This window comes from Saccharopolyspora soli (assembly GCF_022678645.1).
Classification (GTDB): Bacteria; Actinomycetota; Actinomycetes; order Mycobacteriales; family Pseudonocardiaceae; genus Saccharopolyspora; species Saccharopolyspora soli.
This window is the reverse complement of record NZ_JALBWV010000004.1, coordinates 55,918-171,260: the sequence shown is the minus strand read 5'-3', so window position 1 is coordinate 171,260 and position 115,343 is coordinate 55,918. Positions and strand designations below refer to the sequence as shown.

General features: G+C 66.3%; 97 protein-coding genes and 2 riboswitches (2 of these 99 only partly in view). Of the genes, 51 read left to right on the top strand and 46 right to left on the bottom strand.

The features are described 5' to 3' along the window. The 7 genes from MOQ72_RS04770 to MOQ72_RS04740 form a co-directional block, all read right to left on the bottom strand. Positions 1 to 1,583, bottom strand: the 5' portion of a protein-coding gene (locus MOQ72_RS04770) for a multifunctional oxoglutarate decarboxylase/oxoglutarate dehydrogenase thiamine pyrophosphate-binding subunit/dihydrolipoyllysine-residue succinyltransferase subunit (RefSeq protein WP_242180881.1). It extends 2,047 nt beyond the left edge of the window; 1,583 of the gene's 3,630 nt are visible here — the first part of the coding sequence; its start codon is at positions 1,581 to 1,583; the stop codon falls past the left edge of the window. 674 nt (positions 1,584 to 2,257) lie between these two features. Then, positions 2,258 to 5,932 carry an ABC transporter ATP-binding protein gene (locus tag MOQ72_RS04765; protein ID WP_242180794.1) on the bottom strand — a complete coding sequence of 1,225 codons (3,675 nt, stop codon included), beginning with the start codon at positions 5,930 to 5,932 and terminating at the stop codon, positions 2,258 to 2,260. 371 nt (positions 5,933 to 6,303) lie between these two features. Beyond that, positions 6,304 to 7,158 carry an ABC transporter permease gene (locus MOQ72_RS04760; protein ID WP_242180793.1) on the bottom strand — a complete coding sequence of 285 codons (855 nt, stop codon included), beginning with the start codon at positions 7,156 to 7,158 and terminating at the stop codon, positions 6,304 to 6,306. Next, positions 7,158 to 8,150 carry an ABC transporter ATP-binding protein gene (locus tag MOQ72_RS04755; protein WP_242180792.1) on the bottom strand — a complete coding sequence of 331 codons (993 nt, stop codon included), beginning with the start codon at positions 8,148 to 8,150 and terminating at the stop codon, positions 7,158 to 7,160. The genes MOQ72_RS04760 and MOQ72_RS04755 overlap by 1 nt, the downstream gene beginning before the upstream one ends. 108 nt (positions 8,151 to 8,258) lie before the next feature. Next, positions 8,259 to 8,795, bottom strand: coding sequence for a hypothetical protein (locus tag MOQ72_RS04750; protein WP_242180791.1), 537 nt, complete (start codon positions 8,793 to 8,795; stop codon positions 8,259 to 8,261). Positions 8,796 to 9,437: 642 nt separating this feature from the next. Then, positions 9,438 to 10,553 (bottom strand): alanine dehydrogenase, encoded by a 1,116-nt coding sequence (gene ald / locus MOQ72_RS04745; protein WP_242180790.1) that lies wholly within the window; start codon positions 10,551 to 10,553, stop codon positions 9,438 to 9,440. 303 nt (positions 10,554 to 10,856) lie between these two features. Beyond that, complete coding sequence (locus MOQ72_RS04740; RefSeq protein WP_242180780.1) at positions 10,857 to 12,413, bottom strand: PucR family transcriptional regulator; 1,557 nt, start codon at positions 12,411 to 12,413, stop codon at positions 10,857 to 10,859. A gap of 110 nt (positions 12,414 to 12,523) precedes the next feature. Next, positions 12,524 to 12,627: riboswitch (glycine riboswitch) on the top strand. Next, positions 12,628 to 12,725, top strand: a riboswitch (glycine riboswitch). Between the two features lie 46 nt (positions 12,726 to 12,771). Between MOQ72_RS04740 and gcvH the strand changes: the two genes are divergently transcribed. Together gcvH and MOQ72_RS04730 are read left to right on the top strand one after the other, a co-directional pair. Further along, positions 12,772 to 13,143 (top strand): glycine cleavage system protein GcvH, encoded by a 372-nt coding sequence (gene gcvH / locus MOQ72_RS04735; RefSeq protein WP_242180778.1) that lies wholly within the window; start codon positions 12,772 to 12,774, stop codon positions 13,141 to 13,143. Positions 13,144 to 13,171: 28 nt separating this feature from the next. Further along, positions 13,172 to 14,527, top strand: coding sequence for an L-serine ammonia-lyase (locus MOQ72_RS04730; RefSeq protein ID WP_242180777.1), 1,356 nt, complete (start codon positions 13,172 to 13,174; stop codon positions 14,525 to 14,527). A 42-nt stretch (positions 14,528 to 14,569) separates the two neighbouring features. Here MOQ72_RS04730 and MOQ72_RS04725 read toward each other — a convergent pair whose 3' ends face one another. Then, positions 14,570 to 15,328, bottom strand: coding sequence for an MBL fold metallo-hydrolase (locus MOQ72_RS04725; protein WP_242180880.1), 759 nt, complete (start codon positions 15,326 to 15,328; stop codon positions 14,570 to 14,572). A 227-nt stretch (positions 15,329 to 15,555) separates the two neighbouring features. Here MOQ72_RS04725 and MOQ72_RS04720 point away from each other — a divergent pair, with 227 nt between their 5' ends. Together MOQ72_RS04720 and MOQ72_RS04715 are read left to right on the top strand one after the other, a co-directional pair. Beyond that, positions 15,556 to 15,807 carry a hypothetical protein gene (locus MOQ72_RS04720; RefSeq protein WP_242180776.1) on the top strand — a complete coding sequence of 84 codons (252 nt, stop codon included), beginning with the start codon at positions 15,556 to 15,558 and terminating at the stop codon, positions 15,805 to 15,807. 11 nt (positions 15,808 to 15,818) lie between these two features. After that, positions 15,819 to 16,238 (top strand): organic hydroperoxide resistance protein, encoded by a 420-nt coding sequence (locus MOQ72_RS04715; RefSeq protein WP_242180775.1) that lies wholly within the window; start codon positions 15,819 to 15,821, stop codon positions 16,236 to 16,238. 1 nt (position 16,239) lies between these two features. Here the strand turns inward: MOQ72_RS04715 and MOQ72_RS04710 are convergent, their stop codons facing one another. The 3 genes from MOQ72_RS04710 to MOQ72_RS04700 all read right to left on the bottom strand — a co-directional run bounded on the left by MOQ72_RS04710 (position 16,240) and on the right by MOQ72_RS04700 (position 17,466). After that, on the bottom strand, positions 16,240 to 16,572 hold the full coding sequence (locus MOQ72_RS04710) for a DUF202 domain-containing protein (protein WP_242180774.1): 333 nt from the start codon (positions 16,570 to 16,572) through the stop codon (positions 16,240 to 16,242). A gap of 1 nt (position 16,573) precedes the next feature. Continuing rightward, positions 16,574 to 16,966 carry a YidH family protein gene (locus MOQ72_RS04705; RefSeq protein WP_242180773.1) on the bottom strand — a complete coding sequence of 131 codons (393 nt, stop codon included), beginning with the start codon at positions 16,964 to 16,966 and terminating at the stop codon, positions 16,574 to 16,576. A 95-nt stretch (positions 16,967 to 17,061) separates the two neighbouring features. Further along, positions 17,062 to 17,466 carry an SSI family serine proteinase inhibitor gene (locus MOQ72_RS04700; protein ID WP_242180772.1) on the bottom strand — a complete coding sequence of 135 codons (405 nt, stop codon included), beginning with the start codon at positions 17,464 to 17,466 and terminating at the stop codon, positions 17,062 to 17,064. Between the two features lie 341 nt (positions 17,467 to 17,807). Between MOQ72_RS04700 and MOQ72_RS04695 the strand changes: the two genes are divergently transcribed. Beyond that, the gene (locus tag MOQ72_RS04695) at positions 17,808 to 19,124 is read left to right on the top strand and encodes an MFS transporter (protein ID WP_242180769.1); all 1,317 of its coding nucleotides are present in this window, start codon (positions 17,808 to 17,810) and stop codon (positions 19,122 to 19,124) included. 365 nt (positions 19,125 to 19,489) lie between these two features. Here the strand turns inward: MOQ72_RS04695 and MOQ72_RS04690 are convergent, their stop codons facing one another. Continuing rightward, positions 19,490 to 21,199 (bottom strand): AMP-dependent synthetase/ligase, encoded by a 1,710-nt coding sequence (locus tag MOQ72_RS04690; protein WP_242180768.1) that lies wholly within the window; start codon positions 21,197 to 21,199, stop codon positions 19,490 to 19,492. A 131-nt stretch (positions 21,200 to 21,330) separates the two neighbouring features. Beyond that, positions 21,331 to 22,047, bottom strand: a complete 717-nt coding sequence (locus tag MOQ72_RS04685; RefSeq protein ID WP_242180766.1) for a MerR family transcriptional regulator — start codon at positions 22,045 to 22,047, stop codon at positions 21,331 to 21,333. Positions 22,048 to 22,244: 197 nt separating this feature from the next. Between MOQ72_RS04685 and MOQ72_RS04680 the strand changes: the two genes are divergently transcribed. Next, the gene (locus tag MOQ72_RS04680; protein WP_242180765.1) at positions 22,245 to 23,135 is read left to right on the top strand and encodes a class I SAM-dependent methyltransferase; all 891 of its coding nucleotides are present in this window, start codon (positions 22,245 to 22,247) and stop codon (positions 23,133 to 23,135) included. 217 nt (positions 23,136 to 23,352) lie between these two features. Further along, positions 23,353 to 24,438 (top strand): MerR family transcriptional regulator, encoded by a 1,086-nt coding sequence (locus MOQ72_RS04675; RefSeq protein ID WP_277953575.1) that lies wholly within the window; start codon positions 23,353 to 23,355, stop codon positions 24,436 to 24,438. Positions 24,439 to 24,454: 16 nt separating this feature from the next. Here MOQ72_RS04675 and MOQ72_RS04670 read toward each other — a convergent pair whose 3' ends face one another. Next, the gene (locus MOQ72_RS04670) at positions 24,455 to 25,576 is read right to left on the bottom strand and encodes an FAD-dependent monooxygenase (RefSeq protein ID WP_242180758.1); all 1,122 of its coding nucleotides are present in this window, start codon (positions 25,574 to 25,576) and stop codon (positions 24,455 to 24,457) included. A gap of 159 nt (positions 25,577 to 25,735) precedes the next feature. On the opposite strand from MOQ72_RS04670, the gene MOQ72_RS45090 reads away from it, so the two are divergent. Then, a complete protein-coding gene (locus tag MOQ72_RS45090) occupies positions 25,736 to 26,671 on the top strand; it encodes a TetR/AcrR family transcriptional regulator C-terminal domain-containing protein (RefSeq protein ID WP_242180756.1) in 936 nt (311 codons plus the stop codon). A 416-nt stretch (positions 26,672 to 27,087) separates the two neighbouring features. Here MOQ72_RS45090 and MOQ72_RS04660 read toward each other — a convergent pair whose 3' ends face one another. Then, a complete protein-coding gene (locus MOQ72_RS04660; RefSeq protein WP_242180754.1) occupies positions 27,088 to 27,351 on the bottom strand; it encodes a hypothetical protein in 264 nt (87 codons plus the stop codon). A 135-nt stretch (positions 27,352 to 27,486) separates the two neighbouring features. On the opposite strand from MOQ72_RS04660, the gene MOQ72_RS04655 reads away from it, so the two are divergent. After that, positions 27,487 to 28,107, top strand: coding sequence for a class I SAM-dependent methyltransferase (locus tag MOQ72_RS04655; protein WP_242180753.1), 621 nt, complete (start codon positions 27,487 to 27,489; stop codon positions 28,105 to 28,107). A 224-nt stretch (positions 28,108 to 28,331) separates the two neighbouring features. On the opposite strand, the gene MOQ72_RS04650 is transcribed toward MOQ72_RS04655, so the two are convergent. Next, positions 28,332 to 28,856: a hypothetical protein gene (locus tag MOQ72_RS04650; protein ID WP_242180751.1), complete on the bottom strand. Its 525-nt coding sequence runs from the start codon at positions 28,854 to 28,856 to the stop codon at positions 28,332 to 28,334. 702 nt (positions 28,857 to 29,558) lie between these two features. Here MOQ72_RS04650 and MOQ72_RS04645 point away from each other — a divergent pair. The 9 genes from MOQ72_RS04645 to MOQ72_RS04605 all read left to right on the top strand — a co-directional run bounded on the left by MOQ72_RS04645 (position 29,559) and on the right by MOQ72_RS04605 (position 42,555). Then, positions 29,559 to 30,692 carry a CaiB/BaiF CoA transferase family protein gene (locus MOQ72_RS04645; RefSeq protein ID WP_242180750.1) on the top strand — a complete coding sequence of 378 codons (1,134 nt, stop codon included), beginning with the start codon at positions 29,559 to 29,561 and terminating at the stop codon, positions 30,690 to 30,692. Positions 30,693 to 30,893: 201 nt separating this feature from the next. Further along, the gene (locus tag MOQ72_RS04640) at positions 30,894 to 32,036 is read left to right on the top strand and encodes an acyl-CoA dehydrogenase family protein (protein WP_242180749.1); all 1,143 of its coding nucleotides are present in this window, start codon (positions 30,894 to 30,896) and stop codon (positions 32,034 to 32,036) included. A 22-nt stretch (positions 32,037 to 32,058) separates the two neighbouring features. Continuing rightward, positions 32,059 to 33,222 carry an alkaline phosphatase family protein gene (locus tag MOQ72_RS04635; protein ID WP_242180748.1) on the top strand — a complete coding sequence of 388 codons (1,164 nt, stop codon included), beginning with the start codon at positions 32,059 to 32,061 and terminating at the stop codon, positions 33,220 to 33,222. Between the two features lie 4 nt (positions 33,223 to 33,226). Continuing rightward, complete coding sequence (locus tag MOQ72_RS04630) at positions 33,227 to 34,075, top strand: oxygenase MpaB family protein (protein WP_242180747.1); 849 nt, start codon at positions 33,227 to 33,229, stop codon at positions 34,073 to 34,075. A gap of 362 nt (positions 34,076 to 34,437) precedes the next feature. Continuing rightward, complete coding sequence (locus MOQ72_RS04625) at positions 34,438 to 35,925, top strand: FAD-linked oxidase C-terminal domain-containing protein (protein WP_242180744.1); 1,488 nt, start codon at positions 34,438 to 34,440, stop codon at positions 35,923 to 35,925. Continuing rightward, positions 35,925 to 37,187, top strand: coding sequence for an FAD-binding oxidoreductase (locus MOQ72_RS04620; protein WP_242180743.1), 1,263 nt, complete (start codon positions 35,925 to 35,927; stop codon positions 37,185 to 37,187). Before MOQ72_RS04625 ends, MOQ72_RS04620 begins: the two co-directional genes overlap by 1 nt. Continuing rightward, positions 37,187 to 38,506: a (Fe-S)-binding protein gene (locus tag MOQ72_RS04615; RefSeq protein ID WP_242180742.1), complete on the top strand. Its 1,320-nt coding sequence runs from the start codon at positions 37,187 to 37,189 to the stop codon at positions 38,504 to 38,506. The genes MOQ72_RS04620 and MOQ72_RS04615 overlap by 1 nt, the downstream gene beginning before the upstream one ends. 233 nt (positions 38,507 to 38,739) lie before the next feature. Continuing rightward, on the top strand, positions 38,740 to 39,834 hold the full coding sequence (locus tag MOQ72_RS04610; RefSeq protein ID WP_242180741.1) for an alpha/beta hydrolase: 1,095 nt from the start codon (positions 38,740 to 38,742) through the stop codon (positions 39,832 to 39,834). A gap of 456 nt (positions 39,835 to 40,290) precedes the next feature. Next, positions 40,291 to 42,555, top strand: coding sequence for an MMPL family transporter (locus tag MOQ72_RS04605; RefSeq protein ID WP_242180739.1), 2,265 nt, complete (start codon positions 40,291 to 40,293; stop codon positions 42,553 to 42,555). Between the two features lie 362 nt (positions 42,556 to 42,917). On the opposite strand, the gene fabG is transcribed toward MOQ72_RS04605, so the two are convergent. From fabG to MOQ72_RS04585, 4 genes are read right to left on the bottom strand one after another with little or no spacing between them, the layout of a single operon-like run. Continuing rightward, on the bottom strand, positions 42,918 to 43,622 hold the full coding sequence (gene fabG / locus MOQ72_RS04600) for a 3-oxoacyl-ACP reductase FabG (protein ID WP_242180738.1): 705 nt from the start codon (positions 43,620 to 43,622) through the stop codon (positions 42,918 to 42,920). Next, on the bottom strand, positions 43,619 to 44,251 hold the full coding sequence (locus tag MOQ72_RS04595; protein ID WP_242180736.1) for an HAD-IA family hydrolase: 633 nt from the start codon (positions 44,249 to 44,251) through the stop codon (positions 43,619 to 43,621). The genes fabG and MOQ72_RS04595 overlap by 4 nt, the downstream gene beginning before the upstream one ends. Then, complete coding sequence (locus tag MOQ72_RS04590) at positions 44,248 to 45,246, bottom strand: ScbA/BarX family gamma-butyrolactone biosynthesis protein (RefSeq protein WP_242180733.1); 999 nt, start codon at positions 45,244 to 45,246, stop codon at positions 44,248 to 44,250. Before MOQ72_RS04590 ends, MOQ72_RS04595 begins: the two co-directional genes overlap by 4 nt. 15 nt (positions 45,247 to 45,261) lie before the next feature. Beyond that, entirely contained in the window at positions 45,262 to 46,038 is a 777-nt protein-coding gene (locus MOQ72_RS04585) for a LuxR C-terminal-related transcriptional regulator (RefSeq protein ID WP_242180732.1), read from the bottom strand. A gap of 353 nt (positions 46,039 to 46,391) precedes the next feature. Here MOQ72_RS04585 and MOQ72_RS04580 point away from each other — a divergent pair, with 353 nt between their 5' ends. The 3 genes from MOQ72_RS04580 to MOQ72_RS04570 are packed head-to-tail and all read left to right on the top strand — an operon-like array spanning position 46,392 to position 49,207. Then, on the top strand, positions 46,392 to 47,933 hold the full coding sequence (locus tag MOQ72_RS04580; protein ID WP_242180725.1) for an FAD-dependent oxidoreductase: 1,542 nt from the start codon (positions 46,392 to 46,394) through the stop codon (positions 47,931 to 47,933). 30 nt (positions 47,934 to 47,963) lie between these two features. Then, the gene (locus MOQ72_RS04575; RefSeq protein WP_242180723.1) at positions 47,964 to 48,215 is read left to right on the top strand and encodes an acyl carrier protein; all 252 of its coding nucleotides are present in this window, start codon (positions 47,964 to 47,966) and stop codon (positions 48,213 to 48,215) included. After that, positions 48,212 to 49,207: a TIGR03560 family F420-dependent LLM class oxidoreductase gene (locus MOQ72_RS04570; RefSeq protein WP_242180721.1), complete on the top strand. Its 996-nt coding sequence runs from the start codon at positions 48,212 to 48,214 to the stop codon at positions 49,205 to 49,207. The genes MOQ72_RS04575 and MOQ72_RS04570 overlap by 4 nt, the downstream gene beginning before the upstream one ends. 28 nt (positions 49,208 to 49,235) lie before the next feature. Here the strand turns inward: MOQ72_RS04570 and MOQ72_RS04565 are convergent, their stop codons facing one another. The 3 genes from MOQ72_RS04565 to MOQ72_RS04555 all read right to left on the bottom strand — a co-directional run bounded on the left by MOQ72_RS04565 (position 49,236) and on the right by MOQ72_RS04555 (position 52,111). Then, positions 49,236 to 49,838: a TetR family transcriptional regulator gene (locus MOQ72_RS04565; protein WP_242180719.1), complete on the bottom strand. Its 603-nt coding sequence runs from the start codon at positions 49,836 to 49,838 to the stop codon at positions 49,236 to 49,238. A 352-nt stretch (positions 49,839 to 50,190) separates the two neighbouring features. Then, complete coding sequence (locus MOQ72_RS04560; RefSeq protein ID WP_242180717.1) at positions 50,191 to 51,312, bottom strand: Kelch repeat-containing protein; 1,122 nt, start codon at positions 51,310 to 51,312, stop codon at positions 50,191 to 50,193. Positions 51,313 to 51,331: 19 nt separating this feature from the next. Next, on the bottom strand, positions 51,332 to 52,111 hold the full coding sequence (locus tag MOQ72_RS04555) for an SDR family NAD(P)-dependent oxidoreductase (protein WP_242180715.1): 780 nt from the start codon (positions 52,109 to 52,111) through the stop codon (positions 51,332 to 51,334). Positions 52,112 to 52,246: 135 nt separating this feature from the next. Here MOQ72_RS04555 and MOQ72_RS04550 point away from each other — a divergent pair, with 135 nt between their 5' ends. Next, on the top strand, positions 52,247 to 53,131 hold the full coding sequence (locus MOQ72_RS04550; protein WP_242180714.1) for an MmyB family transcriptional regulator: 885 nt from the start codon (positions 52,247 to 52,249) through the stop codon (positions 53,129 to 53,131). On the opposite strand, the gene MOQ72_RS45525 is transcribed toward MOQ72_RS04550, so the two are convergent. Together MOQ72_RS45525 and MOQ72_RS04545 are read right to left on the bottom strand one after the other, a co-directional pair. Continuing rightward, positions 53,073 to 53,327, bottom strand: a complete 255-nt coding sequence (locus MOQ72_RS45525; protein ID WP_372495283.1) for a transposase — start codon at positions 53,325 to 53,327, stop codon at positions 53,073 to 53,075. The genes MOQ72_RS04550 and MOQ72_RS45525 overlap by 59 nt on opposite strands. Positions 53,328 to 53,356: 29 nt before the next feature. Beyond that, positions 53,357 to 54,085 carry a hypothetical protein gene (locus tag MOQ72_RS04545; protein ID WP_242180712.1) on the bottom strand — a complete coding sequence of 243 codons (729 nt, stop codon included), beginning with the start codon at positions 54,083 to 54,085 and terminating at the stop codon, positions 53,357 to 53,359. A 554-nt stretch (positions 54,086 to 54,639) separates the two neighbouring features. Between MOQ72_RS04545 and MOQ72_RS04540 the strand changes: the two genes are divergently transcribed. The 3 genes from MOQ72_RS04540 (at position 54,640) to MOQ72_RS04530 (ending at position 59,395) form a co-directional block, all read left to right on the top strand. After that, positions 54,640 to 55,854: an acetyl-CoA C-acetyltransferase gene (locus tag MOQ72_RS04540; protein WP_242180710.1), complete on the top strand. Its 1,215-nt coding sequence runs from the start codon at positions 54,640 to 54,642 to the stop codon at positions 55,852 to 55,854. A gap of 12 nt (positions 55,855 to 55,866) precedes the next feature. Next, on the top strand, positions 55,867 to 58,083 hold the full coding sequence (locus MOQ72_RS04535) for a 3-hydroxyacyl-CoA dehydrogenase NAD-binding domain-containing protein (RefSeq protein ID WP_242180709.1): 2,217 nt from the start codon (positions 55,867 to 55,869) through the stop codon (positions 58,081 to 58,083). 64 nt (positions 58,084 to 58,147) lie between these two features. After that, positions 58,148 to 59,395, top strand: a complete 1,248-nt coding sequence (locus tag MOQ72_RS04530) for a pyridoxal phosphate-dependent aminotransferase (RefSeq protein WP_242180705.1) — start codon at positions 58,148 to 58,150, stop codon at positions 59,393 to 59,395. A 61-nt stretch (positions 59,396 to 59,456) separates the two neighbouring features. Here MOQ72_RS04530 and MOQ72_RS04525 read toward each other — a convergent pair whose 3' ends face one another. The 3 genes from MOQ72_RS04525 to MOQ72_RS04515 all read right to left on the bottom strand — a co-directional run bounded on the left by MOQ72_RS04525 (position 59,457) and on the right by MOQ72_RS04515 (position 61,591). Next, positions 59,457 to 59,711, bottom strand: coding sequence for a hypothetical protein (locus MOQ72_RS04525; RefSeq protein WP_242180703.1), 255 nt, complete (start codon positions 59,709 to 59,711; stop codon positions 59,457 to 59,459). A gap of 266 nt (positions 59,712 to 59,977) precedes the next feature. After that, positions 59,978 to 60,826: a hypothetical protein gene (locus tag MOQ72_RS04520; protein WP_242180701.1), complete on the bottom strand. Its 849-nt coding sequence runs from the start codon at positions 60,824 to 60,826 to the stop codon at positions 59,978 to 59,980. A 153-nt stretch (positions 60,827 to 60,979) separates the two neighbouring features. After that, positions 60,980 to 61,591: a TetR/AcrR family transcriptional regulator gene (locus MOQ72_RS04515; protein WP_242180699.1), complete on the bottom strand. Its 612-nt coding sequence runs from the start codon at positions 61,589 to 61,591 to the stop codon at positions 60,980 to 60,982. Between the two features lie 82 nt (positions 61,592 to 61,673). Between MOQ72_RS04515 and MOQ72_RS04510 the strand changes: the two genes are divergently transcribed. Both MOQ72_RS04510 and MOQ72_RS04505 read left to right on the top strand, forming a co-directional pair. Next, positions 61,674 to 63,170 carry a flavin-containing monooxygenase gene (locus MOQ72_RS04510; protein WP_242180697.1) on the top strand — a complete coding sequence of 499 codons (1,497 nt, stop codon included), beginning with the start codon at positions 61,674 to 61,676 and terminating at the stop codon, positions 63,168 to 63,170. 82 nt (positions 63,171 to 63,252) lie between these two features. Then, positions 63,253 to 63,936, top strand: coding sequence for a DUF6319 family protein (locus MOQ72_RS04505; RefSeq protein ID WP_242180696.1), 684 nt, complete (start codon positions 63,253 to 63,255; stop codon positions 63,934 to 63,936). Positions 63,937 to 64,517: 581 nt separating this feature from the next. On the opposite strand, the gene MOQ72_RS04500 is transcribed toward MOQ72_RS04505, so the two are convergent. After that, positions 64,518 to 65,762 (bottom strand): M14 family zinc carboxypeptidase, encoded by a 1,245-nt coding sequence (locus MOQ72_RS04500; RefSeq protein WP_242180695.1) that lies wholly within the window; start codon positions 65,760 to 65,762, stop codon positions 64,518 to 64,520. Positions 65,763 to 65,968: 206 nt separating this feature from the next. Between MOQ72_RS04500 and MOQ72_RS04495 the strand changes: the two genes are divergently transcribed. Beyond that, entirely contained in the window at positions 65,969 to 67,048 is a 1,080-nt protein-coding gene (locus tag MOQ72_RS04495; RefSeq protein WP_242180694.1) for an MFS transporter, read from the top strand. A gap of 426 nt (positions 67,049 to 67,474) precedes the next feature. Continuing rightward, a complete protein-coding gene (locus MOQ72_RS04490; RefSeq protein ID WP_242180693.1) occupies positions 67,475 to 67,906 on the top strand; it encodes a hypothetical protein in 432 nt (143 codons plus the stop codon). Here MOQ72_RS04490 and MOQ72_RS04485 read toward each other — a convergent pair. After that, a complete protein-coding gene (locus MOQ72_RS04485; RefSeq protein WP_242180692.1) occupies positions 67,899 to 68,279 on the bottom strand; it encodes a hypothetical protein in 381 nt (126 codons plus the stop codon). The genes MOQ72_RS04490 and MOQ72_RS04485 overlap by 8 nt on opposite strands. 278 nt (positions 68,280 to 68,557) lie before the next feature. Between MOQ72_RS04485 and MOQ72_RS04480 the strand changes: the two genes are divergently transcribed. The 5 genes from MOQ72_RS04480 (at position 68,558) to MOQ72_RS04460 (ending at position 74,895) form a co-directional block, all read left to right on the top strand. Beyond that, positions 68,558 to 70,669, top strand: a complete 2,112-nt coding sequence (locus tag MOQ72_RS04480; RefSeq protein ID WP_242180691.1) for a transglycosylase domain-containing protein — start codon at positions 68,558 to 68,560, stop codon at positions 70,667 to 70,669. A 137-nt stretch (positions 70,670 to 70,806) separates the two neighbouring features. Further along, a complete protein-coding gene (locus MOQ72_RS04475; RefSeq protein ID WP_242180690.1) occupies positions 70,807 to 71,820 on the top strand; it encodes a CPBP family intramembrane glutamic endopeptidase in 1,014 nt (337 codons plus the stop codon). Between the two features lie 114 nt (positions 71,821 to 71,934). Further along, positions 71,935 to 73,293, top strand: coding sequence for a serine hydrolase domain-containing protein (locus MOQ72_RS04470; RefSeq protein WP_242180689.1), 1,359 nt, complete (start codon positions 71,935 to 71,937; stop codon positions 73,291 to 73,293). Positions 73,294 to 73,453: 160 nt separating this feature from the next. Then, entirely contained in the window at positions 73,454 to 73,888 is a 435-nt protein-coding gene (gene arfB / locus MOQ72_RS04465; protein ID WP_242180688.1) for an alternative ribosome rescue aminoacyl-tRNA hydrolase ArfB, read from the top strand. 62 nt (positions 73,889 to 73,950) lie between these two features. After that, entirely contained in the window at positions 73,951 to 74,895 is a 945-nt protein-coding gene (locus MOQ72_RS04460) for a patatin-like phospholipase family protein (protein WP_242180687.1), read from the top strand. A gap of 68 nt (positions 74,896 to 74,963) precedes the next feature. Here the strand turns inward: MOQ72_RS04460 and MOQ72_RS04455 are convergent, their stop codons facing one another. From MOQ72_RS04455 to MOQ72_RS04440, 4 genes are all read right to left on the bottom strand, one after another. Further along, on the bottom strand, positions 74,964 to 76,442 hold the full coding sequence (locus tag MOQ72_RS04455) for a sodium:solute symporter family protein (protein ID WP_242180686.1): 1,479 nt from the start codon (positions 76,440 to 76,442) through the stop codon (positions 74,964 to 74,966). After that, complete coding sequence (locus MOQ72_RS04450) at positions 76,439 to 76,666, bottom strand: DUF3311 domain-containing protein (RefSeq protein WP_242180685.1); 228 nt, start codon at positions 76,664 to 76,666, stop codon at positions 76,439 to 76,441. Before MOQ72_RS04450 ends, MOQ72_RS04455 begins: the two co-directional genes overlap by 4 nt. 175 nt (positions 76,667 to 76,841) lie before the next feature. Beyond that, complete coding sequence (locus MOQ72_RS04445) at positions 76,842 to 78,488, bottom strand: amidohydrolase (RefSeq protein ID WP_242180684.1); 1,647 nt, start codon at positions 78,486 to 78,488, stop codon at positions 76,842 to 76,844. Between the two features lie 88 nt (positions 78,489 to 78,576). Next, positions 78,577 to 79,239, bottom strand: coding sequence for a hypothetical protein (locus MOQ72_RS04440; protein WP_242180683.1), 663 nt, complete (start codon positions 79,237 to 79,239; stop codon positions 78,577 to 78,579). A gap of 414 nt (positions 79,240 to 79,653) precedes the next feature. Between MOQ72_RS04440 and MOQ72_RS04435 the strand changes: the two genes are divergently transcribed. Next, the gene (locus tag MOQ72_RS04435; RefSeq protein ID WP_242180682.1) at positions 79,654 to 80,769 is read left to right on the top strand and encodes a S1C family serine protease; all 1,116 of its coding nucleotides are present in this window, start codon (positions 79,654 to 79,656) and stop codon (positions 80,767 to 80,769) included. A 61-nt stretch (positions 80,770 to 80,830) separates the two neighbouring features. Here the strand turns inward: MOQ72_RS04435 and MOQ72_RS04430 are convergent, their stop codons facing one another. The 4 genes from MOQ72_RS04430 to MOQ72_RS04415 all read right to left on the bottom strand — a co-directional run bounded on the left by MOQ72_RS04430 (position 80,831) and on the right by MOQ72_RS04415 (position 85,531). Next, the gene (locus MOQ72_RS04430; RefSeq protein WP_242180681.1) at positions 80,831 to 81,433 is read right to left on the bottom strand and encodes a GTP-binding protein; all 603 of its coding nucleotides are present in this window, start codon (positions 81,431 to 81,433) and stop codon (positions 80,831 to 80,833) included. A gap of 76 nt (positions 81,434 to 81,509) precedes the next feature. Beyond that, on the bottom strand, positions 81,510 to 82,100 hold the full coding sequence (locus MOQ72_RS04425) for a DUF742 domain-containing protein (protein WP_242180680.1): 591 nt from the start codon (positions 82,098 to 82,100) through the stop codon (positions 81,510 to 81,512). 7 nt (positions 82,101 to 82,107) lie between these two features. Further along, complete coding sequence (locus tag MOQ72_RS04420; protein WP_242180679.1) at positions 82,108 to 82,548, bottom strand: roadblock/LC7 domain-containing protein; 441 nt, start codon at positions 82,546 to 82,548, stop codon at positions 82,108 to 82,110. Positions 82,549 to 82,579: 31 nt separating this feature from the next. Continuing rightward, positions 82,580 to 85,531: a nitrate- and nitrite sensing domain-containing protein gene (locus tag MOQ72_RS04415; RefSeq protein ID WP_242180678.1), complete on the bottom strand. Its 2,952-nt coding sequence runs from the start codon at positions 85,529 to 85,531 to the stop codon at positions 82,580 to 82,582. 837 nt (positions 85,532 to 86,368) lie between these two features. Here MOQ72_RS04415 and MOQ72_RS04410 point away from each other — a divergent pair. Then, positions 86,369 to 86,782 (top strand): DUF485 domain-containing protein, encoded by a 414-nt coding sequence (locus tag MOQ72_RS04410; RefSeq protein WP_242180677.1) that lies wholly within the window; start codon positions 86,369 to 86,371, stop codon positions 86,780 to 86,782. Beyond that, positions 86,779 to 88,344 (top strand): monocarboxylic acid transporter, encoded by a 1,566-nt coding sequence (locus tag MOQ72_RS04405; protein WP_242180676.1) that lies wholly within the window; start codon positions 86,779 to 86,781, stop codon positions 88,342 to 88,344. The genes MOQ72_RS04410 and MOQ72_RS04405 overlap by 4 nt, the downstream gene beginning before the upstream one ends. A 79-nt stretch (positions 88,345 to 88,423) precedes the next feature. Here MOQ72_RS04405 and MOQ72_RS04400 read toward each other — a convergent pair whose 3' ends face one another. The 3 genes from MOQ72_RS04400 to MOQ72_RS04390 form a co-directional block, all read right to left on the bottom strand. Continuing rightward, complete coding sequence (locus MOQ72_RS04400; protein WP_242180675.1) at positions 88,424 to 89,215, bottom strand: lytic polysaccharide monooxygenase auxiliary activity family 9 protein; 792 nt, start codon at positions 89,213 to 89,215, stop codon at positions 88,424 to 88,426. Between the two features lie 522 nt (positions 89,216 to 89,737). Further along, positions 89,738 to 90,289 (bottom strand): GNAT family N-acetyltransferase, encoded by a 552-nt coding sequence (locus MOQ72_RS04395; protein WP_242180674.1) that lies wholly within the window; start codon positions 90,287 to 90,289, stop codon positions 89,738 to 89,740. A gap of 246 nt (positions 90,290 to 90,535) precedes the next feature. Beyond that, positions 90,536 to 90,832 carry a hypothetical protein gene (locus MOQ72_RS04390; protein ID WP_242180673.1) on the bottom strand — a complete coding sequence of 99 codons (297 nt, stop codon included), beginning with the start codon at positions 90,830 to 90,832 and terminating at the stop codon, positions 90,536 to 90,538. 247 nt (positions 90,833 to 91,079) lie between these two features. On the opposite strand from MOQ72_RS04390, the gene MOQ72_RS04385 reads away from it, so the two are divergent. The 5 genes from MOQ72_RS04385 to MOQ72_RS04365 all read left to right on the top strand — a co-directional run bounded on the left by MOQ72_RS04385 (position 91,080) and on the right by MOQ72_RS04365 (position 98,318). Continuing rightward, on the top strand, positions 91,080 to 92,420 hold the full coding sequence (locus tag MOQ72_RS04385; RefSeq protein ID WP_277953536.1) for an NAD(P)H-dependent oxidoreductase: 1,341 nt from the start codon (positions 91,080 to 91,082) through the stop codon (positions 92,418 to 92,420). A 63-nt stretch (positions 92,421 to 92,483) separates the two neighbouring features. Further along, entirely contained in the window at positions 92,484 to 93,239 is a 756-nt protein-coding gene (locus tag MOQ72_RS45085; RefSeq protein ID WP_242180671.1) for a FadR/GntR family transcriptional regulator, read from the top strand. Between the two features lie 373 nt (positions 93,240 to 93,612). Next, the gene (locus MOQ72_RS04375) at positions 93,613 to 95,088 is read left to right on the top strand and encodes an alkaline phosphatase D family protein (protein WP_242180670.1); all 1,476 of its coding nucleotides are present in this window, start codon (positions 93,613 to 93,615) and stop codon (positions 95,086 to 95,088) included. A 714-nt stretch (positions 95,089 to 95,802) separates the two neighbouring features. Further along, a complete protein-coding gene (locus MOQ72_RS04370) occupies positions 95,803 to 97,197 on the top strand; it encodes a purine-cytosine permease family protein (protein ID WP_242180669.1) in 1,395 nt (464 codons plus the stop codon). 380 nt (positions 97,198 to 97,577) lie between these two features. Further along, positions 97,578 to 98,318, top strand: a complete 741-nt coding sequence (locus tag MOQ72_RS04365; protein ID WP_242180879.1) for an NPP1 family protein — start codon at positions 97,578 to 97,580, stop codon at positions 98,316 to 98,318. Positions 98,319 to 98,727: 409 nt separating this feature from the next. Here MOQ72_RS04365 and MOQ72_RS04360 read toward each other — a convergent pair whose 3' ends face one another. After that, positions 98,728 to 98,937 carry a hypothetical protein gene (locus MOQ72_RS04360; protein WP_242180668.1) on the bottom strand — a complete coding sequence of 70 codons (210 nt, stop codon included), beginning with the start codon at positions 98,935 to 98,937 and terminating at the stop codon, positions 98,728 to 98,730. 190 nt (positions 98,938 to 99,127) lie between these two features. Here MOQ72_RS04360 and MOQ72_RS04355 point away from each other — a divergent pair, with 190 nt between their 5' ends. From MOQ72_RS04355 to MOQ72_RS04335, 5 genes are all read left to right on the top strand, one after another. Beyond that, on the top strand, positions 99,128 to 100,981 hold the full coding sequence (locus tag MOQ72_RS04355) for a sensor histidine kinase (protein ID WP_242180667.1): 1,854 nt from the start codon (positions 99,128 to 99,130) through the stop codon (positions 100,979 to 100,981). Between the two features lie 59 nt (positions 100,982 to 101,040). Next, positions 101,041 to 101,478, top strand: coding sequence for a roadblock/LC7 domain-containing protein (locus MOQ72_RS04350; protein ID WP_242180666.1), 438 nt, complete (start codon positions 101,041 to 101,043; stop codon positions 101,476 to 101,478). A gap of 2 nt (positions 101,479 to 101,480) precedes the next feature. Next, on the top strand, positions 101,481 to 101,840 hold the full coding sequence (locus MOQ72_RS04345) for a DUF742 domain-containing protein (protein WP_242180665.1): 360 nt from the start codon (positions 101,481 to 101,483) through the stop codon (positions 101,838 to 101,840). Next, entirely contained in the window at positions 101,821 to 102,393 is a 573-nt protein-coding gene (locus tag MOQ72_RS04340) for a GTP-binding protein (protein WP_242180664.1), read from the top strand. Before MOQ72_RS04345 ends, MOQ72_RS04340 begins: the two co-directional genes overlap by 20 nt. Before the next feature lie 330 nt (positions 102,394 to 102,723). After that, positions 102,724 to 104,382 carry an acyl-CoA dehydrogenase family protein gene (locus MOQ72_RS04335; protein ID WP_242180663.1) on the top strand — a complete coding sequence of 553 codons (1,659 nt, stop codon included), beginning with the start codon at positions 102,724 to 102,726 and terminating at the stop codon, positions 104,380 to 104,382. Between the two features lie 135 nt (positions 104,383 to 104,517). Here MOQ72_RS04335 and MOQ72_RS04330 read toward each other — a convergent pair whose 3' ends face one another. Continuing rightward, positions 104,518 to 105,096 (bottom strand): GAF domain-containing protein, encoded by a 579-nt coding sequence (locus MOQ72_RS04330; protein WP_242180662.1) that lies wholly within the window; start codon positions 105,094 to 105,096, stop codon positions 104,518 to 104,520. Positions 105,097 to 106,028: 932 nt separating this feature from the next. On the opposite strand from MOQ72_RS04330, the gene MOQ72_RS04325 reads away from it, so the two are divergent. The 4 genes from MOQ72_RS04325 to MOQ72_RS04310 are packed head-to-tail and all read left to right on the top strand — an operon-like array spanning position 106,029 to position 110,104. Next, positions 106,029 to 108,674, top strand: a complete 2,646-nt coding sequence (locus tag MOQ72_RS04325; protein ID WP_242180661.1) for a sensor histidine kinase — start codon at positions 106,029 to 106,031, stop codon at positions 108,672 to 108,674. Beyond that, a complete protein-coding gene (locus tag MOQ72_RS04320; protein WP_242180660.1) occupies positions 108,671 to 109,096 on the top strand; it encodes a roadblock/LC7 domain-containing protein in 426 nt (141 codons plus the stop codon). The genes MOQ72_RS04325 and MOQ72_RS04320 overlap by 4 nt, the downstream gene beginning before the upstream one ends. Further along, positions 109,093 to 109,500: a DUF742 domain-containing protein gene (locus MOQ72_RS04315; RefSeq protein ID WP_242180659.1), complete on the top strand. Its 408-nt coding sequence runs from the start codon at positions 109,093 to 109,095 to the stop codon at positions 109,498 to 109,500. Before MOQ72_RS04320 ends, MOQ72_RS04315 begins: the two co-directional genes overlap by 4 nt. Continuing rightward, entirely contained in the window at positions 109,484 to 110,104 is a 621-nt protein-coding gene (locus MOQ72_RS04310; RefSeq protein ID WP_443706310.1) for a GTP-binding protein, read from the top strand. The genes MOQ72_RS04315 and MOQ72_RS04310 overlap by 17 nt, the downstream gene beginning before the upstream one ends. Before the next feature lie 138 nt (positions 110,105 to 110,242). Here MOQ72_RS04310 and MOQ72_RS04305 read toward each other — a convergent pair whose 3' ends face one another. The 3 genes from MOQ72_RS04305 to MOQ72_RS04295 all read right to left on the bottom strand — a co-directional run. Further along, positions 110,243 to 111,502 carry a styrene monooxygenase/indole monooxygenase family protein gene (locus MOQ72_RS04305; protein WP_242180657.1) on the bottom strand — a complete coding sequence of 420 codons (1,260 nt, stop codon included), beginning with the start codon at positions 111,500 to 111,502 and terminating at the stop codon, positions 110,243 to 110,245. A 284-nt stretch (positions 111,503 to 111,786) separates the two neighbouring features. Next, a complete protein-coding gene (locus MOQ72_RS04300; protein ID WP_242180656.1) occupies positions 111,787 to 114,201 on the bottom strand; it encodes a LuxR C-terminal-related transcriptional regulator in 2,415 nt (804 codons plus the stop codon). Between the two features lie 274 nt (positions 114,202 to 114,475). Next, positions 114,476 to 115,343 carry the 3' portion of a cation:dicarboxylate symporter family transporter gene (locus MOQ72_RS04295; RefSeq protein WP_242180655.1) on the bottom strand. 476 nt of this gene lie beyond the right edge of the window, so 868 of the gene's 1,344 nt are visible here — the last part of the coding sequence; the start codon falls outside the window, past its right edge — the gene reads right to left on this strand; its stop codon occupies positions 114,476 to 114,478.

The following is a 115,343-nucleotide window of genomic DNA, read 5'->3' as shown; positions in this document are numbered from 1 at the left end:
TCGTCGAGCTCGTGCGCCGCCGAGGTGTCCAGCACGGCATCCAGCAGCGGCACCACGGTTTCGGCGCCTTCCAGCGAGAAGCGCTTCTGACCGACGTACTTGGTCTGCAGGAAGGTCTCGAACGCCTCGGCCGCGTTGAGCTTCGACAGGATGTACTTCTGCTCGGACGGTTCGGGCTTGGTGTGCGGCTTCTCGACCCGCTGCTGCAGCCATTCGCGTTCGTCGGGTTCGAGGATGTGCATGTACTCGACACCGACCGTGCGGCAGTACGAGTCGCGCAGCACGCCCAGCACGTCGCGGAGCTTCATGTGCTCCTTGCCCGCGAAACCGCCGACGGCGAACTCGCGGTCCAGGTCCCACAGCGTCAGGCTGTGCGACAGGACGTCGAGGTCCTCGTGCCGCCGCTGCCGGTAGTTCAGCGGGTCGATGTCGGCCATCAGGTGGCCGCGAGTGCGGTAGGCGTCGATCAGTTCGAGCACGCGGGCGGTCTTGTCCACCGCGCCCTCGGGGATGTCCTGCGTCCAGCGCACCGGCTCGTACGGGATGCGCAGCGAGGCGAAGATGTCGTCGAAGAACCCGTCCCCGCCCAGCAGCAACTGGTGGACCTTGCGCAGGAAGTCACCCGACTCCGCGCCCTGGATGACGCGGTGGTCGTAGGTGGACGTGAGCGTCACGATCTTGCTGATGCCCATGTCGACCAGCGTCTTCTCGCTGGCGCCCTGGAACTCGGCCGGGTAATCCATCGCGCCGACGCCGATGATCGCGCTCTGCCCCTTGGTCAACCGCGGCACCGAGTGGTTCGTGCCGGACGGGCCGGGGTTGGTCAGCGAGATCGTGGTGCCAGCGAAGTCTTCGGTGGTGAGGGCGTTGCTGCGGGCCTTGCGGATGATGTCCTCGTACGCCTGCCAGAACTGGTAGAAGGTCATGTCCTCGCACGCCTTGATGGAAGCGACCACGAGGTTGCGCGACCCGTCCTTGCCCGGCAGGTCGATGGCCAGACCCAGGTTGATGTGCTCCGGCGTGACGGCCGCGGGCTTGCCCTTGGCGTCCTCGCCGTAGTGGCGGTTCATGTTCGGGAAGTCCCGCACCGCCCGGACCAGCGCGTAGCCAATCAGGTGGGTGAAGGAGACCTTGCCGCCCTTGTTCCGCTTCAAGTGGTTGTTGATGACGATGCGGTTGTCGAACAGCAGCTTGGCCGGGACCGCGCGCACGCTCGTCGCAGTCGGCACGGTCAGCGACTGATCCATGTTCTTGGCAATCGCGGCAGCGGCACCGCGCAGCGTCTTGACGTCGCCACCGGCCGGTGGCTCCTTCACCGGAGCGGCCTTGGCGGCCTGCTGCGGGGACGGCTTGGGTGCAGCGGCGGGTGTGCTCGCCGGAGGTGCGGTCGCAGCGGCGGCAGGCGGGGCCTGCCCATTGGTCTCACTGGTGCGCGTCGCGGTTGCCGTGGTCGTCGGGGCCGCTGCAGCGGCAGCCGCAGCAGCGGTGTTCTCGGTGGCTGCCTGGCCCGACTTGTAGTCGGCGAAGAATTCGTGCCACGCCGAGTCTACTGAAGTGGGATCTTGGAGGAACTGCTCGTACATCTCCTCGATCAACCACTCGTTGGGGCCGAACTGTGACGCAGGGCTGCTGGACACGGCTGGCGTTCGCCTCGATCCATATGCTCGTGATTTACAGACACACTCAGGTACCAGGCTAGCGGTCCGATTCGCGAGGTTGACACACAGTACGGCCGTTCGGTCGACGAAGTCGGTCACAAAATCGATCACGAAAGCCCAGCGTGTGGGGAATGCTCCCCGTTCGGCTCACGCGAACGATCATCGGCTGCACTAGCCTGCCCCGCTTGAGGTTGGCGTCGCTTGGTACTACTCCGTCTGGGTTGTCGCCCACCTCTAGTATGACGTTTCACGGACACGCTGTGTTCCCGCCCTGTGACCGACCTTTCCCAGTTCACGGACCCGTCGGCACTACTGCACCGCGAGCCCCAGCACGGTGTGGGCGAACGCCAATCCCGGTCGCGGAGAGTGGCGGGAAAATTCCCCTCTGCACACCCAACGCCCCACCGCGGCGGTCTGGTGACAGGAAGGTTCCCTTGCGGCATCCCAGCCCGGCGGGTCGGCGGCGGATGAAAGGAAGGTTCCCTTCCTGTCACTCCGCCCCGCGGTGGCGCTGGTTGGTGACAGAAAGGTTCCCTTGCTCACGTCTCGGGGCCGCGTTGAGCAGCCGGTGACAGGAAGGTTCCCTTGCTCGCGTCCGGTCAGGCGATGTTGGACGCGTCGACTCGTGGCGGCTCCTCGCCGGGCGTCGCATCCGAGGCTCGCCACAGGCGCGCGTAGTGGCTGTTGTCCGCGAGCAGCTCGGCGTGGGTGCCCTGTTCCACGATTCGACCGCCGTCGACGACGACGATGCGGTCCGCACGGGCCGCCGTTGCCAGTCGGTGCGCCACGATGAACGTGGTGCGCTTCGCGGCGACCCGGTCGCTGGCCGCGACCACCATCGATTCGGTCGCCGGATCGAGCGCGGCGGTCGCTTCGTCGAGCAGCAGGATGTCGGGGTCGACCAGTTCGGCACGTGCCAGCGCGACGAGCTGCCGCTGGCCCGCCGAGAGGCCGCGTCCGCGCTCGCCGACCTGCTGGTGGAAGCCGTGCGGCAGCATGGCGATGCCCGGCAGGGCACCGACCGCCCGCGCAGCGGCCTCGATTTCGGCCGGGTCGGCTTCCGGCCGCGCGTAGGCGATGTTGGTAGCGATGTCGCCGGTGAACAGGTGACCCTCTTGCGGCACCACTGCGAGCCGACCGTGGAATGCCGCCAGGTCGTAGCGCCGGACGTCCATTCCGTCGATCAGGACCGCGCCGTCGGTCGCGTCGTAGAACCGGGCGATCAACTTGATCAGCGTCGACTTCCCGGCGCCGGTCGCACCAACCAGCGCCACCGTCTCGCCCGGCCGTACCCGGAGTGCGATGTCGCGCAGCGCGAACTGCTCGGTACCCGCATAGCGGAACGACACGGACCGCAGCTCAACCCCGCCCTCGAACCGTTCCGGCACCGTGGCGGGGTCGGCGGGGGAGGGCACCGAGGTCGAGGTGCGCAGCAACTCCCCGATCCGGCGCAACCCCACCTTGGCCTGCTGGTAGCCGTCGAAAACCCCGGACAGCTGCTGCACGGGCGAGAAGAACAAGCCGAGGTAGAGCAGGAACGCCACCAGCACCCCGGCGGTCAGTTCACCCGAGGCGACTCGCGCCGCGCCAACACCGAGCACCGCCGCCTGCGCGATCTCCGACAGCAGCGCGACGAACGGGAAGTACGTGGCGATGTAGCGCTGGGCGCGCAGCCGAGACCGCCGGTAGGCGTCGCTGCGCTGCGCGAACACCTTCGCGGCGTGCCCTTCGCGGCGGTGCGCCTGCGCCACCCGCATTCCGGACACGTTCTCCTGGAGGTCGGCGTTGACCGTGCTCACCCGCTCGCGGGCTTCGGCGTAGGCGGTCGCCGACACCTTGCGGAAGATCGCAGTCGCGACCAGCAGGATCGGCAGCACCGCCATCGCCACCACGGCCAGCGATACATCGGTGATCAGCAGTGCGCCCGCGATGCCGACCAGGGTCAACACGCTGACCACGAAGGTCGCCAGCCCGGTCTGCAAGAACGTCGACAACGCGTCGACGTCGGTGGTCATCCGGGTCATGATCCGGCCAGCGAGCTCGCGTTCGTAGTAGTCCAGCCCAAGCCGCTGCAGATGCGCGAAGCTGCGCAACCGCAGCAGGTAGAGCAGGGTCTCCCCAGTTCGCGCGGTGATGACGGTCTGCAGCTTGACCACCAACCACGCGGCGGCGACGACCACCGCGCCCAGCCCCGTCACGACCCACAGCACGTCGACGTTCGCGGCTCCCACCCCGCCGTCGATGCCTTGGCGGACCAATGACGGCAGCGCGATCGAAGTCAAGGCGTCCCCGGCCACCAGCAGGACGGTCAGCAGCAGTCCCCAGCGGATCGGCCGCAGCAGTCGGGACAGCTTGAAATCCGGGTCGGGTGCGGTGGGATCTGCGTCGCGCAGCACGGGCTGGTCGGTTGCGGCTGGCAGCTTCCGGATGCCTTCGATCAGCTCGGGCGTCGGGGGTATAGACATGTCGCCCATACCGCGCGAGCCGCCCATCGGGGCGGCGCGGTTGGCGTCCGCCAGTTCGTCATCGTCCGGCGTCGGCCACAGCTCCGGTGTGGTGCCTTCCGTGCTCGGCGCGACCTGACCGTCGCAACGGTTGTCGATCGACTCTCCGGGGCCGGCCAGCAGCGACTGGAACAGTTCGCACCGCTGGGCCAACTCCGCCTCGGTGCCGATGTCGACGACCCGCCCTTCGTCGAGCACGGCGATCCGGTCGGCCAGCGCCAGCGTCGACCGCCGGTGCGCGATCAGCAGGGTCGTGCGCTGCGCGGTCACCGATCGAAGGGTGTCGTGGATCGCCGCCTCGGTCGCCGGGTCGACAGCTGAGGTGGCGTCGTCGAGCACCAGGATGCGCGGATTCGAAAGCAATGCCCGCGCCAACGCCACTCGTTGGCGTTGGCCGCCGGACAGCGTCAGACCGCGTTCGCCGACTGTCGTGTCATAGCCATCCGGCAGGGCGGCGATGAACTCGTGCGCTTCGGCGGCCTTCGCCGCCGCGATCACGTCGACCTCGGAGGCATCCGGACGCCCGTAGGCGATGTTGCCGCGAATGGTGTCGGAGAACAGGAATGCCTCCTCAAACACCACCCCGACAGCGGTCCGAAGCGAACTCAAGCGCAGGTCGCGGATGTCGTACCTGGTCGCTCCGTCCTCGGCCGGGCCAATCGTGATGCGCCCGGAGTGCACGTCGTAGAAGCGCGGCAGCAGCAGCGACACCGTCGACTTGCCCGACCCCGCCGAACCGACCAGGGCGACCGTCTCGCCGGGGCGGACGAGGATCGAGGCGTTGCGGAGCACCGGCTGATCTCGGGTGTAGCCGAAGCTCACATCGTCGAGCCGAACTTCCAGCGGGCCCTCCGGCAGCGCCACAGCCTCGGATTTCTCCTGCACTTCCGGCTGCGAATCGATCAGCTCGTGAATGCGTTCCACCCCGGCGCGGGCGAGTTGCCCCTGGATCATCACGCTGGACAACATCCGGGCCGGACCGGCCAACATCGCCACATAACCGGCGAAGGCGACGAAGGTCCCCAGGCTCACCTGTCCCTGAAGCGCCATCCAGCCACCGAGACCGAGCACACCGACCTGCCCGGCGGCAGGCAGCGCGGCCAGGCTCGCTGCCGGTGTCGACGTCATCCGTGCAGCGCGCAGGCGCTCAGCGAAAAGCCGCCGCGCACGGGTCCGCAGCCGACCTACCTCTCGCTCCTCCTGACCGAAGCCCTTCACGACCCGGACACCGGTAACGGTCTCCTCGACGTGCTGCGCGATGTCGGCGGCACGTTGCTGAGCCGACCAGGTCGCTGGGAACAGGGTTTTCTTGCTGCGTGCCGAAACCACCGCGATCAGCGGCGCGACGATCAGCGAAACCACCGTGAGCAGCGGTGACAACCACAGCATCGCGGCTATCGCGAACACCGCGAGTACGGCGGTCCCGGCCGCCAGCGGCAGCATCGACAGCAGCGAGTTCACCATTTGCAGGTCGCTGATGGAGCGGGACACGACCTGGCCGGTGCGCAGCGCGTCCTGCTTTCCGCCGTCCAGCCGCTGCATCGCGGCGAACACCGCCCGACGCAGGTCGTGCTGCACGTCGAGGGCCAGCCGCCCGGCGCTGTAGCGGCGGACGAATGCTGAAGCGAAGCGGAACACGCCGAGCCCGACAAGCGCGAGCGCGATCCACCACAAGCGGTCGGTGCTGCGCGCGACGGCGTCGTCGACCGCCAGCTTGGTCAACAGCGGAACCAGCGCCTCCAACCCGACCGCAGTCACGGAGGCACCCATCGCCAAAGACAGGGCGATCGGATGGCGTCGACAGGCGGCGAAGAGGCGACGGATCCAACCGCCGACCGGAGGGCGGGGATTACCGGAGTCGCTCACCCCGCCAGATTAAGCCGCCCCACCGACCACGCAGCCCACCCAAAGCACCGCTGTGACCCTCGCCGAACCGCCGAGGAGGCGAGAGCAAGGGAACCTTTCTGCCACCACGCAGCCAGCGACCAGCGCGTGAGGTGACAGGAAGGTTCCCTTCCTCACATCAACGGGTGCGCCGGGAGCAGATGACAGGAAAGTTCCCTTGCACCACTAATTCGCGACGGATGGGTGCCCGCGGTCTGCGGCGGCTATCAGCGATCGGGGTGGGGGGAGGAAGCAGGTCAGGTGATGTCGCGGCGACGGCTGATGAGCCACCCGCCGGTGATGAACACGGCGGTGTAGCCGACGAAGGTGAGCAGGCTCGCCCACCACGGGTGGCCGTAGCTGCCGCCGAAGAAGAGGTGCAGGAACTCGAAGGCCGCACGAGGCGCGTTCGGTTCATCAGGCCCGGCCACTGCCGCGACGAACAGCGGCACCGCCAGGTTCGCGACGATCCCGTTGCCAGCGGTACCGGGCAGGTAAGGACCGATCCCGGCGGCAGGGGACTCGATCAGGCTCAACGACAGGACGAACTCGATCACGAACTTGTAGACCAGCGGGACGATGATCGCGAGCACGGCGTTCGCGACCAGCGCACCGAACCCGACCCCCAGGAGCGTCCACAACACCATCGCGAGCACGCCCACCCCACCGACGCTCAGCCAGTCGGTCAGGTTGCCGAAATTGTTGAAATCCCGACCAGCGCCGAGCAAGCCACCGAGACTCGCGAAGAGCACGTTCGCGAGACCGTAGAGCAGGCCGACACCCGCGTAGACGATCAGCTTCGCCGTCAGCACAGCGCCACGCGGGTTGCCGGTGAGGTAGGTCGTCGTGATGCTCTTGTTCCGGTGCTCTCCGGCGAAGGCCATGGCGCCGAAGAGCACCGCGAAGATGGTGCTGACGTTCGTCGACATCGACACCGAAAGCAGCCCGAGGGGCAGCGACCGGTCGAACTCCTCCACCATGTCGATGATCGCGACGATCGCAGTGCCCAACCAGCCCGCGCCGAAGCCGAGCAACGCCACCGGGATGAGCAGCGCCCACCACAGGTTCGTCGTGAAGATCTTGCGGAACTCCGCTTTGATCAGCCCGCCCATCAGGCATTCCCCCCGATCCCGCGGCCTCCGCCGGAGGGCTCACGGCCGCCCGGTGCGGCCCAGTGCTCGTTGCCGGGCTGCTGGACACCGGTGTACTGGCCACTGGTGAGCTGGAAGAACAACTGCTCCAGGCCGATCCGCTCGTCCTGCATCCCGTACAGCGCAATCCCGGCGTCCAACGCGAGGTCCGCGACCACACGTGAGTCGGCGCCGGTCACCGCTAGCCGACCGTCCGGCAGATATTCGATGCTGAACCCCGCCTCCTGCAATTTCTCGACGAGCTTGCTGGGATCGGCGGCCTGCACGAGCGCTCGGGAGCGTTGTGCGGCGCGGAGCTGGTCGAGGTGACCGTCGTAGACGCAGCGTCCGCGGCTGATGATGACCAGCTGGTCCACGGTGTGCTCGATCTCCCGGAGGAAGTGGCTGGACATCAGCACTGTTCGACCGCTCGCGGCGAAGGCCTTCAGGAAGTTCCGCAGCCAAGCGATGCCCTCTGGATCCAGCCCGTTGGCCGGTTCGTCGAGCACCAGCACCTGCGGGTCGCCGAGAAGTGCGGTGGCCAACGCGAGGCGCTGCCGCATCCCCAGCGAGAAGGAGCCGGTCTTGCGTTTCCCGGCAGCAGTCAGACCGACGAGCTCAAGAGCCCGATCGACCTGCATATCCGGGACGCCCATCGCAGCGGAATAGCAAAGCAGGTGATTTCGGGCGGTGCGGCCAGGGTGGAAGCTCTGCGCGTCCAGCACAGCGCCAACCACCGTCGCCGGGTTCGGCAGTTGGTAAAACGGCAAGCCGTTGATCGTCGCCGTGCCCGAGGTCGGCGTGATCAGGCCGAGGAGCATCCGCAGCGTCGTGGTCTTGCCCGACCCGTTGGGGCCGAGGAACCCGGTCACCGTCCCGGGCCGCACCGTGAAACTGAGGTCCTGTACTGCGTTGACCGGCCCGAAACTCTTGCTGAGACCCTGCACAATGATCCGGCCACTGCCGTCGTGCACACGCCCTCCATCGTCACCTGTTCACCCGTCGGTGCCCATCCTGCCGGACACCTACCGGTGGTTAGGTGCGACTCCTCGTTTTCCCAGCGTGTTCTCAGCGGTGCCGAGCTACGGCCAGCGGACGGACCGGTCGATTACCGACGCCCGGTAGATCTTGTGGTGGTCGGTTTCGAGGTGACCGCCCATCGGCGGTTGGGTAGGTGGGACGGTCAGATCGGGCCGGGTGAACTCGTTGGTGTCCCAGTCGCTTGGTCCGCTGCCGATCGAGGAGACGATCGGCCGCGGGATGACCGCGACGTCCGTCGCTGCCTCTGCGGGCTGCGGCCGCAATTTCCGGTGCAGCGACTCCAGGAGGGTGCCGCGGTTGGGCACTGGTCGCCCGGAATGATCGCTTATGAGCTGCCGGTGCGCGGTCAGCCACACCGCGCACGGCCAGGGGCGGCTGCGCAGTGTTGTGCCCTGGCAGGACGGGCACCTGCCGTCCTCGCCGGGATTGTGCTCGTCGAGCAGGGCGCGCAGACCTTCGGTGAGCCGGTAGAGCTCGGAGCGGGCAACTGGCAGGAGCACCTCGGGGGCGTTGTCCGCCGTTGCCCGGTCTAACTTGTCGAGTCGGTCGAGGACAGCCTTTCGCAGCGCCGTGTGCATGACGTCGTCTCCCACCGTCGTCGAGCGTTTCGAGTGCGTCGGTGTTGCGCGGAGATCGGATGACGAACGACCATCCGCGCTGACTCCATCGGGTGACATCGGCAGTGGAGAGGCACGCCTGCACGGGCACCGCTCGATGCTCACCCCATCGAGTGGTTATCGATTCGGCTTGAAATTCGCAGCTATGCCGCGGCTCACGTCGTCGGCAAACGCGCGATCGTGTCCTACACTTGGAAGCGGCGGCCTGCTCCCGGTGACCCCCAGGCTGGTTGAGCGGGCCGCCCCATTCTGCTGTTTGAGTCCGTTTTGTCCGGTAAGCACTCTTTGTGTATTTGTAATTCTTGATCATGCCGCGGACCGGGCGCGCGAGGATTTCTCCCCGGTGGAAACCTTTTCCAGCCGGTTTCGCACCGGCTCAATACGGCTTCGTCCACTCCTGAACGGCGCTCGCCAAGACGCGGCTGTGCCGGTTGGCGAGTATTTGATGCCTCCTGCTGGCGGGCAGAAGGGAACCTTCCTGCCATTAGCGGGTTCGATGCGCCTACGACCTTCGCGGCCCTCGCTGGCGCGTATGCGAGGAAGGGAACCTTCCTGTCAGATCTGACAGGAAGGTTCCCTTCCTCGCGATGCGGTGCGGGTTGATCAGGACAGGACGGTGCTGATCGGGGTGCTGGCGCGGCCGTGTGCCTCCGCGACAGGTTCGTTGATCAACTTGCCGTCGTGGGTGTTGAGACCGGCCGCGAGTGCGGCGTCCGTTCGGCAGGCGTGCTGCCAACCCTGATCTGCGATGCGCACCACGTACGGCAACGTGACGTTGGTGAGCGCGTGCGTCGAGGTGTTCGGGACCGCGCCCGGCATGTTCGCCACGCAGTAGAAGACGGAGTCGTGCACCCGGTAGGTCGGTTCGTCATGTGTGGTCGGGCGGGAGTCGGCGAAGCAGCCGCCCTGATCGATCGCGATGTCCACCAGCACGCTGCCCGGCTTCATCTCGGAGACCAGGTGGTTGGACACCAGCGTCGGTGCTTTCGCGCCGGGGATCAGCACGGCGCCGATGACCAGGTCGGCGGCCCGCACGGCCTGCTCGACCGTGTACCGGTTGGACGTCACGGTGCGGATCTGGCCGTGGAAGTCACGGTCGATCTCGCGGAGCTTGTCGACGTTGGTGTCGAGCAGTTCGACGTCGGCGCCCATGCCCAAGGCGACACGGGCGGCGTTCAGTCCCGCAACGCCACCGCCGATCACCACGACCCGCGCCGGGTGCACACCGGGAACCCCGCCCGGCAGCACGCCGCGCCCACCGCTGGGGCGCATCAGGGAATAGGCCCCCACTTGCGGGGCGAGGCGCCCGGCGACCTCGCTCATCGGAGCCAACAGCGGCAGCCTGCCATCGGCGGTCTGCACCGTCTCATAAGCGATCCCGGTGACCCCGGAAGCCAGCATCGCGTCGGTCAGCTCGGCGGAAGCAGCCAGGTGGAGGTAGGTGAACAGCACCTGGTCCCGGCGCAGGCGCTGGTACTCCTCGGCGATCGGTTCCTTGACCTTGAGGACCAACTGCCCCTCCGCCCACACCTCATCGGCGGTGGGCAGCACCTTCGCGCCTGCCGCGAGGTAGTCCTCGTCGGGAATCGAGGATCCTGCGCCCGCGCTCGTCTCGACGAAAACGTCGTGGCCGCGGGAGGTGAGTTCGTGCACGCCCGCAGGTGTGATCGCGACCCGGTACTCGTTGTTCTTGATCTCGCGCGGCACTGCGATCTTCACGGCGGATTCCTTTCGTCGCTGCTGCGCACAACGATCCGCCGCCGTTGCCGGGGGCGCATCATGCCCGCCGGATGAGATTGCCCCGACCGCTTTGTGCGCGCGGCACAAGCCCGCGGCACGCCGAAGCCCAGCACGAACGGGCTCGAACTTCGCCGCCGCGCCACCGGCTGGGGATGACAGGAAGGTTCCCTTCTGCACGTCACCGGGGTCCCGGCATGCGCGACAGGTGACAGGAAGGTTCCCTTCCTCGCGCAGCGCCGCGCGCTCTAGAAAGCCACGGGTGGCAGGAAGGTTCCCTTGCTCTCAGCCGTGCTGGGCCCAGTGTTCGGCGAGTAGTTGGACGAGCAGCGCGGATCGGACGTCGGGGTCTTCGAGGTCGACGTCCACGAGTTGGGTTAGCCGCTTCATCCGATACCGGAAGGTGTTCGGGTGCACGCGCAGCTCGCGGCTCGCCTGCCGAGGATCGCCGGGGTGTCGCAGCGCCGCGTGCAGTGTCGCGAGGTAGTCGGTGCCATGCGCGCGGTCATGCTCGCGCAGCACCGGTATCGGGCCGAGCGTGCCGATTCCAGCGTCCGTCGACGCGCCCGCCATGCGGCTGAGCACCAGCAGATGCCAGTTGTCCTCGTACACCGCCACCCGTTCCACCAGATGTCCCGTGCGCAGCAGGCTGATCAACTCCTCGGCCTGCGCTCGCGACTGGGACAGCTCGGCGACCGCTACCGCGGTGCCCACGCCGATCAGCGGACGAGGCGATACGTCGTGGGATGCGAGCGCCTCCCGCAAGTCCGGCCAGCCGCCGGGGCGGGCACGGTCGGGCACCAGCGCGTACAGCAGGGTGCCGATCTCGGTGACCAACGGGCGCCGCCCGATCCCCCGCGTGATCCACTCCCACATCGCCAGTCGATGGCCTTCCGCGGGTCCGGCGGACGAAGGCATTTCGATGGCGACGACGCGATGCGCCTCGTTGGGCACCGCCAGTTCGTTGGCGGCGGCCCGCCAGCCTTCGCCGCCTTCCAACAGCAGCCGCACCTGCTCGGCGGATCGGCGTCGCTCCGAGTCCGCCACCGCCCGCCACCGCAGCAGCTGCAGCGCGACCAGCGGCGCGGTGTCCGCGAAGGCGGTCGAGCGTTCTTCGGACACCGCGCCGGGGACCACGGCCCACATCGAGCCCAGCAGCTCACCACCCATCCGGATCGGCACGACCAACCGGGGCAGCGTTCCGTCCTGCTGGGCGGGCACGAAGATCGCCGAACTGCCCTTGCTGAGCTGCCGGAACGTGCCGCGGGCCCGGAACTTGGCGAGCACGTCGTCGGGCTGCCTGCGCCCCATGATCGTCGACACCCGCGCTGGATCGGTGAGGTCCTGCCGCGCGGAATAGGCCAGAACCTGGGAGTGCGCGTCTTCGATCGTGACGGGGGCGTCGACCACATCGGCCACCGCATCGGCGAGCCGGAACAGGTCACCCACCCCGGTGCCGCGTGCTTCGGCATCCTCGATGCCCGTGCCAGCAAGCGCGGCACGAATCAGCCAGACCAGTTGGGCCCAAGCGGTACCCGGCCGAACCTCCACCAAGGCGACCCCGGCCTGCTCAGCAGCGGCGATGACGGCACCGTCAGCCGACAGAGGCGGCTTGAGAAGCACGGCTGCGGCCCCTTGCCCGCCGCACGCCCGCGTCAGCGCCACCGCGTGTTCGCGATCTGTGACGGCCACCCCCAGAACGAGGTCGCCGCCCGCCGCGGTCGGTGGTTGATCGGGCTCGGCGATGACGACGTCGCCGACGCAAACGGTCGGCTCCGGGATGGCAACAGCGCGCAGCAGCGTCGGTCCGACCCGCTCGACCAGTGCGCGGATGTCCAGCATCACCGGCCTCCTGAGAACCTCGGGCCGCTCCGGTGGACGGGGGAGGGAATTGACACCAGGGCTGGTCCGTTTATCGTTGCTGAGCACATCGACAATCGCATACCGGCCGTAGACCCCGTGCGGGAGAGACCCTGCGAACTCACACGAGCTCCCAGGGCGCCGAAGGAGCAAGACTCCCCACAAACTCTCAGGCACCCATGACCGTTCGGGCGAGGCAACTCTGGAAAGCGCGCGTCATCGATGGCGCTCCACCCACGGTGCAAACCGCGACGCTGCGGTGAAGCTCTCAGGTTCCGAAACAGAGGGGGAGGCCCAGCAACCCGGCATGCCTGCCCCGACAGCTATGGAGCCTCCCCACATGACCGTGCCCACGCACCTGCGCTACACCGAAGAGCACGAGTGGCTTGCGGACCGCGACGACTTGGTCCGGATCGGTATCACCCAGCACGCAGCCGACGCGCTCGGCGACATCGTCTACGTCCAGTTGCCTGCGGTCGGCGACCAGATCGAAGCTGGCCAGGCATGTGGCGAGCTGGAGTCCACGAAGTCCGTCAGCGACCTGTTCGCGCCGGTGACCGGTGAGGTCGTGGCGATCAACGAGTCCGTTGTGGACGACCCTGCGCTGGTCAACGCCGAGCCGTTCGGTGACGGCTGGCTGCTTGAGGTGCGCGCCACCGACACCGGTGCAGTGCTCACCGCCGAGCAGTACGCGGAGCTGATCGCGGATTAACCGGGTCATGTGACGGAGGAGAGCGTCAATGGCGATCAGTGTTTTCGACCTGTTCTCGGTGGGCATCGGACCCTCCAGCTCGCACACCGTCGGCCCGATGCGCGCGGCCAAGCGGTTCGCGTGGCGGCTGCGCAACGCGGGCCGGTTGCCGCAGGTCAAGCGGATCAAGGCGGAATTGTTCGGCTCGCTCGGCGCGACCGGGCACGGGCATGGGAGCCCGAAAGCAGTGCTGCTCGGCCTGGAGGGCCACAGCCCGGAAACCGTCGACCCGGCCGCGGTGGCAGACCGGGTGGCTGACATCGGGGAGACCGGGCGGCTGCTCCTCGACGGAGTGCACGAGATCGGATTCGCAGTGGACCGCGACCTGGTGATGCACCGGCGCAGGTCACTGCCCTTGCATCCCAACGGGATGCGGTTCACCGCGTTCGGCGCCGAGGACACCGAACTGGACACCGCAGTGTTCTATTCGGTGGGCGGTGGCTTCGTCGTGGACGAGGAGGCCACCGGAGCCGATCGGATCAAACCCGACGAGACCGTGGTGAAGTTCCCGTTCCGCACCGGAGCGGAACTGCTTGCCCGAACCGCCGAGTCCAGGCTGTCGATCAGCGACATCATGCTGGCCAACGAGCTGTCCTGGCGCGACGAGGACACCGTGCGCAAGGAATTGCTGGACATCTGGCGGGTCATGCGCGAATGCGTTGACAACGGGTGCCGCAACACCGGAGAACTGCCGGGTGGCCTCAAGGTTCGGCGGCGAGCAGCGGAGTTGGCAGCTTCGCTGACCGAGCGGGACGACCCGCTGGAGTGGGTCACCCTCTTCGCCCTGGCGGTGAACGAGGAGAACGCGGCCGGTGGGCGGGTGGTGACCGCACCGACCAACGGAGCGGCGGGGATCGTTCCCGCAGTGCTGCACTACTACGTGCGTTTCGTGCCCGGTGCCGACGACAACGGCGTGGTTCGGTTCCTGCTCGCGGCAGCTGCGGTTGGTGTGCTGTTCAAGGAGAACGCATCGATCTCCGGGGCTGAGGTGGGCTGTCAGGGCGAGGTCGGCTCCGCGTGCTCGATGGCCGCTGCTGGGCTCGCCGAGGTACTCGGCGGAACCCCGAGCCAGGTGGAGAACGCCGCGGAGATCGCGATGGAGCACAACCTCGGGCTCACCTGCGACCCGATCGGCGGCTTGGTGCAGATCCCGTGCATCGAGCGCAACGCGGTCGCCTCGGTGAAGGCCATCACGGCCGCGCGGATGGCGATGCGCGGCGACGGCAGCCATTTCGTCTCGCTGGACAAGGTGATCAAGACGATGCGCGAGACCGGCCGGGACATGAAGGTCAAGTACAAGGAAACCGCCCGCGGCGGCCTCGCGGTCAATGTCATCGAATGCTGACCCGTCGACTAGGTCGGTCGGGCTGAACGCTACTTGGCCGGTTCAGGGTGTTGCGGATTCCCCAGGCTGGAGCAGCACGAGCCGGTCGGTCGGCCCGGCCTGCTCGAACGCCTCGCGCAGTGCTTCGCCACCTTCGGTGAAGTGCTGCCAGCTGTTGAAGTGGGCGGGCACGATGCGCCTCGCTCGCAGGATCTTCGCGGCCTCGGCAGTACGTTCACTGTCCAATGTGAGCAGCGCACCGCCGAAAAGACCGGTCCGAGCGGCACCGGCGAACAACACTGCCGTGTCCACCGGGGCGAACCGCTCCGCGATGTGCCGAACCACATCGAGCGAAGCGTTGTCGCCACTGACGTAAGTGGTGGGCAGGTCGGCTGATGTCAGCACGAAACCGGTGACCTCACCGGTCACGGACTCGCAGTCCGGCGGGCCGTGCTGGGCTGGCACTGCGGTGATGCGCAGGCTTCCTCCTCCTGGACGAGGCAGGTCGAGATGCGCCCAGGGCACCAACGCACGGGTCGTACTGGGGAGCCGGGCTGCGCCGCTGGGAGTGGTGACCGTGAGCGGCACGCGTTGCAGGAATGCCCGTCCGGAGTTGTCGAGATTGTCCTGGTGCTGGTCGTGCGACAGGAGCACGGCGTCCACCGGACCGAGGTCGTCAGGGGTGAGTGCTGCTGGAGCCGTTTTGGTGAGCAGCGCGCCGGACGGGCTGCGGTATCCACCTGGCTCGTCGAACGTCGGATCGGTGACTATTCGCAGGCCGCCGAGTTCCAGGACGACGGTCGGGCCGCCGACAGCGACGATGGTCGGTCCGTTGGTGGATGGGGCGTGCGGGTTGCCGACGTGAGGAAGGGAACCTTCCTGTCATTCACGAGCTGGGCGAGGCAGTGCTTCCGGCGGCGATCTTGACTCCCGCGATTCCATCAGCGGTCGGGTCCGGGTGGCAGGAAGGTTCCCTTGCTCTCACCTTCGGCCGACTGATCGTGCACAACTTAGTTGTACACAACTCAATCTTGCGCTATGTTGTTCTCGTGACTGAGTCGCGGTTGTCCTTGGATCGGCAGGTGCGCTTCGCGTTGCGCAGCGCGACCGACGAGCGGTCCGTCGCCGTCGCGCTGACAGTGGAGGGGCGGGACCTGCAGGTCCGTGCTCGGCACATGCCGGACCGGATGGCGTCCGCGACCGGACTGGAGATCGGCGAACCGGCCGAGCTGCGGTGCACATTGGATCGACTGGCAGCCGCGCTGGATGCGGCCGCGCAGCGGCAGATGAACGAGAAGTAGGAGGCAGGACGATGGCAGTGCTGTACACGGCTGAAGCGACGGCGACCGGTGCGGGCCGGGACGGGCGGACGCGGTCCTCGGACGGAGTTCTGGACCTCGACCTCGCGGTGCCGAAGGAGATGGGTGGCCCCGGTGGCGAGGCGACCAACCCCGAGCAGCTCTTCGCCGCCGGTTACGCGGCATGCTTCCACAGCGCATTGCAACTGGTGGCGCGCCGCGCCAAGGTGGACATCGCCGACTCGTCGGTGACCACGCAGGTCGGTATCGGGCGAAACGACGAGGGTGGGTTCGGCCTCAGCGTCGCGCTCGTCGTCGACCTGCCCGGCGTGCCGCGGGAGCAGGCGCAGGAACTGACCGCTGCGGCGGACAAGGTGTGCCCGTACTCGAACGCGATCCGCGGCAACGTCGAGATCGAGCTGCGAGTGGCCTGATCTAGGCGAGCAGCACGTAGATCAGGCCCGAGCAACCGACGAGCACCGACAACGTGGTCACCGCGGCTGGCAGTGCGCCACCGGGCAGCGGCTTCCTGGTGTGAAGCCTGCGTTCGCTGTGCAGGTGGCGCCGCCAGACCAGCCAGCTGACGGTGATCCCGAGCGGCAACGTGAGCACCGCGCAGATCGCCGCCGCGACGGTGCTTTCGTGGCCGATGAGCCGCAGCAGGACCAGCAAGCCGACGACGAAGGCGAGCGTGGTTCGCAGCCAAGCCAAGGTGGTTCGTTCGATCTGCAGTCCTGGGTCCCAGAGACCGTTGGGTCGCTCTGCCACGTCACAACCCGGTGACGAACAGCAGGACGCAGGCGGCGATGCCGATCGCGCCCAGGCCGTAGCCGAGGACCGGCGCCAGTCGTGGCGCCGGTAGCGGTCGACCGCGTCGGAGGGCGCGTTCGGTAACCATCCATCTGCTGAAAGCCGATGCGCTGCAAAGCACTCCGGACAGCAGCAGCAGGACCGCAAGCGCGGTCCGCAGTGGACTCGGGTGGCCAGTGGCCGCATTCAGGGCTTCGACGCCCACACCGCCAGCCATCAGGGCCAGCGCGGTGCGGATCCAGGCTAGGAAGGTGCGTTCGTTGGCGAGGGTGAACCGGGGATCGGGCTCGCTGCCGTCCCGGTACAGCCGCTGTGGCCAGCGCGAATCGCCGTCTTCTCGCTCGGTCGCCATGAGCTCACCGTAACGCGCTCGAACATTGGGACGACGGAGGCGTGCTCGCTGGTCACGGCGGTGTCGGGCCCTGCGCGGCAGGGCCCGACAGTGCATCAGAATGCGAATACCTTGCCGGTCGCGGCCTCGGCCACGCAATCGTTGGAGTACGTCTTCTCGAAGGTGACTGGTCGGCCCTGCCAGCTGCCCTTCGCGGCTAGCTTCACCGGTTTGTACACCAGCGGACACATGGAGTGACCTTCGCTCAGCAGGTTGAGATCTCCGTGGACGGTATCCAGGGTCTGGCACGCGGCGCTCGCGTGCGGGTGCGAGCCACCCGCTGGTTCGCAGGTCAGCAAGGCGGTGCGGAAGTCGTCACCGCGCATCTCGCTGCGAACCGTGAGGTTCATCATGCTGCCGCTCGCCGCTGGTTCCGCGTTGGCCAGTGCTGGCGCGAGCGCCGTGCTCGCCAGCATCGCCGAAGCGAGGAAAGTGCGGGCGATCAGCCGTGTTGCAGCCATCTTGTCGATCCTCCTGAATGGGTTTGAGCAGACCGTTCGCCTCCCTTTATCGCTGTGGCCGCGACACCTGCGGCACTTGGCGTCCGCAGATCACTGGAACGTGGTTCGCTCGAACCGGTTTCGTTCACGAATTGTCACGGATTCATACCTGGCGACGTCGCTGGGAGTCGCCCGTAAGCAGTGTGGTGCGCAATAAGGTGGTGGACCTTTCGCGGATTGCTGGTCATTGTTGTGCCGGACCACGTGACGCCGGGCAGCTGTTCGGGGTTCTCGCCGATCCGGTGCCGAGGTTTCGCAAGACCGTTCGGGTGCGGTGCGTCCGCAAGTGACAGGGAGGCAAGATGGCGACGGAACCCACGGCGCCGGACAGCGCCACAGTGCGCAAGGCGGCGTTCGCCAGCGCAGTGGGCAACACCATCGAGCTCTACGACTTTCTGATCTACGGCACCGCCGCGGCCGTGGTGTTCAACAAGCTGTTCTTCCCCGCCGGGGATCCGTGGGTGGGGGCGCTGCTCGCGTTCGCCACGTTCGGCGCCGGGTTCCTGGCGCGGCCGCTGGGGGCTGGGGTCATCGGGCACTTCGGTGACGTGATCGGCCGGAAGCTGATGCTGGTCATCACGTTGAGCGTGACCGGTGTGTGCACCGCGGCGATCGGCCTGCTGCCGACCTACCAGCAGGTCGGGGTGTGGGCGCCGGTGATGCTCGTGGTGCTGCGGCTGGTGCAGGGCTTCTTCCTGGGCGGCGAACAAGGTGGCGCGGTGCTGATGGCCGTCGAACACGCACCGCCGCACCGGCACGGTTGGTACGGCGGGTGGACTTTCCTGGGTTCGCCGAGCGGCTTGTTCCTGGCCACCGGAGCGTTCGCCGGTGCCACCGCGATTTCCGGAGATGCATTCCTCACCTGGGGCTGGCGGGTGCCGTTCCTGGTGAGCCTGGTGCTGGTGGGAGTGGGTCTGTACGTGCGGCTGCGGCTTGCCGAAAGCCCCGAGTTCGCGAAGATCCGGCAGCGCGGCGAGCGGGCTCGACTACCGGTGGCTGAGGCGTTCTCCCATTCGTGGCGGCAGATTCTGCTGTCCGCCGGGGTGAACCTGGGGTTCAACACGTTCATCTTCATCCTGACCACGTTCCTGCTGACCTACGGCACCGAAAAGCTGGGCGTGACGCGTGACGTCATGCTGCTCGGCAGCCTGTGCGGGTCGGCCGCGCAGATCGCCGGAATCCTGCTGTTCTCGCACCTCTCGGACCGGCTCGGCCGCACTCGGGTGATGCTGGGCGGCGGGATTTTCCTCGCGGTGTACGCGTTCCCGATGTTCTGGCTGCTGGACACCGCGAGCCCAGCGCTGATCGTCCTGGCGATGGTGCTGGGATACGCGGGCTCGGCGGCGGTTTTCGGGCCGATGGCGGCATTCTGCGCGGAGCTGTTCGCCACGAAGGTCCGCTACACCGGGGTTTCGCTGGGCTACCAGAGCGGCTCGGTGCTGGGTGGTGGGTTGTCACCGGTCGTGGCGACTGCGCTGCTGACAACCTCGGGTGGGCAGTCCTGGCCCATCGCGGCTTACTTGGTGGTCGGTGCGCTGATCACGGTCGCCTGCCTGGGCATCACCGGTGAACCGACGCGCTGGGCACGTGCGGAGGAGGTCGAGACCGCGACGGCGTGAACGACTGAACGGGATTTGCCGTTCGCGGAGATGTCACCTGGGGCCGGGGCGGCCCGCTCGTCCCAGGCGCGTTCCTCGGGTGAGATTTCGGTGCTTTCGTCCACGTGGCATCGCCGCCCGCCGCTCAGCGGCGGCGATCGCATGGTTGGCGTCGGTCTGCCAAGCGGGCACCGACGTGCGATGCGCACAGACGTACCGGCTTCGGCGTCGAGCGCAGAGCGGCACCCCACTGGCCGAACGATCGATCAGTTCGGTCCATTGGTGACAGGAAGGTTCCCTTCCTGCGAGTGGCAGTGACAGGAAGGTTCCCTTCCTCGCATCAGCGGCGCTCGGGTGACAGGAAGGTTCCCTTGCTCGCGGGTGCGTCAGGTGGTGTAGAGCTGGTTGATGATGTCGGCGTACTTTTCGTGGATCACGCGGCGCTTGAGCTTGAGCGTCGGGGTCAGCTCGCCGCCCTCGACACCCCACGACTGGCCGAGGATCCGGTAGCGCTTGACCTGTTCGGGCCGGTTCAACCGTTCGTTGGCGGCTTGCACCGCCGCCTCCACTTCGGACTCGACAGCGGGATGCCCGGCCAGATCGGTGAGATCTCGGAATGCGATGCCCCGGTCGCGGGCCCATTTCGGCGCGGCGTCCTCGTCGAGAACCACCAGCGCCACCAGGTACGGGCGGCGATCGCCGAACGCCAACGCGTGCCCGATCAGCGGGTGCGCCTTGAGCGCGTTCTCCACCGCAGTGGGCGCGATGTTCTTGCCCCCGGCCGAGATGATCAGTTCCTTCTTGCGGTCGGTGATGGTCAGGAAGCCGTCCGCGTCCAGCGCCCCGATATCACCGGTGCGCAGCCAACCGTCCGCGTCGACGGCTGGCCGGATCGCACCGTCGGGCTCCAGGTATCCCGCGCACACCAGCGGCCCGCGCACCAGGATTTCCCCGTCCGCCGCGGTGCGCACCTCAACACCGGGCACGGCGCGGCCGACGGTGCCGAGTCGGTGGGCCCCGGCGTGGTTGGTGGTGACGCAGCCGGTGGTTTCGGTCATGCCCCAGAGTTCGAAGATGTCCACTCCGACGGTGCTGAAGAACTCCAAGACACTGGCATCGATCGGGGCGGCGCCGCTGGACGGCCACGCAGCGCGGTCCAGCCCGATGCGGGCGCGCAGCGCCTGCGGGGTGGCGCGTTGCTCGGCCGGGACGCCCCGAAGCGCGGCGGCGAGTTTCTCCCAAACCCTGGGCACGGCGAAGAACTGCGCCGGTCGAGCCTGGGTCAGCGCGGCGAGGATTCGTCCTTGATCGGCGCAGAAATGCACGTGGGCGATGTCGTAGATGGCCGCGTAGAGCCCGACCATCCGTTCCGCGATGTGCGCCAGCGGCAGGTAGCACAGCCGGGGCGCGTGCAACTCGGGCTGCGTGACCTGGTGCAAAGTGGCGGCCGCGAAGCAGATGTTGCGGTGGGTGAGCACCACGCCCTTCTGCTCGCCGGTGGTGCCGGAGGTGTAGAGGATCGCGGCCGGGTGGTTCGGCCGGATCGCGGTCCAAGACCGCCGCACCAGTTCGGGGTCGTCCCGCAAGCGCTGTTCACCGAGCAAACGCAAACGCTCCCAGGTGCGGAAACGGTGATCCGCGGCCACCATCGCCGCTTCGTCGAGCACGATGATGTGCTCGACGGTGGACATGTTGCGCAGGACTTTGGACCAGCGCCGCAACTGGTCGGCACCTTCCAGCACGACGATCCGGGCTCGGCTGTGCTGCGCGATGTAGTGCACCTGGTCTTGGCTGAGCGTGGGGTACAGGGTGCTGGACACCGCGCCGAGATGGGTGGCCGCGACATCGATCAGCCAGTGTTCGGCCCGGTTGGCCATCATGATCAGCATCGTTTGGCCGGATTGCAGGCCCAGCGCCGCCAGTCCGGCGGCGAGGGTGTGCACCTCGCGGTTCGCCTCGGTCCAAGTCCAGGTGCGCGGTGCGCGGCTGTCGTCGGTCAGCGCCGGACGCTGCGGGAAGTCCGCGGCGTTGCGCGAGAACAGTTGCGGGATGGTCGTTTCCAGCGCGGCGGTGACCCACGCTTCTGAAGCGCTCATCGCAGCCGGTCTCCCCTCATCGCCGATCGGGAGTGACATGCATCACGACGCGATAAAACCGCATCAGAGGCGTCGTTGGCCAGCGCCGAAAGCTGGAATCGCGAGGCGTTCGACCACTCGATCCGGTCAAATCAGACGTGGTCGCGGATCACGTCGTTGACGGCGTGCTGGAAACCGTTGACCAACACCTGGATGGTCAGCGGGCGCAGCTGGTCGGTTGCCGCGCGAACCCGCTCGCGCTCTTCCTCCGGGCGACCGCGTTCGACGTACGGGCGCAGCACGTTCGCGGCGAACAGCTCGCGCAGCTCGGCGGCGATCTCCGCGGTGTGCCGTTCGACGATTCCCTTGGCCTGCACGAGCATTTCCAGCGGCAGGTCGAGGTCGAGGATCTGCAGTCCGACGCCGAGCATCGCCGGACTGGGCAGCCGCAGCCGTGTCGAGTCCGGAATACGTTGCAGGATCCCGAGTTCGATGAGCTGGTGAACCAGTTGGTCGTCGAGGTGGCGACCGGCGCGGCGATCGAGCTCGTGGCGGTCCAGGTCTTCGGAGCGGTCGTCGGTCCACGGCGCGATCAACGCGCGCTGCAAGGCGAGTTCGTCCGGGGAAGCGTCAGCGGGGATGCGCTCCAGGTGGCGCTCGATCGCGGACAGCGTGAAGCCGAGGGCCTGCAGTTCGCGGATCAGGTCGAGCCGGGCCAGGTGGTCGCCCCCGTACAGACCAAGTCGGCCGCGCAGCCGAGGCGGTGGGAGCAAGCCGCGCGAGGAATAGAACCGAACAGTGCGCACGGTAACTCCGGCGCGGGCGGCCAGTTCGTCGATGGTGAGCTCTTCGTCCGCAGTTCGGAGCATGCAGGCAACGTTACTCCGTGACTGCTGTAACACCAAAGGTGTCACATAGCGACCGGCTCTGACCTGCGCGGCCCGACGCACCAAGGCAGGACGCGGCCGCGCAGTTCTCGCACCGGCCTGTTGTTGGGTCGGAACCCTCCGGAGGTGGGCTGACAAATCCGTGGCTCGTCCGGGTGTGGATCGTTAGCGTCGCCCTGGTGAGCTACGAGCATCCGTTGGCCTACCTGCTCGGACTTGAGGGCATCGCCCTGTTGCGCGGGTTCATCGGGGAATTCGACCGCGACTTCACCGAGTCTCGGATCGCCGAGATCCGCAGGTTGCTCCAGGACGAGTCGCTGAAAAACGCAGCCGTGGACGTGCACCGCGTGAACACGGTTGACGGCTACCGGGTGTGGTCCGAGACCTATGACCAGCCCGGCAACGCGGCATTCGACATCGACGAGCCCGAGGTGAAGCGGATCGTCGATGCGCTGCCACCAGGTGTCGCGTTGGACGCGGCGTGCGGCACCGGCCGATATGCGCAATGGCTGGCCGAGCGAGGTCATCGGGTCGTCGCGGTGGACAGCTCGCCCGACATGCTCGCGCGCGCCCGCGTGCGAGTGCCGCAGGGCGAGTTCCTGCTCGGCGATCTGCACCGGCTTCCAGTCGCGGACTCCGGAGTGGACTTGGTCGTCTGCGGCCTGGCGCTGACGCACCTCCCCGCGCTCAACCCGGTGGTGGCGGAGTTCGCCAGGGTGCTGCGTCCAGGCGGACACCTGGTCATCGCCGACGTGCATCCGGAGGCAGTGGCGCGGGGCTCGATCCCGCCGGTGCGCGGCCCGGACGGGCGGCCCGCGCGACTGGTCAGCCATCGCCACCTGGTCGGGGATTACCTGCGCGCCGCCCTTCTGGTGGGCCTGCAACTCCGAGGCTGCGAAGAACCCCGCACACCGACGAGCAACCACGCCGCCTCGTCGAATCCACCGACCATGGGTCCGTGGCACACCTGGCCGTGGAGCCTGACCGACCTGGTACCCGAAGCAGCACGAGCAGCCAACGAGGGAGTGCCGAGGATGATCATCTGGCACTTCCAGTTGACCAACACGTGACACCAACACCACTTGCGTTCCCGTCCGGGGAGAGGAATCCCACTGGCAAGTTGTCGATTTCTGGCTCCTGCGCCATCGGCCGGGCAACCAGCGCTCCGATAGCCACGACCTGTGAGATCACCACGCCGAGGTCGGCGCGTAGGCGGTCAAGGCGTGGCGAGGTCGGGCGTGTTGACCCTGCCCTGCGGGAAGGGCTCATGCTCACGGCGTGGATGAAATGCTGAGCATTGGCGAGTTCTCGTCGCGATGCGGCCTGTCAGCCAAGATGCTGCGCTCCTACGCCGCTGCTGGCCTGTTGGTACCGGCCGCCGTCGATGCCTGGTCGGGCTACCGCTACTACTCGACCGGCCAGCTGCACCAGGCTCGAATCATCGCCTTGCTGCGCCGGGCCGGAATCGCGGTCGACGACATCGCGAGCTTCTTCGCCCATCCCGACGCGATCCAGCTCGATCACTGGGAACGCGAGATCGTGCAAGCCTCGGCAGCCCGGCGTCAGGCGCTGGCCGAAGCCCGAGCGGCTCTCGCATCAGGTCGAACACCTTCGTCAACTCGAGCGATCATCGGAACGAAAGGATCTGACGTGACCAGCACTCTTGTTGCCGGGACGACGACTCACCGGGGTGGCCGTGAGATCAACCAGGACGCCGTGCTCGTCGCCGACGGGCTGTTCGCGGTGGCGGACGGCGTCGGCGGTCTCGCAGCCGGGGAGGTCGCCAGCAGGCTCGCCCTCGACACGCTCGACGCCGCTTTCGCGCTAGACCGCAGCATCGCGGGGCTCCTCCATGCCTACCACGAGGCCAATCAGGCGGTCTGGCGGCGAGCGGACCGTGAAGAGGCAACGATGGGCACGACCCTGGTGGCCCTCGCGATGACCACCGATACTGCCGCCGTGGCCCTGCATGCAGGTGACTCGCGCCTGTACCGCCTTCGCAACGGGCGTCTTGACCAGCTCACGCACGACCACACCGTCATCGCGGAGTTGCTGCGCGCTGGAGAGATCAGCGAAGCAGAAGCCCAGACGCATCCGCATCGGTACGTGCTCACGCGAGCGATCGGTGTCGATCCCGACGTCGATGTCGACTACGCGGGGGTGTCGTGCAAATCGGGCGACCGACTGCTGCTGTGCACCGACGGTCTGTTCAAAGCCCTGTCCGCCGACGACGTGAAGGCCGTGTTGGCAGCGCGGGCGGAACCTCAAGAATCCGCGGACGAACTCGTCAAGAGCGCAGTGGAACGCGGGTCCGAAGACAACGTCACCGCCATGGTGATCGACGTCAGACAACAGCCTGTCCTGGTTCGATGATCGAGCGGGTAGCGCGCTAGTCGATGATCGCGTCGAAGTCGATGGCGTTCTTCACGGCGTCGGTGCGGGCCGTCATCTCCTGCGGGGAGTTCTTCTCGCGGTCCATCAGGGCGAGCGCCTGGTTGTCCTCGACGAACGGGCGCATGCGCCGTTCGTAGCGGGCGAAGGCGAGCTCGTGGTCGTCGGTGCGCCCCAGTTCGAGGGCGAGGACATAGGCGCCGACCAGCGCGAGGCTGGTGCCCTGGCCCGACAGCGGCGCGGCGCAGTGCGCGGCATCGCCGACGAGGGACACCCGCCCGGAAGACCAGGAGTCCATCTTGATCTGCGCCATCGAGTCGAAGTAGAAGTCCTCCGCCCGCCACATCCGCTCGATGAGGCTGGGCAGCTCCCACCCGATGCCGGTCACGTGGTCGGCGACGAGCTGCTTCTGCGCTCGGACGTCGTGATGGTCGTACTCGATCGGCGCCGAGGCGAAGCCGAGGAAGATCCGCAGCTCGGAGTTGTCGCGCACGGTCATGACCGTGCCCCCGGCGGAACCGTTGTTGAACCAGGTCTGCCACCGGTCCAGGCCAAGGTAGTTCTCCTCGCTGAACACCGAGAGGTATGTGCCGAGGTGGTTGATGAACCGCGACTCGGGTCCGAAGGCGAGGCGGCGGGTGTTCGAGTGGAGGCCATCCGCACCGATCACCAGGTCGACGCGGCGCGGTGCGGCGTGCTCGAATTCCACGGTGACACCGTCTGCCTCCTGGTGGATGGCGGTGATCGAGTCGCCGAAGACGTGTTCGACGCCCTGGTTGCGTGCGTGGACGAGGCGCACGAGGTCCTCTCGGAGGATCTCGATGTCGTCGGAGTCGAGGTTGCCCGAGGAGAGCGCGATCTCCTCGGATCGAAAGACCTCGTTGCCTTCGGCGTCGAGCATCGACATACCGTTGGTGTGGTTCTCCAGTTCGCGGGCGGCGCCTTCGAGCCCCATGCGGCGCAGGACGGTCAGGGCCGCTCCGCGCACGTCGACCGCCTGGCCGCCGCGGCGCGGCGCCGGGGCGCGTTCGACCACGACCGGGGTCATGCCCTGTTCGCGCAGCCAGTAGGCCAGTGCGGAGCCGGCGACGCTGGAGCCGGAGATGAGGACGGCGGTCATCGGGTTCCTCCAATACGTTGTACTCCCTGCTGTGATCCACGATCAGAAAATTCGTTATGAACTGCAAATACGTGGCTCGACTGCGCTAGTACAGTGGGGCGTCGGCAGGTCGCCGCCGAGGAACATCTGTCATAGGACAGGGTCGGGAAGGGAGCCGTCGTGGCGGAACAGGTCGAGCCGCCCTACGCACGCATCGCCGCCGAGCTAAGCAGGCGCATCACCGACCGGGAGCTGGTTCCTGGGGACAAGGTGCCGTCCACTCGCCAGGTCGCCCAGGAGTTCGGTGTGGCTCTCGCCACGGCGGTGAAGGCGTTGGACGTGTTGCGGGCGGAGGGACTGGTGCTCACGCGCCCGCGCTCGGGAACCGTCGTCGCGCCCCGCCGCCCGGCGCGCGGGTCGGGCGATTCCGCGGCGGAGCTCACCCGCGAGCGGGTCCTCGCCGAGGCGGTCGCGATCGCCGATGCCGAGGGGCTGGAAGCGGTGTCGATGCGCGCGGTCGCCGGCCGCTGCGGCATCGCGCCGATGTCGCTGTACCGCCACGTGGAAGGCAAGGATGAGCTCGTGCTGGCCATGGCCGACACCGTCTACGGAACGCTGTCGTTCGAGGACGACGACGAGTCGGGGTCGTGGCGCGAGCGGGTCGAGTTCCTCACTCGTGCGCTCTGGCGGCTGCATCGGGCGCACCCGTGGCTCGGCCAGGTCCACCCGCTCACCCGGCCGCTGCCACTGCCGAACCTGCTCGCGTTCGGCGACCGCCTGCTCGGGGCCTTGGGCGGCGTCGGCTTGCCGCCGAAGCTCCATTTCGATGTCCATGTGCTGCTGTACAGCCACGTCGTGGGCCTGGCGGCGAACTTCGAGCGCGAGGACGAGGCGCTGTCCGCCACCGGCTTGTCGGCCGAGGAGTGGACCGATCTTCAGTACCTGCCCAGGATCAACGACGAGGAGATCATGGGCCGCTACCCGCATTTCGCCAAGCTCTTCGGCCACTTCGGGGCGCTGCGCGAGGGGTATGACATGAACCTCGACGAGATGTTCGCCCTCGGCCTCGCGATGCTCCTCGACGGCCTTGAGACCCTGGCTACCGCGTCGCGGTGACCACCTCGGCCCGTACCAGCCGGTTGGGATCAGTTGATGGTGCCGGTCGCCTCCGATCCTGAAGTGCCACTGGTCCCGGTGGTCGATCCCGATTCGCCGATGCCAGGTTTGCCTGAGGTTCCCTGAGTGCCTGGTGTGTCGGTAGTGCCGGGCGGAGTCAATGCAGGCGGCTCGGGTGGTCTCACGTAGTCGGTCAAGACGGGACGAGGTCCCGGTGGCTGCGGAGCAGTGGGAATCGGCGCGGAGAGCGCAGTGGCAGCGCTCATCACGACGGCCAGCGCGGCGAATGCGGCCAGCGCCAGGACGATGAGTCGAACGGACATGATGCGCACCCCCCTTGGACCCTGCCTTGTGAGGTTCCGCCGCCCCCAGGATGAGCCTGCGCACCCGGATCGGCGTGGGTCAAACGTCCCAGGTCACCGGGAGAGATGTGAGTTGCCTGGTCGTGGGTGGGCGGCCTGTTCGGCCCGCGGACGAGTCGGCCACGGTGGCAGGTGCGGTTCGGCGGCGTGCGGCCAGGCCATAGCGAACTCTTCGCCACTGGCGACCAGGCCGCCGAGTCCGGCGGGCAGGTCGAGGGACGACATCAGGACGGACCACCGGCTGGGAACGATCGTGCCGGTGAGTAGCGCGATTAGTTCGTCGATGGCGCGGGGCACGAGTCGCTTGTGGACGATCATCGTCGCCGTTACCGCGTTCGCTCTCCGCTTCGGCGCCGCATGCGGGTGATGTCCTTGCAGTCGGCGACGGTTTTTCGCGCGGTGAAGCCGAAAACTGCTGGTACTCCACCGGGATTGCCACCTAATCTTCGACGGATGGACGATCTGCATCCAAAGGAAGTGGTCCGTCGCGGCTACGACGCGGTGTCCTACCACTACCGCCGGGATGACGCGGATGACGGCCAGTACGCGCCGTGGATCGCTCGACTCAGCAGCTGCGTCCCAGCCCGCGCCGACATCCTCGATCTGGGCTGCGGGTGCGGCGTCCCGGTCGCCCGTTCCTTGGCCAGAGCGGGACATGCGGTCACCGGCGTGGATTTCAGCGCGGTGCAGGTGCGGCGAGCCCGCAACCTCGTCCCGGAGGCGACGTTCATCCAGGCAGACGCGACCGGGGCAGCATTCCCCGCAGCGTCCTTCGACGCGATCGTCTGCCTCTACATGTTCATCCACCTGCCGCTCGACGAGCAGCCGCCGCTTTTCGCGCGGATTGCCATCTGGCTGAGGCCCGGCGGATGGCTGCTCGTCACGACCGGCCACGGAGCCTGGACCGGATCCGAGCCCGACTGGCTCGGCAGCGGCGCCACCATGTGGTGGAGCCACGTCGACTCCGCCACCTACCGTGCCTGGATTTCGACGGCGGGCTTTGGTGTCGTCTCCGACGAATTCGTTCCGGAAGGCGCTGGTGGGCACACGCTGTTCTGGGCCAAGCGCCGATAATCCACCGAAAGCCGAAGGCTCCCGCAGGCGGAACCTGCCGCGATTTCAGAAGTGGATCGTGATGGTTCGTCCGCGGGCCGTTCCGGAGGTGGCCGCTGTGGCCGATTTCGCGCGAAATCGCTGGAGTGATGCTGGCCGGAGATCAGTCGGTTGCGCCGGTGCGGGCATGCCGATTCGGGCGATTGCCCGGATGCTGGGCGGAACGCGGTCCGGCCCCGCAGCGGCTAGCTGGCGGGCCAGATCAAGGCGGGCGTGGTGCCGCAGCGATCGAGTACCAGTCGTGTCCTGGTCTCGTCAGCCCAGGCGGTAAGGCATTCGCGGACCGAGATGGACTTGATGGTGTCGGGGAAGCTGCGACCCGTCGGCTGCATGCCGATGTCGATCGAGTGGTTGGCCCCGCCGGTGTTGTAGTCGGTAACCTCTTCGACCCGGTCCCCGTGTGCCACGCTGATGATCAGCGCGGTGCCCTTGCCGTCCGGGTGAGTGTCCTGCAGCCGCCCGACGAGGTGGATGCGTTCGTCCGACCCGCGCCGGACCTCGCCCTCCGCGTATGCGCCCGCGATGTCCGTTGAAGTGCCCGTCGTCGTCCACCGCACGTTCTCGGTGGCCGACCCGCCGAACAACCTCTGCACCACGCCGTACTCGACCAGCAACACGATGACGCCAGCCATCGCCGCGCTCGCAAGGGATACGAGAAATCCCACGGCCAGCCGTCTGCTACGTCCCGACAGCTTGGTTCCACCCGGCATCCGAACCATCCAACCCACAGTCTGGGAGCGCAATCCACGCTGAACCACCAACAGGCACGGGGACTGGCAGCAGTTGGCGTGCACCACGCAACAATGACGAAATAGGTGACAAGTCCGCCCCAGCTTGCTGATCAACTTCGCCGACCGGAACCCGGTTATCCGGAATCTCCCGGAAAAGCCGAACCCTCGGCGAATCCCTACCTCCGAACGGCTCACCTGACGCGCGCAAGAAGGCTCTCGAATGCGTCGAAAACTGCAATTCCACACCGTAGAGCGCAAGGTCACGCGAACCAAGTCCGCACGGTGCTACTCGCAGCCACGTCAGGCGGCCCGCAACGAATGTGCCTCATCCATCCGTACCCGAAGGGTGGGACGACATCGCTGTTGTTCCCGTCGGCGATATCAGCCGCCGACGAGACAGGGCCGACGTGACCCTGTAGGACATCCCGCAACGACGCGGGTAGCCCATTCCACGTGACCACGTCGGCCCCTTTGCTTGTTGCGAGGTTCCACCCGGCCACCGCTGAGATCACCCGCGCTTGATCGGCAGCCACAACGGCGAGCAGCGTCGCACTCAACTGCGGGCTGCCCCAAATTCGCGGGCTTTCGGGCAGGTCACGAGGTTGACGTCTGTAACACTGGCGGTGTAACACTGACTGCGTCGTGATTCTTGCGGTGCGCGAGGTTGCGGAGAGGTGTGGCGTGACGGGAACAGGCGGACCGCTGGCCGGGGTCAGGGTCGTGGAACTCGCCGGTATCGGTCCGGCGCCTTTCAGCGCGATGCTGTTGGCCGACCTGGGCGCCGACGTGGTGCGGGTGGACCGGCCGACCGCCTCGGACAACACGCACGACCTGCTCAACCGCGGCAAGCGCTCCGTGCAGGTGGATCTCAAGCACGAGCGTGGTGCGCAGGCAGTGCTCGCGCTTGCCGAGCGCGCGGACGTGCTGTTGGAAGGGCTGCGGCCCGGTGTCACCGAGCGGTTGGGCGTGGGCCCGGAGCAGTGCTGGGCGGTGAACCCGAAGCTGGTCTACGGGCGGATGACCGGCTGGGGCCAGCACGGTCCGCTGGCGGCCACCGCCGGGCACGACATCGACTACATCGCGCTCACCGGCATGCTGCACGCCATCGGCCGCAAGGGCGGCCCGCCGCAGGTCCCGGCGAATCTGCTCGGTGATTTCGGCGGCGGCGCGATGTATCTGGCGGTCGGTGTGCTCGCCGCGCTGCTGGAGGCCCGCACCAGCGGTCGTGGCCAGGTGGTCGATGCGGCCATTGTGGACGGTGCGGCGCACCTGGGGACCATGCTGTTCAGCATGCTGGCAACCGGTGGTTGGCGCACCGAGCGCGGCACGAACCTGCTCGACACCGGTGCCCCGTACTACGACATCTACGAAACCGCCGACGGCGAGTACGTCTCGCTCGGCGCGCTGGAACCGCAGTTCTACGCGGAGTTGCTGGATCGACTGGGGCTGGCGGGCGAGATGCCCGACCGCGACGATCCGGCGAACTGGCCGCAACTGCGCGAGCGGCTCGCGGATACCTTCCGGCAGCGCACCCGCCAGGAGTGGGCCGAGGTGTTCGCCAACTCCGATGCGTGCGTCGCCCCGGTGCTGTCCATGGCGGAGGCCGAAACGCACCCGCACATCGTGGCGCGCGAGACGCTGGTGCGGCGCGACGGGGCACTGCAACCGGCGCCCGCGCCGCGGTTCAGCCGCACTCCCAACCCGCCGGTGCGATCGGTGGCCGCGTCCGGAGCCGACGCCGAAGCGGTGGTGCGGGACTGGAAGATCCCGATCGAACTACTCGAATCCGGCGCGATCAGCCCAGGGAAATCATGAGCGCCGATACCACCGCCAGCCTCCGACCGGGGGTGGGATGGCAGGAAGGTTCCCTTCCTCGCACCCGCCCGCCGACCACGGCTGGACCTGGCCGGGCGGTGACAGGAAGGTTCCCATGCTGCGGTCTCGCCGGGGCCGCGGTGACAGGAAGGTTCCCTTCCTCGCATGACCGGCGCGGACATCGAAAGGAAGCTTGAACCGATGCGCAGGGAGTTGTTCGAACCCGAGCACGAGGCGTTCCGCGAGACGGTGCGCACGTTCATCAACAAGGAACTCGTGCCGCACGTCGAGGAGTGGGAAGCCGCCGGGATGGTCAGCCGCGAGGCGTGGCTGGCCGCCGGTGCTCAGGGGCTGCTCGGCTTCGCCGTTGACGAGCAATACGGCGGTGGTGGCGTCGACGACTTCCGGTTCAACGCGGTCTTCGACGAGGAACTGGTCAACGCGGGCATCTCCGGCTTCGGCTCCCCGCTGCACAACGACATCATCGCGCCGTACCTGATCAAACTGGCCACCGAGGAGCAGAAGCAGCGCTGGCTGCCCGGTTTCTGCCGGGGTGAGATCATCACCGCGATCGCCATGACCGAGCCGGGCGCGGGCAGCGACCTGCAGGGCATCCGCACGACCGCGGTGCGCGACGGTGACGACTTCGTCATCAACGGGCAGAAGACGTTCATCAGCAACGGCATCCTCGCCGACCTGGTGATCGTGGTGGCCCGCACCGACCCGGACGCCGGGCACGAAGGCATCAGCCTGCTGGTGGTGGAGCGCGGCACGCCAGGCTTCGAACGCGGCCGCAACCTCGACAAGATCGGCCAGAAGTCGCAGGACACCGCGGAGCTGTTCTTCAATGACGTGCGGGTGCCAGCGCGCAACCTGCTGGGCGTGGAAGGCCAGGGCTTCATCCACCTGATGCAGAACCTGCCGCAGGAGCGGCTGTCGATCGCGGTGGCTTCGGCTGCCTCCGCCGCGAAGGTCCTGGAGATCACCAAGGACTACTGCCGGGACCGCACCGCATTCGGCCGTCCGATCGGCAAGTTCCAGCACGTCCGCTTCGAGTTGGCCGAGATGGCCACCGAGGTCGAGATCGGTCGGGTGTTCGCCGATCGTTGCGTCCGGGACCACGTTCGCGGTGAACTGGATGCCGAGCACGCCGCGATGGCCAAGTGGTGGCTCAGCGAACTGAACAAGCGGGTCGTGGACCGCTGCCTGCAACTGCACGGCGGCTACGGCTACATGGCGGAATACCCGGTCGCCAAGGCGTACCTGGACACCCGGATCCAGACGATCTACGGCGGCACCACCGAGATCATGAAGGAGATCATCGGGCGTTCAATGGGATTCTGACCCCGGAGGGAGGCAGTGCGCCATGGACTGGATCGTCTCTCCCGACCATGACGGGCGCGCGCTGTCCGATGTGCTGCCGTCGCTGCTCGGCGCGATGGGGGTGCCGCGATTCGCCGACAGCATCGGATTCCCGGCCTGCCGAAACGCTGCGGTGCTGCTGATCGATGGACTCGGCTGGGACCTGCTGCGCGAGCACGCGGCGGATGCGCCGTTCATGGCGAGTCTGCTGACTTCCCCGCCGTTGAAGGCTGGCTTCCCGACCACCACGGTCACCAGCGTCACCTCGCTGGGCACCGGCAGATGCGCTGGCGAGCACGGCTTGGTCGGTTACACCTTCGCCGAGCCCTCCGGCGGACTCCTGCACCCGCTGAGCTGGGGAACGCACGGCACGGTGCGGGATTCGGCCGGAAATCGCCGCAGCCTGCTGGACCGTTGGCCGCCGGAGCAGGTCCAGCCGACACCAACGATGCTGGAACGAGCGGCGGCGGCAGGCATCGACGTACGAACCGCGGTGCCTGCCGAATTCAAGGGCACCGGCCTGACCCGGGCGGCGTTCCGCGGTGGCGAGTTCCACGGCCTGCACGCGCTCGGCGATTTGGCTGCCCAACTGCTCGCCGCACTCGGCGCCGGTGGCCCGGTGTTGTGCTACGGCTACCACGGCCACCTCGACCTGCTCGGACATGTGCACGGCCCCGGCTCGTTGCCGTGGCGTCTGCAACTGACCCAGATCGACCGGCTCGTGACGACGTTGGCGGAGCGGCTGCCCCCCGCTGCTGCGCTGGCCGTTGTCGCTGACCACGGCATGGTCGAGGTCGACCCGGCCGAGGCACTGGATGCCGACACAGATCCGGCGTTGCAGGCAGGTGTCCGACTGCTCGGCGGCGAGGCCCGTGCTCGACACATCTACGTCGAACCCGGTGCGCTGGCCGACGTGCACGCCGCGTGGCGGGAGCGGATCGCGGACCGCGGCGTGGTGCTCACCGGTGAGCAGGCGATCGACGAGGGCTGGTTCGGACCCGTGGTCGCCGACCAAGTCCGCCCGCGCATCGGCGACGTGCTGGCGATCATGCGGGACTCCGGGGTGATCCGATCGGTGGTCGAGCCGGGAGAGTCGGCGCTTCGCGGGCAGCACGGCTCGCTCACCTCGGCCGAGCAGTTGGTTCCGGTGCTGATGTTGGGCGGGTGAGCGGATGAGTGATGAGGGGCTGTTCGGACCGCAGACCGTGACGTGGCAGCTGCATGCCGATCCGACGATGTGGGTCGCTGGGATTTGCAGCCTGTACTTGCAGGCGCTGCATCCTCGCGCGGTGGCCGCTGTCGTGCAGAACTCGCGGTTCCAGGACGACCCGCTGGGACGTCTGATGCGCACCGGGAACTTCGTCGCCACCACGACGTACGGCACGACGACCGAAGCCGAGTCCGCTGCCGAGCGGGTTCGCCGGGTGCACCGCAAACTCCGGGCGACCGACCGGCGAACCGGCACGGAGATCCGCCTCGACGAACCAGATCTGCTGACGTGGGTGCACTGCGCCGAGGTCACGTCGTTCGCCAGCGTGGTGCGGCGCGCCGGATTTCCGCTGACCGACGCACAGCTGAACCGCTACTTCGACGAACAACGCCGGTCCGCCGAACTGGTTGGCCTCGACCCGGCGGAGGTGCCGGGATCGACCCGCGAGATGGCGGAGTACTTCAAGCAGGTGCGGCCCGAGCTGCGGCGAACGGCCGACTCCGATCTGGTCTACCGGTTCCTGCACCGGCCGTTCGCGCCGTGGTGGCTGCTGCCGGTGAATGTCGGCTACCTGCCGCTGGGCCACCTGGCGTATTCGGCGCTGCCGGGGTGGGCCCGCGGGCTGCACGGCCGCGCGGCATACCCGGCGCCGGTCGTCGCGGCCGGACTGCGCGGGTTCCGCGCCACCGGTCTGGCCGTCCCGGACCAGGTGCGTTACCGCTACCCAGGTGACCACGTCCTGCGCGCAGTGGAACGCCTGGGCAAGACGGCCCTGCCGTCGATCAAAGCCCTCGCCCACCTGCAGCCGTGAGGGCCCGGCCCGAGAGCAAGGGAACCTTCCTGTCACCGAAGCTCGGGCGGAGCCGCAGCGTGCGAACCTCCTGTCAGTTGCCGGGCTCGTCGTGGGAGCAAGGGAACCTTCCTGTCACTTGCCCCGGCCGACTGGCGGTGCGGCGCACGAAATCGGGGGCGGTGGCAGCGGTCGGGTGACAGGAAGGTTCCCTTCCTCTGGTCAGGACCGCTGCGGAGCTCGATCCTGGGAGTGGGGCGGGGCACAATCGTCATAGCGGGGACATCTTGTCCACCTCTTGTATCTATGTTGTGAACAACCTAGGGTTCTCGATGACCGAAACGGCTCTTCCGTAAGTCGGAATCCCTCTCGGGAGGCTGAACATGCAGTCGACCAGCGTCGAGGCCGAGCGGCCCGCGCTCGATCAAGTCGTGCCGCGGTTCCAGGCGGTACTTCCGCCGAACGCGGTGATCACCGATCCGCAGCGGCTGCGCACCTACGAATGCGACGGGCTGGCGAGCTACCGGGTCGTGCCCGCCGTGGTGGTGCTGCCCGAGACCGCCGAGCAGGTCCGCCAGATCGTCCGGATCTGCGCTGAGCACCAAGTCCCGTTCGTCGCCCGCGGTTCCGGCACCGGGCTTTCCGGCGGCGCGCTGCCGCACGCTTCCGGTGTGCTGGTGGTGACCTCGAAGATGCGGCGGATCCTGGAGGTCGACCTGGCCAACGAACGCGCCGTGGTGGAACCGGGGGTGATCAACCTCGATGTCACCAAGGCAGTCGCCCCGCAGGGCTACTACTTCGCGCCGGACCCGTCCAGCCAGCAGGTGTGCTCGGTGGGCGGCAACGTCGCGGAGAACTCCGGTGGCGCGCACTGCTTGAAGTACGGGTTCACCACCAACCACATCCTCGCCCTCGAAGTGGTCACTCCCGACGGCGACATCGTCGAACTCGGCGGCGCCGCGCGGGAAAACCCCGGCTACGACCTGTTGGGCGCGTTCATCGGCAGCGAGGGCACGCTGGGCGTGGTCACCAAGATCACCGTGCGGTTGTTGCGCAAACCCGAGGCGGTGCAGACCCTGCTGGCTGGCTTCCCGTCGACTGACGAGGCGGGTGCGGCGGTGTCGGAGATCATCGCCGCCGGAGTCACCCCGGCGGCCATCGAGATGATGGATGCGCTGGCCATCGAGGCTGCCGAACAAGCCGTGCAGTGCGGTTATCCGGACGGCGCGGGAGCGGTGCTGGTCGTCGAACTGGACGGCCCGGCAGCCGAGGTCGAGCACACCTTCGCCGAGGTGAAGCGGCACTGCGAGGCCAACGGCGCGTTCGAGATCAGGGTGGCCGCCGACGACCAGGAGCGGGCGATGATCTGGAAGGGCCGCAAGTCGGCCTTCGCCGCGGTGGGCCGCATCAGCCCCGACTACATCGTGCAGGACGGGGTGATTCCGCGGACCGCGCTGCCCGAGGTGCTCGGCCGGATCGCCCGGCTGTCCGCCGAGTCCGGGGTGCGGGTCGCGAACGTCTTCCACGCCGGGGACGGCAACCTGCATCCGCTGGTGCTCTTCGACGACGCCGAACCCGGCGCCAACGAACGAGCCGAGGAGGTCTCCGGCGCGATCCTCGACCTGTGCATCGAGCACGGTGGTTCGATCACCGGCGAGCACGGGGTCGGCGCGGACAAGGTCAAGTACATGGGCCGGATGTTCACCGCCGACGACCTGGACACCATGCAGCGCGTGCGCTGCGCCTTCGACCCGGTCGGAATCTGCAATCCCGGCAAGGTCTTCCCGACGCCGAGGCTCTGCGGCGAGGTACCCGGACCGCGGCGCGGCGTGCACCCACTCACCGAGGCGGGATTGGCGGACCAGTTCTGATGGCCACTAGGACCGAGGATGCCGCACGCGAAGCGCTGAAGGCCGCGCTGGGCGCTGATTGCGTGCGGGAGGCGACTGCGGCCGACACCGTTTCCGACGTCCGTCCACAATGGGTGGCCACTGTGGACGGAACTGAACGGGCGTCGATCGCGATGAAGATCGCCGCCGAGCACGGCTTGCGGGTGGTGCCCAAAGGATCCGGCAGCAAACTCGACTGGGGGACCGCGCCGGATGCCGTCGATCTGCTGCTCGACGTGTCGGCTGCTGACGGCGTCGTCGACCACGCCGCGGGCGACCTGGTTGTGCACGCCCTGGCCGGAACGCCGATCGTCGAGGTCAACGAGGTGGTGCGCAGCGCCGGGCAGCAGCTCGCGATCGACCAGCCGCTGCCGACCGCGACCCTCGGCGGAGTAATCGCCACCGGCACGTCGGGGCCGTGCCGCCACCTCTTCGGTGGAGTGCGCGATCTGCTCATCGGCATCACGGTCGTGCGGGCCGACGGCACGGTGACCACCGCAGGCGGCAAGGTCGTCAAGAACGTCGCGGGCTACGACCTCGGCAAGCTCTACACCGGCTCTTTCGGCACGCTCGGCGTGATCACCGAGGCGATCTTCCGGCTCCACCCGGCTGCCGCCGAACACCGCTGGATCGTCATCGAGGCCGACGACACCGCATCGGCCGCGGCTGCCGCCGACATCGTCCGGCATTCCCAAGCGATGCCCACCGCCATCGAAGTCGACCGTGCGGGGCCGAGCGGGCCGATCACGATCTGCGCGCAGCTCGAAGGCCGACCCAACGCCACGCATGCTCGCGCGGTCGAACTGGCCGCTGTTCTCGGAGACCGCGCAGCAGTGCTCGAACAGGCTCCTGCATGGTGGGGGCAATACCCGTTCGATCCGGCCACTGGGATCGGTCTGCGCGTGGGGGCAGAGCCAGCCGCGCTGCCCCGGCTGCTGAGCGTCGTGCAGGAAGCTGCTTCGGCAAGCGGTCTGCCAGTGGCGTTGCGTGGCGCTGCCGGTCTCGGCGTGCTGCACGCCGGGCTGCCCGGCGATGCCGATCCGACCGCAGTCACCGAACTCGTCGCAGCGCTGCGGTCCCGCTGCGACTACGCGGTGCTCGTCCGGGCACCGCGGGGAGTTCGCGAGTCGATCGATCCGTGGGGGTCGATCTCGCCGGGTTTGTTGACCTTGATGCGTCGGACCAAGGACCAGTTCGACCCGGAACACCGGCTCGCACCAGGTCGGTTCGTGGGAGGAATCTGATGACCGAGACCCCGGCCCGTCCAGGCGCCTTCGACGCGTTGCACCCACCGCAGCGCGAACTAGTCGACGACTGCGTCCACTGTGGATTCTGCCTGCCCAGTTGCCCCACCTACGACCTGTGGGGCGAGGAGATGGACTCGCCGCGCGGGCGCATCTACCTGATGAAGGAAGGGCTCGAAGGCGAGCCGTTGACCGACAACATGGTCGGGCATTTCGACGCCTGCCTCGGCTGCATGGCGTGCGTGACCGCCTGCCCGTCCGGTGTGCAGTACGGCACGCTGATCACCGAGACCCGAGCCCAGGTCGAGCGGCGGCACCAGCGAGGACGCTGGGAACGCTTCCTGCGCGCAGCGATCTTCACGCTGTTCCCGTATCCACGACGGCTCAAGGCGATGCGCGGACCGCTCGCGCTCTACCAGCGACTCGGCATCGGCGCTCTGCTGAAGCGGACCGGGCTGCTGGCCAAACTGCCGGACGGACTGCAGGTGATGGAATCCCTGGCTCCGCCGATCAACCGAGCGCCGAAGCTGGGGCACCGGGTTCCCGCGCAGGGCAAGCGCCGCGCGGTCGTCGGGATGATCACCGGCTGCGTGCAGAGCGCGTTCTTCCCCGACGTCAACGCGGCAACGGCGCGCATCCTCGCCGCCGAAGGCTGCGACGTCGTGATTCCGCCAGCGCAAGGGTGCTGCGGCGCGCTCAGCGAGCACACCGGTCGGGAGCCGGAGGCGATCAAGCTCGCCCGCCAACTGCTGGACACCTTCGAACAGTCCGGTGTGGACTACGTCGTCATCAATTCGGCGGGCTGCGGGTCCACGTTGAAGGAGTATCCGCGGCTGCTCCAGGACGATCCGGAATACGCCGAGCGCGCCAAGCGGTTCTCCGCCCGCGTGCGGGACATCTCCGAACTGCTCGTCGAACTCGGTCCGGTTGCCGAACGCCACCCGCTGCCCGTGCAGATCGCCTACCACGATGCGTGCCACTTGGCGCACGGACAGGGCATCCGTTCGCAGCCGCGGGAGTTGCTGCGAGCGATCCCCGGACTCGAAATCAAGGAGATCAACCGCGGTGAACTGTGCTGCGGTTCCGCCGGGGTCTACAACCTGCTCCAACCGGAAGCCGCGCGTGAACTCGGCGACCGCAAGGCCGAGAACGTCCTCAACACCGGAGCGAAACTGCTGGTGACAGCCAACCCGGGATGCTCGATGCAGATCCGCACCGCACTGGAGCGCCGCGGCGAGCGCCTCGCGATGGCGCACACCGTGCAGGTGCTCGACGCGTCGATCAGCGGCCATCGCGTCGAATCCTTGCTGCACGACTGATCCGGGTGCTTTCCGGAGCGAGGCTGGCGAGTTGATCGCCAGCCTCGTGTGTTTCCTAAGGAGTATTGGCCGCGGATTCTCCCCGCACCACAATCGGGTCGGGCAGCCAACGGCGGTTGCGGTTCTGGCGCGGCACTCATATCCACAATGGACTATTGCGACGCCTTCGAGTGCCGAGCGCTGGCCGCCGATGTGCACCCTGATCGCATTCTTGTGGACTGAGGAGAGTCTGAATGCTGTTTCGCCCGAGAAACATCGCCGTGGGCCTGATGCTCGCCCTCGGTGTGGCCGTGGTGCCCGGTGCGCAGGCAAGCCCCTCGGCGGCGCCGACCGTTGCCGCTCAGGACATCGTCGACGTACCGGTGAGCTTCCAGGTCCGCAACATCAACCGGTCCGCGGTGGGATGTCCGACCGACGGCAAGTCCTACACGATCCGCGGCCACCTGACCGCGCCGCGCGAGGCGCTGACCGCCCGCGAGCCTTCGATCACCCTCTACCAGCACGGCATCGCCTCCGGCGAGTGGTACTGGCGGCTGCCCGTCGATGGCTACAACCACGTGCAGGAAATGGCCGAACGGGGCCAAGCGTCGCTGACCATCGACCGCATCGGCTACGACCGCAGCGGCAAGCCGGACGGCATCCTGACCTGCATCGGCGCCCAGGCCGACATGACGCACCAGATCATCGAGCAGTTGCGTTCCGGCAGGTATGCGGTCGACGGCGACCGGCTGCGCCCGCCGAGCTTCGACCGGATCGCGGTCGCCGGGCACTCCAACGGCGGGCAGGTCGCGCAGATCACCGCCTACTCCTTCCAGAGCGTGGACGCGTTGGTCATCATGGGGTGGACCGACCTGGGACTCACCCCGCAGGCGTTCGAACGGTTCTCGGCGGCAACCCAGAAGTGCCTGCCCGGTGGCGAACCGTCCGAGGCACCTGGTGATCCGGGCGGCTACATCTTCTACGACAACGGCACCCCGGAGTTCCTCGCCGGTAACTTCAACGATGCAGAACAAGCCGTGCTCGACGCGGCGGCGCCGCTGCAGAACCGACACCCCTGCCAGGACATGCTTTCGCAGTTGGGTGGCGTGATGATCGACATCAAGCGGATCCCGGAGATCACGGTGCCGGTGTACTTCATGTACGGCGAGAACGACGCCCGGGTCGTCGGCGGCGCGGAACACCGAGCCCTGTTCACCGGTGCGGAGAGCACGGAGATGCTCGTGGTCCCCGGCGGCGGTCACTACTTCGACCTCGACCGCAACGGCCCGATGGCGGTCGAGGGCCTGTCGACCTGGCTGCGCAACCAGAACTTCGGCATCACCAGCTGACCCACCCACAACACACCGCTCGCACTGCCACGCCGTGCGAGCCAAGGGACCTTCCTGTCACGCCCCCGACAGGAAGGTTCCCTTCCTACCCTTCGCCGGGCCTGAGATGACAGGAAGGTTCCCTTCCGCACGTCAGCACCGCGGGGCCGTGTCCCTGGTGGTGACAGGAAGGTTCCCTTCCTCGCATAAACCGCCGCTCCCGAGGTCCGAGTCGAAAGTGAACCTTGTTCGCATCCCCTGCCTGGCCGGTGGGTGGGATGACAGGAAGGTTCCCTTGCTCTCGCGGTCCCGGAAGGCTGGGCGGGTTGTGGGGTTCTGGCGGCCGATCGTGCGATTTCAACTCATCTTTACTTTTGTGAGTGTTTACTCGTACTCCGTTCCAATGTGAGTATCAGCTCGTATCTTCTATCGGGTTGGCGACAGCACCGCCAACAGCCAAGAGAGGGACTCCACGCGATGCTTGATTCGGGCAACAGCCCGCCCCCAGAACCCGCGTTGGCACGCCTCGGTCGGTTCACTATCCGGCGCCGGTGGTGGACCCTCGCGGTCAGCCTGGTCCTGTTCGGCGTGACGTTGGTCGGCGCCTCGGGAGCGCTGAGCGCGCTTTCGCTCTCCCGCTTCGAATCACCGGGCAGCGAGTCGCTGGCGGCCGCCGAGGTGCTCGACCGGGAGTTCGGCACCGGCGGCCCGAACATGTTGCTGCTGGTGACCGCGAAGAACGGAACCGTGGACGACCCGGCAGTGGCTGCGGCGGGGCGCGCGCTCACCGACGAACTGCGCGGTCGTCCGGAAGTCGCGGAGGCCGATTCCTACTGGTCGCGCGGGGCAAGCCCAGTGCTGCGGAGCACGGACGGCAGGCAGGCCCTGGTCCTCGCACGCCTTCCGGGTGATGCGACGCAGACCCGCGGCATCCTCCGCGACCTCTCCCCGCAATTCACCAGGGACGCCGGTGCGGTCACCGTCGAGGTCGGCGGCCGGGAGGAAGTCTTCCGGCAGGTCGGGGCGCAGGCCGGGCAGGACTTCATCCGGGCCGAAATGCTGATCTTCCCGATGGTTTTCGTGCTGCTGGTGCTCGTGTTCCGCGGATTCGTCGCGGCGCTGCTGACGCTGGGCATCGGGGTGTTCGCGATGGTCGGCACCATGGCGGCACTGCGATTGACGACCGCGGTCACCGAAGTCTCCACCTTCGCGCTCAACATCACCCTTGCGATGGGGTTGGGCCTGGGAGTCGACTACTGCCTGTTCGTGATCAACAGATTCCGAGAACGGCTCCGCAACGGCGACTCCCGAGAGGACGCGATCGTCCACAGTGTGCAAACCGCGGGACGCACCGTGCTGTTCAGCGGTCTGACGGTGGCGATATCGCTGCTGGGGCTGCTGCTGTTCCCGTTCCCATTCCTCCGGTCGTTCGCCTATGCGGGTTTCTTCGTCGTGTTGTTCAGCGTCATCGGCGTGCTCTTCACCCTCCCGGCCGCGTTGGCCTTCGTCGGCCGCGCCGTCGGCGGCGGTCTGCTGCGGCGCCGCAAGCCCAAGCCGAGCGGGGAAAGCGGGTTCTGGCATCGCACGGCGCTCATCGTGATGCGTCGACCAGCGACCTTCGGTGGTGCAGTGATCGTCATCCTGTTGGTGCTCGGATCACCGATCCTCGGGCTGCAGTTCGGCCTGCCGGACGACCGCATCCTGCCGCCCAGCGCATCGAGTCGACAGGTCTCCGAAGAAGTCCGGGCCAACTTCGGCGTGGAAGAGTCGGACGCCGTTCACCTCGTCGCCTCGGACGCCGGGGATCCGAACCAGTTGCGGCCTGGGGTCGAGGGCTACGCAACCGCACTGTCCCAAGTGGAAGGTGTGGCGCAGGTCGACACGATGGCTGGCAGGTTCGCCAACGGACAGCGGGTCGACGGCGTTCCTGCCGAGTTCGACCGGTTCACCAGCGACACCGGAACATGGTTGTCGGTCGTGCCCAGCACCGAGATCCTGGAGACCGACCCGTTGGGCTTCGTGCAGAACATCCGCGACGTGCCGCCGCCGTTCGCGGTGCAGGTGGGCGGCTATCCCGCTGAGCTGTCGGACTTCCGGGCGGCGCTGCTCGACCGGCTGCCGTTGGCGTTGCTGGTCATCTTCGGGATCACGTTCATCATCCTGTTCCTGATGACCGGCAGCCTGGTGTTGCCGCTGAAAGCGACCGTGCTGAACCTGCTGAGCCTGTCAGTCATGTTCGGCGCCCTGGTCTGGGTGTTCCAACAGGGCAATCTGTCCGACGTATTCGGGTTCACCGCCACCGGAACACTCGAGACCAGCATCCCGATCCTGATGTTCTGCATCGCCTACGGGCTGTCCATGGACTACGAGGTGTTCATGATGTCCCGGATCAAGGAGGAGTACGACCGAACCGGCGACAACGAATCGGCGGTCGCGGTGGCCATCGAACGCAGCGCACCGCTGATCACTGCCGCTGCCGCCATCCTCGCGGTGTCCTTCGCGACGTATGCGGCCTCGGGCGTGGTCTTCCTGAAGATGCTGGGGATCGGTCTGGCGTTGGCCGTGCTGGTCGACGCCACGCTGATCCGTGCCGTGCTGGTGCCAGCGTTCATGCGGCTCGCGGGCAATGCCAACTGGTGGGCGCCCGAGCCGCTGAAGCGGATCCACGCGCGGTTCGGAATCAGCGAAGCGGGCCCGACGCAGCCCCCGACAAGGGTGGAGGCGCCAGCCGCAGTCCGCTAGTCCTGTCAGCCGCTCGGCCCCCGCACCTCGGTGCGGGGGCCGAGCGTTTTCCTACGTCGACTCCGACGCGGGGGCTGCGGCGCGTGAGCAAGGGAACCTTCCTGTCACTGCGCCCCGGATAGCCGATACCAGAAGCCGGATGCAGCGACCTTCCTCTGATCAGCACCCAGGCGGCGGCGATCGTGCCGTTGACGTGCAGAAGGGAACCTTCCTGCCACGCATGCACGCCCCGCGGGTGACAGCAAGGGAACCTTCCTGTCACCCGCGGGGCTTCGCAGGGGGTCGGTGAGGGTGGGTTGATATGCAGAAGGGAACCTTCCTGTCAACGATCGGCAGGAAGGTTCCCTTCTGGGGCGGTCTGGTCAGTAGCCCATGGCGAAACCGCCGCTGACTGGAACGGTCGCGCCGGTGACGTAGGACGCCGCGTCGCTGGCGAGGAACGCGACGACCGCCGCCACTTCGGCCGGGCTGCCAGTGCGACGCATCGCGGTCATCCGCAGCAGGTCCTCGCGCCGGGCTTCCGGCAGCCGGGCCGACATGTCGGTGTCGATCAGCCCCGGAGCGACCAGGTTCGCCGTGATACCCCGGCCGCCGAATTCCCAGGCGAGGGAGCGGGTGAGCCCGAGTAGCCCGGATTTCGAGGCACCGTAGTTGCTCTGCCCCGGCGCGCCGAGGAACCCGATCATCGAGGACACGAAGATGATGCGCCCCCACTTGGCCGCCAACATCCGCCGCGAGGCACGCCGCACGACGCGGAATGCCCCGGTCAGGTTGGTGTTCACGACGTCGTCGAAGTCCGCGTCGCTGAGCCTGGGCAGCACGTTGTCTCGGGTGATGCCAGCGTTGGACACCAGCACTTCCACCGGACCCTGCTCGGCTTCCACCCGCTGGAACAGCTCAGCCACGTCGTCGGGCACGGTGACATCGGCGCGCACCGCGAGGAAATCGTCCGCCGGCTGTTCGGACCGGTAGGTGATCGCGACACGGTGACCGGCCGCTGCGAAGGTCCGGGCGATCTCTCGCCCGATACCTCGGTTTCCTCCGGTGACCAGCACTGATCGCGTCATGCGCACACTCCTTGCCGGTCGAGTTCCGCGGCTGCGGTAGCCGAGTCGGTGAAGTGGACGGCGTGCCAGCCCGCCGCCTGCGCTCCCGCGCAGTTCGCCGCGAGGTCGTCGACGAGCACGCAGTCCGCCGCGGGAATGCCGCAGCGGTCGGCGGCCAGCGCGAAGATCTCGGCGTCCGGTTTTCGACAGCCGATTTGGAAGGACAGCACGACGTCGTCGAACAGTTCCGGGGACACCATGCGCCGCCACTGCTCGTCCCAGCTCGGCGGCATGTTTGACAGCAATCCGACGAAAACGCCGCGTTCCCGGAAGTCCCGCAACGTGCGCACCCACGAGCTGTTGGGCGGTCGGCCAGCGAACCAGCGCTCGCCGAAGCGGGAGAGATCGACTACGGCACCGTTGTCCGCACGCACTTCCTCCGCCACCTGCTTGGCCCAGTCTTCTTCGCTGATCAGCGGAATGTCCAACGGCGCCATCGAATCCGTGCCGTAGCGGTCGCCGACCTTGCGCATCGCGGCCTGCAAGGCCGCCGCTGGCACGCCGATGTTCGCGGCGAACGCGGCGAACGTTTCGTTGACCGGTGGTGTCAGGACACCGCCGAAGTCCGTCCACACCGCACGAACGGTCATGCCGCCGCCCCAGGATGCCGCGAAATGCCGGGCAGGTCGGCGAAACCGACCGCGACCGTGGCGATCAGCGCGCCGTTCTGGTGGAACTGCACTTCCAGCTCGTCGCCGCTCGGCTCGGAAACGTCCAAGGTGGTGGGCGAATCGAGTTCGGCGAACCGGATGAACTCGCCGCGGAACGACGTGCAGCGCAGCCGGGTCGCCGCGGCACCGGTGCCGTCGTCCAGCGCGAGCAGCGAGATCTGCCGAGCCGCCTCGAAAAGGCTCATCGCCGGGTAGTGGTCGTATTCGTGGTCGAACAAGCTCCTGTTGCGGGGTGTGACGCCGAGCTGCGCCGACGCGCAACGGCCATCTCGCCTCGCGTTGGTGAGCACCACGTTCTCCTGGAGCTTCCGCCCGAACAGGTGCGGGCTGACCGGAACTCCGGCCGGGGTTTCGGGAAGCGACGAGGACATCGGTGGTTCACTCGCGCGTTGCCGCACGCGCAGCGCGCGGAAGGCGTTCTTCGACACCGCGCCCGCGTCGATGTGCGCGGTGCCGACAGCTCGTCCGGACAGCGTCAGCTCCAGGTCCAACGAGAACCCGCGAACCTGCCCGCCACGCGTCTGGACGTCGGTGAACTCGACGCGCGTGCGCAGCTCGCCGGGTCTGGTGCCGATGGTGAGCGCGTCCAGGTCGGTGAGCTGGATCGACATCGACTTGACCAACAGCGTGGCGGCCAGCGGCACGTCGAGTACCACGTGCGTGCCGTAGGTGCCCCCCTGTCGGCAGCATTCGAGCAGTAATAACGGATCGAACAGCTCCGGTCGAGCCGCGTGATCGGTGTAATAGGCGTGGTAGAGCGGCAGTTGCGCGTCCACGGTGAATTCGTACTGTCCAGTAGTCTGAATTCCGGTTACGAACACCTCGGAGAGCGCCCAGCGATGCACCATCTCCCGGGCTACGGTGTGGCTGTAGGTGGTCGCAGAGGTTCCCAATTCAACGGTTTCGGTGCTCATCTTTCCCTCCAGAGATCACGCCGACAGCGGCGGGCGTTGAGCGGAGTCGAAATAGTCACACAATGGACCGAGGCAAGTAGATTTTACCGAAACTTTACCGTGGCTTCCGCTACTAACCGGTAGGTGGCAGCAGATGGTCGTCGTCGCTTTGTTCACCGCGTCAATTCTTGAATTCGCACGGAGTTTTGCGAAAATATTTCGCATATGACGCTTGACTGTTCCTTCCGTGATGCGCAGCTTGCTGGCGATTTGTCGGTTGCTCATCGCCTGGGCCACCAGATCCACGATCTCGCGTTCTCGCGCGGACAGTTTGTGGCCGCACTGCAGCCTCGCCCGGATCGCCTGGACCTGGGCTGCGTCGAGCCGTCCCGGCGACGGAGCTCGGCGAGTGCGGCGCAGGCACCCGAGCAAGTCCTCCAACGTGCTGTCGAGATCCGTCAGCTCGGTCACTCCGACGGCGCGTAACGTGCTGGTCAGCTCGGCCGTGACCTGCGGAACCAAGGCGATGATCCGCGTGCCCGGCGAAGCCAGCCGGATGCGAGCGATGTTCGCGATCAGGTAGTTGGACGGCACCGTGCAGCCGACCAGGGCGATGTCCGGCCGATGGTGCTCGGCAGCGTCTAAGTCGGCCTCCGAATCTAGGTCTTCTGCGATTTGCAGATTCTCGACAGGTAGCAATGTGCGTGCCACCGTTTGGTGCAGCAGCTTGTTCTCAATGCGCAACAATAATCGAGTTGGATCCTCGAACCTCGGTTCTCCCACGGCATCCCCCAGGATTGCTCCATCGGACAAGAACGCAAGTCATCCGCTGCTGGAATCGCCTGGTAGCGGGTGACGAGTAAAGTGACGGTTTGCTCGCCGGACCGCGAGCGACATTAGCTCAATGTGAGCAATCACTTGCAACTTGTTGTGATCCAGATCACTCAAATATCGAGCGCGGGTTCGTCGAAACATTTCGGCCGACCAATTGTGCTGGTCGAGCTGATGTCACCTAAGTAGTATTCCGGGCCGGAATCCGGCTCGTAAGAATGTTGGCGCACGCGAAACCGCCGTCTCGCGGTGCGCCAATGTTGCCGTCCTGCGCGATCGGCTCTTCTTTCCGTGCGGCAAATGGAGTATTCGACGAGTTCTGCAGGAGGCTGCGCGTGAACATCGAATCGGGCGGCACGTTGGTCGTCGGCGCCGGGCCCACCGGGCTCACCGTGGCCACCGAGCTGATCAGCCGGGGACATCCGGTCCGGGTGATCGATCGCGGCGAACGCCCGCATCCGCACTCGCGGGCAATCGTGCTCTGGCCACGAGCCCTGGAAGCCCTGCGGCGCTGCGGCGCCGCCGACGAGATCGTGGATCGCGCGCTTCCGCTCAGAGCGGCCAACTACTATACCGGCGGGCGCCGCGTCGCCCGGTTGCGGCTGGACGGGCTGTCCGGTACTCGATACCGAACTCCGTTGTCATTTCCGCAGAAGGAGACCGAAGCGGTGTTGCGACGCTGCTTCGAGCAGCGCGGCGGGAAGATCGAGTACGGCGTTCGGATGAACTGGCTGCGGCCGGAGACCAGCAGCGTGCACGCCGGACTGGAAGACGCATCCGGTGACTCCACAGCGGAGTTCGACTGGGCGGTGGGCTGCGACGGCGCGCACAGCCACACGCGGGAACAACTCGGTGTCGAATTCGAGGGCATGCCCTACCAGGAGACCTTCGCGCTCTCCGACGGCGAGTGCGAAACCCCGCTGGCGCAAGATGAAGCGCACTACTTCATGACACCGCACGGCGTGCTCGTCGTGGTCGGACTACCCGGTGGGCTGTACCGGGTGTTCGTGAGCATGCCACCGGGAGCCGATCTGTCGAACTTGGACGCCGTGGTGCAGCAGGCCGCAGCGCAGCGCTGCCCGGTTCCGGTGCGGCTGGTCGGCGAACAGCAGACCGGGAGCTTCCAGGTGAACCGCCGCGTCGCGAAGCGGTTCCAAGTCGGCCGAGTGCTGCTCGCGGGCGACGCCGCGCACGTGCACAGCCCGGCCGGTGGCCAGGGCATGAACACCGGTATCGAAGACGCCCAGTCCCTTGGTTGGCGGCTCGCGTCGGCCGAACCCGGCTCGGCAGGTATCGCGGGTGTGCAGGCTTGGGCCGCTGAACGTCGATACGTCGCCGAGCGGGTGGTCGCCGATACCGACCGGCAGACGAAGATGTGGATGCTGACCGGCTGGCGGCGCAAGGTCCGCGACGGTGCGCTCGCAGTCGCCTCGCGAACGGGAGTGCTCGACCGGGCCATGCCGCCGCGCATGGCACAGCTGGCGCTGGCCTATCCGGGCAGCGAAGCCGGGATTGGCGTGCTCAAACCGGGAACGCGGCTGCCGGACGTGCCGCTGGGCGACGGGAAGTGGTTGCACGACTCGCTCACCGGCAACGCTCTCGTCCTGGGCTGCGCTGCCGACCGGCGTTCCGCGGACATGCTGCCCGCTGTGCGCGGAAGTGCCACGAAACTCGCGGCGCAGTGGACTGCGAAGCTGGGCACGGAAGTGGACGTCGCGATCCTGCGCGCCTCGCCGCCCGAATCCGCGACCGACCTGTTCGACGCGGCCGCGGCGGCGCACCGGCTGCTCGGCATCTCCGAACCAGCACTGGTCGTAATACGCCCCGATGGGGTCGTCGCACACGCAGCTCCGGCGACCGGCCACATCGGACGGTGAAGTACAAGCGACGAACCGCAGGGGACCGAAGTGCGCAGCAGCGAAAGCGTTCTGGACGAACTCAAGAAGATGGTCGTCGAACTCACCGATCTACCGGCTCGGGCGCTCACCGCCGAAGCGTGCCTGACCACGGATCTCGGCCTGGACGAGCTGTCCCTCGCGCAGCTCCTCACCGAAGCCGAACAGCGGTTCGGGGTCCAGATCCCGGACCGCGTTCTGCGCCCGGGGCTGCGGGACCTGGCCGACTACATCCTGACCGAGGCACGGAGGAAAGACGCATGAGACTGGGCTTGCAGCTGACCAGCTTCAACTACCCGAAAACCCCGCCCGCGAAGCTCTTCGAACGGATCGCGGCGACCGCCCGCACCGCCGAGGAAGCAGGTTTCGAGCTGTTCGCGGTGATGGACCACCTGATGCAGCTCCCCCTGCAAGGTGCGCCGAACGAACCGATGCTCGAACCGTACACGCTGCTGGGCGCGGTCGCGGCGAGCACCGAGCGGATCCGGCTCGGCACCTTGGTGACCGGCGTGACCTACCACAACCCGGCGCGGCTGGCCAAAACCGTGACCGCGCTGGACGTCGTTTCCGGTGGCCGCGCGCTGCTCGGCATCGGGGCAGCGTGGTTCGAGGAGGAACACCGCCGCTACGGCTACACCTTCCCGAGCGTGCAGCAGCGGTTCGAGTGGCTCGAAGAAGCGCTGCAGATCTGCCGGTCGATGTTCGCCGGAGAACCGACGACCTTCCGCGGCGAGCATTACGCGGTCACCGACGCGTTCAACGAGCCGCAGCCGGTGCACGTGCCGCCGATCCTCATCGGCGGTGCCGGTGAACGCCGAACGATTCCGCTCGCGGCCAAGTACGCCGACATCCTCAACCTCAACTGCGGCTTCCCCGACATTCCCCGGAAACTGGCGGTGCTGCGCGAGAAGTGCGCCGCAGTGGGGCGGGATTACGCCGCGATCAACAAGAACGCGCTGGCAGTGGTGTTCCTCGGGCGGACGACCGAGGAGGCGATGGCCAAGCGGGACGCCTTGCTCGCCAGGCAGCGGCTCGGCGTCGCCTCGGGGCGCGGGCTGCCCGCGGCACTGACCAGCCGGATGATCGTCGGGGATGCCGATTCGGTGGGCGAACAGATCCAGGGGTTGATAGAGCTGGGACTCGACGGCGTGATCGTCAACCTGCCCGGCGACAGCCACGAGCCGGACCGGCTGGCCCATGCTGGCGGGATCCTGCGAGCCGCGCTCGGCGGGGCCGTGCGCGCAGGTGGTCGCTAGCGGGATCTTCCGCGGCTGGGTTGTTGCCTCAGCCGACCCGTTGCGTCAAGTAGTCGTGGAAGATCTGCTTGACCTCGCCGACGACAGCGGCCCGCTCCGCGCCCGAGGACACGATGATCAACGGCAGTACGCCCCGGAACACCCCGACCAGCACGCGTGCGGTGCGCACCCGCTGGTCCTCCGGCAGTTCCGGGGCGCGTGCCGCGAAGATCGCGCTCAGCCGGTCGATCACCGCTTCGCGGATGTGCAGCGGTTTGGTCGCCACCTCGTCCGGGGTGTTGAACAGCGCCTGAAAACCCGGATTCGACAGGTTGAAGTCGATCATCGGGTCGAGCATTGCGTCGATCAGCTCGGGAAGCGGCAGCCGGGCGTTTTCGGCTGCGAAGGCGGTGCGGTGCGCGGCCTGCAGCTGTCGCAGGTAGCGATCGGCGAGCGCACGGGCGATCTCTTCCTTGTTCGGGAAGAACTGGTAGAGCGAGCCGGGTGAGGATTCGGCGCGGGCCGCGATCGCGTTCGTGGTGGCCGCGGCGTAGCCGACGTCACCGAACACTTCGGCGGCAGCGTCCAGCAGCAGCTCGATGCGTCGTTCCCCACGCGCCTGCCTGCGACGTTGTGGTGCCCGATTCGCCATCTCCGTCACCTCCTGCGCATCACCTTCACGAACGGCGAAGATGCGACCATTCGCTCACATTCTCCGCTGACAGTAGCGGGTGCCAAGCCCCCCGGCGGGCTTCGGGTGCGAGCAAGGGAACCTTCCTGTCACCCAACGCTGGAAAAATTCCGTTGAGCCCACACGCGATCAGCCCGATATGGCAGAAAATTCGTGATAGTCCCTTTTGGTCAGTCCGTCTGGTATGGGCCCCGCTGCGGGGACGTTGAGGATCTGCGCGGAGGACGCACGGCGGCGGCCCGCCGCACGGACCGGAGGCGAACCCCCGGCACCGCACGGCGGGCCGACCCACGGTGTTGCGGGACCGTCGGGATCAGCGGATGTGGGGACGGTAGGCGTCGTTGACGTCCATCGGAGCGGCGCCGCCTGCGTTGCCGCCGCCGGGGATGTGGATGGTGTCGCCGACAGCGACGGCAGCGGTGCCGTGGCGGGGTACTGGCATGGGGGCCAACTGCTGCCACCGGTCATGCTGGGTGTCGTATGCCTCGGTCTGGTCGAAGACGGTGTTCACGCCATCAACCACGTTGCCTTCCCCACCGAAGGTGTAGATGACCCCACCGACGGCGGCGGCCGCGATACCGCCCCGCGCGGTCGGCATCGGGGCGCGTTCGACCCACTGGCCGCCACGCAGGTCGAGGGCGTAGACGGTGTCACGCACGTTGATCTGGCCGCGGTCGCGGCCGCCGAGCACGTACAGGGTGTGGCCGACGACCGCGCCGCCGACGTGGTCGCGGGCCTCGGGCAGGTCGGGCAGGTTGGACCAGCGGCCAGTGGTGACGTCGTAGGCGCTGACCGTGGCGACCGTGTCCTGCAGGCCGCCAGGGCCTGGGGTCAGGGTGCGCATGCCCCCGGCGAGATAGATCCGCGTGTCGAACACACCCATGGCGGCGCTGCCTCGCTCGGTGCCCTCGGGCATCGGTGGCAGCGGTGTCCACCTGCTCGTCGCGGGATCGTAGACATAGCTGTCGCGCAACGCCTGCCACGACGCGCCACCGGACAGACCGCCGAGGACGTAGAGCTTGCCACCGACCGCTGCGACGTTCGGATGGTTCATCGCCACTGGTAGCGGAGCCGCGTTACGCCAGGTGTTCCGCTTGGTGTCGTAGACCTCGACATCGCCGACGGTGACGGAACCGCCGATCCCGTCGGGCCGGATGCCGCCAATCACGTAGACGTCCTGGCCGATCGCGGCGACGCTGTGCTCCTGGCGCGGCCCACCTGCGATCGGCGCGAGCTGCATCCAGCCGTCGGCGTATACCGGCGCCGTCGCGATCGGTGCCGACACCACAGGACGCCCCAGGTGACCGGGGTGCGCGTGGGCCACACCGACTTGCAGGCCCAGCGCCGACGCCAGCGTGACGCTGACGGCTATCGAGGCGATCCGGCGCGGGGTCGCTCCGTCGGTCTCACGTCGGCGGATTTTCGGGGAATTCATGGGCTTTACTTCCTCGTCGTCACAGTCGGAACCCGCCGCTGGCCTCGATGCGCTGGCCAGTGATCCAGCCGGTGCCATCACTGACCAGCGCGGCGACAGCGGGGCCGATGTCGGCCGCATGCGCGATGCGGCCGAGCGCGGTCATGCCGGTCATGGCCCGCTGGACGTCTTCGCTGGCGCGGAGGTACCCGCCCGCGAAGTCGGTTGCCACCGGTCCGGGAGCGATGGTGTTGACCGTGATGCCGCGCGGGCCGAGTTCGGCGGCCCAGTAGCGGGTGAGGACCTCGATGGCGCCCTTCATGGACGCGTACACGGCGTAGGGGGAGGTGACGAATCTGGCCAGGCCGGAGGAGAAGTTGACGATGCGGCCGCCGTCGGCCAACAACGGCGTCCCGCCGGTGGTGAGGGCCTGGGTGAGCAGGTAGACGCCCTTGAAGTGGACGGCGAACAACTCGTCGATCTCGTCCTCGGTGGTGTTGCCGAGGGTGGTGTTGCCGGAGAAGCCAGCGTTGTTGACGAGGATGTCGAAGCTGTCGCGGCCCCACCGGGCACGCAGCCTGCTGCGCAGCGCGTCGGTGAAGTCGGCGAAGCTGCTGGTGCGGGTGGTGTCGAGCTGGATCGCCTCCGCCTTGCGGCCGTGGGCGGCCAGTTCCTCGACGACCTCCTTCGCCTCGTCCTCGTGGGAGCGGTACGTGAGCACGACGTCGACGCCGACGACGCCTAGCGCCTTGGCGACAGCTCGGCCCAGGCCACGGTTTCCGCCCGTGATCACCGCGATCTTGCCTGTTGGGTCAGACATGGGGTTCCTCTCGCTTCGCGTCGAATCGGTGGGACGACACGATCGTGACCTCGGGTGGTGAGCAGCGGGAGGCGCTGCTTACCCAGGTGATGACGTCCCCTGGATACGGGCTGCGGGACCGCTGATACTGGCGGGGTGGAACTCGCGGAGCTGGGAACATTCCTGCGCAACCGACGCGAACGGGTACGTCCGCAGGACGTCGGCCTGCCAGTCGGCCCGCGCCGCCGCGTGTCCGGCCTGCGCCGTGACGAGGTCGCCCAACTCGCCGGTGCCTCCACCGACTACTACATCCAGCTCGAACGCGGGGCCGCCCAGCCCTCGGAGCAGATGCTCGCCGCGCTGGCCCGCGCGCTGCGGCTCACCCACGACGAACGGGACTACCTGTTCCGACTCGCCGCCCGGCCACTGCCATCGCAAACCGGATCCTCCGCGCACGTGCAACCCGGCATGCTCGACCTGCTCGACCGACTACCCAGCACCCCTGCGCAGGTCATCACCGACCTGCAGGTCACCCTCGTGCAGAACCCGCTGGCCCGAGCACTGCTCGGCGCCCCACCCGAAACCCGTGGCCCGCGAGCCAGTTTCCTGTACCGGTGGTTCACCGAGCCCGACAGCCGCCGCCTCTACCCGCCCGAGGAGCACGATCACCATTCCCGCGCATTCGTGTCCGACCTGCGTGCCGTGGTCGGCCGCCGTGGCCGAGACCCGCAGGTCACCGACCTGATCGACAACCTGCTGCGGTACAGCTCCGAATTCGCCGAACTCTGGGCACGGCAGGACGTAGCCGTACGCCGCAGCGACCGAAAGCGCATCGTGCACCCCAGCCTCGGAGTCCTCGACCTCAACTGCCTGACGCTGTTCAGCGAAGACGGGCAACAACGCCTGCTGTGGTTCACCGCGCCGCCGGGTTCAGCAGCGGTCGAACAGCTCGAACTCCTGTCGGTCATCGGCCTGCAACAGCTCACTCCGGACACCGACCCGCCCAGCGATCCCAAGCGGGCAGGAGGGTCCATCTCATGATCGGTGCCGCACTGTTCGGTCGAGAAGTGCCCTCGCGCCGATGTCGTGCGTTGAGCGGTTCAATCGTGTTGGTGCAGCAGATCATTCGGCTGCTCCCGAAGTCGTAGTCCAAGAACAGCACGAAATCTTTCCACACGTTTCGCCGAAGTCGCCTCATGGCACGGTATTTGCCGCCGTTGCGCGGAAAATCCACCATAGACGCCGCAGCCGCCGAATCGGCACCGGCTACCACCGCCAGTAGTAGCGGCCGTTGGCCGTCCAGGGGGTGGGGGCGTACTGGACGATGCGGAACGCCATGCCCTTGCCCTTGGCGATGAACTGGTCGCGGCGCAGCTTCTCCCGCAGCACCCCGTCGTAGTGCTGGTTGTCGTCGGACCACCGCTCGTACTGCTTCAGGCAGCGCTGCTCCGAGTGGTACGGGTTCGAGCAGGGGCCGGGCGGGAACCACAGCTGCTCGTGCCGGAACCGGATCACCGTCCCGGACGACTCCTCGGTGATCGTCCCCTCAGCGATCAGGCACACGATCGACGCGGGGACCTGCCACGGCACGTAGTGCTGCCGGTCCCCGTCCGAGGGGATCGGCCGTTGGTTCGTGCAGTCGAGCCCGTCGCCGATCCCCTCCGATTCGACGCGCTGCCGGTAGTAGGTGCCGTTGTCCGACCAGCCGTCCAGCAGCAACCAGTCGCCGGACTGGATGAACCGCTCACTGCTCTCCGGTGGCCACGCGTTCGGGTCGCCCCACGCCACACTGGATTCCGGGGTGCCCTCCAGCGGCGTCCATGTCCACTTGTTCCGCCAACCGTCCTGGTCGTGCGGTTTGTTGTCCTCCGCCCAGAACTCGCCGCCAGATCGGACTTCGGTCATCGAGTAATCCGCGTACGTCTCCGTGGTCGCGTTCGCTGCTGGTGAGCCGACCAGCACCAAGCACGCCACCAACGCCAGCCGGGCGATCATGACGCGCCGCTGAACAAGGCGTTGGCGAGTTGTCTGGCCATGGCGTTTCCTAGGACGACTTGCGCAGATGATGGCGCCCGTGCTTTCGGGCGTACTCCAGTCTCCGATCGCTTCCCGCTCGCGGCCGGTGGTCATCAGCTCGTAGTGGGACACCCGAAGGGTGATCGTCGCCGTGTCGCCGCCGAGGCTGGTCCCGCATCGGGTGCAGGTGTGCTCGTGCCATGCCGGGCCATCGGACACCCCCGAACCGCCGAAACAGCAGGAGGCCGCCGTGCCATCCCCACGGGCGGGCCGCCGCTGAGATCACCCGCACTTGATCCGCAGGCACGACGGCGAACAGCGCACCCGCCAGCTCGGGACCAAAACTCCGCAACAGCGCGGTTACCATGACCGCAACGGCAATGCGGCTGTCGGCGCTTGCCACCAGCTGCTCGAAGCACTCAACGTCTGCCCAACAGCAGGACTTGCGGGCAGGTCGAGGTCGGTTCCATTGTGACAGTCTTGGTGTCACACTCTGGGTGGAGCACCTGCCGCAACGAGGAGGCACGCCACAGATGTCCGAGGCGTTCGTCTACGACGCGATCCGCACACCACGCGGTCGCGGCAAGAAAACCGGGTCGCTGCACGGGGTCAAACCGATCAGCCTGGTCGTGGGCCTCATCCGGGAACTGCAGCGGCGTCATCCCCAACTGGACCCCGCGCTGATCGACGACGTCGTGCTGGGCGTGGTCTCGCCGATCGCCGACCAGGGCGCCGACATCGCCAAGACCGCCGCGCTGGCCGCGGGCCTGCCCGAGACCGTCAGCGGTGTGCAGCTCAACCGCTTCTGCGCCTCCGGGCTCGAAGCGGTCAACATCGCCGCCCAGAAGGTGCGCTCCGGCTGGGAGGACGCCGTGCTCGCCGGGGGCGTCGAGTCCATGTCCCGGGTTCCGATGGGCTCCGACGGCGGCGCCTGGGCGATGGACCCCGAAACCAACTTCACCACCTCCTTCGTGCCGCAGGGCATCGGCGCCGACCTCATCGCCACCACCGAGGGCTTCGACCGGGAGGCCGTGGACGCCTTCGCCGCGGAGTCGCAGACCCGCGCCGCCAAGGCTTGGGCCGACGGCCGGTTCGCCCGATCGGTCGTGCCGGTGACCGACCGCAACGGGATCACCGTCCTCGACCGCGACGAACACATCCGGGCGAACACCACAGTGGACAGTCTTGGCCAGCTGAAACCGTCCTTCGCGGACATCGGCGAACTCGGCGGGTTCGACGCCGTCGCGCTGCAGAAGTACCACTGGGTGGAGCGCATCGAGCACGTGCACACCGCCGGGAACTCCTCCGGCATCGTGGACGGTGCCGCGCTCGCGCTGATCGGCGGCGAAGCCCTCGGCGAACGCACCGGACTGCGCCCCCGAGCCCGGATCGTCGCCGCCGCGCTCAGCGGCGCCGACCCGACGATCATGCTGACCGGCCCCGGCCCGGCGGTGCGCAAGGCACTGGGCAAGGCCGACCTGAGCATCGACCAGATCGACCTGATCGAGATCAACGAGGCATTCGCCGCGGTCCCGCTGAAGTTCATGAAGGAATTCGGCGTCGGGCACGACAAGATCAACGTCAACGGCGGGGCCATCGCGATGGGCCATCCGCTGGGCGCCACCGGGGCGATGATCCTGGGCACCCTCATCGACGAGTTGGAACGCCGCAACCTGCGCTACGGCCTGGCCACGCTGTGCATCGGCGGCGGCATGGGAATCGCGACTGTCGTCGAACGGATCGGCTGAAGGACATCACGAATGAGCGAGCAGAACACCATCCGCTGGGAGTCCGACGCCGACGGCATCGTCGTGCTGACCCTGGACGACCCGCAGCAGCAGGCCAACACCATGAACGAGCGCTACCGGCGCAGCATGGCCGAAACGGTGCAACGCCTGGAAGCGGAACGCGAGAACATCACCGGCGTCGTCATCACCTCCGCGAAGAGCACCTTCTTCGCCGGTGGTGACCTGCGCGACCTGGTCCGCGCCCGGCCCGGTGACGCCCAGCGGGTCGCCGAGACCAGCACCGCCATCAAACAGCAGTTGCGCCGCCTCGAAACCCTCGGCGTGCCGGTGGTCGCCGCGCTCAACGGCACCGCACTCGGCGGCGGGTTGGAGATCGCGCTGGCTTGCCACCACCGCATCGCCCTGAACACCGCCAGCGCCCGCTTCGGTTTCCCCGAGGTCACCCTCGGCCTGCTGCCCGGCGCTGGCGGTGTGGTCCGCGCGGTCCGGTTGCTGGGCATCGCCGATGCGCTGCTCAACGTCCTGCTGCAGGGCCAGCGGCTGCGCCCCGCGAAAGCGGTGGAAGTCGGCATCATCGACGAACTCGTCGATGCACCCGAACAACTCCTGGCCCGCGCCAAGGAGTGGATCAAGGTCAACCCCGACGCCGCGCAACCCTGGGACCGCGCCGGGCACAAGATCCCCGGTGGCACGCCGTCGAACCCGAAGTTCGCCGCCAACCTCCCGGCGTTCCCGGCCAACCTGCGCAAACAGCTGAAGGGTGCGCCGCTGCCCGCGCCGCGCAACATCCTGGCCGCTGCGGTGGAGGGCGCGCAGGTCGACTTCGACACCGCGCTCACCATCGAAGGCCGCTACTTCGTGGAACTCGTCTGCGGCCAGACCGCCAAGAACATGAGCAAGGCGTTCTTCTTCGACCTGCAGCACATCAACTCCGGTGGCAGCCGCCCCGGCCGTGAAACCGCTTGGCAGGCGAAGAAAGTGGCGGTGCTCGGGGGCGGCATGATGGGCGCGGCCATCGCCTACGTGTGCGCCAAAGCCGGAATGCAGGTCGTGCTCAAGGACATCTCCACCGCAGCGGCCGAGAAGGGCAAAGCGTATTCGGCGAAGCTGCTGGAGAAGGCCATCGCCAGGGGCCGTTCGACGCAGGCCGAGGCGGACGAGTTGCTCAGCCGGATCGCACCGACCGACCAACTCGGGTCGCTCGCCGGATGTGACCTGGTCATCGAGGCCGTCTTCGAGGACCCGGCGCTCAAGAAGCAGGTTTACGCCGAAGTGCAGGACGTCGTCGACGCCGACGCGCTGATCTGTTCCAACACCTCCACGTTGCCGATCACCAGCCTCGCCGAGGGCGTGCGCCGCCGCGAGGACTTCATCGGCCTGCACTTCTTCTCCCCGGTCGACAAGATGCCGCTGGTGGAGATCATCCGCGGCGAGCACACCAGCGACCGGGCGCTGGCGCGCGCGTTCGACGTGGTCCGCCAGATCAACAAGACACCCATCGTGGTCAACGACAGCCGCGGTTTCTTCACCAGCCGGGTCATCGGCACGTTCATCAACGAGGGTGTGTCGATGCTCGCCGAGGGCATCCACCCGGCCTCCATCGAGCAGGCGTCCGCGCAGGCCGGATTCCCAGCGCCCGTCCTGCAACTGTTCGACGAACTGACCCTGACCCTGCCGCGCAAGATCCGCGACGAGAGCAAGCGCGCCGTCGAAGCCGCCGGTGGCACCTGGACCCCGCACCCCGCCGAGCGGGTGCTGGACCGGATGGTCGACGAGTTCGACCGCAAGGGGCGCTCCAGCGGCGCGGGTTTCTACGACTACGTCGATGGCAAGCGGGCCGGTCTGTGGCCGGGATTGGTCGAGCACTTCGGTGCGGCCGACCGCGATCCGGCCGAGGTGGGCCTGACCGACCTCATCGAACGCATGCTGTTCATCGAGGCCCTGGAAACCGTCAAGTGCCTGGACGAAGGTGTGCTGCACTCGGTGCCGGACGCCAACATCGGGTCGATCCTGGGCATCGGATTCCCCGCCTGGACCGGCGGTGTCGTGCAGTACATGAACGGATATCCGGACGGGCTGGCCGGATTCGTCGCACGCGCACGGGAACTGGCGCAGCGATACGGGCAGCGGTTCGAACCTCCGGCCTCGCTGGTCCGCCGGGCGGCCGCGGGGGAGCCGTTCGACCTCGGCGAACCCGACGCGGAAATCGTCGCCGCCACGGCGGCGTGAGGCAGTCGTGAGTGCTGGTGGTCGTTGGAACGACCACCAGCACTCACGAGAACGGAGGCTGATCGTGGTAGCCCACTCCGCGACACTTGCCATCAACGAACGGTTGCAGGCCAAGCGGGCTGCTGGGGAGCGGGTCGTGCACCTGGGATTCGGCGAGGCCGGGCTGCCGGTTCCGCCGCACCTAGCGGACGTGCTGGCCGCCGCCAGCCCGCTGAACGCGTATGGGCCGGTGGTCGGCACATCGCAGGTCCGCCGGGCCGCCGCCGGTTACTTCGGGCGCCGGGGACTGCCGACCGGAGAGGACCAGATCATCGTCGCGCCCGGCAGCAAAGCCCTGCTGTACGCGCTGATCACCGCGCTGCCCGGTGACGTCGTGCTGCCGCAGCCGTCGTGGGTCACCTATGCCGCGCAGGCTGCGCTGGCCGGGAAGCACGTCATCGGCGTGCCAGTGCCGCCGGAAGCGGGCGGCGTGCCGGACCCGGACGAACTCGACCGCGAGCTCCGCGAAGCCCGTGCCACCGGGCATCAGCCAGGCATCCTCGTGGTCACGCTGCCGGACAATCCGACCGGCACGCTCGCCAGCGAGGACCTGGTCAAGCGGGTTTGCGCGGTCGCCGCGGAGCACGATCTCGCGATCATCTCCGATGAGATCTACCGCGATCTCACCTACCGATCGCGGGTGTGCAGCCCGGCGACCGTGCTGCCGGACAGGTGCTTCGTCACCAGCGGGCTGTCGAAGAGCATGGCGTTGGGCGGTTGGCGAATCGGTTTTTCCCGGTTCCCGGACGGTGCACTTGGCAGGCGGGTGCAACGCGACGTCGTCGGCATCGCCAGCGAGATCTGGTCCAGTCTCGCCGCTCCGATGCAGGAGGTCGCCGCACACGTCCTCGACGAATCGGCGGAAACCACCGCGCACATCGCTGCCAGCCGCGCACTGCACGAACACGTCGCCAAGGCCACCCACGAACGGTTCACGGCAGCCGGGATCCCGTGCCGAGAACCGCAGGCGGCGTTCTACCTCTACCCGGACTTCGAACCCCTGCGGCCGGTGCTGGCCGAACGCGGCGTTGGCGACGCCGACGGCCTCGCCGAATACCTCCTCGACCAGCACGGAATCGGGGTGCTTTCCGGCGCTGCCTTCGGCGACGACCCGGCAGGACTGCGGTTCCGCGCCGCCACCAGCCTGCTCTACGGCAGCACCGACGAACAGCGTTGGACGGCGCTGCGCAGCGACGACCCGACCGCGCTGCCATGGATCGCGGACACGCTCACGCAGCTGGGCAACGCGTTGGACGCGATCCGGAAACCCTGACCTAGCAACGGCAAAGGCGCCGTGCCCACGCTGGCCCGGCGCCTTCGCCCATTCGTCGCGTTCAGCCCGCGCTCGGGTGGTCGACGATCGGCGCGTTGACGCACTGGTCGGCCTGCGGGGACAGGATCGGCACGACGATACCGATCAAGACGCCGACGTTGTTGCCGCACGCCTGCACCGGGATGGCGCTCACGTTGTTGTCCTCCAGGACGTTGATGCCGTCGTTGTCCGCGCTGTCGGCGAAGGCCGGAGACGCGACGGCCAGCATGGCGGCGGCAGCCGTGGCAACACTCGCAATACGTGCACCAGTACGCACTGTGGCTTCTCCTCAAGTTGACTGATTCGCGGGGTGCATCCATGCCCTGCGGTGCCGGGGCATCGTCGGAGCACGTCCGCATCCAGCGGCGACCGCGCGGCAGAGTTTGCGCGACATCCACCGAGAAAGTCGAATTCCACCGGGCTTTTCCAGCAAGATTCACAACATGAGGTGAAGAATCCACTATAGACTGTCATGAAACAGTTGCACGGAAAAGAAAAGTGGTCCCGGAACTGGTTCCGGGACCACTCGATGCGACCGCTGATTCAGCGCGGCGCCAGAGTTCCGGTGACGTGATCGACCACCGGGAGCTGCCCGATGATCCGGTGCACCGGGGCCTGCGAGACCAGGTCGGTGACCCGACCGGCCACGTTCTGGGACATCGCACCGACGCCGCCCCCGTCCAACTGGGAGACGACCGGGAGCTTGCCAGCAACCGGCAGGACCCTCTCCGGCTGCGGCAGGGTCACGGGCTCGCCGGAGTTCTGCAACGGGTTGTTCGCCAACGTCGGGGCGACCATGCCGACGGGGTTGGTCAGCGGTTCCGCCTCGTAGCCCTGTGCGGCGGTCAGGTCGACCGCGGTGTCCAGCGCCGAGGTGCCCTGGTGGTCGGGTTTCAGCGGCCCGACCTCGGTGTCCAGCAGCGCCGCGTTGGGGAGGCGTTCGGTGACGACGCCGAGGTGGTTGGGCGTCACCGAGCCGCCGACGGTCGGGCGGGTTTTGGTCATCTTCGCGACGCGGGTGGTCTCGGCGAAGACGTGGTCGAGCACCCGGTTCGGCTTGCCGGGGGTGAGCAGCGGACGGCCGTCCCGCAGCTCACCAGCCACCCCGTGGCCGGTGGTGGTGATGTCCGCGCCCACCTTCTTGATCAGGTTCGGGGTGTTCGCGTGCAGTTGGGTGTCCGCGCACGGTGCCTTGGCCGGGCCGTAGCCCGGTTCGTTCTGCATCTGGCAGGCGTTCATCGGGGCGAAGACCTCGATGTTGTCCGGAACGGACGACAGGTCCGGCTTCGGGATGTCGACGTTGTCCGCGGCAGAGGCGGCACCGGTCCCGACTGCGGCGAACCCCGCGGCCACAACGGCTGCCTGTACTGTGCGCGTGGTCCAGGGGCGCAAGATCTGTTCTCCTTGGGTATGACGTGTTGACACGGCTGCCTCGGTATCGGAGGACGTGCCGACGATCTTGACCCCGAAGATCCCGCGACCACCCGAACGAGTGAGGAAAGATCGGTTCGCCGACCTGGCGGTGCGGCGATTTCGTTGGAAACGCTAGAGGTTCTGCGCGAGGCTCGGGCTGAGCAGGGCCAGCAGATGATCGGTGGCCTGTTCCGGAGTGACCTCCGGGTGGCGCTCCCGCCAAACCGCGAGCCGTTCGCACGCGCCGATGATCGCCTCGGCGAATGCCTCCAGCCGCACCGGATCGAGCGCGGGGCGGGCGGTTTTCAGCAGTCCGGCGGTGAAATCCACCTGCTGCGCGCGGATCGCCTCGAATTCGGAGTTCACCGAAGCGCTCGACACGGCAGCCTCGTTGCGCAGCAGCGCCCACGCCTGGGCGTGCTCGTCGCCGAATTTGAAGAAGGCCAGCAGGCAGTCGTGCAGCAGCTGTTCCGGAGTGCTGGCAACGGCGGCCGCGACCGTGGTGGCGGCCAGCAGTTCGCGCTTGGACTTCTGCAGGCAGGCGAGCAGCAGACCCTCCTTCGAACCGAAGTACTCGTAGAGCATCGGCTTGGACAGGCCGACCCGTGCGGCGATGTTGTCCATCGAGGCGGCCTGGTAGCCGTCGGCGGCGAACACCTGCTCGGCGACGGCCAGGATCTGCCGCTCCCGCTCGGCTCGCGGCATCCGCTTGCGCCCGGTGGTCGGGGCCTGCTGCGCATCCACGGAAGCACCCTACCGCAAGTAACCTACTGGTAGTAGGCTACCGTTGGGTAGTTTAGTCGTGTCGGTGTCCTAGGAGGGCCTGATGGCGCAACGGCAAACGCGGGACCAGCGCAGATATCAGACATCGGTGGTCATCGTAGGCAGCGGGTTCGCCGGACTCGGGATGGCGATCCGCCTCAAGCAGGCCGGCATCGACGACTTCATCGTGCTGGAGAAGTCCGCCGATCTCGGCGGCACCTGGCGGGACAACACCTATCCCGGCTGCGCCTGCGACGTGCCGTCGCTGATGTACTCCTTCTCGTTCGAGCAGAACCCCTCCTGGTCCCGGATGTTCGCCGAGCAGGGCGAGATCTCCGACTACCTGCAGCGCTGCGCCGACAAGTACCGGGTGCGCGAGCACATCCACTACGGCGTGCGGTTCACCGGCGCCGAGTACGACGAGAGCGCCAACACCTGGCGGGTGTCCACGGCGGACGGGACCGAGTACGTGGGACGCGCGCTGGTGTCCGGTGTCGGCGCCCTGCACATTCCGAGCTACCCGGAACTGCCGGGTGTGGAGACCTTCGAGGGCGAGGTGTTCCACTCCGCGGAGTGGAACCACGACTTCGACCTGGCCGACAAGCGCGTCGCGGTGATCGGCACCGGAGCCAGCGCGATCCAGTTCGTCCCGCGCATCGCCGAGCAGGTCGCCCGGTTGCACCTGTTCCAGCGCACTCCGCCGTGGATCCAACCGAAACCGGATTGGCCCATCCCGAGTTCCTGGCAGCGCCGGTTCCGCCGGACGCCGATGTTGCAGCGCATCGCGCGAGCGGCGCTCTACTGGTTGCTGGAAGCGCGCTACGTGGCGGTGTTCAACCGTCGGCTCGGCAAGCTCGCCGAGCGGATGTCCAAGCGCCACATCCGCGAAACCATCAAGGATCCGAAGGTGCGCGCGGCGGTGACGCCGGATTACGCCATCGGCTGCAAGCGGATCCTGCTCTCCAGCGACTACTACCCGACGCTGAACCGGTCCAATGTGGACCTCGTGACCAGCGGGGTGGCCGGAGTTCGGCGCCGCTCGGTGGTCACCGGCGACGGCGCGGAACACCCGGTGGACGCAATCATCTACGGCACCGGCTTCCACGTCACCGACGCGTTCGCCCACCTGGGCATCGTCGGCCGCGACGGTCGCAAGCTGCAGGACGCCTGGCGCAACGGGATGGAGGCATACCTCGGCATCACCGTCTCCGGCTTCCCGAACCTGTTCTTCCTGCTGGGCCCCAACACCGGACTCGGCCACAACTCCGTGGTGTTCATGATCGAGTCGCAGATCAACTACGTGCTCAGCTGCCTGCGGCCGATCTGCCGCGACGAAGTGGGCCAGGTCGACGTGCGGCAGTCGGTGCAGGACTCCTTCAACGCCGAGATCCAGTCGAAGCTCACCGACGCGGTCTGGTCGGCAGGCGGCTGCCGAAGCTGGTACCTCGACGAGAACGGCATCAACCGCACGATCTGGCCCGGATTCACGTGGAAGTACTGGCTGCGCACCAGAAAAGCGAATCCGGCCGACTACGAGATCACCGCGGGCGAATCCCGTTGAAGCTTCGCACGGGCGTTCGATATAGTGGAACGGTCACTGTCGAACAGCCCCGTTGGGGCTCACCCTTGAGCAAGGGGTGGCCATGTCACCGCTGTCGTCCGACGAACTGCGCGGAATCCGCGAGGAACTGAGCGCCGGAACCACTCCGACGGTGTGGTTCACCGGCTCGGCCGTTGGCGTCCAGGAAGGCCGTTCCGGCAAGGTCGTCGCTCTCGGCGAACCGGCCGAGGGCGACTTCATCCAGGTCCGCCCGGCTGGCTCGAAGGACGTGCTGTCCTTCTCAGCGGCGGAGGTCACCCGGGTCAAACCACCCCGCAAGCGGGCAGCGCCAGCTGAGCCACCGGCGAAGCCCGCGGCGCCAGCCCCAGCTCCGGCGAAACCTGCGGCCGCTGCGAAGCCCCGGGCCGCTGCGGCTTCGACCCCAGCGCCAGCAGCTGCGTCGGCCTCGACGAAGTCGGCCGAGAGCGCGGCGGCGCGGCGCAAGCCGCGTCAGCCGAAGCCGGTAGGCGGAGCGACGGTGACGCTGACGGCGGATCAGGACGGCCAGTGGAGCGTGGAGGTCAGCACTGGCAAAAAGCGGGTGCTGCGCCCGACGCCGGTCGCGGCGAACGCGGTAGCCCAGGCGGCGAAAGCGCTGCACGACGATGTCGCGGCGGCAGTGGAGCCGTTGATCGACGCTGCCCGCGAGCAGCAGCGAGCCCGAGTCGAACAGCTCCGAGCGGAGCTCGCGGCAGCGCAAGCGGCGCTAGACGAATTGACGGACTGAGCCGCACGACACACTTCGACGTCCGAAGGACGCCCAGCCGTACCGTCGTGCGCGGATTCGTTCACGACCGGACGTGATCGCGCTACGGCCGTTCCCACGCACCGGTCGCCTGCGTGCTGGGTGCATGCGATCCCCAGCGGTGTGGCATCGCTGTTGCTGCGACACAGCCACACCGCCGATCCAAAGGCCGTAGCTCGCGTCGATGCCGCGTCTGAACAGATCGCACCCGCCAGATGTGCGGCGATGAACATCCGCGCGTCAGTCAGGAGAGGTGCACGACGCCCACCCTGCTGCTGCCCACGCCGAGTGCGAGCCGCGACCCGCTCCGGTCCAAACGCAAGCCCACGCTCCAAGATCAACACCCGCCCGCGGAGCTCGTCTCATGCCGGAGCAAGGGAACCTTCCTGTCACTCCCCGCCTTGGTCCGTGCCGCATTTCCGCAGCAAGGGAACCTTCCTGTCATCGTCGCCCGGCCCGGCGCCCCAGTTCCCGCAGTATGGGAACCTTTCTGTCATCCGTCACCGAGCACGCCACGGCGTCAGCGCGTGCGGCGTGCTCTGCTCGTTGATGACCGAGGTCGATCAGGACTCGATGTCGGTGATGGTGGTCATGGTCTGCTCGCCGCGCTCAGTCGGTGGGATCCGGTCGTAAGCCGCAGGGTCGAGTTGGTTGACCTGGCCGCTGGCGACCGACGAGAGGATTCCGTCAAGTCCGATGTAGACGGTTCGGGTCAGCATCTCCCGGTACTGCTCGCCGAGCGTCTGGGTCTGGCCGCGGACCTCGAACAACACCGCCCCGCTGCCGTTGAGCTGGAACGAGCCGAGCCCGGTGCCCGGCAGGTTGATGTCCTGCGGGTACAGCGTGATGTTGCCGAAGTCGGGATTCTGGTTGGCTGCGGCTTGCAACGCGTTGTACGCGGCCACGTTCAGCTGCTTGGAGTACTCCGGGCGGAAGGTGTCGGCGAAATCGGCGTACGCGGCACCTGCCGGAGTAGCGGGGTCTGCGACAAACTTGCCGGACAGGCTCATGGTCACGAACCGGTCGGTGCCCGGAACCGTGTAGCACGCGCCCTGGTGGTGCAGGTCGATGTAGGTGTCGACCGCGCCGAATTCGGCCTGCAACGAGCGGTAGACGTCGCGAACTGTCTGCGTCTCGGGGCTGATGAACCAACCCGGCTGGTCGCTGGAGCCCGGGAAGTCCTGGGGCTGCGGCTGGTAGTCGAGATTCGGGTTGTAGTCGCGGTTGACGTCGAAGCCAGGCCGCTGCGAGTAGTCGTCACCCTGCCGCGGCTCGGTGTAGTAGTTCCACGCCGGTTGCGCGGTCGCCAGCTGCGGGAAGCGGGCCTGCACTTCCTGCCACGTCATGTCGTTGCCACGCCGGTCCAGCGCCGCCCCGTCCGGGTTGATCTTCGGCATCGCCACCACGGTCAGCTGCTCGCGGATCTGCGCGGCCCGACCTGAATCCGAGGTGCCCAGGTAGTCGAGCAGATCCAGCACCGCGTCTGGCCCGGTCTTCTCGTTGCCGTGGATCTCGCCGGTGATGAGCACAACCTTGGGACCAGTGCCGACACGCGCGAGCAGCATGTCGCGGCCCCGGTTGGATTCGCCGACGGTTTCCACCGCGACCTTGCCCGCGCTCACCCGTTCGATCCGGTCGAGCTCGACCAGGATTTCGTCGTAGCTGGTGAACTCGGTGATCGGGTTTTCCCGCGGTTCCTCGCTGCACGGTGGTGGGGCCGCCATCATCGGTGGTGCGGTGGCTGCTGCGGGAACGAACGCCGATCCCACGACCAAAGTCGCCAGTGCCAGTGCTCGCATCCGATGCATGCAGACCTCCCAGCCGTTGCAGTGACGGCCTTAGCCAAGCCGATCTTCGCCAACGCCACAATCGGCCAGGAGGGGACATCTCGGTCTTTTGGTCCGGATGGACAGACGGCGTGTGCGCGGCCTATCAAGAACTGGTGCGAGTACCGGTTGAATCGCGTGCCAAGGACAGGACGCCGTTGCAGCTCCGGTCTTTTCGGTTGTTGCTGGTGGCTACAGTCGGTGGCTTCGCCGGATACGGACTGCTGCTGCCGGTCGTCCCGTTGTGGGCGGTAGCGGGAGGCGCGGGTGAGGTCGCGGCGGGTGCGACGAACGCGGTCTTCATGCTCGTCACAGTGCTGACCCAGCTGGGCATGCCGTGGCTGCTGAAGCGGATCGACCACCGCCTCGCCTTCGGGCTGGGCACCGTCCTGATCGGCCTGCCGACGCCGTTGTTCGTGCTGTCCAGCGATCTGTGGCTGCTGCTTGGCGTGTCCGGCCTGCGAGGGGTGGGCTTCGGCCTGCTCACGGTGACGGGCGGCGCGCTGGTCGCCGAACTCGTGCCCGCCAGGCAGCGCGGCCGTGCGGCTGGCCTTTACGGGTTGTCGGTCGGTCTGCCGAACGTTCTGTTCCTCCCGGCTGGGGTGTGGTTGGCCCAGCAGATCGGGTTCGCTCCGCTGTTCTGGATCGCCGGGGCGTTGCCGGTGGTGGCGACTGCCGCGGTGCTGGGCATGTCACGGGTGCCGGTCCGGCCCACTGAGCGGTCCGGCACGCCTGCATTCCCCGTCGCGTTGCTGCCGCTCTGGACGGTCATGACTGCCGCGGCAGTCGCGGCTGGCGGTCTCGTCGCGTTCCTGCCGCTGGCCGTCGCCGGATCGATGGCACCGGCGGCGCTGATGGCTTTCGGCGCCGCCACCATGCTCGGCCGTTGGACCGCCGGGCAGTTGGGCGATCGGCTCGGCCAACACCGGGTGCTGGTTCCAGCCGTGGTGCTGACCGGGTTGGGCACGGGTCTGTTCGCGGTCGCGGCTGGGGGTGTGCACCCGCTGGCTCTGCTGGGCGCGGTTGCTTCCGGGATCGGGTTCGGCGCGGTGCAGAACATCACCCTGGTCGTGATGTTCGAACGTGCCGAATCTGGTCCGGCCAGCACGGCCTGGAACATCGCCTACGACGCGGGCAACGGCCTCGGCTCAATGGGCTTCGGAATCCTGATCACCTTGTCGGGCTATCCGACAACCTTCGCCATCGCAGCGACCCTCGTCACCCTCTGCGTTCCCCTCGCCACAAACCGCCACCCCCGCCGCGACTGAGAGCAAGGGAACCTTCCTGTCACCACCCCGGCCCGCATCGCTGGCGCTCCGGTCAGGCGACCGCAGCATGGGAACTTTCCTGTGACTCGAACTCGTCGATGCTCGACCTGGCTGGAGCTTCGGAATAGGAGAACTGTTCTGTCATCCGCCCCTGGGGCGGGTCGCATTTCTGCAGGAAGGGAACCTTCCTGTCATACGCAGTGCGGACCGGTGCCGTGAAACGTGGCGAAGGGCGTTTGCCATCGGGTGAGGTGGGCAGCCTTGCCTGCTGGGCGTGGCGGCGGCTGAGACTTTTGGTGTGTCTTTCGACACATGTGACGGCTGATGCAATCTGCTGAACGACACGGGCGGAGGGATACGGGGGTGAACAGTCCGTGACGGAGCCGGGCCGATCCCCCGGGCGCTCGACCACCTAGAATCCGAGTTGTGTTCCGCAGCCTGTTGACCCCGCGTTGGCTGCTGCTGCATGCGCTGTTCGTCATCGCCACAGTCGCCACCGGCTTTCTGGCCGTGTGGCAGTGGGACCGCGCGCACGAGGCTGGGGGAAGTTTCCAGAACCTCGGCTACGCCCTGCAGTGGCCGTTGTTCGGCGTGTTCACGATCTTCCTGTGGATCCGGCTGATGCGCATGGACGTGCACGGGAACCAGGAAGAGGCCGAACCGGAATCCACCGCAGAGCCCGCTCCGGAGGATGCGGTTGCGGCGCAGCTCGGCGACGGGCCCACGACCGCCACCCGTCGGAAGCGGCCGCTGGTGCCGCCACCAGCGCCGCCCGTTGATGCCGACGAAGATCCCGAGCTCGCCGCCTACAACCAGTACCTGGCTGAGTTGAGCGAGAGGGATCGGCGCGCTAGCTGAACGTGATGTCGCCCTTGATCTCGCGCGCCTGAATCAGATTGTTGACTTGGCCGTGGTTCACATTCACCACGCTGTCGTCGGTGGCCGAGATTTCCTTGTACAGCTCTTCCCCCTCGGAGCGCAGCTGCTCAGCGAATGCGGCGTCCTGTGCGCAGACCTGATCCAGCCGCTCGGCCAACGCGGTGATTTGCGGCTGTCCGGCAGACGGCTGCTCAGCGGCTTCGAGCGCGGCCTGCGTCTCCGGGTCGTTCTGCGCCCTCCGACGCAGCAACTCGCGGACTTTCGCCAGGGCCTGGGTTCCGGCTGCGCCTAGCGCGGTGGCGACCTGACCGGCGAGTGCGGTGGCAAGGGAATCCAGGAACGGATCGGTCATATCTCCTCCGCGTGATCGACTCCGATGGTCACCAAGTGTAGTGATCAGGTCCATGTCCGTGGAGGTAGTCGGCCCGGACTCGTCCGTTTGGTGCAACGTCGTGTGGACCAGCGGATGTGATATCAACGAATCGACTGACAGCAAAGAGAAGCAGGTGTCGACTGGTTCCGCGAAAGCGGGTGTCGACGGGATGCTCTCCGGCCGTCGGTGGACTGGTGAGACAGGTCCTGGGTGGGCACCGCGATCCACGGTCGGTGGTCAAGTCGTATGGACATTTGATGATTGGGGCAGGCGTGCGCGGCGGCGTGCTGTTGAAAATGTTCGGGTTGTGCGTCCTTGCTGGCGTCCTGGTGGCGGCCTTGCTGCTCCCGATGGCGACCGGTGCGGGGGCAATGGTCAACCAGACGACAGACGCCATGTCCAAGATGTCTGGTTCGCTGGCTAGGCGGGATATGCCGCAGGTGTCCACCGTCACGGACAAGGACGGCAAACCGATCGCGTACTTCTTCCAGGACTACCGCATCGAAACGCCGCCCGAGCAGGTCGCGGACACCATGAAAGCCGCGATCACCGCGGTCGAGGACAAGCGTTTCTGGGACCACGGCGGTGTGGACTGGCACGGCACCATGCGTGCGCTGGCGACCAACCTCAGCAGCGGTGAGACGGCGCAGGGCGCCTCAACGATCACCCAGCAGTACGTGAAGAACTACCTCGTGCACGTAGCGGCGAGCAACGAGGTGGAGGCGGAGAAGGCCAAGGAGACCACGATCGCCCGAAAGCTCCGGGAGGCGAAGATCGCCGTTGAACTGGAGCGCACCATGTCCAAGGAGGAGATCCTCACCGGATACCTCAACGTGGTGCCCTTCGGGAACCAGACGTTCGGTGTCGGCGCGGCCGCCCAGACCTACTTCGGCACCACGCCCGACAAGCTGACCATCGCCCAATCCGCGCTGCTCGCCGCGGTCGTCAACCAGCCGGGCTCGCTGAACCCCAACAGCAACCCGGAAGACGCGTTGCAGCGGCGCAACCTCGTGATCGACCTGATGACGGATCCGAACAACAACATCCGCATCACGAAGGAAGACGCCGAAATCGCCAAGAAGGAGCCGCTGGGTGTGATGTCGCCGCTCGGGCGGCCACCGAACGGCTGCGTCGGCGTCGGGGACGGCACCACCGACGGGTTCTTCTGCAGCTACGTCGTGGACTACCTCGAACGGCTCGGTATCGACACCGACAAGCTGAAGACCGGCGGCTACACCATTCGTACGACGCTCGACCGCAAGTCCACCAACGCGGCCAAAGCCGCCGCCGAAGCCCAGGTGCCGACGCAGACGGAAGGCATCGCCAACGCCATGGCGATGGTCGAGCCCGGCAAGGACAAGCACAAGGTTCGAGCGCTGGTCGCCAACCGCGACTTCGGCAACGACGCGAGCAAAGGCCAGACGGCGTATGACATCGTCAGCCGGGTGCAGCCCTTCGGCGCTGGCTCGATCTACAAGGTGTTCACCGCGGCGACCGCTATCGAACAGGGCATGAGCATCTTCGACACGCTCGACGTGCCACCCTCTTACACCTCTCGCGTTTACAAGAACGGGACCGCGCCGTACACCGTTGGAAACGCCGACGGTGTGCAGCCGGGGCCGAGAACATTGCAGATGGCATTGGCCACCTCGCCGAACACTGCTTTCGTGGCGTTGCAGGAGAGGGTTGGCCTCAACAACGTCGTCGACATGGCCTCGCGGATGGGCTTGCGGATCGGCATGAACGGCGTCAACGCCAGCGGTCAGAGCCTGAAGTCCGACGGCTCGAACGGGCCGTCCCAGGCGGATGCGATCAAGAAGGGCAACCGGGGCGCGTTCACCCTCGGCTACACGCCGACCAGCGTGCTGGAACTGTCCAACGTTGCCGCAACGATCATGAGCGACGGGGTGTACTGCCCGCCCACCCCGATCGAAGAGGTGACGGACCGGCACGGCAATCCGGTTCCGCTCAACGATGCGCCATGCGAGCAGGTGATCTCCCCGCAGGTCGCGGCCACCCTCGCGCAAGGATTGAGCAAGGACGACACCGACGGCACGTCCCGCGCCGCGGCACAGGCCGTCGGCTGGAACCGACCCATGATCGGCAAGACCGGAACCACCCAGGAACACAAATCGGCCGGGTTCCTCGCCGCCACCCCGCAGATGGCCGGAGCAGTCCTGACCTACGCCGACGGCAGCAGCCCCGAGGGCATCTGCGATGGCGGCGGCGACGCACCGCCGTTCCTGTGCGGGAAGAACGGCGGCAACATCTACGGTGGCAAGGTGCCAGCCAGAACGTGGTACGACGCAATGACCAAGATCCACGAGGGCCTACCGGTAGCCCCCCTACCAGGCACCCCGGCCCCGTAGTCAATCCGCAGCAAGGGAACCTTCCTGTCACGCCATCGACAGGAAGGTTCCCTTCTTCGTTTCATGCCAGCCCACCGAGTCGAGGTACGAAGCGAGCATGGGAACCTTCCTGTCACTTCGGCGGGACGGGGCGCCTGGTGGTCCGTGCTCCCGGTACTCAGCAGGCGCTCAGAAAGGGTTGGCAAAATGCCGACGTGAGCACCGAGCATGACCGAGTCGACGTCCGCGGCACTGTAAGTTTCGTCGCGATCGCCTACGCACCGGCGTGGCTGCTGACCTTGCCGCTTTGGCTCACGGGCGACGGTCTGTCGTGGACTTGGGCGCCGGTCGTATTAGTGCTCATGATGTTCATGCCAGCGGTGGCAGCCATCGTGGTCACCAAGTGGATCAGCCCGCGACCGAAGTTGCTGCGCAGCCTCGGCATTACCAATCCCGGCGGAATCCGGAAGTGGTGGCCTTATGTCCTGATTGCCTGGTTGGGGCCGCTTCTGGCTGCGGTCCTCGCTCTGCTGGTCGGTGACCTTTTGGGCGTGTACCAGGCCGATTGGACTGGTTTCTCCGGGCTCACTGAACAGTCCGGGCCCACAGTGGTCGGTGCGGCGCCGCAAACATCCCCTGGGACTCTGGCGCTCATCCAGATCGCCCAGATCTTCGTGCTGGGTTGGCTGCAGGCGGTGCCCGCGCTCGGTGAAGAGTTGGGGTGGCGCGGCTACCTGACCCAAGCACTGCTGCCGCTCGGACAGCCTGGGGCCTTTCTCACGACAGGTGTGCTCTGGGGTCTTTGGCATGCACCTGTACTGATCCTCGGCTACAACTACCCGACGGTCCCGATCGTCGTCGCGTTCATCATGATGGTGTGCTTCTGCACGCTGGTCGGGACGTTGCTGGCCTGGCTCAGGCTTGCTTCAGGAAGTGTCTGGCCATCCGTGATCGCGCACGGATTCCTCAATGCGGCGGCCGGTTTGGCCACGGTTTTCAGCGCGGCCGGGCACCCGGTCGACAACGCTTCAGTGGGCCTTCTCGGTTGGACTGGGTGGATCGTACTCGCGCTGCTGATCTTGGTGCTCGTCATGATCGGCAAACTTCCGGTGCGGATTCCGGTGGAGAAAGTCGGGATCTCCCGAGGCGTCAACCGCCGCAACCGACGCTGAGGATTGCGACGAGAGCATGGGAACCTTCCTGTCATCTGACTGAGGAGATGTCTGCCGGTCGCAGGGAACCCCGATTGCTTCAGCCCGTGGTTCGCGGAGTGACAGCATTGGGCTATGACGAGTTTGCTGCCCTCCACCCAGCGTGCGTTGCTGCGGCGTCTGGCGGTGGAGCAGAGTGAGAACCGGGTTCCCTCGCTGATTGCGGGCCTGATTCGTGATGGTGCGACGATTTGGGTGGACACCCGTGGGCGGGTCGGTGGTTGCTCCTCCACAACGGACACCCAATACCGGATCGGTTCGATCACGAAGACTTTCGTCGCGGTTTTGGTGATGCGCCTGCGCGACGAAGGTCGGCTCGACCTCGTTGACAAGCTCGACGAGTACGTTCCAGGAACCTCGATCGGAAAGCGAAGCATTAGCGAGATACTTTCGCATTCGAGTGGCGTGACTGCCGAACCCGCTGGGCAATGGTGGGAGAGAACTCCAGGCGGCAACGCTGACGAACTGCTGTCCAGCATCGACGAACATGCACTGCGCCCGACGCCGCGTCATGGCTTCCACTACTCCAACGTTGGGTTCGGAGTACTGGGCGAGTTGGTGTCCCGGCTGCGTGGAGCTCCTTGGCATGAGGTGTTGCGGCGCGAGATCTTGGCGCCGCTCGGTATGAACCGCACCACGTTGAGCCCGGTCGCACCACACGCAGACGGGTTCGCCGTGCACCCGTGGGCGGATGTCTTGCTGTCCGAGCCGACCGAGGACGCCGGGGCGATGGCCCCGGCTGGCCAGCTGTGGTCGACTTTCGACGACCTGACCAGGTGGGTGCGCTTCGTAAGCGGCGACACCGGCGAGGTGCTGCACCCGGACACAGTCTCGGAGATGCGGTCTCCGGCCGCGGTGGACGATGGCGCCGAATGGCGGAGCGGCTCGGGGCTCGGGCTCCAGTTGCTGCGGCATCGGGGACGCCGGTTGGTCGGGCACGGCGGCTCGATGCCCGGTTTCCTCGCGACGATCTGGGCAGACCCGGCCGAAGCCACCGGCGTGATCTTCATGGCCAACACCACAGCAGGCGTCACCGGAGCCTTCGCCACTGACCTGCTCGACCTGCTCGAAGAGCACGAACCGCGAATCCCCGCCCCGTGGGAACCTCGCGCCGACGTGGACATGCGACTTCTCGACCTCACCGGCCAGTGGTACTGGGGACCGATGCCGCACGTTCTGCGGGTTCTGCCCAGTGGCTTGCTCGACCTTTCGCCGTGGCAGGGGCGGGGGCGAGCGTCGCGATTTCGAGCCAATGCCGACGGCACTTGGACCGGATTGGACGGCTACTACGCGGGGGAAGTTCTCCGAGTAGGACGTGACGCGGACGGCGTTCCCACGCACCTCGACCTCAACACTTTCATCTTCACTCGCACGCCGTACGCCCCGGACGCACCAGTTCCTGGCGGTGTCGCAGGCTGGAACCCAGCCCGGTGATCCCGGTCTGGAGTGGGAGCAAGGGAACCTTCCTGCCACAGGTGACAGGAAGGTTCCCTTGCTTCGACGGTCCGACGGCGTCCTGCCCGGCGCTGGGCTCAATAACGTGGGGCAGAGTGCCGGGAGTCTGGTCGAAGCGGTGTGCGGCATCCTGGTTGGTATGGCCGCAGACCTGCCCGTTACCAGTCGTTGGAGCATCCCGGCGGCCGAGCTTTCCGAGCGCTTCTCGCGATCCTCGGGGCCAGGTGGGCAGGGAGTTAACACGACGGACTCGCGGGTCGAACTGTCCTTCGACCTCGCACACTCACCCTCCACACCACAGTTGTTGCGGGAACGTGCGATGGAACGCCTCGGCCGACGTCTTGTCGACGGCGTGATCACGATTGCGGCGTCGGAGCATCGAACACAGCTCGCCAACCGCCAAGCCGCGCGAGAGCGGTTGGCCAGTCTGCTGGCCGAAGCTGTTGCGCCCCCGGCACCCAAGCGGCGGCGCACCAAGCCGACCAAGGGCTCGCAGCGGCGGCGCCTCGCAAGCAAGAAGCGGCGCGCCGAGGTGAAGCGGCAGCGTCGTCGAGGTGATCCCGGCGACGCCTGACGCGGGATGCGGCTGCTCGCCGCTAGCCTCGGTGGAGGACGCGAGTAGAAAGGACATTGCCGATGCGCACGGCGTGGGTCTTGCCGGGTGGCTCCACTTTCGGGGCAATTCAGGCTGGCCTGGTTACGGCGTTGTTCGAGGTTGGTGTCGAACCCGACTTGCTCATCGGGACCTCTGCTGGCTCACTCAACGCTGCGTGGCTCGCTGGCGATCCCACACCGACTGGCGCGGCAAAACTTCGCGAAATTTGGGCGTCGATGCGGCGCACGGACGTCTTCCCGATTCAGCCGACACGGATACTCGCCGGGAAACTCGGGTTGTCCAACCACGTGATGAGCAACCACGGACTGGCCCGCTGGCTGCACAACAACCTGCCGTTTCGCCGGTTGGAGGACGCTCAGGTACCGGTGACCGTGACCGCAACCGATATCGACACCGGTGAGCCCGTGTATTTCGAGAGCGGCCCCGCGCTTCCGCCATTGGTGGCGTCCTGCTCGATTCCCGGCATGTTCCCGCCGGTACAGGTCGGGGACCGATGGCTGGTGGACGGTGGTCCGGCGGCGTTCATGCCGATCAGTCGCGCTGTCGAGCAGGGTGCGGAACGTGTTTTCGTGCTGCCTTGCGGCGGCACCGAGCCCTTTGAATTCAACGACCCCAGACGCGGGATCGGCTCGATCGCGACCTGGCCACCGCCGAAAACACCACCGAGGTCGGTCGGAGGCGTGAACGGAGCGGCGCTGGGCGCGGCGATGGTATCCGCCGCGCGACTGGACATGCAGTTGAATGCGACGCGTTGCGAACTCTACGTTTTGCCTGCCCCGTCGGTGATTGGCCTCTCGCCGTATTCGTTCGCCCACGCCAGCGCCTTGATCAATGCTGCCTGGGAGATCGCCAAGCGCTGGCACCCCACGGCCAAGCCCGTACCGGTCGGACCTGTTGACATCGGCGGCCATCCGATCGCAGACGGCCGATTCGGGGTCTCGGAATCAGCGCCCAGCGCACAGTGACCAGGCTGGGAGCAAGGGAACCTTTCAGTCACGCTCTGACAGGAAGGTTCCCTTGCTCCCGACCAGGATCAGTTCGGGACTGGTGTTGGCTCAGCTAGTTCGTCGACGGCGAGTCGTTCGGGCGGCGCCGTGGCTGGGCGCGCCACGGTCACCGCAACGTTGACGAGGATGTTGACCGCGAGCCCGAGCAAGCCAGCGTTGATCCCTAGCCACGGGTCGTTGCCGGTGGCGACGAGCAGCGCGACAACAACCACCCCTGACGCGAGTCCGGCTGCGGCACCAGCGGTCGACATGCGCTTCCACAACAAGCTGATCAAAACCACTGGCAGAAGTTGTGCCAGCCCTTGGTACGAGAGCACTGACAGTTGCACCAGGGTGCTTGGTGAAATGAACGTGAACAGCAACGCCACCAGTCCGACGAGGAAGGTGACCAGTTGGGACAGTTGCTTCTGCCGTGGTGCAGTTCGGGGATGTACGCCCAGGACTGACCGACCCCACATCGTGCCGATCACGAGCATGAAGACCGCCATCGGGACGATCGATGACAACGCTCCGGCAACCCCGACGAGGCCAACGAGCCACGCTGGCATCGAGTCCACCACGAGCTCGAACATGGCCAGGTTCGAATCACGAAGTCCGGGGACCACGAACACGGCCGCCAAGCCCAGCAGGATAGGAACGAACAACAACACCTGGTAGAAGGGCATGATGATCGCGTTGCGTCGCAGCACGCCCGGACTCTTCGCACCCAGGTAACCGGCCACAGTGGTCGGAAAGATCGTGTAAACAACGCCGTTGAGCAAGCCCGTCGTGGCGAACCACAGCATGCCGAGGGATTCGTCACCGTGCCCTGGCAGCACGAGCCACTCCGGGCGTTCTGCGACGAGCCGATCCAACATGGGCCCGAGCCCGCCGAAGTAGTGCACGGGCACGTAGACGAAGACGATCAACAGGGTGACGATCACCAGGCTGTCCTTGAGGATGGACACCCAGGCACTGCCGCGCAGCCCTGAAAAGATGATGAACGCCTCGGTCACCACGAATGCGATGAAATACCCCGTACCCAAGCCGATCGTGCCGTAACTGATCGTGGAAACGACCACACCCATGCCGGTGATCTGAAGCTGGATGTAAGGGAGCAGAAACACCGTCGTGAGTATCGCCACCGCCGCGCCGAACCACGGGGAGTCGAACCGGTATGCGGTGATGTCAGTGATGTTGTGCAGGTTGTTGCGGTGGGCGTAGTGCCACAGGATCGGTCCGACTACGTAGCCCACGGCGAACCCGATCGCCAGATATGCCAGGAGATAGAACACCGGCATTCCGTAGTTGTAGGACCAACCAGCCGCGCCGAGGTAGCTGAAGCTCGTGTAGGTCTCGCCCGCCATGAGCACGAAGATCAGCACGACGCCGAGGCTGCGCCCCCCGATCGACCATTCGGTGAGATTCGTACGGTCCCGCCCCCGCAGGGAAAGCAGGCCCAATGCGACCGCGCCGAACATGAAGGCAGCGAAAATTCCGACCGATATCGTGGCGTTGGTGCTCACTCGCCGTCACCTCTTCCGCGATCTCGATCGGCGCGCCACAGTGGATCCTTGCGGGCTGCGAGCCAAATGCACCCTGGGGTCAGCACGGTTGCCAGCAGCGTCCAGAACATGAAGAACGGCAGGCCCAGGACAACCGGTTCGATCCTGTTGTACAGCGGGAGTGCCAGCACATAAAGCACGACCGGCCCCAACAGCCACCACAGCGATTTTCGTTTCTTGAGCACGTACCCCTCCGGACCCGTTGCATCCGACTCAGCTGGGAACCTATGGCGTGCATGTGACAGGAAGGTTCCCATGCTCTTTCCAGTCAGGCCGTGGCTCGGCGCTTCCGCGTCAGCTTCGACGCTGGCTTTAGCGCTGGCTCCGGCAACTTCGCGGCTCTGGTCGCCGTGTGGAGGATCACGGCGGGTCCTCGTCGCGCCACACCGGTCTTCCGCCTACCCAGGTTTGGTGAACGTGGATTTCTGGCAGGTGTCTGGGGTCGATTGCGAGTGGATCGTCGGACAGCACTACGAAGTCCGCCAGGTTGCCCGTCACGAGTCGGCCTTTTACTGCGGCCTCGCCAGCCGCATATGCCGACCCGGTGGTGTAGATCGCGAGTGCCTCTTGCGCGCTGATGCGTTGTGACGGTCCAAGGATCTGTCCGGCAGTTCGCCCGATCGATGAGACGCGGGTCACGCAGCTGGCAAGTCCGAGCAGTGGTTCGAATGGGCCACACGGGAAGTCGCTCGATCCGGCCACTGGCACACCCGCCTCCAAGAAGCTGCGGTGCGCGAACATCCGTTCCAGACGCTCCACACCGTAGTAGTCGACGAGCTTGTCTCCATGGAATGCGACATAGCTGCCGAAAGGGACGGCGACGGCGCCGAGGTTTTTCATGCGTGCCAGGATTTCCGCGTCCACCAGGCTGCAGTGTTCGAGCCGATGCGCGGTGGTTATCACCGGATGTGCTGCCCTCGCTTGTTCGAGAGCGGTGAGCACGAGCTTGATCGCCCGGTCGCCGTTGGCGTGGATGGCAAGTCGACTACCGGCCGCGTGCACGCGAAGCGCCAGTTCGTTGAGCTCGTCGGTGCTCAGCGTTTGAATGCCGTGATCATCGGTGCCTTCGAAAGGTTCCTCGACCAGGCAGGTGCCACCGGCGACAGCACCGTCCGCGAATGCCTTCACACCTCCAACCCGCAGCCAGTGGTCGCCGAACCCAGTACGCAGACCTGCGGCGAGGAAGGCGTCGAAATGCCGAAAGGTGAGCAGAGCGTTGACCCGCGCAGTCAGCTCGCCCCGTTGGCGTGCCTCTTGCAGCAACGCCAACTCGGTGGGGCCGACCATCGCATCTCCGACGCTGGTGATACCAGCGGCATTCAGCGCACGAAGGCTCCTCCTCAGCTGCACCAAGGCGGTTTCGGTGTCTTGCACGGGCAACACAGGGCGGCCACGGGCGAGCGACGGATACGCCAGATCGAACAGCGCTTGCTCGTGGACCACACCGGTGAGGTGGCCCGCGGCATCCCTGCTGAGCTCACCACCAGGTGGCGGCACGCTGTCATCGGACAGACCAGCAGCGGCGAGACCCGCAGAGTTCAGCACACCCCAATGCGCTCCGATATTGATCAGCAGCACGGGGTGGGTTTCGGTGACTTCATCCAGATCCGTACGCGACAGCGGCGTACCGCCGGTCGACTTCCCGTGGTCGTAGCGAGTCCCGAGCACCCACTCTCCGCTCGGCGTGTCGCACGCACGGCTCCGGAGCTCATCCAGCAGGACAGTGCGGGAGCCCGCCGCTGACAAATCGACGCCCCGTTGGTTCGCCGCAGTCATCGTTGGATGCTGATGTGCGTCGTTGAACCCAGGGGCGATTGAGGCTTCCCCGAAGTCGATCAAGCTGGCATCGGGCATGCGGCGGCGCAGGTCACCGAGGTCGCCGACACCGACAACCCGCTCGCCTTGGATCGCCAGAGCAGGCCGAGCTGCGTAAACGTACGGCTGGTCGGCCATCGTGATGATCCGGCTGGCGGTGACCAGAGTTGGTGGTTGTCCAGCGCTCGCCACAGCACCTCCCACGACAGCGGTCGATGCCCTGGCATGCTGCCTGGTAAATCAGTTGAGCACCAGCCCTCGGCGCAACACTGCGGATCTTTCAAGCCGCGTTGCGCACAGTGCAAGCTGGTGGTGGTGCATCGCGTGCTGGAGACGCCCGTGGCGGGTTGAGGCTGCCCTTGAACGAGCGCAGAATGGCGCGCGGCACCGCTGTGCCCCTTCGGCTGCCGAGTTCCATCTCGTTGATCAGCTCTTCCAGCCTGCAGAGGGTTTCTCGCTCAATCGCCTCGAACAACAACCTTTCCGTGAATGCCCACCTCCGCCAGCTGCGAGCACCGTCCATGACCGCCCGCACCGGCGGTGCGAGCGGAATACCGTTGACGTAGACGGGTTTTGGCAGCCGGGTGGTGCGTTCGAAGTATGTTCCGGGGTAGCTCTGGATCTTGCGGCTGTGTGGGATCAGTACGTGGATATCCGCATCTTCCGGTGGAGTTTCAAGCCCGTGCAGGCGTGCCGCGTGGAGACCGGTGATCATGGCACCAGGTCCGGCGCGCAGCAGCGCCGCGTTGATGCGATCTTCAATCGTTGGTGGTCCGGGTGCGATGAGCAGGACGCCCGGTGCCAGGCGCGTCCAAGGCCCGCCGGGACGGGCACGCCGATACGACTTGGACTGCGAGATTCCGAGCTTCTCCAATTCGACGACGCGAAGAACCCGTCGGTCGACGTCCGGTGTGACTGAGACTGCGTTGATCGTTGTAAGCATGTTCAGCACTATCCGGCATGCGGCGCCCACAGCTTCGCTGATTTATCCAGTTCTGGAAGTGTGTCGGGCACCCCATTTTCGCCCGCCAACCACTAGCGCACGAGCATGGGAACCTTTCTGCCGCCCGGTGATAGGAAGGTTCCCTTGCCGACAACTGCCGGAGCTCATCGCCGCGTGGTTTCGATGAAGTCACAGGAAGCGCCAAGGTAGTTCTCAGCTCGGCGAGGCACTGTTGATGTCATGACAGCAACTGGAGCCGGTGAATCGCCGGAGAACAGAGACAGCGAGAAGCGCACTCTGGGGCAGGACACCGTGCCTGCCGGATCCGTTGGTCCCGTGCCTGGGCCGCCACCGAGTGGCTCAGGCGTTGATCCAGGTAACCCGCGAACCACTGAACGTCGGCCCTGGAAGGGCATGATCGCGGTCGCTCTCGTCGCTGGCCTGATCGGGGGCGGTGTCGGCGTTGGCGGCGGGATGTTGCTCGCCGATAGCGGCGGTGGTCCGGTGATTTCGCAGCATGATCCAGTTACTGGTACTCAGGTCAATGCACAGACCGGCACCGTGCAGTACGCAGCCAGCAAGGCGTCATCGAGCACAGTGGACATTTCCGTTCGATCCGGCAGGAGTGGGACGGAGGGAACCGGCGTGGTGTTGACTCCGGATGGATACGTGTTGACCAACAACCACGTGGTCGGATCGGGTGGCGAGATCAGCGTTACGTTGGCCGATGGGACGAAGAAGACCGCAACCGTTGTGGGCACCTCACCTTCGTACGACCTGGCAGTCATCAAGCTCAACGGTGCTGACGGTCTCACCCCAGCGGAGCTCGGCAAGTCCGCGGATCTGACGGTCGGGCAGCCCGTGGTCGCCATCGGCTCGCCGCTGGGGTTGGAAGGAACCGTGACGTCAGGCATCATCAGCGCCCTCAACCGAACTGTCGAACCGCAAGACGACAGCGGCCAATCCGTCATCTACAACGGGATTCAGACCGACGCTTCGATCAACTCCGGGAACTCCGGTGGGCCACTGGTCAACCTGGACGGCCAGGTGGTCGGAATCAACTCCAGCATCCTGTCCAAGAGCAGCACCTCGGGAAACATCGGGTTGGGATTCTCGATCCCGATCGACACAGCTAGCAGGGTCGCGAACGAACTCATCAAGAGCGGCGTGGCGACAAAGCCCCAGCTCGGTGTGTTCGGCACGGACGGCCAGTCCGGAGGCGCGACTATCAGCTCGGTCGTTGCAGGTTCAGCCGCTGAACAGGCCGGACTCAAGACAGGGGAAACCATCGTCAAGGTCGGGTCCCAGACCGTCAGCAGTTTCGCTGATCTGATCGCCAAGATCAACGCCAATGCGCCCGGATCGAAGATCTCCCTCACCGTCGCGGACCCGCAGGGCGGAAACCAACGACAGGTCGAGGTGACCCTGGGCAGCCAACAGGACAAGGCCGCCGAGACAGCCGAAGACCCAGGTACTCAAGAACAGAGTCCCTTCATGTGGCCCAACGGTCAGCTGCCAAGCGACGGGTAGGTGTGTGGAAGGGAACTTTTCTGCCGGGCGACGACAGAAAGGTTCCCTTGCTGCATTCCCGCTACGCGGAGCGCTGCATCCAGCACTGCATGGCGTATTCGGCCAGCTTGATCAACGCGTGCTTGGTGGATTCCCGGTTCCGGGCGTCGCAGGTGATGATCGGAACGTCAGCCGGGATTGCGAGGGCGTCGCGGACCGCCTCGATGCGATGATGCAGCGTTCCGTTGAAGCAGTTGAGCCCCACGATGTAGGGGAGTTGCCGGTCCTCGAAGTAGTCGATGGCCGGGAAGCTGTCCGCGAGGCGCCGGGTGTCCACCAGCACCACGGCGCCGATCGCGCCGCGGACCAGGTCGTCCCACATGAACCAGAACCGCTGCTGGCCGGGTGTGCCGAACAGGTACAGGATCAGGTCGGAATCCAGGGATAACCGGCCGAAATCCATGGCCACCGTTGTCATGTTCTTGCCCGGTGTGGCGTGCAGGTCGTCGATGCCCTTGCTGGCGTCGGTCATGACTGCTTCGGTGGTCAGCGGCACGATTTCCGACACCGAGCCGACGAATGTCGTCTTCCCGACCCCGAAGCCACCCGCGACGACGATCTTCGCCGACGTCGTGGTTGGCGGCTTGGTGGTGTGCATAGGTCGAGATCGCGTTTCCGATGTCATGTCTGCCCACCTCAGTTATCGAGTCAAGTTGGTGTCTGCGGGTTGCGCGCTGCTCAACGAGACCCCCGCGGAAGATTCAGAGCCGACGAAGCCCACTCAAAATCCTCTCCATCAACAACAAGTGCGACTTGCTGCCGTTCTCGCTGACTGTTCGGTGCACGATGATCAGCCCGAGGTCGGCCATGTCACTGATCAGGACTTTCGTCACCCCGAGCGGAACGCTGAGCAACGCACCGATCTCGGCCACCGAACGCGGATGCCGACACAGATCCGCGATGTGGTGGTGTTCGAGCCGCTGCAGCCTTCCGCCTTGGCACGACTCACTGGTGGACACCAGGGTTTCCAGTTCCAGCCGGTGGTTCGACCGAGTGCGGCCACCGGTCCAGGCATACGGTCGGATGTAGCAGGCGGTGGCTTCTTCCCGATGATGTGATTCCTCGGGCAACAGTGTGGGGGCCGGGGGCTCCGCTTCGGAGGAGGGCCATTTCGGTTCAGGCGCGGGCCGTGCCGAGCTCTGTGGTTCGGACTCGTCGCACGTCCTCCTACCGCGGCCGCGACGGCCGCTGTCGAGGGCGAACCCGTTGGAGAACTCGGCCCCGGCGTCCGCTTCGGGTGACTTGTGGTCGCCCCAGCGGTGCCGCCCGGACGAGTCCGGACCTGTGCTCATCCCTTCCTCACACCGACTGACTGGTCATAACACGATTCGTCCCCTGTAGTTGAGAGCGCAGTTCCGGGGTCAGGATCTGGCCGACCCGTTCTACGAGCAGGGCCATCTCGTAGGCGATCAGCCCCATGTCGCAGTGCGGTGCGGCCAGCACGGTCAGGCACGAACCGTCGCTGATCGCCATCTGCAGCATCAGGCCGCGCTCCATTTCGACCACGGTCTCCGTCACGGCCCCTGCCTCGAAGCACCGTGCCGCGCCTTGGGTGAGGCTGAGCAGCCCAGATGCCACGGCTGCTAGTTGGTCGGCCCGGTCGGTCGGCAGTTTCGCTGACTTGGTCAGCAGCAAGCCATCGGCGGACACGACCACTGCGTGGGCCACGCCAGGAACTCGTTCGGTGAAGTCCGTGACCAGCCAGCCGAACTGGCTCGGTTGGGAATTGTGGGCGTTCATCGGCGCCTCCTGTCCTCACTGATTCGGGTTGTCACCGGCGTTCATCGGCCGAGTGCTGCGGGGCGCGGAGACTGTGCTTGCCTTCGCGGACGCCGCGTTGGAAGCTCGCTAGTCGGCCGCGCATCAGATCTGCGTCGCGAGGCGGTTTCGCCACCGACTCGGTGGCCGGTCCCGGTACCAGTTGTGCTCTTGGGGATCGCCTGGGCAGCCCGGCCGAGGTGTAGTCGACGGACGTGGTCCCCGGCGCTTCGGCGTGGCTGTTGGCACGCGAGTTCCAGTCCACTTGCGACACCCCGGTTGGTGCGGTGGAGCTGCCGAGCGCCGCCTGCTGGCGGTGGCGGCCACGTCGGACACCGGCCTGGAAACTGGCCAACCGGCCACGAACCAGCTGCGGATCGCGGGGTAGGCGGGAGCGCTCGGCTTTTTCAACTTCGGCACTGCCTGCCACCAAATTCGCCTGCGGAACACGCAAGGGAAGTCCAGCCGAGGTGTAGTCGGCGGGTTCGGCGCCGGCAACCTCCTCGGCCCGGCGCCAAGCCTGGTCATTGGCGAATATCCACGTCTTCTGGCTGTGTCCGTTCGGTGTTGGCTGTGTGGAAGGGAACCTTCCTGTCATCGGTGACAGGAAGGTTCCCTTGCTCGCAACGTCTGCCGGGGGATTGGGTGAGTGGGTGGTGGGGGTGGGCCGGGCTTGCAGCCAGGGGGCGGGCGGTGCTGCCTGGAACCACGCGGAGGCGAGGTCGTCGAAGATCGGTGTGGTGGCCGGGGCGTCGTTGTGGTGCGCGGGGTCCGAGAAGGCGGGGATGATCTCGTCGGTGTCGGACAGGTCGCTCGGTGGCTGCTGAGGTTGGGCGCCTTCGGCTGGTGGCTGGAGCAGGTGGGAGCCGTTGTTCACCAAGTGGTGTTGGCTGGCCGCATCCTGTTCGGCTGCCTCCCAGTCGAACTCCTCGACGAGCGTGTCCTCGTCGCGATCGTCGGGCACCATGTCGTCCGGTGCTGGGCCCGCCGCGTCCAGCATCAGCTCCGGTGCCACGCTCACTGCGACGTGCACGCCGACCTCATCGGGTCCGGGACGCAGTTCGACCCGGATGCCGTGCCGGGTGGCGAGCTGACCGACGACGAACAGGCCCATGCGTCGAGACGTGGACAGCTTGATCTCTTCATCGCTGGTCAGCCGTTGGTTCACCGCGGCGAGTTCGGCATCGGTCATGCCGATACCGCGATCGACGATGTCGAGACCCAGCGATCCGTCGCTGCGCAGTTGCCCGGAAACTGCGACCTGGGTATCTGGCGCGGAGAAGTTCGCGGCGTTGTCCAGCAGTTCGGCCAGCAGCCGCACCAGGTCGCTGGCCGCATATCCGACGATTTTGGCGTTCGGTAGCGGCTGGACGATCACCCGCGGGTAGTGCTCGATCTCCGACACCGCGGCTCGGATCAGATCGCCGGGCGAGGTCGGCTGGGTGAACCGCCGGGCGGGGTCCGTCCCCGAGAGCACCATGAGGTTCTCGTTGTTGCGGCGCATCCGGGTCGCCAGGTGGTCCAGCTGGAACAGCGTCGCCAACTGGTCGGGGTCTTCCTCGTCGCGTTCGAGCTGATCGAACAGTCGGAGCTGCCGCTCCAGCAAGCTCTGGCTGCGCCGCGACACGTTGACGAACGAGTCGCTGTAACTGCGGCGCAGTTCGGCCTGTTCGGTGGCGAGGTTGACGGCCTGGGCGTGCACGTCGTCGAAGGCCCGCGCAACTTCGCCGATCTCATCGATGGTGTTCACCGGAACCGGTTGGACGGGTGCCAGCGTGTTGTGACCGGCACGGATGTTGGCGACCGCTTGGGGCAGCTGGTAGTTCGCGGTATCCAGTGCGCTGCGTCGCAGCACGTCGAGTGACCCGAGCAGTTGTCTGGCGACCACTACGACGATTGCCCCCGCGATGAGCAGCGCGGACAGCAGGATCACCGACTCCAGCCCGGCCATGTTGCTGGCGGTGTCTTGCAAGGTGAAGGCGGTGTTGTGCAGGTCGCTGTCGAGCCGAGCCTGGAGCGCGTTCAACGCTTCAAGGGATATTCGCGACTGGTCCTTCCAGGTTGCCGATGACACCAGCAGCGGAGAGATCCGCGATGTGCCGCTGTCGCGTTCGGCCATCGCCAGCTGGACCGAGGTCTCCCTCGCCGGGACCTCGGGTTTGGCGTAGAGCTGGTCGTAGCGCAGCCGCTGTTGCGGTGTGGCGGCGGCGCGGAACTCCTGGACAGCTGCCGTGCGGCGGGATTCACTGGACGCGAGCCGAGCGAGGTTGTCGGTGGTGAAGCTGCCGCGGGTCAACCCGACGAGCACCAACGCCTGCTGGAGTTGCACCTCTTCGCTGATCTGGGCCAGTTCGTGCGCGGTGGTCGCGGTGGAAACCAGTTGCGACGACGAGATTTGGCTGATCAGGGTGCGGTCGAGCGCCAGCAGGACACCGATGAGCTCGGTGTAGGAGTTGATCGCCACCCCCGGATCCGTGTGGGTGCCCAGGACTTGTTTGCGCAGCGGAGCGAGTTCGGTGAGCTGCCGATCGGTTTCCTGCCGGGCGAACCTGACCGACTCGCTGTCCGGGGCGGCCCGCAGCAGGCGCTGGATGTCTTCGAGGGCGCGGTCCGATGCGGTGAAGCGCTCCTGCACTTCCGGTGCGGCTATCGGCCCGCGCACCAGGAACTCGGCGGCCTGGCTGCGTTCCCGCTGCAGGCGGTCGATGGCCAAGCGCACCGCGCTGCCAGCGGTGACCACCCGGCCGATGTTGGCGTATTCGTTGGCTTGTCGGGTCTGGCCGCTGATCTGCAGAACACCGAGCACGAGGGTGAAAATCACCGGAACGAGTACAACTGCGGTGATCTTGACCGGTAGTCTCCAGTGGCGCCAATTGATGATCCGCCCGGTGATCTTCGACATGGCGCGCGACCACGCGGACACCCAAGTTCTCTTCGCGGGTGTGCGTTCGAGTCCGCTGCTCACGACGCAGTCCTTTCCCGCGCGGTCGGACTTCATCGCCAACTGCGCGTTCGTGTGGTGGGCAGGCTGGGCCCGTCTGTGGTGTGCGCGGCAGGTCTTGCATGGCTGGCGGCGCTGCCTGGCCAGGTGTGTTGCTGGTGGCCGGTGCGGTCGTTGATACCGGCATCCGGAGCCTGCGATGTCGGGGGTGATCGCGGCCGTACCGGATGAGTTGTCGCCGGTTGTCGGTGGCAGAACCCTATCGTGCGCTGAACGATCTCCTTCTGTTCTCGAATTTGGTTTGCTGACCAGCGAATTCGGCTGGCGGGTAGATCATTTTCGCGGGGTTGGTGCTGGATGGCTGAAGCCTTGGACACTGAATGTGTTCATTGCGCTGAATTTGAGTTGTGCTTTTGTCGCCCGATAGATCGATGTTGAAGCTACGATTGGCCCTGCTGTCGCACCGCATGGTCGAGGACTGCGCGAGGCGCCTGGTGAGCCGGGTGAATTTCTTGCTGACCAGCTGAAATCTCGGTTGTTTCAGGACATTTCACGACGCGTGCGACGGACCTGGTGGTCGTTCAGCGGCGCCTCTGCACATAGAATTGATCGCATACCGTGATCGGCAAATTCATCAATGTGTGTGCTGTGTCGCTGCGATGGTCGGTGTGGACCGGATCGCTGGTTAGACTTCCGAGCCGGTTGGCGTCGCATGCAGCGCGGTTTGTCGATGCCTGGATTCGCGACCAACGATATCGCCGGATCGATGCGAACCCAGGTGATCGGCGAAAACCCAGGGGGAACTCCGAAACATCGGCCGAAAACCACGTCGATGCAATTGTCGACTGCTTGGAAGGACGCATGCCCAACGCACCCCAGCCGCCGCGGACGCCCGATGACGCGGCCGCACCGGCGGCCACCTTCGGCGAGATCGAAAAGTCCGCGATGCGATCACCAGCACCGCCACCCGACTACACAGCCATCGCGCGGAGTCCGGAATTCCTCGACCTGCGCACCAGACTGCGCCGCTTCGTATTTCCGATGAGCGCGGTGTTCCTCAGCTGGTACCTGGGCTACGTCGCCGTCGCCGCGTACCTGCCGGAGTTCATGAGCATCCGGCTCGTCGGCGTGGTCAACATCGGGCTGGTCATGGGAATCGGGCAGTTCGCCACCACGATCCTGATCATCGCCCTGTACCTCCGGTACGCGGCACGCCAGATCGATCCGCGGGTGCTGGCGCTGTACCGGAACGCGACGGGGGAGGATCCTCGATGATCGACGCGAACCCGGTGCTCAACATGGGCATCTTCGGGGTGTTCGTGCTGATCACCTTGTTCATCGTCTACCGCGTGAGCAGCGTCGACAGCGCCCCCGACTACTTCGCCGCCGGTGGCCGGTTCACCGGGGCGCAAAACGGCATCGCGCTGTCCGGGGACTTCCTGTCGGCGGCGTCGTTCCTCGGCATCGCCGGGGCCATCGCGGTGCACGGCTACGACGGCTTCCTCTACTCGGTCGGCTTCCTCGTCGGTTGGCTGGTCAACCTGCTGCTGATCGCCGAACTCCTGCGCAACACCGGGCGTTTCACAATGGGCGACGTGCTGAGCTTCCGGATGCGGCAACGGCCGGTCCGCGCCGCAGCGGCGGTGTCAACACTGGTGATCTCCGCCGTCTACATGATCGCCCAGATGGCTGGGGCGGGCAGTCTGGTCGCGCTGCTGCTCGACGTGCGCAGTTCCAGCGGTCAGGCGTTGGTGATCGCCGTCGTGGGCCTGGTCATGGTCGTTTACGTACTGGTCGGTGGCATGAAGGGGACCACCTGGGTGCAGATCATCAAGGCGGCCATGCTCATCCTGTGCGCGGCAATGATGACCGTGTTCCTGCTGGGCAAGTTCGGCTACAGCCTGACCTCGCTGCTGCAGCAGGCAGCTGACAAGAACCCGTTGGGAGATCGGATTTTCGCGCCCGGCGCGAAGTACGGCGAGAACGAGCTGACCAAGTTGGACTTCGTGTCGCTGTCGCTGGCCTTGGTGCTGGGTGTTGCCGGGCTGCCGCACGTGCTGATGCGTTTCTACACCGTGCCCAATGCGTTCCAGGCCAGACGTTCCGTGGTCTGGGCAACCTGCACGATGGCTGTGTTCTACCTCTGCACGCTCGTGATCGGGTACGGGGCAGGGGCCGTCAACGGTACCGAGACGATCCTCGCAGCTCCGGGTGGCGAGAATTCCGCCGCGCCACTGCTGGCGTTCCGCATCGGGGGCACTGTGCTGCTGGGTGTCGTCGCTGCGATCGCGTTCGCGACTATCCTCGCCGTCGTCTCCGGGTTGACGCTGACCGCGTCCGCGTCGTTCGCCCACGACTTCTACGCCAACGTCGTCAAGCGCGCCAAAACCGACCCAATCTCGGAGGTTCGGGTTGCTCGGCTGACCGCGCTCGTGATCGGAGTGGCTTCGATCCTGGGCGGAATCCTCGTCAACGGGCAGAACATCGCGTTCCTGGTCGCGCTTGCGTTCGCGTTCGCCGCGTCGGCCAACCTGTCGACACTGCTGTTCTCGCTGTTCTGGCGGAGGTTCAACACCCGAGGCACGTTGTGGGGAATCTACGGCGGACTGGGTTCGTGTCTGGTGCTCGTCATCTTCTCGCCAGTGGTGTCCGGATCACCGGACTCGGTCCTGCCCGGCGTGGACTTCGCATGGTTCCCGCTGAGCAATCCCGGAATCGTGTCGATCCCGATCTCATTCCTGTGCGGCTACCTCGGAACCTTGCTCGGCGGCCGCGTCAGCCCGGAACGCACCGCCGAGATGGAAGTCCGCTCCCTCACCGGCATCGGCTCCTCCTGACCGCTCCGCAAGCAAGGGAACCTTCCTGTCACCTTTGACAGGAAGGTTCCCTTGCTCCCCCAGGGGCTGTTGGTCCCGGTCAGGCGAACCAGTTCATCAACTTGTCCCAGAAGGAAGGTGCTTCGGCGGCGGGTGCCGGAGCGGTGGGCTGCGTCGCCTCATGGGTGGAGTGGTCGTGCGAAGTCGTCGTCGCAGTCGCGGGTTGTTGCGCCTCCAGGGCGCCGGTCTGCGCAGTGCCCTGCTGATCGAAGACCACGTCCGAGCAGGAGTAGAACGCCTCCGGGCTGTCGGTGCGCTGCCAGATCGTGTAGAGCATGTGCTGGCCGGTCTTGCCCTCCGGGATCTTCACGGGGATCGAGTAGCCCTCGGCGGTCTCCTGCGGGCTGGCGACATCCGCGATCTTCTCCAGGTCACCCCACGCGAGCGGCTTCGCCGGATCCCAGCCGTCCTTGGTGATGAAGACCTGGAAGCCGCCCTTGTGCTTGGCGGTTGCCTTGAATTCAAGGTTGACGTCGCCGGTCTGCAGTTGGGTAGTCGGCCAGGCCGTGGCCGGGGAGTCGAACCCGGAGTACGTCGGATTGTTGGCGCTGCAGAGCTTTCCGTCCGGGATCAGCTCTTGGTGTCGGCCATTGGAGTCGCCGATCCGGTTGCTCATCCAGTCGTAGATCGGGGCGGTGCCGTTCTCGGCGACAACTCCCTTGCAGCCCTCGGAGTCCGGGCTCTCCGCGCCTTCCAGAAAACAGGTGTAGGCGCGACCAGCTGGTGCCTGCATGTCGCCGTGGGCGAAAGCGGCCTGCGGGGCCAGCAGCGTGCCAACAACGGACAAGCCGCCGAGAACAGCGGCTGCGGTGGCCTTGCGGCGCACATTCACGTCGAGTCTCCTTGCTATTCGCCCGTGTCGACGCCGGTCGCACACAACGCCGCGCCGGTCACTGGGTCATCGTTTCGGGGCGAATAGATATTGACTCGACGAAGCCTGCGAAGTCCACCTGAAAATGTCTATTGCTGCTCGCGGGAAATCTTGCCCGAAGGGCTTGTTTTCGCAGGTAGACGACTTGTTGAGTTGTCTGGAATAAATATGTAAGCATGGCTGACGAGAGCAATAAATGGGACTTAACCACGAATTGGACTCGTGGCTTCGAGCTGTTCGGACGAGCGTGATCCCATTCTCTCCAAGGCTCGGAGGTATCCGAAGCCCGCGAACTGTGAATGTAGGTCGACCGCGGTGGCGAGGAAGGGAACGTTCCTGTCACCGCGGACCGGAAGGTTCCCAGGCTGCGATCGTTCGGCCCCGCTCGGCCGTGCCGCAGATGGGGTCGGAGGGAGGCGTTGGCCGACTGTCAGAGCAAGGGAACCTTCCGCTCGCTGGCGGGATCCTGCGTTCGGCTTCGGCTCAGTGTGGGATCGGGATTTCGAAGTGGATCGACGGGCTGTACTGCGGATCCTCGCGTGCGTCGTGGATCTGCTTTGCCACCGCGCGCCAGAAGGGTTCGGCTCCCTCGACTGCGGGGTTGGTGTGCAGGTAGATCGCGGAGTAACCGTCGGTTGCGGCGACGAAGTCGCACGCCATGGAGACGAGGGCACGCGCGAGTCCGTGTCGGCGATGGGCGCGGTCGACATACACCCGGAACAGTTGGGCGGTCTCGCCGCTCGGGTACCGGTCGGTGATCCACTGTGGATGCGGCGGGCTGCTGGGGCCGTTTGCCCGCACCGCGGTTGTGGCTGCCACCTCTTCGTCGCGGACCGCGACGAAGAGGGCGTGCCGGGGATGGTGCAGGTAGGCGTCCTCGATGTCGATCACGTCCGCGTGCCATCTCGGGTCGTAGCCGTGTCCGAACTCCTTGTAGAAGGTGTCGAGCATGACCCTCCGTGCGCCCTCGACGTCGGCTGGTCGGGCAGCGCGGACGACGTAGTCGCCGATGCGGTGTTCCAGGTTGTGCTGCATTGTGTCCTTTCCGGTCGATTCGGTGGTACGTGACGTTTCGGAGTGACAGGAAGGTTCCCTTGCTGCCGGTCCGAGGCGGCTGAAACCTGTGCCAGTGACGCAATGATAATCATTTTCAATTAGTTGGCGAACGGTGCCCTCGTTGAAGCGGAGTTGTCTGGTTGCGGCGGGAGTTCTCGTGCGGATCAAACAGGTGTTCCCGGCGCGGTCGAGTCGAGCGCCCAGGCGTGGACTTAGACGGTTCTATCAGTGCTCGTCGTAATGCCCATCGTGGTACGCGTGGCGGTGTTCGTCGTGCAAGTAGTCGACGTGGTCGCCGTGCGGGATCGCTACGTGGCCGCAGTTTTCACCGTGGACGTGGTCGTGCTGAGGGTGTTCGACGTGTTCGCTGGCTTCGCACTCGTCGTAGTGGTCTTCGTGTTCTCGGTGTAGATGCCCGTCGTGGACGTAGTCGACGTGATCTTCGTGCGGGATTGCTGCGTGTCCACAAGTTGGGCCGTGGGTGTGGTTGTGGCCGGCGTGTTGTTGATGCGCGGTTGCCATGTCGATCACTCCTGGTGCTTTGGGAGATGCCCGGAGAATAAGTCCGCATTCGCACGTTCGCATATTTCAGGCGCCCGTGATTGCTGCTCAACAGCGGATGCGATGAAGGGACCTCGCTGCCATAGGCGGCCAAGGGTGACAGGAAGGTTCCCATGCTGCGAAGCTCGGCGGCGGGTTGACGGGGTGTGGGGGTCGGGTTAGTTTCGGCTTTCGTTTTGGTCAGACCGTATGGCCGGTGAGGAGTTCGATGAACCTCCACACTTTGTTGGGTGAACGTGCTCGGCGTGTCGGGCCGGTCAGGGTCGGAGTGATCGGGGCGGGGAAGTTTGCCTCGATGTTCCTCACCCAGGTACTCAGCACCGAAGGTGTGCACGTCGTCGGCGTGGCCGACCTGTCGCCCGAGCGGGCGCGGGCTGCGTTGGATCGCACCGGTTGGCCCGCCGAGCGCTACGTGGCCGCCAGTTTCGACGAGGCGCTGCGCAGCGGCGGAACGCACATCACGGACAGTGCCGATGCGCTGATAGGTGCCCCTGGACTGGACGTGGTCGTGGAGATCACCGGTGACCCCGTGGCTGGCACCCATCACGCGGTTCGGGCGATCGAGGCCGGTCGGCACATCGTGATGGTCAACGTCGAGGCCGACTGCATGGTGGGGCCGTTGTTGGCCGAACGGGCCCGGAAGGCTGGCGTGGTCTACTCGATGGCTTACGGCGACCAGCCAGCACTGATCTGCGAACTCGTCGATTGGGCGCGCACCGTGGGCTTCGACGTGGTGGCCGCGGGCAAGGGCACGAAGTACCTGCCGGAATACCACGCATCCACCCCGGACACGGTGTGGGACCACTACGGTTTCACGCAGGAACAGCTGGACCGCGGGGACTTCAACCCGAAGATGTTCAACTCTTTCCTGGACGGGACGAAGTCGGCGATCGAAATGGCAGCCGTGGCAAACGGCACCGGGCTGCACCCGCAGGACGAAGGATTGTTCTTCCCACCATGTGGCATCGACGACCTGTCGACTGTGTTCCGGCCGACCGAGATCGGCGGCCGGTTGACCCGCCGTGGCACCGTGGAAATCGCGTCCAGCGTGCACCGCGACGGCGCCGAAGTGGTGCGGGATCTGCGTTGGGGCGTCTACGTCACCTTCGAGGCACGCACTGACTACGCGGTCCAATGCTTTGCCGAGTACGGCGTGCGCACCGACGAGACCGGCCGTTACGGCTCGCTTTACCGGCCGTACCACATGATCGGCCTCGAACTCGGTGTCAGCGTCGTTTCGGCGGCAGTGCGCGGAGAGGCGACCGGATGCCCGACCGGCTTCCGAGGTGACGTGATCTCGGTGGCCAAACGCCAGCTCAAGGCCGGGGAAATCCTCGACGGCGAGGGCGGCTACATGGTCTACGGCAAGCTTGCTCCAGCCGCGGCGTCGCTGGAGTTGAATGCGCTGCCCATGGGATTGGCGCGTGGGTTCAAACTGTGCAATGACGTTCCCGAAGGCGGCGTGCTTCGCTGGACCGATGTCGAAGTCGACGATTCGGTGCTGGCGGTGCAACTGCGGCGGGAGTTGGAGCAAACAATGCGCGGCTGACATCGGGCAGCGCCCGCAAGGTGACGCGGTCTCCGACGCCACCGCTGGAATTCGAGGAGAGGCGTGAGTTCCGCAAGTCAGAGCTCATGGGAGCCGGTGCGCAAAGTTCGCACCTATGAGCAGGTCATGGCGCAGATCGAGCAGCGGATGCTCGATGGACTGCTCGCACCGGGCGACCGGCTGCCCAGCGAACGCGAACTCTCCCAACTCCTCGGTGTCAGCCGCCCATCGCTGCGCGAGTCGCTGCGGGTGCTGGAAGCCCTCGGCATCGTCGACGTTCGGCCGGGTCGGGGGCCCGATGGCGGGACAGTGTTCGTCGGCCGTCCCGGCGGGGGCTTCACGATCCTGCTGAAGATGCAGTTGGCGCTCGGGCATTTCAGCGACACCGATGTGCTCCGCACCCGGCTGATGTTGGAGGAGTGGGCGGTCGCAGATGCCGCGCGCAACGCCACCGTCGAAGATCACAAGGCATTGCGGGGCATCCTGGACCAGATGGACGCGATGGAGCTCACCGCCCGCGACTTCAACCGGCTCGACACCGAATTCCACGTGCGTGTCGCGGAGTCCACCGGCAATTCGCTGGCTTCCTACTTGATGAGTTCCCTGCGCACCGCCATTCAACGGCGGATGATCGACGCGTACGAGCGGCTGGCCGACTGGCAGGAGACCGCGAAGACGGTGCGCGCCGAACATCGAGAAATCGTGCGGGCTATCGAGGAGCGCGACGCATCACGGGCGGTCGACCTCGTCCGACGTCACATCAACGACTTCTACGAAGTCGAACCGTTCACCGGCGGAACTTCCCGGCCTACCCGCTGACCGGGACCTCTCCGACTGCCAATCGGGCGGGGTACTTGGCCCTTATTCGGGCCGCGCAGCTCCACGGCATTGCCGGATACGGCTATGGGGCAGACCATCGCGGCTGACGTTGTCGCTCCGCCGAGCTCGACCAGCGCCGTGCGGTCGACATCATCAGCGGCATCACGAAGGCAACCACAGTGGATGGTCCTGATGGCTGGACGCCGCTCGCCGGGCGAGTTCGACCAGGAGCATGGGAACCTTCCTGTCAAAACTGACAGGAAGGTTCCCATGCTGCATCGGTCGGCAGCGTGGTGTTCATGGCGGGCGTGTCGGCCGTTCATGTCCGGCTGGTTTTCTGCTCGCGGTGTGAGGTGTGGGGAGGGTCGGTGTTGTGATCCGAATCGGGCGGCGCGGTGTGCTTGGGGGCGGGCTCGGTGCCGCTGCGGGCCTCTACTTCGGCACCGGCGTCGCCATCGGGGAGTGGGATCGCTATCCGTTCACGCTCGGCGTCGCGTCCGGTGCGCCGACTCCGACGCGAGTCACGCTGTGGACCCGGTTGGCACCGTCGCCACTGGAGATCGACGGTGGTCTCGCCCCGCGTGCTCTGCCGGTGCAGTGGCAGATTGCCGAGGACGAACGGTTCTGCAAGGTAGTGCAGCAAGGCACTGCAGTCGCATTCCCCGAGGCCGCGCACAGCGTGCATGTGGACGTTGCCGGGTTGGCACCAGGACGCTGGTACTTCTACCGGTTTCACTGCGGCAGGGCGACGAGCCGGATCGGCCGCACCAGGACCCTGCCAGCAGAGGATGCGAGGGTGTCCACGTTGCGAATGGCAGTCGCGTCCTGCCAGCGATTCGAGGACGGCTACTACACCGCTTACCGGGACATGGCCGTCCGAGACCTCGACCTCGTTGTCCACGTCGGCGACTACATCTACGAGAACGTCTACACCACCGGAGCTCGACCTCGGTTGGCCGAGATCCCCTCCCATCTGCGTGCGGACGCGACGGATCTGCAGTCCTACCGCTTGCGTCACGCCCTGTACCGGCTCGACCCGCACCTGCAGGACGCCCACGCGTCCGCGCCGTGGCTGGTGATACCCAACAGCGACGAAGCAGCCGAGGACGGCGAACAAACCCCGTCCGATCGTCGTTCCGCCGCCTACCAGGCGTTTTACGAACACCTCCCGATGTCCGCGGTTGCCCATCCCAACGGGCCGAGCATGCGCATCCACCACAACATCGACTTCGGCGCACTCGCCCGGCTGCACCTGCTCGACACCCAGCAATTCCGCGATGACCAGCAAGTTCACGACCCCGCGCGGTCGATGCTCGGCGCGAGCCAGGAGCAGTGGCTGCGCCGGAGCTTGAGCAGCACCGACACGGCATGGAACCCGATCGTGCAAGCAGGGCTTTTCACGCCGTACGACCTCGCAGCTGGTGCGGGCCGGGACGTGTATTACGCCTCGTGGAATGGCTATCCAGCGGCTCGGCAGCGGCTGTTGGACGATCTCGCCGAGACACGGGCGCGAAATCCGGTGTTTCTCTCAGCTGACTGGCATACCGCGTGGGTGAACAACGTTCCAGCGGACCGGAACCTCGACGGCCTGCCGGTGCTGACTGAATTCCTCACCACCGGCATCAGCTCGTCTGCCGCTTCCACCTCGCACCTGACCAAGCCGTCGCTGCCGGAGAACCCGCAAGTCCGCTTCTACGACGAGAACAGCGGATACACGCTCTGCACGATCAATGCCTCCCAGTGGCGCACCGACTTCCTCGCCGCTGACACCAGCGATCCCGGTGGTGCCGTGCGCACCGTCTCGTCCTGGATGATCGAGTCGGGACGCCCTCAAGCCGACCAGCGGTGAATCAGAACTCAGAGTGTTGTAGGTGACGACTGGCTCGGTGTCAGCCCTGCGCACACTGGCGCATCCAACGCCTCGGCCAGTCGCGCCAGAGTGCCGAAGCTGCACGCGGTCTCGATCTACGGCCTCTTGGGGATCCCAGCGAGCTCCCGACGGTTATGGAGTTAAGACCCTGTGGGGCGGATCGCTCCGAGTCGCTCGCGCTGCTGGACAGCGGCGGATTCGTGCGGTTCGGCCGCCGCGTTTTCGTAGCATGGGAACCTTCCTGTCACCCTCCGGGCCGTGGCCTGGGCGGATGGTGGCTGGGGGTTCGGTCTGGGGGTGGCGGTGGCTGCTGTTGCGTGATCGGTGCGCAACCGTCGCCATGGCGTTGGGCGACTTCGGCGTTGTGGGCTGGGGTGTCGGCGGGACCGCGTCGGGACTGATCGGGGAAGGGGCGAGAATTCTCACGAAATCTCGGACCATCCGCCGCAGATCTCCGGTGGAGATTGGCTTCCTGGACCGTCGCTTCGGCTGCGGCGCTGTCGGGCTCACTCAGGGCGGCCCGGTCCAGGACAACTGCCGCCCACCGGAAGCCGGAACAGGTCGGCGTTGTGCGTGTCGGTCAGTGGGCGTGTGTCTGGGATTCTGGACAGCTGGTGCGTGGTGGCCATTGCTCTGCTCGGGTGCGCGGCGGCTAATGGAACGAACTTGACGTTGCCATCGCGAGGAGGGCACATGGCCGGAGCGATGCGGATCGAAGGCCGATCGATCGACCCCGTTCCGGACCGCGAACGGCACGGCCACCCGCGCAGCCTGTTCACGCTGTGGTTCGCCGGGAACATGCAGATCACCGCAGCGGTTACCGGTGCGCTGACGGTGCTCGTCGGCCTGCACCCGCTGTGGGCGCTGGTGGCGGTCGCACTGGGCAACGGCATCGGCGCCGTACCGATGGCGCTGCACGCCGCGCAGGGTCCCAAACTCGGTGTTCCGCAGATGATCCAGAGCCGCGCTCAGTTCGGCGTTTACGGTGCGGTGCTGCCCTTGGTCCTGGTCGTTCTGATGTACCTGGGCTACTTCGCCAGCGGCAGCGTGCTGGGCGGTCAGGCGCTCGCCGAGATCACCGGTCTGCCCGTCGACCTGGGCATCCTGGTCTACGCCGGGCTTTCCGCGCTGATCGCGATCGTGGGCTACCGGTTGATCCACCGCTTCGGGTGGCTGGCTTCGCTGGTGTCGGTCGTGGTGTTCGTGTACCTGACGATCCGGCTGCTCACCACCCACGACCTCGGCCCGGTGTTGGCCGATGCGGAACTCGATCTGCCAGCTTTCCTGCTCGCGCTGTCGCTGACGGCGTCCTGGCAGCTGACCTTCGGCCCGTACGTCGCGGACACCTCGCGGTATCTTCCGGCGAGCACCTCGATCCGCGCCACGTTCTGGTGGACCTACGGTGGTACCGCTATCGGCGCGACCTGGGCGATGTCGTTCGGAGCCCTGGCCTACGCCGTCGCGGGTCCGGCGTTCAAGGGGCACGAGGTCGCCTACGTGGTCGGGCTCGGCGGACCGGCCCTGGTGCTGCCGTTGCTGATGGCAGTCGCGCTGGGCAAGTTCACCGTCAACGTGCTCAACATCTACGGCGGTTACATGACCGTGGCCACCACGCTGACTGCGTTCACCCGGAAGGTCATGCTCGCGCCGAGCACCCGAATTGTCTACATCGGACTGTTCGGGGCGGTGGGCGGCGTCGCGGCGGTGCTCGGCCGCGGTGACTTCCTGTCGAACTTCGTGCTGTTCCTGCACTTCTTGCTGTACTTCCTCACCCCGTGGAGCGCGATCAACCTGATCGATTTCTACTTGCTGCGCAAGGAGAACTACGAACTGGCAGCCATGTACGACCCGAACGGCCGCTACGGGCGCTGGTGCGTTCCGGCGCTGGTGGCCTACCTCTTCGGCATCCTGGTGCAGATCCCGTTCTCCAACGCCGACGGCGTCTTCACCGGTTTCCTGGTGCCATTCCTCGGCGGCGCCGACATCGCCTGGCTGCTCGGGCTCGCCGTGCCTGGCCTGATCTACTGGGCGGCAGTGCGCAACCGCATCCAGAACGAGCCCGCGACACTGAAGTCCTCAGCCGCTTGACCGGCCGAGTTTTCACCATTACCGGAGTTCCCGGTTTTCCTGCGGCGGCCACCACGCGAAATGCCTGACCGCTCCGGAAACCCGGCTCCCTCACGTCGACCTGCGAGGTCAATCGTCTCCCGGCGTCGACTCGTCTCCTGAATTGAATATGGGAAATCCATCGGCCGAGATTGAGTCGATCGTTCCTGTTCAACTCGAATTCGCTGTCCGGGTTGGGAAAGCAACTATGATCAGCCGAGTCCTACCGGCAAGATCGAGAGGTCGTAGTTGCTATGGACACAGTGGACGGAACCAGAAAGACGTTACGCCTTTTCCGGCGCAAAGAAGAATCGCCGGTCGAGCGCAAGGGCGTGCGGCGAGCCGGGAAGTCGGCGTTCGTCATCCGCGCCTTCGCCGGTGCTGCCGTGTTGCTGCTCGCACTGCCCCCGGCCTATGCCTCAGCGGATCCACCTTCGGCGCTGCCCGGCAGCGCCGCGGAAGCCGACGCCAAATGGCAACCCGCTTTCGACTACGACGGCGACGGCTGCTACCCCACTCCCGCGATCGGCTCCGATGGCACGATCGCGCCGGGGTTGGAGCCCTCCGGCGCGGTCAACGGGAACTGCCACGACCAATCCGACCTCGACAACACCAACTCCTACTCCCGTTCCAAGTGCAACCAGAACGGTTGGTGCGCCTACCTCTACGACCTGTACTTCGAGAAGGATCAAGCCGTGGACGGCAGCGGCCTCGGCGGCCACCGGCACGACATCGAGCACGTCGTGGTGTGGGTTTACCAGGACCAGGCGCAATACGTTTCGACGTCGGCGCACGGTGACTACTCCACGTACCCCAGTTCCCAGGTCGCCTGGGACGGGACCCATCCGAAGATCATCTACCACAAGGACGGCCCCGGCACCCACGCGTTCCGCCTGGCCAACATGGACGAACAGCCGGAGAACCACTACGGGACGTGGCAGTACCCGGATCTGGTCAGCTGGGACAACTTCCCCGACGGCCTACGGGACAAGCTGACATCCGCCGACTTCGGCAGCGCGAGCCTGGCGATCAAGGACAGCGCCTTCGCGGGCAACCTCGAAAGCGCCAAGCCGGAGGGCATTCCGTTCAATCCCAACGAATGATGGCAGTTCGACTGCGCACCGGGTGTCGCTCCCGACGGGAGGGACACCCGGTGCGCCATTTCATCAGCGGTGGCCTTTCCAAACGTTCCGTGACAACGCGAACAATCGGACGCTGGTTGTCCGACTCCTGCGCGCTAGCCGGGTGCCGCTGTTGGTGGTACGGGGGAGTCAGCCGGAAGCTGATGCGGTCCGGGTCTTCGCGCCACGGACTCGAACTCGCGGATCCAGGGGAGCCGCAGGCGCTCCCCGAGGCGGCACAAGACACGCGGAATCAGGTGTCGTGGTTCAAACCACTCCGACTCGTGCTGAAGTTGGCGCTGTGGAAGTGAGTTCTGCCGCAGGAGCCAGATATACCCGAATGGAGCAATCGAGAGTCGCTGTCAGTAGGGGTTTTTGCCGCGGCTGCCGGTCAGCGCTCAAGTCGAAGGAACCGTCGCGCCACGTCAGGGTGTACGACAAGGATGTCGCAGGCGTCGGCCGCGGCGAGTTCGGCCTTGCGGTCGGTAACCGGCTCGGGCTTCGGTGACCGGGGGCACAGGGTCGCCGTGTCGTTCTGGAAGTTGCGACCGACCAACCAGCGGAGCAGGCACTCCGCTGGTTCGAGATTGTGTTTGCGCACGTCGCGACCGGAAATCGAGGTGTTCTGGAGGGGTGAGCCCCCTGCCTATTCAGCTTGCTTTTGTGTCGCTAGAATCACCGTCGCTGATATGTTGATCAACAATAGTGAGCACCAGTGGTCCCAGCGGTGACGTCCCCGACCATGGACAGGCGTGCCCGTCGCCGATTATTCCCCCGTACCAAGGACGCTGATGTCTGAACTCCCTTTATCTGCCACGGGTTCTGAGCGGTTGCCGGTGTCATGGCACGGCACGGACGATGACCTGCGGAGCCAGTTGTTGCGGCTGGTGATGTTCCACTTGGCTGCGATGGCGCTGCTGGGAATCGCCGCCTCGGTCCTGCTGACCACGAACCCTTCCCCCGGGCTTCAGTACGCGGTGCTCGGTGGCGGGATCGTGGGCTGCGCGGCCATCGTGACCACTGCCGTCTTCCGAGTCAGGGCCACCGCAAGCATAATCGACCAGCGAATCGACGAATCGGTCCAGACCTCCAAACGGTGGATCGAGGACTCCGAGCGGCACACCAAGCAGTGGATCGACGACCTGCGCTCCACCGTCGAACAGGGGAAGAAGGAGTTTCCCCAACTGCTGGAACGGGTTCGCGGGGGCGATTACCCAGCTCCGCGATGGCCCGTCGACGAACCTGCCGCGGGCTGCCATCCCTTCGAACTCCTCTCCTACGAGGTTCGGCAGGCCCAAGCCGCCATCGAGTTCGCCGTGGTTCGCGTGCAGCACGTTTCCGGTGTCGGTGCTGATCCCACCGTCGCGGTGTTCGCCAACATCGCTCGGCGAGTCCAGTCCCTCGCGCACCGGGCGATCCAGCGACTCGATGAGCTCGAACAACTCGTGGAGGACCCGGACCTGCTCAAGGGGTTGTTCGCGGTCGACCACCTCGTGACCGGTGTGCGCCGTCAAGCGGAAAGCCTCGCCGTGCTCGGTGGTTCGATGCCGCGGCGTCAGTGGAGTCGGCCGGTCGCCATGTACACGGTGCTGCGCTCCGCCGTCGCCGAGGTCGAGCACTACGCCCGAGTCAAGGTGATACCGCCGGTCCCCGGCACGGTGCACGGCCATGCCGTCGCCGACGTCATCCACTTGGTCGCCGAACTCGTCGAGAACGCCACCGCGTGTTCGGAACCCGACACCCAAGTGACGGTGAGCACCCAGCGGGTTACTGCTGGGCTGGCCATCGACATTCGGGACCGCGGACTGGGCATCAGGCCAGACGATCGGGCCCAGTTGAACGCCCTTCTCGCCAACCCCGGCTCGGTGGACCGCGATGAGCGGCTCAAGGACGGTCGGATCGGCCTGTACGTGGTCGCTCAACTGGCCCAGCGGCACCACGTCGCTGTCGAGCTAGAGAACAACATGTATGGCGGAACAGACGCCCACGTCGTGATTCCCCGCAGCATGTTGGGTGACCCGGAAACCGAGGAAGCAGAGAGCGCTCCTGCGGAGATCGAGGCCGTTCCGAGTGCGGTTGCCCTGTCGGAGTCGTATTCCGGCACTGCTGTCCTGAGTGCCGGTGTCTTGTCCGAGCCGCAATCCGACACCGCTGTCCCGCAAGTGGTGTCCAGGGCGTCGATGTCGGCTTCCGACCGCGAAGGTGCGGGCGGGCGTCGTGGCGCGCACCGGGCTCGTACGGATCGGCCTTCCGCGCCTCGCTATGTGGACGCGGACCAGCTTGCCCCGCGTCGCTACCTCGACGCGGATCAGCCTGCCCCGCGTCGCTACCTCGACGCGGACCAGCCTGTTGCATCGAGTGATTCGGACACGGCGCGGTGGTATGCGAGCCCTCCAGGATTCGGGTCCGACCCCGCGACCGCGGTTGGGGATGCCACCAGCTACCGACCGAGCGACAACGACCAGCGTCCTCCGCTGCCGAAACGCGACCGCACCAAGACCTATGTGGCTCCCCAACTCGCCGGGGGCCCCACTTCTCCAAATGGACCGCGTGGCGGCCTCAACCCCGGTTTGTGGGCGGCTTACCGACAGGGCGTCGAGGGCGGCGCCCGCGACAGCGACGGTCCGGGCGATCACCGCGTCTGACCGGCCCGAGCGCACCGCCACTCGTCCTCCCCGCATTGATTTCAAGGAGACATCTATCCATGGCCAATGATGTGGCCGCTGGCCAGGCATCGGATCTCAGTTGGTTGCTCGCGGACCTGCTTCGTCGAGTCCCGCACACCCGCTGTGCGCTCCTCGCGTCCACAGACGGGCTGAAGCGGTACTACCACGGTCTGGATTCCGACGATGCGGATGCTCTCGCCGCGTGGGCCGCTGCGCAATGCTCCCTCGCTCGCAACGGGGGACGCCGCTTCGGCGCGGGTGACGGCGTCCGCCAGGTCGTAGCGGAATTCGACGGCCTCGTGTTCTTCGTTTCGGCAGCCGGTCCTGGCGCGGTCCTCGTCGTCCTCACGTCCCCGGACGCCGACGCCAGTGTGCTCGGCTACGAAATCGCCCAACTCGTCAAACGGGTTCCTGCGCATCTGACCACGCCAACGCGGCAACCGACCGCGTCAGGTGTGGCCGACCTGGGTGGGTGATCATGTCGGTTCCCCCGGACAAACTTTGGCTCGACAACGAGGCCGGTCCCCTGCTGCGTCCGTACTCGCTCACCAATGGCCGAACCAAGCCGACTGCCAAGCTCACGCTGCAGTCGATGGTCCGGTCTACCGGCAGACTGGCGCCCGAGCGGATCGAGCCCGTGCACGCCAAAATGCTGGAACTCTGTCAGTTCGCCACCTCAGTCGCTGAGGTCGCGGCCCACCTGCGGCAGCCCGCCGTGGTCACCAAGGTCCTGCTCTCCGACCTCATCGACTGGGGAGCCGTCACCACCCGTGTCCCCGACGACGTGCCCGATCGAGAACAACTGGAGGCGTTGCTCCTTGGTCTCCAACAACTCTGAGGCGTTCCCGACCGCGTTCAAGTTCCTCATCGCGGGCGGGTTCGGCGTCGGAAAGACCACGTTCGTCCGGTCGGTCAGCGAGATCGAACCGCTGACGACGGAGGAGACGCTCACCATCGCCAGCGTCGGCACCGACGACCTGGCGGGCGTGGGCGACAAGACCACCACCACCGTCGCCATGGACTTCGGGCGCATCACCTTCAACCCGCAGAACCTCGTCCTCTTCCTGTTCGGCACCCCCGGACAGGAGCGGTTCTGGTTCATGTGGGACGACCTGGTGCGCGGGGCTCTGGGAGCGATCGTCCTCGCCGACACCCGGAGACTGGAGGACTGCTTCGCCGCAGTCGAGTTCTTCGAACGGCGCGGCATCGACTTCCTGGTCGCGGTCAACGAATTCGACGGCGGCTTTCGGTACCAACCCGAGGAGGTGCGCGAAGCGTTGGACATCAAGCGCCACGTGCCGATCATGATGTGCGACGCCCGCGACAAGCGCTCCGCGGCGTCGATGCTGATCCACCTGACCGAGCACGTCCTCGCAACACGTCCCGCGTAGACGGCATGCCCACAGTGGCAGGAAGGCCCTCGTGACCACCTTCGACACGCTCGGCCATCGCCGTTGAGGCTGCCAGTTCGGCAGCCTCAGCGGCGTTTTCCGGCACCCGCGGTGTGCGTCGACGGAGGGCGAATCGTTGCGTGAGCCTTAATGTCCTTTGTGGACAAATGTAAATCGCCACCTATCATCGTCTGCGGGCATTAAAGCGTTACTAGGTCGATCCACGTAGGAGAATCGTCTCCGTTGACTCCGTTCTGTCACGAACTCCACGGAGCCGCATCCCCAAGTGCCGGTACTATCGGAACATACGCTGACGTACCGTGTGACTCCATGTACACCTTCCGACGCGGTCGCACCAAGTCCACCGGAGGAGCAGTGACATCAGGCTTAAACGAGCGCGCTTTCAACGGGACCTCGAATGAAGAACTAGGCTTAACCTCCCCTGCTGAAACCGCAATGTTGTCCAGCAAAGCCGTGGAAATACTGGAGTTTCTCCGCTGGTACGCGCGGGAACGACTCGATTCGCGACGAATGGACGAACGTCGATCCATCGACCTCGGCGTAGTGCCCGATTTCGCCAGCGTCGGACTGTTGGGACTCCAAGTTCCACGCCAGTACCAGGGACAGGAATTAAGCTACCGAGACACTTTCCGGATTATGGAACAACTCGGAGCCATCGACTGCAACCTGTTCGTCATGACCGCCGTGCAGAACGCGGTCGGCATCCCGCCGATCATGCAGCACGCGTCTGAAAGCGTCAAAGCGGACATCCTTCCGTTGCTGGCTCAGGGGAAAAGCCTGACCACGAGCGCGGCCAGCGAACCTGGCATGGGCTCGAACCTGCGCGGCATGACCACCCGTGCGACCAGGAACCAGGATGGCAGCTATACGATCAACGGTACGAAGCGGTGGATCAGCCTCGGCGCCGCTTCCAGGTACCTGAACGTCTTCACCCGGCTCTACGACGAGCACGGCAAGCCACTGGGATATACCGGCTTCGTCGTCGACACCACCACCCCTGGTTTCACCGCTGGCCCCGAGGTGCTGACCTTGGGCCTGAAGGCTGTGCCGCAGAACACCTTGACCTTCAAGGACATGCGAGTGCCAGCGGACTGGAGGCTCGGCGCTGAAGACGAGGGGATCAATGCCGCGAACGCGGCATTCATGCTCGCGCGGCTCGTTCTCGCCGCAGGCAGCATCGGAGCGATGAAACGATCACTGGAGGTGGCGGCGCGATACGCCACACGCCGGACCGTCGCCACGGGCCTGCTGGTGGACAATGGCCGGACCCAGCAGATTCTCACTGACGCGGTGGCCGCAACACAGGCGGTGGAGACACTGCTCGATCACATCACGTCCCAGCTCGACATGGGCGTGCAGCCGCCAGAGCTGCTGTACTTCGTCGCGAAAATCGTCGCGACAGAAGAGATGTTCACCGTCGTCGACCGCAGCTTGCAGACGCTGGGAGCGCGGGGCTTCCTGGACACGAACATCCTCGGGCCGTTCTTCCGGGATTACCGCCTCTTCCGGATCTTCGAAGGAGCGACCGAGGCCATCACCGTCTACGTCGGGAAGATGATCCACCGCAACCCGGCCAGCTTCGCCGAGATCGTCCACGCCCTCCCCGCGTCCCCGCAGGTAACCAACCTCATCGACGAGGCCGCTTCGTTCACCACCCGCCACGCCGCCACCAAGCAGGAGGAGCAGCACATCCTCCACAACGTGCTCGGAGACCTGCTGTGCTGGTCTGTCCTAGCAGCATTGACAAGTTCGACGGCGACCCGATCCCCGATGCACGAGTACACAGCCCAGTGGTGCGAGCACAAACTGCGCCAGCGGCTGAGGGAAGCACGGCGCGACGTAGGGCTGGAGCTCCCGACTCGGTCGAGTCTGTTGAGCCATATCGCTGGGTACGAGAAGACGATCGGTGAGATCGACCAGCGCAGGCCGGACGAAGAACACTGGGTGGATCCGCTGCTCGTGCGTTGACGGCGACCACTGCTGCGCGATCCGAGGTCTGCCGTCGACGCCGTGATCCCGCCGCACAACGATGACCTGCAAGCGGTGCGGCTCGCGCGGACTGATGTACGTCAGCCCACGCGGGCTGCACTGCGGGGTCGGCGATCAGGGCAACACAATCCCACCTTGCCGATCGTAGATCCCCTGCACCACGTCTCCGGCGAATTTCTTGATGGTTTGCACGTCGGAGTTGTTCCAGTCGCGTTTCTCGATGTCCACCACGCAGACCGTGCCCAAGGCGGTGCCGGTGTCGTCGATCAGTGGCGCCCCGAGATAGGCCCTCGCGTTCATCTCGTCGACCAGCACGTTCCCCGCGAAACGCGGATAGTCCATGACATCACCGAGTGGAAACGCTTTTCTCCGCGCTAGCGTGTGCGGGCACCAACCAACGTTCTTCGGCATGCTCGTGAGGCTCGAAGCATCTCCTCCCGCTTGTATGTGGGCGCCGACGAAAGTTTGATTCTTGTCGTCGAAGATGTTGACCACCGCAACAGCAGCGTTGAACGCTCTCGTGATCTTCGCCGCGAAATCGCAGAACTGCTCGTCCCGCTGCAGGCCCAGCAAACCGAGCTCCCGTAGCCGAGCTACTCGCGATCGCACGACGTGGTCGGGCTCTTGCGGCTCCAGCATGCGATTGCCGTAGGCGTCGAAGGTGATCGTCCCCTGGGGATCGTAGGTACTCAAGAAGAACTCCATCCCTGTGCGCAGTTATCGTGCATAGAACAGAGTGGACAGGCTGTCACCGTCACGTCCGTCCTGCCAGTGTCCGCAGGGCGTGGGGCGAACACCTCCACTGGGACCTGCGGGGTGGCCATTGGATCCACGGCCCGACGACGACCCGCGCGGTTCGACACGAGTGCACGGTCACCTCCACTCGCCCAGCCCTGCACCATCTCGTCGTCACTGCTCGTCGGCCTGGGTAGAACAACTGACGACTACGTGCCGTCAATCGGCATGCCTGGCCACCACCAGCACTGCCGCCCATGATCGCAGGTTGGGTACTGACGCCCTGAAAGGCCCACCCCATCCCAAACATCGTTGGTCCAGGTGTCCATGGCCAGGTCGTACACCTGCGCGTCGCCGCGGACAGGCTGCCGGGCTCCGCTGCTCTTGGATAGAGTGTCGCAGGATGTTCGGCGCCGGGCCCTGGTCAATATAGCGCGCATGGTCCGTCTGACGTCTTTGCCGAAACTCGTTGTCAGCCTGGATGATCGCCGATCTCTGTGCGCCCTGAGTCGTGAAAGGCCGTTGTGGTACCGCCGTTTGAAGCATGGCGACTTGGGCAAACGGCCGAATGTTCAGTATACGTGCGATCTTGCGGGTTGTGTATCTTCAATGATCTTGTTGTGCTACATTCTCGGCCTGATTCTGTACGACAGTTCGGGGCTGCCGTTCGCACGTGCACGGATGATGGACTACGGACGATGACGAAGTTTGTAACGTTCGACAGCAGCCAGGCTGGCGCCGCCGCCGAGCACGCGGGCCGCCAAGCCGAGCGTGGCGTCGGGCTGAACCCCCCCGAAGGTCCCCATTGCGCGGTCCAGCGCTCATTCATCGCGACCACACATGTCTTTCTGCACCAGCAAACGGGTGCGCATGCCAACTAATGGAGCACTGTGAACACGGAAACCACCCCGGAGCCGCCGCCAGAGTCCTCCGCAGACGCGCCCCGTGGCCAGCGAACCGGTGCGAACCGGGCTCGTGGACCGCTGAATCGCCTACGCCGACGCGGTATCCGCGCGCCGCGCTCCTCCGATGATCGAGTCAGCGACGTCAGCCTGAAGCGGCGGCTGAGTGCCGCCTGGTGGTGGCAGACAGGTGCCTTCGTCGTTGGGCTGATCATCGCCGCGGCACTGACATTCCCGATCGCGGCTGGAATGGTGCTGATCACGGGCAGCGTGCAGAACATTTCAATACCCGCGGTCGGCTTCTTGGCCTCGGTGGCGAAGGAGCGAACGAGCAGTCTGCACTACCTGCTGAGCCCCACCAGCAGCGATCCTCAGGAACTGCGGAACCAGCGCGAACAGACGGACAAGCTGTTATCGCAGGTCCGGCAGGCCACGGACGAGCAATGGATTCTGAAGGTCGCACCGCCCGCGGAGCCGATCAGAACCCGCTTGGACACGCTGCTGCAGCGCGGTGCGGATCTCGACGTGCTGCGCGCCCGCGTCGATGGCCGCCAGCTCAACCAGGACGAGATCTACGCCGCCTACAACAGGATCGTGGACGCTGGCGGCGACATGTTCAACACGCAGGCGCGGACTTTCCCGGACCCGATCGTGGCGCAGGGCGGCATCCAGGCAATGGAGTGGTTCCAAGCCGCTGACCGCCAGCAGAGGGCGGCATCCCTGGTGTCGGCCGCCCTGGAGACGCGCTCGTTCGATCAAGCGCACTACGAACAGTTCGTGCGGCTGGTGAACGTCTACCACTACGACGTCGAGACGCCGTCGCCGGTCGCTCCGCCGCACGTGAGTGACTTGCGGCAGCGAATCACCACGACGGACAACTGGCGGCGCCTGACCGCGCTGGAGAACCAGTTGGTCGCGCACGGGCCTTGGCCGAGCGCCGGGGGCGCGCCGGGCTCCGCCGCTGTTCCTCCGGTCAGCCTGCAGGAATGGGTCGGCCTGACCGAACAGGTGTCGAACGATCTGAACGACCTGGTTGTCGCCCAGGCGGATTACGCTTCGTTGGCCGGTTGGAATCAAGGCTGGCGCAATATTTGGAACATCCTGATCGTCGGCGTGCTCGTCGTCGGGATCGCGGTCGTGGCAGGGCGCCGATCGCGGAAGAACGTGACCGCGCTGAATCGGCGGTTCAAGTACCTGCTGGCCGACATGGAGCGGGTTTCCGACAAACTTCTTCCGGACATCTTCGCTCGGATGGGTCGCGGCGACCTACGTGATATCACCTCGATGCTGCCCTCCCAGAAATATGGCAGCGACGAAGTTGCGATGGTGAAGAAGACCTTCGACGGTGTCGTCGAGATCGCGGTGAATCGCAGCCTCGAACACTTCCGGGCGCAGGAGGGCATGCGGTCCGTCCTGGTCAAGCTGGCCCGTCGGAACAAGGTGCCCATCAACAACGGTCTCAAGAACGTCGACGAACTCGTGAAGATCGAGGAATTGCCGGAGACGGCAATGGATTACGTCTTCGAGATCGACCGGGGACTCACCAAGATCCGTCGGCACAACGAGAACGTGCTGATCCTCGGTGGCGAAGCCCCTGGGCGTCGGTGGAGCAAGCCGGTCGCGCTCCCGCAGGTCGTTCGCGCAGCGGGGGACGAGACCGAGAACTACACCCGCGTGCACTACGACCAGATTCCGAACGTTTCGCTCGTGCCGTCGGCCGTGGCGGACGTCATGCACCTGCTCGCCGAGTTGATCGACAACGCCACGTTGTTCTCGCAAGACACGGTCCGGGTGCAGGTCGAGCCTCGGTCGCGCGGTATCGTGGTGCGAATCGAAGATCAAGGCATCGGCATGGCGGATCGCGATCTCGAACACGCCAACGACTTGTTCGCCGGTCGGTCGCAGTTCGATCTGATCGCTCTCGGAAATACCGACCGGAAAGGCCATTTCGTGGTCGCCCGGCTGGCTACCAAGCACGGGATCCGGGTCGACCTGGAACAGGTCTACCTCGGTGGGACCCGAGCGACCGTTTCCATCCCGGAGAAGTTGATCGATCGCGAGGACTCCAGCGATGAGCCACGTGACAACGCCATGGTCCGGACGCTGGTTCCTGGCCAGGGGGACAATGGGATTTCGCCGTCCCCCTCGCGGCGTCGCCGACAACGACCCCAGCGCTCCGTGAACGACGACCGTTCGTCGAGGTCCAACGGGACGGCCGAGCATGGCGCCATCGATCCGCACTACGAATCCGGGAGGCACCGCAATCGGATCTGGACCGAGCCGTCGGCGGCCGATCCCGAACCGGTGGCGGAGCCGAACACGAAATGGCTCAGCGGAACACTCCCAGGAGTGGCGACCGATCAGCCGTCACCGAAGAGAGCCGCGCACGCTGACGCGCCGGACCGTGCTGCCGCTCGGCCGCAGGCATCGCAAGGTCGGGCGCCGCTGCCGAAACGCACGCCGAGAGCACAACTGAACCCGCAGCTCCTCCACGAGCCAACCACCACGGTCACCAACGAACTGCCCTGGTCGGATGAGCGCACCCCAGATACCGCGGCGAATCTGATGCGGAAGGCATGGGCTGGGCGGATCCGCAGCGGAGCACATGGACAGAACGGAGAGAGCGAACAGTGAAGATATCGTCGGCGACGCGGGCCCAACTGAGCGGCATGCTCGACCACATGGTCCAGGAGACTCAAGGCGCCGTGCTCTCCGCGGCTCTGGTGAGCGCGGACGGGCTGGTGATGGCCCATTCCCAGGACGGCGACGACATTCACGAGCAGCTGGCGGCCGGTGGCAGCGGCATGTGGTCGATCGGGAAGGGATTGGCAGCGCAGCTCACCGCCGGTGCACAACTTCAGCTCGTGCTGGAGTGCGAGAACAAGATCCTGGTTCTCGTCGGCGCGGCGGAGGGCAGCGTGCTGGTCCTCGTCAGCGCGGCTTGGGCGGACATCGGGGATGTCGTCTACGCCGCGAATCGGCTGGTTGCCAGCGTCGGCAAGCACATGGGGTCGGCGCCGAGGACCGCAGCGGGGCAGCAGATCACTGTGCCATGAGCCAGGACGATGATTCGTCGATCGATGGTCGGCTGGTTCGCCCCTTCTCCATGCGGAGGGGACGAACCAGCTCGCGCCGCACTGAGCTCAACATGAGCACCTTGATCTGGACGGTGCGCGGCGACAGCCCATCCGGCGAGCTCAGCCCTGAACAAGAACAGATCCTGGAGTTGTGCCGCCGACGGCACCACTCCCGCCAAGGTGTGCACAACGTCGGTCAACCTGGTGTCGGGATCGCGGAAGTGGCGGCGTTGCTCGATATTCCGATGGCCGTGACCAAAGTCTTGGTCAGCGAGCTGATAGACAGGGAACTTCTGATGTTCAGTCAACCCGCCACTGGCACCGAACAGGACTTGGCGTTGATGAAGAAAGTATGGGAAGGTCTGCATGCGCTCCGTGGCTGATACCGCTAGCGGCGAACGGATTCCGAGGTCGGTCAAGTTCCTGGTTTCCGGAGGTCTCGGTGCGGGGAAAACGTCCTTCGTCGGGTCCGTCAGTGAAATCACTCCACTGAGGACAGAGGAAAGGCTCTCGGAGACCGGCGAGGCGATCGACGATCTTTCCCACATCGAAGACAAGCGAACCACCACGGTCGCACTCGACTTCGGACGCATCACCCTCGCCTCGGATCTGGTGCTGTACCTGTTCGGAACTCCTGGCCAGAGCCGCTTCTGGTACATGTGGAACGATCTCGCGGTAGGCGCGTTGGGTGCTGTCGTGCTCATCGACACCCGTCGGTTCGACGTCAGCTTCGCCGCGATCGACTTCTTCGAACACCGCGGAATTCCGTTCATCATCGCGGTGAACCGCTTCCCCGACTCGGAACCCTACACCGCCGAAGAGATCCGTACCGCCCTTGAACTGGACCCGGAAATACCCATCATGACCGACTGCTCGGCGCTTGAATTCGAGTCCTGCCGGGAGGCGCTGATGGTCCTCCAGGAACACGTCATGCGACGGGTGGCGGCAGAGGCTGCGCTGGTCGACGCGGTCGGCCAGCGCGAATGAGCGGAATCCGGCGAGGCGATCAGGAAAACAATGAGACCGGCTGCGGCGCTTCGGAGTGCGCCGCAGCCGGTCTGACCTCATCGGGACGTCGGGGAAGTTCCCGCAGCAGAAGTGTTGGCCGCGAGCCCGCAGCGATTCCTAGGGGTTGACGGTCTGCGGCTGCTGGTGCAGCAAGTTCTCGGCTTTGGCGGGGTCGAGGAACCAGCCCAGGGTGGTGTTGTTGGGGTTCGCGAAGCTGTTCGCGACGTTGTTTCGAATACCCGGATTCATCGCCGCTGCTCCGAAGACCTGCATGACGTGGCCGGGTGGTGGCTGCAGCATGTTGTTGGTCCAGGTGGTGATCACGCTCGCTTCGGCCCAGTACCGCTCGAAGGCTTCCGCCATCCACGCCGGATCGAACGGGCGGTCGCCGTGTTCGAGGATGCTGTTCAGGTAGGACTGGGCGAACTTGCTGGCGTTGTTGGCTCCCTGGCCGCTGATGGGGTCATTGGTCACCACCACGTCGGCCATGCCGAGCACCGGAGTCCCGGACGGCAGCTGTCCCACCGGTTTGCGGACCACCGGGGTGACTCGGCCAGCCAGGGTCGCCTGCTGGTCGGTGAGCTGCGCGTCCTTGAAGCGCTCGTACTCCCACGGAACCCACTGCCGCATCAGATCGCGCATCTTCGCCCAGTGCTCGGCCGGTTCCAGATCGCCTGACCAGCAGTCGAGCGGGCCGCCGGGGATTCCTTCGAAGAGCGGCATTTCGCACGCCCCGCTGAAGGTGTAGCCGGGGATGATGAACAGTTCGCCGACGCCCGGAATCACGTTGAAGCGCACCGCGTCGGTGTCCGGGTGCTCTGGGCGACGGCCAGCGCCGTGCACGTAAGCTGCGGCGAGCGCCCGCTGCGGTGCGGTGTAAGGAGATCGGCTCGGGTCGCGCTCGAACAGTTCGGCCAGCGGGCCCCGGCCAGCGGCCACGACCACCAGGTCGTAGTCACGGGCCATCTCATCCAGCAGCTCTGGCGTCGGCTCCCGGTACTCGACGGTGCCGCCCCGTTGTTCGACGACTTCGAGCCAGGTGGACATCTTGATCCGCTGGTCGACGGATTGCGCGAAATTGTCGAGCAGTCCCAGCCAATTCAACGCTGGCGTTCCGTCCTCGCCTGCGACGGACAGCCCGATTCCGCCGATGCGGGGCGCCTGGTTCTCCCAGAGGTTCAGCCCGTGCGCACGTTCGTTCTGCAGGGCGGGGTGGAACATGCACTGCGTCGACATGATGCGACCATCGCGGATTTCCGCGGGCTTCCTGCCGGACAGCACTGTGACCGCGTATTGATTCGCGTGTTGAGGCTCTCGCAAGCTCAGGGCAAGCTGCAGCCCTGACTGACCCGCTCCGACGATGAGAATCCTCTGCATCGACCTGCTCTCTCTCTGTACGAAAAGATTGGGACACCGGTACCTCTGCAGAAGGCGCGCCCCTGGGTACAGCCCCGATGGCGCAGCCCGACAGGGCCGAGAATGCAACGGCGGTTCGCTGCCCACCAACGCGGTCGGCCGATCGCCCGATGCCCGGACGCATACTTCCAGGGACGGTACGCCCTCGGTATGGCCCAAAGTAACCATTGTCTGCCGACACGCCGTCTGGTACCGAAACCCGACGAGTTCGGGTGACATCTCCGCCTGCGGTGGGGCGCTTCGATTCACCATCCTCGCGGCGACGAACGAGGCTGGGATGTTTGGTGGTGTTCGGCGATCCACTTGGCGATCTGGGTGCGTGAGCGGAGTCCGAGCTTGGCCAGCACGCTGGCGACGTGTTTCTTCACGGTGTTCTCCGAAACGCCGCGCAGTTGGGCGATGCTCGCGTTCGGCAGCCCTTCGTAGACGAGGACGGCGATCTCACGTTCTATGTTGGTCAGCTTGTCAGTCGGCAATGCCGAGGGATCCAGGCCCTGGCGTGGTCCACCACCGGTAGGACCGGTGTCCTCGCCGAGCGCGAAGCCGACGCCCGCATCGCTCGCGCCCAGGGCGACACCTCGGTCAACAGCGGTGTCGTAGGCTTCTCGGCCCAACGATTCGAGCACCTTGTCCTCGTACCGCCGGTGGAGTTGTTCGAAGGGCACGAGCCCACCGATGTCCAGCCCGATGGCCTTCCGGCGCGCATGCGTGATGCCGAGCAGGACAGCCGCCCGGTGGTAGTTGCCGAGCCTCGTTTCGCCCCATGCGAGTGCTTCGAAGAGCCACAGCAGCCCCCAAGCGTCGCCTGGTAGTCGGTTTCGGATGGCCTGGCTCCATTCGTGCATGGCTGCCTCGGCGCTGTGCTGCCAGCGAGCGAGGCCGACGGCGAACCTGGCCCACGAGATGTTCCACTCGGCCAGCGCATCGAGCGCATCCCGCAGGCACTCCGCGCTGGCTGCCTTGGCTTCGGCCTTACCGCGAAACCCGTGTGTGAGCGCGAGGAAGAGCAGCGCGATGTGGATGTGCCCGCGGCCGCGCGGGGCACGCCGGTAGCCCTCCCGCGCTTCTTCGAGCAGCGGGACCGCCTTCGGCAGCGCTCCGCTGAGCAGGGCCTCCGTGCCCTGGAGGAATTTGAGCGTGGTCGGGTCGAGCCGGAGCTGGGCCACCATCGCCTGGTAATCCCGCAGGAGTTCCTTCGCTTTGGCCTGCTTTCCCTGCACGGACGAGATGAAGACGGCGGTGGCCAGTCCCGCGGCATGGCGCTCGGTGGGTTGCGGGTTCAACGCCAAAGCTTGGTCGATCCAGAGTTGGGCCTCAACATGTCGACCGCTGAAAACCCAGTAGTAGACCAAGTCAGCGCAGATCTGAACCGCGTCCTGGGCGTGTTCCGGATCGTCCAGGCAGGTGGTCAGCGCGGCACGAACATTGCCGTGGTCGCGCAGCAGCCGTGCGTGCCAGATCGCCTGCTTGGCCGTGTGCCAGTTGTCGCCTGCTTCAGCCGCGAGGGTTTGGTAGCAGCGGCGGTGGCGTTGTCGGATTTCGGTTTCCGCGTCAGGTTGCGTGCGTTTCAGCTCCTGCCAGCCGAACTCGCGGATCGTCTCCAACAGGTGGTACCGGGGTTCGCCCGTCGGGTTGTCCTTGTCGCAGAGCAGGACTGATTTCTCGACCAAGCCGCCCAGTGCGTCGATCAGGTCGGGCTGGTCCAAGTCGTGGCCGCAGACTGCCGCGGCCGCCGCGAAGTCGAACTCGTCGACGAACACCGAGAGGCGTTGCCACAGGCCCTGTTCTTGCGGAGTGCACTGCTCGTAGCTCCAGCCGATCAACCCTTCGAGGGTCTGCTGGTGTCGATGCCCGACCCGCCCTTCTTGTTGCAGCAGGCCAAAACGGTGCGCGCGCAGCTGGTCGCGGAGTTGCGCGGTGGTGAGGGTGCGCAGCCACGGGACGGCCAGTTCGATGGCCAGGGGGAGTCCGTCGAGCATGCGGCAGACATCTACGACCGCGTCGTAGTTGCCGCTGGTCAACGAGAACGAGGTCACCTGCGAGGCACGCTGCGCGAACAACGTGAGAGCTTCCGAGTCGACGTGGGGCTGTTCCTCGGCACTGCGCTGCTGATGAACGGGATGGCTAGAATCAGATGCGCCCCCGCGTCTCGCTGGCAGCGACAACGGCAGCACGGAGTAGAGCACTTCGCCATCCACTGCGAGCCGTTGCCGAGAGGTAGCGAGGATTCGCAGATCGGGCGCACCTTTGAGCAGGTAGTCGACCAGTTTTGCGCAAGCCCGCGTCAAATGCTCGCAATTGTCCAACACCAGCAGCGTAGGCATGTTGGAGACGTGGTCGCGCAACGCTTCAGCGGCTTTGTTCCCGTCGTGCGGCGGCACGTCCAGCGCCTGCGCCACATGCTGGGTGAGCAGGTTGGGTTCCCGCAGCGGCGCGAGGTCGACCCACCACGCCCCACCGGAATACTGCTCGCGCACCGCGGTGGCCAACTTCAGCCCCAGCCGGGTCTTGCCCACCCCACCGGGTCCGGTCAACGTCACGACCCGCGCGCGACGGAACTTCTCGTGGACCTCGTCCAACTCGCGCAGGCGGCCCACGAATTCGGAAGCAGGAGCGGGCAGATTCCCACGGGCTCTCCCCCCGGCAACAACCGTGAGCATGAGCGGACTCTAGCGGAGCTATGTCCTGACCCGCAGCAAACAACAGCGCTGTGACCACATCGAGTCGAACCAAGACGCGGCGACGTTGCCACATCGACCAACCAGGGCCACTGGCGAACACTCCGGCGGTCGGAGCATCGCGGGTCTTCGCAATTTCTCGCGAAATTGCGAACCTTCGATGCTCCGACCGATGAGTGCACCGTGCTCGCGGCGCCCGGATGCAGGTGCGGCGATTTCGCGCGAAATCGGCGCTTTTCCCGCACCGTGTCGGGAGTCAGCCCTTCGAGGGGGCCTCTTCGACCGCGGGCTGGTCGAATTCCGGCTCGGCGGCTCCGGCGCTCAGCACGCGCCGGGCTCCGTCCTGGTCGAAGTCGTTCTCCCACTTCCCGATGACGATCGCGGCCACCGCGTTGCCGAGCACGTTGATGAACACCCGGCCTTCGTTGAGGATCCGGTCCACACCGACGATCAGGGCGAGCGCCGCGAGCGGCACGTGCCCGACCGCGGTGATGGTGCTCGCCAGGACGATGAACGCGCCGCCAGCGATGCCAGCGGTGCCCTTGCTCGTCAGCATCATGATGCCGACCATCACGAGCTGCTGTTGCCAGCTCAGGTTGATGCCGACGGCCTGCGCGAGGAACAGCGACGCCATGGTCAGGTAGACCGCGGAACCGTCGAGGTTGAACGAGAAGCCCGATGGGATCACGATTCCCACGACGGGGCGGCCGATCCCGAGGATTTCGAGTTTGCGCACCATCTGCGGGAGGACCGCCTCGCTGGAGCAGGTGCTCAGCGCCACCAGCAGCTCGGCTTTGAGGAAGCGCATGAGCCCGAACAAGCTCAGCTTGCAGGCCCGCATGATCGCGCCAAGCACCACCACGACGTACACGACGCAGGTGGCGGTGAACAAGACGATCAGGAAACCGAGTTGCCGCAGGCTGCTGGCGCCGTAGGTGGCGACGACCGTGGCCAGCGCGCCGAACGTGCCGATCGGGGCGAGCCGCATGACCCACCCGACGATCCGGAAGACGACGACCGACAGCGCCGAGATGCCCCTGGTCAGCGGGGCCGCCGCCGGGCCGCTCACGTTGAGCGCCACCCCGAACACGATGGAGACCAGCAGCGCGGCGAGGATGTTGTCG

Bases quoted from the DNA above. Each gene is read 5' to 3' on its own strand.
- MOQ72_RS04765 (WP_242180794.1), bottom strand. From the start codon at position 5,932: ATGGGTGCCTCCGTGACTGCGGTCGGGTTGGAGGCGCTGGTTCCGCTG.
- MOQ72_RS04760 (WP_242180793.1), bottom strand. From the start codon at position 7,158: ATGGGCGGGCTGATCAAAGCGGAGTTCCGCAAGATCTTCACGACGAAC.
- MOQ72_RS04750 (WP_242180791.1), bottom strand. From the start codon at position 8,795: ATGCACACGGCGCTGCGAAAGGCTGTCCTCGACCGACTCGACAAGTTA.
- MOQ72_RS04740 (WP_242180780.1), bottom strand. From the start codon at position 12,413: ATGCTGGACATCCGCGCACTGGTCGAGCGGGTCGGACCGACGCTGCTG.
- gcvH (WP_242180778.1), top strand. From the start codon at position 12,772: ATGACCGTGCCCACGCACCTGCGCTACACCGAAGAGCACGAGTGGCTT.
- MOQ72_RS04730 (WP_242180777.1), top strand. From the start codon at position 13,172: ATGGCGATCAGTGTTTTCGACCTGTTCTCGGTGGGCATCGGACCCTCC.
- MOQ72_RS04715 (WP_242180775.1), top strand. From the start codon at position 15,819: ATGGCAGTGCTGTACACGGCTGAAGCGACGGCGACCGGTGCGGGCCGG.
- MOQ72_RS04705 (WP_242180773.1), bottom strand. From the start codon at position 16,966: ATGGCGACCGAGCGAGAAGACGGCGATTCGCGCTGGCCACAGCGGCTG.
- MOQ72_RS04700 (WP_242180772.1), bottom strand. From the start codon at position 17,466: ATGGCTGCAACACGGCTGATCGCCCGCACTTTCCTCGCTTCGGCGATG.
- MOQ72_RS04695 (WP_242180769.1), top strand. From the start codon at position 17,808: ATGGCGACGGAACCCACGGCGCCGGACAGCGCCACAGTGCGCAAGGCG.
- MOQ72_RS04690 (WP_242180768.1), bottom strand. From the start codon at position 21,199: ATGAGCGCTTCAGAAGCGTGGGTCACCGCCGCGCTGGAAACGACCATC.
- MOQ72_RS04685 (WP_242180766.1), bottom strand. From the start codon at position 22,047: ATGCTCCGAACTGCGGACGAAGAGCTCACCATCGACGAACTGGCCGCC.
- MOQ72_RS04675 (WP_277953575.1), top strand. From the start codon at position 23,353: ATGCTGAGCATTGGCGAGTTCTCGTCGCGATGCGGCCTGTCAGCCAAG.
- MOQ72_RS04670 (WP_242180758.1), bottom strand. From the start codon at position 25,576: ATGACCGCCGTCCTCATCTCCGGCTCCAGCGTCGCCGGCTCCGCACTG.
- MOQ72_RS04660 (WP_242180754.1), bottom strand. From the start codon at position 27,351: ATGATCGTCCACAAGCGACTCGTGCCCCGCGCCATCGACGAACTAATC.
- MOQ72_RS04655 (WP_242180753.1), top strand. From the start codon at position 27,487: ATGGACGATCTGCATCCAAAGGAAGTGGTCCGTCGCGGCTACGACGCG.
- MOQ72_RS04650 (WP_242180751.1), bottom strand. From the start codon at position 28,856: ATGCCGGGTGGAACCAAGCTGTCGGGACGTAGCAGACGGCTGGCCGTG.
- MOQ72_RS04640 (WP_242180749.1), top strand. From the start codon at position 30,894: ATGCGCAGGGAGTTGTTCGAACCCGAGCACGAGGCGTTCCGCGAGACG.
- MOQ72_RS04635 (WP_242180748.1), top strand. From the start codon at position 32,059: ATGGACTGGATCGTCTCTCCCGACCATGACGGGCGCGCGCTGTCCGAT.
- MOQ72_RS04630 (WP_242180747.1), top strand. From the start codon at position 33,227: ATGAGTGATGAGGGGCTGTTCGGACCGCAGACCGTGACGTGGCAGCTG.
- MOQ72_RS04625 (WP_242180744.1), top strand. From the start codon at position 34,438: ATGCAGTCGACCAGCGTCGAGGCCGAGCGGCCCGCGCTCGATCAAGTC.
- MOQ72_RS04620 (WP_242180743.1), top strand. From the start codon at position 35,925: ATGGCCACTAGGACCGAGGATGCCGCACGCGAAGCGCTGAAGGCCGCG.
- MOQ72_RS04615 (WP_242180742.1), top strand. From the start codon at position 37,187: ATGACCGAGACCCCGGCCCGTCCAGGCGCCTTCGACGCGTTGCACCCA.
- MOQ72_RS04610 (WP_242180741.1), top strand. From the start codon at position 38,740: ATGCTGTTTCGCCCGAGAAACATCGCCGTGGGCCTGATGCTCGCCCTC.
- MOQ72_RS04605 (WP_242180739.1), top strand. From the start codon at position 40,291: ATGCTTGATTCGGGCAACAGCCCGCCCCCAGAACCCGCGTTGGCACGC.
- fabG (WP_242180738.1), bottom strand. From the start codon at position 43,622: ATGACGCGATCAGTGCTGGTCACCGGAGGAAACCGAGGTATCGGGCGA.
- MOQ72_RS04595 (WP_242180736.1), bottom strand. From the start codon at position 44,251: ATGACCGTTCGTGCGGTGTGGACGGACTTCGGCGGTGTCCTGACACCA.
- MOQ72_RS04590 (WP_242180733.1), bottom strand. From the start codon at position 45,246: ATGAGCACCGAAACCGTTGAATTGGGAACCTCTGCGACCACCTACAGC.
- MOQ72_RS04570 (WP_242180721.1), top strand. From the start codon at position 48,212: ATGAGACTGGGCTTGCAGCTGACCAGCTTCAACTACCCGAAAACCCCG.
- MOQ72_RS04565 (WP_242180719.1), bottom strand. From the start codon at position 49,838: ATGGCGAATCGGGCACCACAACGTCGCAGGCAGGCGCGTGGGGAACGA.
- MOQ72_RS04560 (WP_242180717.1), bottom strand. From the start codon at position 51,312: ATGAATTCCCCGAAAATCCGCCGACGTGAGACCGACGGAGCGACCCCG.
- MOQ72_RS04555 (WP_242180715.1), bottom strand. From the start codon at position 52,111: ATGTCTGACCCAACAGGCAAGATCGCGGTGATCACGGGCGGAAACCGT.
- MOQ72_RS45525 (WP_372495283.1), bottom strand. From the start codon at position 53,327: ATGGTGGATTTTCCGCGCAACGGCGGCAAATACCGTGCCATGAGGCGA.
- MOQ72_RS04545 (WP_242180712.1), bottom strand. From the start codon at position 54,085: ATGATCGCCCGGCTGGCGTTGGTGGCGTGCTTGGTGCTGGTCGGCTCA.
- MOQ72_RS04540 (WP_242180710.1), top strand. From the start codon at position 54,640: ATGTCCGAGGCGTTCGTCTACGACGCGATCCGCACACCACGCGGTCGC.
- MOQ72_RS04535 (WP_242180709.1), top strand. From the start codon at position 55,867: ATGAGCGAGCAGAACACCATCCGCTGGGAGTCCGACGCCGACGGCATC.
- MOQ72_RS04510 (WP_242180697.1), top strand. From the start codon at position 61,674: ATGGCGCAACGGCAAACGCGGGACCAGCGCAGATATCAGACATCGGTG.
- MOQ72_RS04505 (WP_242180696.1), top strand. From the start codon at position 63,253: ATGTCACCGCTGTCGTCCGACGAACTGCGCGGAATCCGCGAGGAACTG.
- MOQ72_RS04500 (WP_242180695.1), bottom strand. From the start codon at position 65,762: ATGCATCGGATGCGAGCACTGGCACTGGCGACTTTGGTCGTGGGATCG.
- MOQ72_RS04485 (WP_242180692.1), bottom strand. From the start codon at position 68,279: ATGACCGATCCGTTCCTGGATTCCCTTGCCACCGCACTCGCCGGTCAG.
- MOQ72_RS04480 (WP_242180691.1), top strand. From the start codon at position 68,558: ATGATTGGGGCAGGCGTGCGCGGCGGCGTGCTGTTGAAAATGTTCGGG.
- MOQ72_RS04470 (WP_242180689.1), top strand. From the start codon at position 71,935: ATGACGAGTTTGCTGCCCTCCACCCAGCGTGCGTTGCTGCGGCGTCTG.
- arfB (WP_242180688.1), top strand. From the start codon at position 73,454: ATGGCCGCAGACCTGCCCGTTACCAGTCGTTGGAGCATCCCGGCGGCC.
- MOQ72_RS04460 (WP_242180687.1), top strand. From the start codon at position 73,951: ATGCGCACGGCGTGGGTCTTGCCGGGTGGCTCCACTTTCGGGGCAATT.
- MOQ72_RS04440 (WP_242180683.1), bottom strand. From the start codon at position 79,239: ATGCTTACAACGATCAACGCAGTCTCAGTCACACCGGACGTCGACCGA.
- MOQ72_RS04435 (WP_242180682.1), top strand. From the start codon at position 79,654: ATGATCGCGGTCGCTCTCGTCGCTGGCCTGATCGGGGGCGGTGTCGGC.
- MOQ72_RS04430 (WP_242180681.1), bottom strand. From the start codon at position 81,433: ATGACATCGGAAACGCGATCTCGACCTATGCACACCACCAAGCCGCCA.
- MOQ72_RS04425 (WP_242180680.1), bottom strand. From the start codon at position 82,100: ATGAGCACAGGTCCGGACTCGTCCGGGCGGCACCGCTGGGGCGACCAC.
- MOQ72_RS04420 (WP_242180679.1), bottom strand. From the start codon at position 82,548: ATGAACGCCCACAATTCCCAACCGAGCCAGTTCGGCTGGCTGGTCACG.
- MOQ72_RS04410 (WP_242180677.1), top strand. From the start codon at position 86,369: ATGCCCAACGCACCCCAGCCGCCGCGGACGCCCGATGACGCGGCCGCA.
- MOQ72_RS04405 (WP_242180676.1), top strand. From the start codon at position 86,779: ATGATCGACGCGAACCCGGTGCTCAACATGGGCATCTTCGGGGTGTTC.
- MOQ72_RS04395 (WP_242180674.1), bottom strand. From the start codon at position 90,289: ATGCAGCACAACCTGGAACACCGCATCGGCGACTACGTCGTCCGCGCT.
- MOQ72_RS04390 (WP_242180673.1), bottom strand. From the start codon at position 90,832: ATGGCAACCGCGCATCAACAACACGCCGGCCACAACCACACCCACGGC.
- MOQ72_RS04385 (WP_277953536.1), top strand. From the start codon at position 91,080: ATGAACCTCCACACTTTGTTGGGTGAACGTGCTCGGCGTGTCGGGCCG.
- MOQ72_RS04370 (WP_242180669.1), top strand. From the start codon at position 95,803: ATGGCCGGAGCGATGCGGATCGAAGGCCGATCGATCGACCCCGTTCCG.
- MOQ72_RS04355 (WP_242180667.1), top strand. From the start codon at position 99,128: ATGTCTGAACTCCCTTTATCTGCCACGGGTTCTGAGCGGTTGCCGGTG.
- MOQ72_RS04350 (WP_242180666.1), top strand. From the start codon at position 101,041: ATGGCCAATGATGTGGCCGCTGGCCAGGCATCGGATCTCAGTTGGTTG.
- MOQ72_RS04345 (WP_242180665.1), top strand. From the start codon at position 101,481: ATGTCGGTTCCCCCGGACAAACTTTGGCTCGACAACGAGGCCGGTCCC.
- MOQ72_RS04335 (WP_242180663.1), top strand. From the start codon at position 102,724: ATGTACACCTTCCGACGCGGTCGCACCAAGTCCACCGGAGGAGCAGTG.
- MOQ72_RS04315 (WP_242180659.1), top strand. From the start codon at position 109,093: ATGAGCCAGGACGATGATTCGTCGATCGATGGTCGGCTGGTTCGCCCC.
- MOQ72_RS04310 (WP_443706310.1), top strand. From the start codon at position 109,484: ATGCGCTCCGTGGCTGATACCGCTAGCGGCGAACGGATTCCGAGGTCG.
- MOQ72_RS04305 (WP_242180657.1), bottom strand. From the start codon at position 111,502: ATGCAGAGGATTCTCATCGTCGGAGCGGGTCAGTCAGGGCTGCAGCTT.
- MOQ72_RS04300 (WP_242180656.1), bottom strand. From the start codon at position 114,201: ATGCTCACGGTTGTTGCCGGGGGGAGAGCCCGTGGGAATCTGCCCGCT.